The organism is Methanococcus voltae, from assembly GCF_017875395.1.
Taxonomy (GTDB): Archaea; AGJL01; Methanococci; order Methanococcales; family Methanococcaceae; genus Methanococcus; species Methanococcus voltae_C.
In genome coordinates this window covers 115,343-230,685 of sequence record NZ_JAGGMO010000002.1, presented here as the reverse complement: position 1 = coordinate 230,685, position 115,343 = coordinate 115,343, and the positions used below count along the sequence as shown (strand labels likewise).

The following is a 115,343-nucleotide window of genomic DNA, read 5'->3' as shown; positions in this document are numbered from 1 at the left end:
TTAGAGATATTTTCATTACTTTCTTTTTTTCTTTCTTCCATGACATATTCAAATTTTTTATAAGTTTCCATGTGTTTCCAATCTCCGTGTACAATTATAATGTATTAAATTACTAATTTCCATCAACATATTTTAATTTTACAAACCTATATAAACTATAAATAACTATCTTCTTTTAATCTAACCATTATTATTTGGGTGTACGTCGATAATTTTTAGTACGCTATTTAGTATATTGTTTAGTATATTAGTACTTGTACATAAATTTATAATTATTTTATAAAACTTATAAATATATTATTTTATTTTCAAATGTACGTTAGAATTTGCATAAATTGCATAAAGCCGATTTAAGATTTAATTAAGAATACTACTAAGAATCAAATTAAGAATATTATTAAGAATATTATTAAGAATATTATTAAGAATTTACTTAAAAATCCTATTAAGAATAATATTAAGAATTACTATTAAGAATATATTACACGTTACGGAGGGAAACAGTGACAGGAACGAAACAATCAGAAGTAAATATTGGAATGGTTGGACACGTAGACCACGGTAAAACAAGTTTAACAAGAAAATTAACCGGTGTTTGGACAGATACTCACAGTGAAGAATTGAAAAGGGGTATTTCAATTAGATTGGGTTATGCAGATTGCGAGATTAAAAAATGTCCAGAATGCGAGGGTGCTGAATCCTACACCATTGAGAATAAATGTGAATGTGGTGGAAAACCTGAATTTTTAAGAAAAATCTCCTTTGTAGATGCACCAGGACACGAAACACTTATGGCAACTATGTTATCAGGAGCTTCCTTAATGGATGGTGCTATTTTAGTTATCGCAGCAAGCGAAACATGCCCGCAACCACAAACAAAAGAGCACTTAATGGCTTTAGACGCTTTAGGTGTTAAAAACATTTTAATCGTTCAAAACAAAATCGATTTAGTTTCACGTGAAAAAGCAATCGAAAACTACGAAGAAATAAAAGAATTCGTAAAAGGAACTGTAGCAGAAGATGCACCTATAATTCCAGTTTCCGCACACCACGGTGCTAACTTAGATGTTTTATTAAACGCAATCCAAGAATACATCCCAACACCTGAAAGAGACGATACTTTAGACGTAAGAATGCACGTTGCAAGAAGTTTCGACGTAAACAAACCAGGTTCCCCTATTAAAAACTTAAAAGGTGGAGTTATCGGTGGAAGTATTATTCAAGGTATCTTACAAACCGGTGCAGACATCGAAATAAGACCTGGTATAAAAGTTATAGAAGGAAACAAAACATACTGGAAGCCAATTATAACAAAAATAACCTCACTCGGTGCAGGCTCTAAAAAAGTAAAAGAAGCACAACCTGGTGGTTTAATTGGTGTAGGTACTGAATTAGACCCTTCATTAACAAAATCAGATGCTTTAAACGGTAGTATTGCAGGAAAACCTGGAACCTTACCTCCAACTTTAGAACAAATGACAATAAAACCTCAGTTACTCGAAAGAGTTGTAGGTTCACAAGACGAATTGACAATTGAGCCATTAAAAACAAACGAAGTTTTGATGTTAAACGTAGGAACATCAACAACCGTTGGAATAACTGCTTCAGCAAGACCTGATGAAGTAGATATTAAATTAAAATTGCCAATCTGTGCAGATAAGAATGATAGAGTAGCAATTAGCAGAAAAATAGGTTCAAGATGGAGATTAATCGGTTACGGACTTATAATCTAAAAATATAATATTTGATAAAATAGTAAATTCTATTTTTATTTTATTTTATTATTTATTTTATTTAATCTTATTTTTAAAATTAGTTAATCATTATTAAATTTTATTTTTAAAATTTAAAAAGATAAAATAGTGAATAGTGTATTCAACATACAACATGGTATATTTACAATTTTTACAATTTTTTAAGTTTTGCAATATAGAACGGTTCATTTGGCGGTAAAATCTTAAGTGTACCTTTAATTATCGCATCTTCTATATGTATTCCTTTATAGTCGTTTTTATCTAATTTTACAAGTTCTACATCATTTCTAAGGTTTACAATGTGACTAACAACTTCTTCGTCTTCTTCAATTTCTGGTGAACATGTACTGTATACCAATTCGCCACCTGATTTTAATAAATTAATCGCTGTATGTATAAGCTCTTTTTGACGATTGGAGCAAAATAAGATGTCACTTCTATTTTTAACCCTGCTACTGTCCTTATACGCATTACCCGTACACGGTGCATCCAATAATATTTTGTCAAATAATCCCAATTCTTCAGGTTTTAAATTAACAGAGTCGGTGTTTATCGTTACAACGTTTTTAAGCCCCATACGATTAATATTTGATGTAAGGCTTCTAACTCTGTTTTTGTTTACTTCAACGGCAAAAACCATGCCTTCGTTGTCCATCAATTGAGCGATATGTGTAGTTTTACCACCTGGCGCTGCACACATGTCTAATATACGTTCGCCTTTTTGAGGATTCAAGGCAATAACGGGCACCATTGAAGAAATACTCTGCATAAAGTAATATCCATAGAGATATTCGGGAGTAGCGCCAACTGAAAAAGGGCTACTAATCACTTTAAAGGCATAATCTAAGAAAGTATCTTCCAAGACAATTTTTTTACTTTCAAGCCTTTTTTTCAAGTCCTCGGGTGTAATTTGCAATGTATTAACCCTTATGTACTTATAATTTTGAAAATCGACTTCATTATTGTCATCTTCATTTTTTTTATCCAATTCTTCATTAAAATTATCGTTTTTCAAATTATTATTAGATTTAGATAAATCTAATTCTATTTTATCTTCTTTTCTAATTTTATCTTTTATTTGTCTCATTTTTTTAATATCTCTTAATGAAGAAGTAAGTTTAAGTCCCATAATGTCACCAATATTTATTTAATGTAATTTTATCAACATAATATTATACTTATCTTAATAATTATTGTAATTCTAAACTATTGTTTATCATATTATTTATAATTAATATTGAATTTAATATTAAATTATCAATATATCCATCGATATATCTATTAATATACTAATCATTCCAACGATGAACATAACCCTTAACAACACCTTCATGGAATTCATCAAATGCTACACCATCTATATATTGACCATTTTCAATTGTTTTTCCGATTCTTTGAACTTTACTTTTATTTTTATTCTTACTTTCAATTTTTTCCAATTTATTATTCAAATACTGACTCGAATTAAATGAGCTAAATAGTAATTCAAATTCTTCACCACTATTGAATATAAGGTCTAATAAACCAATATCATCAATATCAAGCTCTTCACAAAATTCAAAGGTTTCAGAACTTGCACAATTTAGTATATCTTCCGAATTCAGTTCAAAATTATTTATATATGTTATGTCCTTGCCCAATCCATCGGAAATATCGCAACAAGTATTTATATGACCATTGAGTACCATACCTTCAAAAATTCTTGCTTTTGGCTCACTAAGTTTCTTAAAAATCTCAGGATAGTTATTTATGAGCTTTAAACCTCTATTGAAGTCATTTGGAACTCCATTTTTTTTATCAACCAAGTACTTTTCATACATCATCAAAGCACAAGATACTTTCCCTAAGTCATTAGTTATGTAGATATTAGACTCATATTCGTTTGTTTCTAATTCTACTTCTGTTTTCAATCTGTTTTTTAAATTAAAATCCCTAAACACAGGATTTGGCGTAATACCAAATGCAGTACCAGATAAAACCAATTCTTTTGATTTATTGGTATCGCCACCTAATAGTGGACATTCATATTCGCAACAAGCCGAGTTTATCCCTCTTGAAAGCTCGTCAATATAATTTTTATTGGCAGTTTCCGCGTCAAATCCCATAGACACTACAATTCCAAGTGGTTTAGCACACATAGACGCTATATCGGACACATTGGCAGTAACTACACGTTTTCCAATTTGAAAAGGTGTAAGTAATTCTGGAAAGTGGGTACTTTTAAATAACATGTCCGTAGTTATCACTAATTTGTTAATCCCTAAACTAATTACTGCACAATCATCTCCAATAGACTTTACAATGTCTAAATTTTCAGTTACTGAAGTATTGTTTTTTTGAATTATATCTATTATATCAAATTCATTTATTGCTTTTTTTTCCATATTTTTTATATTTTCCATATTTTGACCAAAAATCTCTATATCTTTAATTTAACTTATATGATATCTTTTATAAAAACTTAATAACAAAGAAAAAAGAAAAATAAAGTAAAAATAAAGTAAAAATAAAGTAAAAATAAAGTAAAAATAAAGTAAAAATAAAGTAAAAATAAAGTAAAAATAAAGTAAAAAAATTTAATGAATTCCAAACAATGGGCCAGAAATATTCCAAATTCCAAATAATATAATTATAATGCCACTAATTAACGGCAATTTGTTTATACTGTTGTTCGAAACATATTTTTCCAAGAAATCTTTACTTTTTACGAATAGAATTGAAAACAATGAAATGCTAATTGCAAGACCTAAGCTAAATATAACTACATACAATAATCCTTCTACGATGGCGCCACTAGATATGCTAATTAAAAGCACCGCAAGAGCCGCGGGGCAAGGAATTAAACCAGCGGATAATCCTATGGCCACAGCACTTTTATTTGTATCTATACTATGTACATGAGGTTTATAGTAACTTTTTAATATCCAAATACCCACTAGTAATAAAATAACGCCACCAATGAGTTCCATGGTTGAGCTTAAGCTTCCTACATTGAAATAATTTGATAAATACAACGATAAAATACCCATAAGCAAAATAACAATTGTATGGGAGAATACTACTGTAAAACCCAATGTCAATGTATTGTATATATTAGCATCCGTCCCAAGTACGAAGGCAGCCATAACTGATTTTCCATGCCCCGGTTCTAGTGCATGAAATGCCCCCAATAAGAATGCTGAAAATAATATAATGTACTGCATAATCACCACCCATTCATACTAAATTAATAGTATTACGATTTTTAAAATATTCTTAATAAATTATTACTTAGTAATAAAATATTATCGTTACTATATAAATAGATGATTATTATAAAGTTTATTTAAATAGTATTAAATACTACTTTAATATATTATATATTACAATATAATATTTTTTTAAAGTTTTGAATACTACGACAAAAATGGAAAGATATATATACTATTGTGGTCTACAAATAAGCATGTTAATTAATAATCATTACAATAAAGAGCTTATTGTAACTAATATACATTAAATAATCTAATAGATTGTAGGAGTAAAGGTTTTAATCGTGGTATGTCTTTATTTATTGCCTTTAATGTATATATTTAGGCATATAATTAAATTTAAACAAGATATAGTTTTTTAGTATTAATTATTAAAAAATAGTAATATCATATCATAAGTTTTATATATTATTCCTACTATTACATATGTGTGTTGACAAGTAATATTAAAATTAAAAAAATAATACTAAGTATTAATAATATATAAAAAATATTATTAATGTTAGTACCCCTTAGGTGAACTAATGGTAAGAAGCATAGTTAAAACTAGTGCAATTATCGCAGGTAGTGCAATGTTGGCTTCGACATTGGCTACGGGCGCTTTTGCAGTAGAACAAATCGGAGATGTGGAAGATTTCTCGAAAAAAGTTGTTGTTGAAGGAAATCCAAATGTTAATATTGTTGTAGGTTCGAACGCAAACGCAGGAGATGTAATTTCTGCAGCAGAAATAACCGCCAAAGTTGGTAATTTATTATACACAGAGCAATCAGCAGATGTTGGTTCAGCAAAACTTAACGTGAGGGCTTTCGCTAAGTCAGATGATTATAATTTGGTAAGCAATAAGGAAGTTAATTTAGCAGTTAAGGATGACAACGCGTTATTTGTGGCAGCTGCAGATGGAGATTATGCAGATTTAATGGCAAATACTGCTTATTTTGGAGACGACACTGATTTAGATGCAAAAGATGGTGCTGTTTCATTAGGTAGATTATCCACCTTAGCTGAAGTTAAAGACACTGACCCATTTGACTGGTTTGATAATGATGACGATGCTTATGAATTTTTAATGGGCAGAGTTACAAAAGAAAACAATGACAAATGGGCTGTAAAAGAAAATGAATTATCTTACGCTGTTTTATCATTCAAAGACGATAATACTACATTTGACGGATTAACCTCATTATGCCCGGGTAAAGAAGTACCATTCCTGGGGGAAAACTACATTCTCATGAGTATGAGTAGTAGTAAAGATACTATAGTTTTAGGTAAGGAATTATATCAAGGTGTGATCAGAGAAGGCGATACTTACGCTGTAAATGGTCTTGAAGTTAAAGTTGATTCTGTTTTAGTAAGCAATGCAGGAACTAGTACTGAAGAATACAAAATAAAGTTACAAATTTTAAAAGATGGTAAGGTAATCGCTGAAAAATTCGACAACGCACCAACTAATTTAATGGCTGGCGGTATCGGCGTTAGGATGTTCAAAGCTTGGAAAGATGTAGGAAATGATTATGGTTTCGTTGAAGTAGTAATCACCGATAGATTAAAGTGTATGCACTTAGGTGAAGAATACGTACCTGACTGGGAAGCTTATGCTGTTGTAAAACAAGGTGGTAAATTAGTTTACTTAGACGATATTGAAAAACCTGATACTAAAGTGGGTTATGCTTTAAAATACGTTGGTGACGACCATGATTCATTATCATCAGGTAAAGAAATCGATATTGTAAAATATGCTAGCATGAATTTCGATGACGATGACGATAAAACAAGTACCATGAATGTATTCTTTGAAATGGATACTTCAAAGGATTTAGATTTAACTGTTGGTTCAAAAGGAACTGTTTTAAATGCTGAAGTGACCTTACAAAGTATCGAAGGTAGCGGAACTAAATTAACAGGTTTAAAAGCTCCATTAGCTGTTTTAGATGGCGAAATAGCATTAGACTCAGCTGACAAAAACTTAATTGTTATTGGCGGACCTGTAGTAAACGCATTATCAAAAGAATTGAAGTCAATGGGTAAAATAAACCTTACAGAAGACTCACAAGCTACATTAGCAGTTGTAAATGGCGTAGCTAACGGAAATGATGTTTTAGTTGTAGCAGGTGGAAATACAAAAACTACCAACGAAGCTGCAAAAGCATTTGTTGAATTATTATAATTAAAATTGGATAATACATTATATCAAAATTATTCAATTTTTTTAAATTATTTATATTCCTTTGTATTCCTTTGTATTCTTTTGTTTTTATCCATATTATTTTTTAGTAATTTTTTTAGTTTATTTTTGTTATTATTGCGTATTATATTAGTTTATATCCTAAATACGAATATATACATCAAAAAAAATCCTAATTTCGTACGGATAATTATATATTATATAATCCTAATATATCAGTTAATTAAATTATCTGGGTGACATTGTGAAATATTTTAAATTTAAAAATAATGAAACGGATATCTATTTAAGCAGTAAAAACATTAAAAACGTTGCAATAAATGAAAATTTTGTATATATTGATTTATTCGAGCCTATTTATGTAGATAGTACCGTAGCTTGTTTAATGTTTGAAATGGATGCTGAAAAATTAGATAAATTTATAGCTTACTTAACTGAAAAATCATACGATATGGAAGTACCTTCAAAGTAAGTAATCTAAATGAAAAATTTATTAATCAATTATTTAACAATTTAACTTACTGATATTAATCTATAAAATAAAATGATAATAATAATACTAATAATAATAATATATTTATTGAATATGGTAATTAATTAAATAATTAAATAATAACTAATTAAAGTAATTTAATAATTATTCTACGTATTTTTTTGATAATGGGTCTTTACCATCTGGAAACATAGCTCCAAAAGGTTCATGCGTCCCTATTTCGTTTACCGTGCAGAAATTCATCCCTGTAGAATCGCCTACATTAAAAAGTGGTTTGGCCTTTTCTACATCGAGAGAACCGTCTTTTTTTAAGTATTTGTCATCAGCTTCTAAGTTGACTACTTTACCCATAATTAAATCATAGGTTGGCTCTTCGTATATTTTGAATAATTCGCATTCCATCCAGGCGTAGCTTCCTTTAATACCTGGTGTCTTAATTACTCTCGATTTTTTCTCTTCAATCTGTGCGTAGTCGTATTCGTCTATTTCAGGAGCGGTATGTTTCGCAGTAGGTACCACCTTATCTGCAAAATCTATCCCTGTCATATTAATTACAAATTCGTTCATTTCTTTAATATTGTCTAAAGTATCCCTTCTTTTTGCTGAAGCAATACATATTAAATCAAGGGGTCTTAAAACTGGCATTAAACAGGAATAAGGTGCTATATTTCTAATTCCTTCCTTATTTACTGTTGAAATAAACCCTACTGGTAATGGTATAAAATTTTCTCTTAAAAAAGGTTTTAAAATCATTGCATACCTCTATTTTTAAGTTTTTATTTTTAATTTTTAATTTTTTATAGTATTATAACATTATATTAAGAATATTGGTATTATTTATTTTATAATTATATTACATAATAATACTTATTTTATAAATATATTACCAATTAAATTACGTAATTAAGTTATTTAATAACCTATTATTTCGTGAATTTTTAATATAATAACCTATAAATATTATAATTATGATAAATAACCAATTATACGACCATATGGGGCAATAATTTAATTAATATATAAAATTACGCAGGTGAAAGTATCAACAGATGTAAAAAAATGGCAATTGTTGCACATTGTATATTGAATGGAAACGCAAAAGTAGAAGGGATATGCGAATATGAAGGGGCTTTAAAAGACGTGGTAAATTACTTAATGGATGCTAACTATGGTATAATCCAATTACCTTGTCCTGAAACTATCATGTATGGTATCAAACGATGGGGGCATGTAAAGGAACAATTTGACACCCCTCATTTTAGAGAACAATCTCAAAATATGTTAAAACCCGTAATCCAGCAAATCATGAACTACAAAGAAAATGGCTATACGATTGATTTATTGGTTGGCGTAGATGGTAGTCCAAGTTGTGGTATTTACAAGACCTGTTCTGGTTCAGAATGGGGTGGATTCTCAAGTAATTCAAACATGAATGAAAAAATAAATAAAATGGAATTTATTTCTGAAAAAGGTATTTTCATGGATGAATTAATAAATATGTTGGAAGCTAATCAAATTTCTATGAAGTATGTTGCAATAGATGAAAATGATGTGGAAGAATCCTTGAAATACTTAAAAAGTTTATTATAATAAATTTATTGTATTTTATTGTATTTTATTGTATTTTATTGTATTTTATTGTATTTTATTGTATTTTATTGTATTTTATTGTATTTTATTTTAATTTCCATTGCAATTTAAACCTTATTTTTTTATTGCTATTTTTTAAACTATTGGCTGATGTTAAAACACTTTTTTATCCATTTTTTTATAGTAGTATTATATTAAGTTTTTTAATACCTATAAAATATACTAATAACTAAGTATAACAATTTATATATACAATAACGGCAAATCAAATTCATATATTGTAATACAACCCTATTAAAAAACTTAATGGTGAAATGGTGAATAAAAAACTTACGTTAGTGGTATTAGGCTTATTAAGCTTAGTATTGGTATTTTCAGGATGTACGTCCACCAATACACAAAAATCTGACGATACAAACGCTGATATGTCTTGGAAAAATGTTCAAGATACTGGCGTATTGAGAGTTGGTCTTTGTGCTGCATACCCTCCATTTGAATCAAGAAACGCAAAAACTGGTGAATTCGAAGGTTTCGACATCGACTTTGCAAATGCTCTTGGTGAAGAATTAGGTGTAAAAGTTGAAATAATAGACGCAGAATGGCCTGCTTTACTTGGCGGTCTTTCAAAAGGCGACTACGATACATTAATTACCTGTATGTCTGAAAGAGAGACTGCTGCTGAAAATGTAGAGATGAGTGAACCATACTATGCTTTAACAGACGTAGTTGTTGTTAACAAAAATACCGACTCAATCAAATCATTAGCTGATTTAGAAGGTAAAATCGTAGGTGCACAGTTAGGGACTGGCTCACAAGATACTGCAGAAAAACTTGAAGGCGTTAAAGAGGTTAAAACATACAATTACAACCCTGAAGCATTCATTGACTTAGAAAACGGTAGAGTCGACGCTGTTATTGTAGGTCAGGCTTACGCACTCACTCAAATGAAAGAGTACCAAAATGTAAAAACTACCAACATTACAATTAACCCTGTAAATGTTATCACAGTTCAAAAAGCTGGTGCTAAAGAATTAACTCAAAAAATGAATGAAGCAATTAACACATTGAAAGAAAACGGTAAATACGACGAAATAAAAGAAAAATGGCTTTCATTCGAATAATTAATATTTAATTTAACAGTTAACTAATAACTAACTAATAATTACCATTTTAATACCTTATTTTTTATTTTTAATTCAATGTTATTTTAATTTATATCCGGGTGTAAATATATGAATTTTGACATAATATTGTTGTACAATTTGCCAGCACTTTTTTGGGGGCTAGTAATTACCTTAAAAATCGCTTTTTTATCGTTTATACTTGCAATTATAATTGCACACGTTGTGGGCATATTAAGAGCTTTAAATATTCCCAAAGTTCTTGATTTATTCTTTAGGGCTTATGTAGAAACATTTAGGGGCGTACCTTTGTTAATATTGCTATTTTTTATATACTATGGTTTACCTTCGATAGGTATCGTAATGGACAATACAACAGCAGGTGTATTGGGGTTATCCTTAAATGGCGGAGCATACATATCTGAAATTGTCAGAGCTTCGCTATTATCCATCCCAAAAGGTCAATGGGACGCATGTTCATCATTAGGAATGAATAAAGTACAAAGTTTGGTATATGTAATTATTCCCCAAACCATCCGTATTTCAATGCCTTCACTTATGAATTCGTTTTCCACAATAATAAAAGAAAGTTCCTTAGTTTCGGTAATTGCGATAACGGAGTTGACTAGGGTGGGACAGTTAATATATACAAAAACAGCGAGTCCTTTTGAAGTTTATATCGTAATAGCTTTAGTTTATTTATCGGTAATCTTTACAGTTTCCTTATTATCTAATTTAATTGAAAAAAAATTGAATTATGCTTACAATAGATAAATTACTAAAAAATAGATAAAATTATTATTTTTTAATTTGTATTTATTTTTATTATTTTATTATACTTTATTTTATTATACTTTATTTTAGTATGTTACTTTATTACTTTTTCTTTAATATTTTTAATCTTTTTATCCCATTTTACGCTTAAAGCATCGTTTATTGGACAGCTATCCACACAAGCATTACAGGATATACAGTGAGGATTTCTTATTTCTGTAGTTTTTGATACATTGATTCCCATCGGACAAGATTTATCACATTTTGAACAGCTTACGCAACTATCTACATCCCTTTTAATTGTTCTTGGCTTAATCAAGTTTGTAAGTCCCATCATTGCCCCTGCAGGACATAAATATCTACAGTATACCCTTTCGTTAAATAATGATAATATTACACCAATTACAACCGTTGCCATGAATACGGATATTACAAAGTCTATTGTACCGTTTAATATTAAAATGTAGTATCCTGCAAAGCCCATCATTCCGAATAGCATGAAATACTTTACATATTTCAATTTTTCATGTGTTTTTTTGCTTATAAAGTTATTGTGTTTATTTCCAAACAATTTTTTTCCCAATAATCCAGAAATTCTTTGCAATGTCCCCATCGGACAAATCCATCCGCACCAAATCGGTCCAAGTAATAGCATGAATGGAAATAATAGTATTAAAACAACCATTCTTCCAGTCATTCCTAAAGCTAAAAGTGGAATCAAAGCTCCGATTTGTAAATATAATCTATTTTTTTGATTTTTTGATAATCTAGTGTACCATTTTTTTAAATCCATAACTTTCACCACATACAAATATTTCAATTTTTCACTATTTAGTTTTTATTTTTGATATTTGTTTTAACGTGTTTTTGATAAATTTAATTAATTATTATACTTTTAGATATGTTAATTTTATATATCTAATATTAGATATCTAATAATATTATAATATTAGATATCTAAGAACTAGTATATTAATTTATCTATTCACATTCATGGATAAATATATAATAGGTATGTAACATATGGGTATTATATGGGGATATAACAGTATATTATATTAATAACATATGCCTATATCTAAATTAGTTAGCAAATACTAATATATTAAAAACTTTAAATATATAAGTATATAATATTATTCAAAACATGATTAATATCCATAATTGTTATATATTTAAATCTGTGCTAAATATATTTAATATACTAAATAATATACTAAATAATATACTAAATAATATACTAAATAATATGCTAATAATATGATAATGTACGAACAACATGCTAAATAATGTACGAAACAATATACTACAATACTACTAACGTGACATAACAGTATGAATTTTAATTTTCATATTTTTAATTTCAATGTTGTAAATATGATGATATGATTAGAGGTTATACTATGACTAAATTACCCGAAAGGAGCGAAAATAATTCAATTAATCACTTGCTTTATTCCATTAAGACCGAATTATGCAAAAAATGTAACCAATCATTCAAAGAATTAGGGGTTACTGGCTCACAATTTAATGTTTTAGAAGTCTTATGGTATAAAGACGGCATAACTCAATCAGAAATACAGCGTTATTTGGGCATCAAGGCTTCATCTGTTTCTAACTTAATTGATCATTTAGAAAAAAAGGAGCTTATCGAAAGAGTTTTTGATGAAAATGATTCAAGAGTTAAATTAATTTATTTGACTAAAAAAGGGTTAGAACTTAAAGAAAAAGGTTTCGAAAAATGTAACGCCCAAACAAAAATGATATTATCTGGATTTTCAGATGACGAAGAATCCAAATTGAAAGATTATTTAAAAAGGTTAATATCTAATTTAGGAAACGAATAAAGGACTTAATTTCTATTTTATACTCTGTTTATTCGTATACGTTATAAAATTTATAATTTGGGTTTTTATGTATTTTATGATATATTATATTATTATTTCATAAAATCTAACTATTTCGTAATATTATTTTAAAATAAATGTTATTTCATAATAACAATACAAAAAGAATAATAAAAGAATAATAAAAGAATAATAAAAGAATAATAATATAAAAATAAAAATAAAAATAAAAAATAAGTTTATTTTATTTATTAAATGTTTTAGAACCTTTTAATTGCTGTTTTATTTCATCTACGCTAGTTGTATCTTCAAGGGTACTTATGTCCCCTATTTCTTCGCCAACAACCAACTTTTTAAGAATTCTACGCATAATTTTACCACTTCGGGTTTTAGGCATTTTGCTAACGAAGAAGATTATTGAAGGAATAGCAATAGGTCCCATTGTATCTCTTATATACTGAATAAGCTCTTTTTTAAGCTCTTCCTTAGGTCTACCAACATATTCCGGATTAAGCGTTACGAAAGCAACAGGTACTTCTCCTTTAACTTCATCAGGCTTACCAATAACTGCGGACTCTGCAACCATCGGATTTGAAACTAACTCGTGTTCAAGCTCTGCAGTACCTATCCTATGACCTGCTACATTGAGTACCTCGTCAGCTCTTCCCAATATCCATATGTATCCATCGTCATCTTTAATAGCGTAATCGGATGTAGCAAATACTCCAGGTATTTTATTCCAGTATGAAGCTTTGTATCTTTCAGGGTCGTTCCATAAACCTTTTAACATACCCGGCCATGGTTTTTTGATAATTAAATTACCTTTAGTATTTGGTGGAACGCTTTTACCATCTTTATCTACGATATCAGCTTCAATGCCCACTCCTGCAAACGTTGCAGATCCTGGTTTTAAAGGAATTGTTTGAATACCATTTGGTGGATAAATAACGTGTCCACCAGTTTCAGTTTGCCAGTAACAGTCACAAATTGGACAGTTTTTATCTCCGACTACTGAATAGTACCATTTCCAAGCTCTTGGGTTAATTGGCTCTCCCACAGTACCCAAAAGTCTAAGTGTGGACAAATCATGGTTTTTAACCCATTTTTCACCGTATTTCATGAGCATTCTGATTGCAGTAGGTGCAGTGTATAATATGGTTACACCGTGCTTTTCGATAATTTTCCAAAGTCTATCAGGTTCTGGATAATCAATCGCACCTTCGTAAATTACAATCGTTGAACCTAATGAAAGAGGACCATATACTACATAGGAGTGTCCTGTAATCCATCCGATATCTGCAGTACACCAAAATACATCAGTATCTTCAATACCCCATGTCCAGTCCATTGTTTTAGTAGCATAAGTTAAATAGCCACCTGTAGCGTGAACTACACCTTTAGGGCTACCTGTTGTACCACTAGTATATAATATAAACAATGGGTCATTTGAATCCATTATTTCAGGCTCAACTCTATTACGTGCTCCTGCCATTAATTCGTCCCAGAGGTAATCTCTACCAAATGAAAGTGCGATATCTTCGTCTCCCCTAGGTACGTAAATTACGTTATTTAATGAGTTACAGTTTAAAGCTGATTTATCTACAATGCCCTTTAAATCTATTTTTTTACCACGTCTATATAGTGTATTCGTACTAACCAGTACTTTTGCTTTTGAATTGTCTATTCTCTCCGAAAGTGCTTCTGAAGAGAAACCTGAGAATACTGTGTTATGTACTGCCCCAATTCTTGCACAAGCAAGCATTGCTACAACAGCTTCTGTCATCATTGGCATATATATGGCAACTACGTCTCCTTTTTCTACGCCCAAGTTTTGAAGTACATTTGCAAACATATTCACTTGTCTGTATAATTCATAGTATGTAAGCACTTCACAACTGCCGTCTTCTCCTTCCCAAATTATTGCCGCTTTGTTTCTTCTATTGCCTTTAATATGCCTATCTACACAGTTATAGCAAGCATTTAATTTTCCGCCTACAAACCATTCTGCATTCGGGTAATCCCAATTTAATACTTTAGACCAAGTTTTTTCCCAATCTAAACATTTGGCCTGCTCGCCCCAAAACTTTTCAGGGTTATCTAGTGCTTCTTTTTGAAGAGGACTCATTTTTTCCAATAATATGTATTTATCCCCAGTTTTCACGATTTCACCCAAAATATCGTTTTACCAGTATTTAATTTTACTAATTTAATAATTTATTATATATTAATCTATTAATTTATAATATTCAAACTTCAAACTGATTAACCACAATATCAATATTGAAATTTTCTACAATTTATTACCATCAATAATAATTTTGAATTCTATGATTAATATAACATTACATGTACTTTCGAATTCACCACTTTACTATTCAATTGCACATAACCACTAACCACTATATTCTACATTATACAATCAATAATTCATCATGATTAATAATGACAAATTGTATCATTTCCTACTATTAATTATCTAATATATAAGTATTTCGCACAGTGTTGTATTTTAATTATACAATTGTCGAAATATATTATTTTTGTAAAGTTTGGTGGGTAATACATAAAACATCTGAAAAATAGTTTTTTTTGAGTATTATAAATTATTCATTAAAAATAGTCATTAAAATAATTTAAATGTAAAAATAACTTGCAATAACTGATATTAAGTGTATAGGACTACATAAGTTCCTTTAAAATTTTTTTGTTTTATATGTCTTTCTATTTGCTTTCGATGATTACATATATATAAATTTATAAATTAAATATTTTGATATTACAATTCTTACTAATATTTTACATAATAATTGTATGAAATTTATATAAAATTTATATAATAACTATTTATAATAACCTATTACATCCAATTAAACTGTAACAATTCAGAATTGGGTATATAACAATTATATATTAAATTGATATATAATATTGGGAAAAATATTTAAGTAGTAAACTTATGTTAGATTGATTTATCTACTTATTTAGATGTAATACCTAACCTATATCTGTTAATTGGTGTATATTATTCCTAAATTCTGTAATGTATTAATACAAGAAAATAATATGTAGTTATGACATTATGTGATACTATATATTAGATAGTATTATTGGCGATTTTTGCCAATGTTAATGCTTAGAATTTAGTAGATACCATATACAATTTACATGGTTATTAATTATTAATTAACAAATTAATTAACAATATACTAAATAAAAATAAAAAACTAGAATGTTTCGTGCATAAAGCATATTCAATAACTCTCAATCTCGTACAAAACTATTAAAATAGGTATAATAAAGTATGAGTATTACAATTTAACTTCACGATTAATAATTATAAATTTGATTGTAATGTCTCAATATTTCGTTACAAATTGTAATGGTATGTTATAATAATATATTGTAATATTATAGTGTAATACTATATTGCAATTAATTGTAAAATCGTAATATTCCGACTATTTATGATTATGGCTATCGTATAAACGTTAAATTTAATATTGTATAGTATTATTACGCAATGTTATTAATAATCGAGTTTTCACACTTTGAAAGTTCAAACAATAACAAATTATATATAGTTAGTGTAGGGGATATACTAAATATTCTTAAAGGAGGTTATTCTGTGAGTGCTATAGATACCATTAAGGAAATAAAGCATACAGAAAATGAAGCTGTAAATGCTATAAACGAAGCTAACAAAAAAGCTGAAGGGATAAAAGCACAAGCTATCATTGATGGCAAGAAAATTATCTCAGAAGTTGAGGCAGAAGCTGACCAAACTGTTACAGAAATGGTTGCTAAAGCTGAAGCTAAGGCTAAAGAAGAAGCTGACTGTATAGTTGCTAACGAAAATAAAAAAGTTGCAGAAGTTTCATCACTTGCAAAAGTGAAAATCTTATCAATAAGATTGGAAGACGTTATGCAATTTGAATAATGAATTATTATTATAAAATTGTTATATTATATTGATTATTAGATTACAAATTACAACTGATATTATATTTACAATAAATGCTAAATTTATAATGGATGAACATTTAAATTTAAATTATATGAAATTTAAATAAACATTTGTAATAAACATTTATAACGAATATATGTAATTGTAATAAGTAATTACCAATAAAAATTATCTATTATTCAATTAAAAGGTGGTTTTATTGAGACCCGCAAGAATGAGCAAAATTAGGGCTGTCATCTTGGATGAAAAAGTGGATGCTGTTGTTAGACAACTCCATAAAAGCGGGCTCGTGGAGCTTTACGATTTAACTGCCAAATTAGAAGATGCTGAATGGAAAACAATTGTTAAATCATCATCATCTGCAGAATACGGTAGAAATGTAGCTTCACTTATGATAAAAGTGAATAAAACACTTGATTTGTTCTCAAACGTTGCAGACAAAGAAAAAGTAACATTAGGTACTATGTTAAACCCTGTGTTACCTACAAAGAAAAACGTAACCTTTGAATCCGCAGAGGAAGCATTGAATTATGTTGAAAATGTTGTAAACAGCGTTGAAAGCGAAGTATCAGAACCCGCAGCCAGGTTATCAGAACTTGAAAGCAAAGAAACCGCACTTGAAAATTTAAAAGAAAATGTTAGTTACTTAACCGACTTTGATTATGATATCAAAGACCTCGGAATGGGCGAATACACCTACGTAACAGCAGGTATTTTAAATAAAGCGGTATTTAGCGAATTCGAAGCAGACTTGGACCAGTTAACCGAAGGATGTATATCCATTGCAGCTGGCAAGACTTTTATTGACGAAGACGGCAAAACTGAGAAATTACCTGTAATAATCGCAATGTTAAAAGACTATGCTGAAGTTGCAGGCGCAGAACTCAGAAAACACGGTTTTGACAGATTTGATATTAATGCAGAAGGTACACCTTCAAGTGTATTGAATAACGCAGTTAGCGAATTAAACACCGTTAAAAGCGAAATCAAGTCAACTGTCGACAAATTAAAAGCATTAGGCAAAAAATGGAACGATGAATTACTCGTTACATATGAAATATTAGAAAATGAAAAAGATAGGGCTGAATCTTACTCATCAATGGGTATGACTGAAAGAACCTATTTAGTCGAAGCTTGGGCTCCTAAATTTGACGTAAACAAAGCTAAGGAAATTATCGAAAGTGCTTCCGAAGGCTATGCTGTAGTTGAAATTGACGAACCTGACGTAGATGAATCAGAAATTCCTGTTAAATTAAACAACTCAAAATTCTTTAAACCATTTGAGATGTTAACAGAAATGTACTCAATGCCTAAATATAATGAAATTGACCCAACAGTATTATTGTTACCTACATTCATATTGTTCTATGGTATCATGTTAACAGATGCTTTCTACGGTGTATTACTCACTATAGCAGGTTTAATATTACAACATAGAATCGGTAAGGTAAGTGAAGGTGCTTATAACTTAGGTTACATTTTAAAATTATCTGGTATTGTTACAATAGTTGCAGGTATTTTAACTGGAAGCTACTTAGGTGACTTTGCATTACAGTTCTTAGGATTTGATATATTCCAAACAGCACTTGCATTGGTTAATCCATTAGGTGCAAGCGTTTACATTAGCGAAGCAAGTCCATTATTCGAGTTCTTTGGTGTTTCAATCAACAATGGTCCTATAGCTATTTTGTTATTCTCAATCATATTGGGTATAGCTCACTTGTTTGTAGGTATGTACCTTGGATTCAAAGATACACTTAAAAACGTTGGTTTCCTTGACGCATTCTTAAACCAAGGTATGTGGATGTTATTAATCCTTGCGATTATATTTACGTCACTTACAGGTAATGGAATGGTTACAGTAGGCGTTTTAGTGCCAGTTATGTTATTAAGCATGTACAAAGGATTTAAAAACGGCGGAGTACTCGACGCAATGTTAGGTGCTTTAGATATTACAGGTTTCTTAGGTAACGTGTTATCTTACGCAAGGCTTTTGGCTTTATGTTTATCAACCGGTGGTTTAGCAATGGCTGTAAACATTATGGCAGGTTTACTCGACAAATCAGTACCTGTTGTAGGTGTTATCTTAGCTGTGTTAATGCTCATTGGTGGACACGCATTTAACTTCTCAATGAATGGTTTAGGTTCATTCATCCACTCATTAAGACTTCACTATGTGGAATTCTTCGGACAATTCTACGAAGGCGGTGGAAAGAAATTTATTCCATTTAAAGCTAAAAAAGAGTACACTGAATAATTAATGAATTAATAAATATTTTGCTAATAATCTTGTTAAGAAATAGCTTATTAATGAATTAATTATAGTATTAAATTAGTTAAATCATAATATAAATATTAAAAATAATAAAAAAAATTGATAATCAATCGATAATCTCGATAATCATTACATCCGTAAAAAATTGAGGTGTTTATGATGGTATTTGAAAATCCATTATTACTCGGAGCTATAGGTGCTGGTTTAGCAGTAGGTATTGCAGGTTTAGGTTCAGGTATAGGTGCAGGTATCACTGGAGCAAGTGGTGCAGGTGTCTTAGCAGAAGACCCAAAACAATTCAGTAAAGTTATCGTATTCCAAGCGTTACCGCAGACACAAGGTCTCTACGGTTTCTTAGTTGCGATTTTAATATTATTCGTTTTCAAAACAGCTCCTGAATGGGCAATGTTAGCAGCAGGTGCGAGCGTTGGTTTAGCTGGTTTATCAGCTATCGGTCAAGGTATTGCAGCAGCAGCCGGTTTGGGTGCAGTTTCAGAAGATGCAAGTATTTTCGGTAGGGCTATGGTTTTCTCCGTACTTCCGGAAACACAGGCTATCTACGGTTTATTAGTATCAATCCTTTTATTAGTTCAAGTGTTCACTGGACCAGGTGCTGAAACAATTGCAGCAATCGGTGCTGGTTTAGGTGTAGGTTTCGCTGGTCTTTCAGGTATTGGTCAGGGTATTACCGCAGCTGGTGCAATCGGTGCTACAGCAAGAGATACATCAGTTATGGGTAGAGGTTTAGTTTTAGCTGTTATGTCAGAGACATTCGCTATCTTCGGTTTATTAATTGCTATCTTAATCATGCTCGGTATCATGTTCTAAGTATCTTAAGAAGTAATTAGTACGAATAAACAATAAACACGAATCTAAATCAAAAATAGATATTGTAAATTAGATATTGTAAATTAAATAATAGTAAATTAGCAAATATCTAATTAATCAACTGTAAATCAATACTTAATTTCGAAAAAAAGCTCAAATACAATCAAATAACTCAATAATCGATGATAAAATAAAATAATATTCATTTATTATTATTTTATTTTAAATTTGAAGAGTTATAACAATTATTGTAAATTTGCAATTGTATATTGTATAGTGTATATGGTATATTGTAATTAGCTAAACGAAATCGAAATTAAAATTAGGAAATATCCCAATTTATCTTACAAATAATTATTAAAGGTGTAAATATGGGAGCGGAAAAGATAACTTCCAAAATTAAAGAAGATGCAAAAATAAAAGCTGATTCAATCGTAGCTGACGCACAAGCTAAATACGAAGCAACAATCGCAGAAGCTAAAGAAGAAGCTGAAAAAAGAAAGCAAGCTATTCTTAGAAAAGGAGAAAAAGAAGCAGAAATGGCTGAAAACAGAATTTTAGCTGATGCAAGATTATCCTCAAAAAAGAAATTGCTTGAAGAAAGAGAAAATACAATTCAAATGACACTCGAAAAATTAGAGGAAGATTTAATGAAATTACCTCAAAAAGATGAATACAAAGACATCTTAACAGGTATGGTAATTAAAGGCGTTCTCTCAATCGGTGGCGGAGAATTGACACTCGAAATGAACAAAAATGACTTCGAATTAATCGGTGACGAAACTTTGTGGAAACTCGAAAAAGAAGTCGAAGAAAAATTGAACATTGTAACAGTCTTGAAAAAAGGCGAACCAATCGACATAATCGGCGGATGTATTGTTAAATCAGCAGATGGTACAAAAGTATCCGACAACAGTCTTGAATCAACATTCAAAAGAAATTTAGATAGTGTAAGAGCAAAAATAGCAGATTTATTATTCTAATTGTAATTTAATTATAATTTAATTATAATTTGCAATTGTAATTTGTTCAAAATACGCACAAAACTAGAATTAGGAAATTAAGATAAAAAGGTGCAAGGTGGTTTAGATGAATGATGCAGTATCATTAATTGAAAACTTTATGAATTCACCTGATGTCTTTATCACATTGTTGGTTCTTGGCTTTATTATTGTCTTTATGGTTATTATTATCTATTTAATTAGATATCTTTCAGAAACTGCACCATACGCTTACGTTAACGCAAGAGTTAGAAGTATGGAATCTAGATTACTCGATGAAAATAAAATAAACGAGTTAATCGAATCAGCAGGAACAACTGAATTAATCAACCAATTAGAAGATAGTGATTACGGACCTTACTTATTAGATGCATTAGGTAATGAAAACGACCCAACATTTGCTGAAAAGGCGTTAGACACACATTTAGCTCATTTGTACGAGGCTCTCGCACACATGTCACCAGAAGGTGCAAAGAAAATCTTAAAATTATTTGAAATGAAGTTTGATGTTAAAAACATTAAAACATTATTAAGAGCTAAATTTGTAGGCTTAAATGCTGAACAAACATATTCATTATTAGTACCTCTCGGAAGTTTAAAGGATAAATTAAGAGAGTTATGCGAAACAAAATCCGTAGAAGAACTTGCAAGTAGCTTGGAAGGTTACGAATTTTCAAAATTACTTTCAGAAGGATTAACTGACTACGAACAAACCAAAAGATTAACAACAATGGAATTGGCTTTAGACAAATTTATTCTTGAAAATCTCTGGAAAAACGTATCAATCAACGGAACTGAAAAAGACTTATTCAAGGAATATGTGGGTACATTAATCGACGTAGAAAACTTGAAAGTTATCTTAAAAGGTAAAGCTGATAAATTATCCTCAGAAATAGTTTTAAAATACGTTACTGAAACAGGTTACGAACTTGCTTCATGGAAATTAAAAGAACTCGCAGAAGCTGACTCAATCGATGGTGTAATTAGTGGTTTAGATAGTACTAAATACGCTCCATTGTTAACACACGCTCTCGAAGAATACCAAAAAACCAATTCAATCTACGAATTTGAGAAAGTATTTGACGATTACGTAGTTTCAACTGGTAAAAAGCTATCTCTCAGACAGCCATTTGGTGTAGGGCCAATTATTGGATTAATCACTTCAAAAGAAGCTGAAATAAGAAAATTAAAAATTATTATTAAAGGAAAAATTGAAGGATTATCCGCTACAGACATCAGAAAATTAATGGCTTAATTATCGTGCAATAACGCATTAAAAGGCAATTAATGAGTGAGTGATAAAATGAAAATAGGTGTAGTTGGAGACTCCGACATGATTACAGGGTTCAGGCTTGCTGGTCTTACAGAAGTGTATGATGTTTCAAACACTGACGAAGCACTCGAAGCAATTACTAAACTCGAAGAAAACAAAGAAATAGGATTAATCGTTACAACCGAAAGAATTGGTGAATCAATCAGAGATTCAATATCAAGAATGAAAACCACAATCGTTGAAGTTCCTGATAAAAAAGGTCCAATTGTAAGGGAAAACGACCCTGTTAAAGTACTCGTGAGAAATGCAGTTGGTGTTGAGCTTAAATAATAATATTAACGATATTGATAATATCTATAATAATGATATTATTATAATAATATTGTAACAATATTGTAACAAGCTTAATTTCCATTGTAATTCCAAAAGAAACAAATATAATACTTATAACTTAATTTATACAATAATGATATAGAATAATAAAAAAATATAGATTTATTGTATTCTATTTAATATAATAATTAATATTAATCGAACATTATTAAAAAAAATAATTAATAAATGCTCTTTCGATGGAATTAGACAACTATTCCATTCATTTGAGGTGAAAAAATGGTCGTCGGTAAAATTACTAAAATCGCCGGTCCTGTTGTTGTTGCTGAAGGTATGAAAGGCTCACAGATGTACGAAGTTGTTAAAGTAGGTAACGAAGGATTAACTGGGGAAATTATTCAGTTGACTGAAGATGAAGCTATTATCCAGGTTTACGAAGAAACAGCTGGTATGCAACCTGGAGAACCTGTAGAAGGAACAGGTGCTCCGCTTTCAGTTGAATTAGGTCCAGGTATGTTAAAAGCAATGTACGATGGTATTCAAAGACCATTAAACGCAATTGAAGATGCTACAAACTCAATTTACCTCCCAAGAGGGGTAAGTGTACCTTCTTTATCAAGAGATGCAAAATGGTGCTTCAAACCAACTGCAAAAGTTGGCGACAAAGTTGTAGGTGGAGACATCATTGGTACAGTTGAGGAAACAGCTTCAATCGTACACAAAATCATGGTGCCTGTAAACGTTAACGGTACAATCAAGGAAATCAAAGAAGGCGAATTTACCGTTGAAGAAACCGTAGCAGTTGTAGAAACAGCAAACGGTGACAAAGACGTTATCATGATGCAAAAATGGCCTGTAAGACAACCAAGACCAAACAAAGAGAAATTACCTCCTGTAATTCCTTTAATCACTGGTCAAAGGGTAGAAGACACATTCTTTGGTTTAGCAAAAGGTGGTGCTTCAGCTATCCCTGGTCCATTTGGTAGTGGTAAAACAGTTACACAACACCAATTGGCTAAGTGGTCAGACGTGGACATTGTGGTTTACATCGGTTGCGGTGAAAGAGGTAACGAGATGACTGAGGTTATCGAAGAGTTCCCACACTTAGACGATTTAAAAACAGGAAACAAATTGATGGACAGAACCGTATTAATTGCGAACACATCAAACATGCCGGTAGCTGCTAGGGAAGCTTCAGTTTATACAGGTATCACAATTGCAGAGTACTTCAGAGATATGGGTTTCGGTGTTTTATTAACAGCTGACTCAACATCAAGATGGGCAGAAGCAATGAGAGAGATTTCTGGTAGATTGGAAGAAATGCCTGGTGAAGAAGGTTACCCTGCATACTTATCATCAAAATTAGCTCAGTTCTACGAGAGAGCTGGTAGAGTTGACTGTTTAGGTAGCGATGACAGAAAAGGATTCGTTTGTATCGTTGGTGCAGTTAGCCCTCCTGGTGGTGACTTCTCTGAACCAGTTACCTCAAACACCTTGAGAATCGTTAAGGTATTCTGGGCGTTAGACGCTAACTTGGCAAGAAGAAGACACTTCCCTGCTATCAACTGGTTAACAAGTTACTCCTTGTACATCGACGATATCGCAGGATGGTGGAAAGAAAACACAAGTGCAGACTGGAGAGCTTTAAGAGACGAAGCTATGAACTTGCTCCAAAAAGAAGCAGAGTTACAAGAAATCGTTCAATTAGTTGGTCCTGACGCATTACCTGAAAGAGAAAGAGTTATCTTAGAAATTGCAAGAATGTTAAGAGAAGACTTCTTACAACAAGATGCTTTCAACGAAATTGACAGCTACTGTTCACCTATGAAACAGTACACAATGTTAAAAGTTATTATGACATACTACAACAAAGCTCTTGACGCAGTTGCAAAAGGTGCAAACCCAGCAGAAATCTCAAAAGTTACTGTTAAAGCAGATATTGCAAGAATGAAGTATGTTGAAGAACAGGAATTTTTAAACAAAAAAGCTCCAGAAATGATTTCAAAAATGGACGCTGAATTAAGCAAATTAATCTAATTAATCTAATTAATTTAGTTAATATAATTAATATAATGGTTAAAATTTAATTGCTGTATTAATTGCGTTAGATTATGAATTTAGACGGAATTGTAGATATAATGAAATATATTGAATTATTTGATATATTGAATTAATCTATTTCCATTGTTTAATTGTTTAATTGTAATATTAAGGAAAATATTAAATTAAAAATACAAAATAACAAACAAAATAACCTATTAAATTAAGGAGGGTTATTATGGATGCAATGCAAAAAACCATAGAGTATACATCAGTTTCAAGAATTGCTGGTCCTTTAATGGTTATTGAAGGAATCGAAGGTGTTTCATACGGGGAAATCGTAGATATCACAACACCAAACGGCGAAAAAAGAACAGGACAGGTTTTGGAAGCTAACGAAGAAGTAGCAGTTGTTCAGGTATTTGAAGGTACAACAGCTTTGAACACTAGCGAAACAAAAGTTAGATTCACAGGCGAAACAGCTAAATTAGGCGTTTCAATGGATATGTTAGGTAGAGTTTTCGATGGTGCAGGTAAACCAATCGATAAAGGTCCAGAAATCATTTCTGAAGAAAAAATCGATATTAACGGTTCACCTTTAAACCCTGTATCAAGAGCTTCACCAAACGCTTTCGTTCAAACAGGTATTTCAACTATCGACGGTACTAACACATTAGTTAGGGGTCAAAAAATCCCTATCTTCTCCGGTTCAGGTTTACCTCACAACATGTTAGCTGCTCAGATTGCAAGACAAGCTAAAGTTAGGGGAGAAGGAGAACAGTTCGCGGTTGTATTCGCAGCAATGGGTATCACAAGTGAAGAATCAAACTACTTCATCGAAGAGTTCAGAAAAACAGGAGCTTTAGAAAAAGCAGTTGTTTTCATTAACTTAGCTGACGACCCAGCTATTGAAAGAATCATCACACCAAGAATTGCTTTAACCACAGCTGAATACTTAGCTTACGAAAAAGGAATGCACGTTTTAGTTATCTTAACAGACTTAACAAACTACTGTGAAGCTTTAAGAGAAATTGCAGCAGCAAGAAACGAGGTTCCAGGTAGAAGAGGTTACCCAGGTTACATGTACACCGACTTAGCTTCATTATACGAAAGAGCTGGTAGAGTTAAAGGTAAACAAGGAACAGTTACTCAGATACCTATTTTAACAATGCCTCACGATGATATTACCCACCCAATCCCAGACTTAACCGGTTACATTACCGAAGGTCAGATTGTATTGTCAAGAGAATTGAACAGGAAAGGTATCTACCCACCAGTAGACGTTTTACCTTCATTATCCAGATTAATGGGTAACGGTATCGGCGAAGGAAAAACAAGAGACGACCACTCAAAAGTTATTAACCAAGCTTACGCTGCTTACGCAGAAGGTAGAGGTTTAAGAGACTTAGTTGCTGTTGTAGGGGAAGAAGCACTTACAGACAGAGACAGAGCTTACTTAAAATTCGCTCAAGCTTTCGAAGACAGAATTGTAACACAAGGCGTAGACGAAGACAGAAACATCGAGGAAACACTCGACTATGTATGGGATATCTTAGCTATCTTACCTATGGAAGAGCTTAAGAGAATCTCTGAAGACTTAATCGAAAAATACCACCCAAATTTCAGAAAATAATTAATTAATGAATAAATTGATTAACCACTAATTAATTATTAATTAGTCACTAATTAGCTATTAATAAGTGTGTTAATTCAATTATCCAATCATTAATTTAATTATTACAAATTTTTATCGGGGGATAATATGGCACAAGTTAACCCTACAAGGATGGAATTATTAAAATTGAAAACAAAAATCAAATTAGCCGAAAAAGGGCACAAACTCTTGAAACAAAAAAGAGACGCTCTTATGATGGAATTTTTTGATATTTTGAATCAAGCTTCTGGAATAAGGGAAAAGGTAAACGATGCACTTGCTAAAGCTTACAAAGACTTAATAATGGCTCAAGCTGTTATGGGTACTTTGTCAGTTAAAGAGGCTTCATTTGCTGCTAAAAACGATAACATCGAACTTGACGTAGATATGAGAAACGTTATGGGTATTTCAGTACCTGCTTTCGAAATAAACAACGTTAAAAGAGATATATCAACAAGAGGGTACAGCCCTTACAGTACATCAGCAAAATTAGATGAAGCAGCAAGTAATTTCGAAGAAGCTCTTCAACTTATTGCAGAACTTGCAGAAATTGAGACATCCATCAAGATGTTAGCTCAGGAAATTATTACAACAAAGAGAAGAGTTAACGCTCTTGAATACGTTGTAATTCCAAGAATGGACGAAACCAAAAAGTACATTTCAATGAGATTAGATGAAATGGAAAGAGAAAACTTCTTCCGTTTGAAATTAATTAAAGCAAGAATTGATGCAAGAGAAGCATAATAATCATATAAAGATTATTATACTATTATCTTTTGTTAATCATTTTTTTTAGTTAATTTCACATATTTAAAATTTCAAATAGTGATTATATATTAACTATGATAATCATAATCATATGTAAGGCATATTATCCTACCACAATATGTCATACAAATGTAAAATAATTAATTATACCTATAAGAATACCTATATTTATAAAAAAATTTTTGATATATACAACAATACATAATATTCTTTATGGGTAATGTTTAAATAAATTGCATATGTATCCCATTTTTCTTACTGGATACGTATATCCTACCTTTTTTATTTAAACAATTATTCAATTTTCATATAAAATTTATTTTAATTAAATTATCTTGTTCAATTGTTTTATACCTGGCTATTTTACTATCATAATATTCAATAAAGCATTTATCTCAAATTATATCAAAAACTATAAAATGTTTAACTATAATATAATTAAATGAATTAAAATAGATAATGTATTACAAAATAATACATTAGTAATTATTGATTACTAATTATGGAATTAAAATATTAATGTCTTATTTATAATTTAACAAGTAAGGTGAATTGTAATGTTTAGAATAATTGGTAAAATAAAGAAGATTGAAGGCGAATTGAGCGAAAAAAATATTAAAGATGCAAATTTACACTTTGAATTAATTGGGGATAAAGTTTTATTAATCGCAGACGAAGATATCAAAGTAAAAAAAGGAGATATCACTGAGATAAAAGTTGAAAAAATAGCTTTAGACCCAAGATCTGTAATTATAAAATCTGCCTACAAACTTAACAAATATGGTAGTGTGATTTCAGCAGGGGAGGAAATTCCAGTACCTTTTGAATTCGAAAGAGTCATTGATAGCGTAACATTTTTAGCTACTACAAATGGAGATATTAAAAAAGGCGATTTACTCGGCGGTTTAGTTCTTTTAAAAGCAGAACAAGAATAATACAGGAATAATATAAGAATAATATAAGAATAATATAAGAATAATATAAGAATAATACAAAAATAATATTTATATAACTTTTCTATTTTTATTTTTTTAAATTTTAAAAATAATTTTATTTTATAACTTTATTATATAAATTCTATAAATAATTCTTTTGAAAATAAATTAGTGTCAGCTCGCCCATCTTTCATCATGAATTGTTAAGTTAATCAGAAGATAAAGATTCATCATTCACTAATTAGCTAAAAGCTAAATAACCATTATTTTCAAATAAAACAATAAAATAGTTACTATATATTTACAATAAAAAGTTTGGTGTCAGTAGGATCAAAATCATCATGAAATCAGAAGCTACTCCGTTCATCATCCACCAATACAATTAGTTATCAATTATAACTATATAAAACTTTCTAATTTAAACCGTCCAGTCTATCAAATTTTTAACCCGTATTTTTTCAATCATCGGAATTATTTATTTTTCCTATTTTTTTGAATTGCATATATCCTTTTTACGTCTTCAACAGTATTGATATCGTCAATATTTTTATCATATCTTATGTTGATTACACGCGGAAATCGTAGTGCATAGCCAATTTCATACTTTTCAGAAGCTTGTATCTCTTCATAAGATACTTCAAATACGATTTTAGGTTCGACAATAACTTCGCCGTCTAAATCTGCTTCTTTGATTTCATTTACTTTTTTGGTAAGCTCTTCTAAGTTTTCCTCTGTTAATCCACTACCCACATGGCCGATAACATATAAGTTACTATTTTCTAAATCAGAATCTTCAAATGATGAAGAAGTTCCACCTAACTCCCCAATTCCTTCAATGCCCACAATTTCGTTATTTTCATTAATTCCATCTCCTCGTACTGCAATTTCATAGGAGCCATACCAATCTTTACGCTTACCCCTCCCAAATATGGCACGGGTTACAACAACATCCAAGTTATCCAACGTCGGCTTAAATTTATACATTGTTTTTACTCTGCTACCTGCAGTATACAAGGCATCCTGATTTTTAATCATAACACCCTCATGACCAATACTTAAGCACCAATCAAAGAATTTTTCAGCTTTTTTAACGTCATCTGTAATTAATTTGGTTGATAGATTTATCACCTCATCAATTGGAGATGTAATAATTTGCCCATTTTCATCAATATCGAAATTATTTTTCTTATTTAGTATTTTTTCAAGTTTTTCACGACGGATATGTAACGAGTCGCTTATACTTTCATCATTCATATATATGACATCAAATAAAAATACTCTAAGTTTAATTTCCGAAGTCATCTTTTCGATATCATACTTACGTCTGAATCTTCTCAATATATCTTGGAATGGTCTAGGTTTTCCATTTTCATCTATTGCAACACACTCTCCTTCAACTATAAGCTGATTACAATCAATTTTTTTAACTTCTTCAACTATTTCAGGAATGGAGTTTGTTATGTCTTCAAGTCTTCTACTGTATATCTTAACATCTTCACCATTCTTATGGATTTGAACTCTTGCACCGTCATATTTGGTTTCAAACTGAGGGACGCCCATTTCCACGATTGCATCATCTATTGAAGGCGTTAATTGTGCTAACATCGGTTTTATTGGTCTAAATAGTTTTAAGTGCAATTCCTTGTCTTTCTTAAAGTTCTCATAGTAATTTCCATCGTAAGAAAGTAGCCGCTCCCCTATTTTTCCAATATCATTTGTTACAGCGTACGTTTTTTCTAACTCTGGCTTTGGTATCTTAAAGTAAATTGAAAAAGCACTAAGTATCGTGGAGATATTCATACCTATTCTCATATCCTCTAAAATAAGCCTAGCAAGATATCGTGTTTCGAGAGCGTTAGCTGATATCAAAAGATTAGAAATTGTTCTTATTTTCTTTTTTTGAGAGCTGGCTCCTTCAATTGTAGATAATTTTTTGAGGGAATTATATACTTCTTCAACCGTTAATTTGGTTTGAAAAAGTGTAACCTGTTTTATTTCGGATTTCAAAAGTTCAACAGAATGTCCTAAATCTCCAGTTTCCTTTACTTTAGCGTATATGTCTTTTTCGGAGATTCCAACAGATTTAAAAGCTTCAACTAATAAATTATAGCCTATTCCTAATTCTTTATTTTCATATTCTGCGAAAACCCTACCTATCGATAATTTACACAATATAGCAAGTGTTTCGGCAGAATTATTCGGGCTATTTGAAAGTCGTGATTTTTCTTTTTCCTCATCGAGTTTTTTAATTAATTCCACAAAATAATCTGTTTTTTCCAATCTTTTGGTAGTTTTCTCTATTTTCTCTATAATTTCGCAATAATCTTTATATAACAACTTATCACCAAAATAATTAAAAATAATTTTAAATAAAAATGAAAGATAAAAGATAGATAATTGATATAATCGATAATCTTATACAAAATAGTATGTATACTTTGAAATTTAAACGTATGCTTTATAAAAAATTAAAATTAAGAATAACTTAAAAGAAATTAAAAGAAATTAAAAATAAAAATAAAAATAATTATTTATTTAATTATATTCTTCATTTAATTATATTCTTCATTTGAACTATTATTTAGTAAAAATCTTAAGTCACTAATGTTATGACCGGCGTAGGAGAATTTTTCTTCAATCTTTTGAAGTTTTTGGAATTTTATATAGTCTATGTTATCGGAAATACTTGATTTATTAAATATAGACGTTTCCACTACATAATCACCATTATATTGTAATGTTGAATTTAATTTTACGCCTAAACCTACTGTAGTCCAATCAATAGCGAATAAATCATCATCTTGTGCTTTAGTTTCGTTTAAATATTTTGCATAATCATCAGTATTTTTAAATACCATCTGCATGTAATTGTATTTATCGTCACTATCTAGGATTATTAGCTTTTCTTTTGAATAAACTACGATATTTCCTTCCATTAAACCGTTATATTCTTCGTATGAATAATTAAAGTCTGGTTTTCCAAAATGTTTTGAATTAATGAATATATATCCATTTTCAATAGAAATGTCATCACCTGCGAATAAATAACCTAAAAACCACAATGGTGTTTTAATAGCTACTTCGGTTTTATTTTCGCTATTACTACTATTACTACCATTATTACTAGAATTAATATTAGTATCGCTTTTATCCTCAGTTATGTTCGAATCTTCAATCGTAGAGTTATCTAGGTTTATGTAAACGGAATCTACAAAGAATAACATACTTGGTGATATCGATATGTTCATGCTATCGTTTATAAAGTCTGTAGCAACTTCTTTGTCCACATATAAAAATTCTGAATAAGGACTATTCTCAACAATGCTTTTAGTGGATTTTTCCGGTCCAAAAAATGCGCCTGATAAGTATCCTATCGTGGCTATACCTAAAATCAAAATAATGAGTATGATACCTAATTTTATCAATAGTTTTGATGCAAATTTCAAAATTCCACCTATTTTTGATAAATATATCGAATAAATAAGTATATTCAAATAATAAAATTTATTATTGAAATACGATTATCTAATTATAATGAATAGATATTATATATTATTTTCTTTAAGTCACTAAGCTAGCGAATCAAAAATAAAATCAAATGATAATCATTATATAACAAATTTTTATATTCTTATTACAAGAATTATGAATTACAATTATAAATTATAAATCATATTAAGATATTAGATATTAAATATTTAAAAATATATTTAATTTAGATTTGGTGATAATATGGAATTTAACGCGGAAGAAATGGTATTGAGTGCTTTAGAAAGCCATATTATGAGTTATTTGCACGAAAACAATGAATTAATCAATAATATAATTGAAAAACAAATGAATGATTATATAGAATCATATATTTTAGAAAACACTGAAAGGATAGACGAATTAATTAAAAAATCATTAAATAGTAATTTAGAAAACTATCTGACTCATTATATTTCTAAAACAGATAATCCTCAAGATTTAATTGTAAATTCTTTTAAAGAGGGTATAAATACTCATTTTAAAGACAATTGCATAGAAATAAGTTCCTGTTATCATGATGCAATATATAGTTATTTTGCAGACAATAACATTTTGTTGATGAATACAATTCAAAAATCGATTAAAGATTCATTTAATGAGTATTTGATAAGTCACGATAAAGAAATTGGAAATATAAATAGTGGTGGCAATATTAATGCTAATAAGAATAGCGATAGTAATGCAACCTTAAAATTAGATTCAAAACCAGAGGCTTTTAAAACTAATAATAGTGTTAATAATGCCAACGCTATTAAAGCATCTGAAAATCCACAACTCCAAGAATATCAAGATGAATATCAAGATGAATATCAAGAAGACATTCAAAAAGTTCAAGTTCAAGAGATTCCAAAATCAACAGAATTAAAGACTGAATTAAAATATGTTGTAAAACCCGAACTTAAATTAGAAAATTTAGAAGGGATGAAATATAATTCTAAAAATTACATAAGGGTTGAAGATATACCTAAAAACGGGGATTTTAGAAGTATTTTATCCGAGGAACATTTACAAAAATCAGAATTTAAAGATATTGAAGAAGAAAAAATTAATACTGTGGATGATGAAGAATCCGAAAAGATAAAACTAATTGATGAAAAATTAGCAAAATTAAGATTAAGTAGGCAAGAACAACAACAAAATGGTAATAACAATAATAGCAATGAAAATAACGTCATAAATAATTCTTCAAACCTTAATATTAAAGGTTTGGATAAATTAAGTAAAATAGATGAAAATTTAGATAAATTTAGCCAAGATATTCATAAAATAAATGAATTATACCAAAAGGATAGTTTAAAAAATTCAAAATTAAATTCTAAAAATAGCAAAGATATAATTAAAAACCATGTCGCAGAGATAAACGAGATAGAGCATTTAAACGTTCAGAATACTGGAAAAAACCAAGATGAAATATACAAAGATTTAAAATCGTCCTTAAAATCTTCAATGGGTGGCAACAGATACAATAAATTAGATGAAAATCTAAAGGATATAAATAAAGATGAAAAAGTAAAATTAAAAGTTACATCCAAAGGGCATATAAATTATAAATCACCTTGGGATTAACTAATTAACACATATTTTATTTATAATTATTTTATATTATTTTAGATTATTCCATATTACTCCATATTACTCCATATTATTTTATAGTTATTTTACAAATTATTTTACAAATTATTTTAAACACATTAATTTTTAACGTATATTTTTAATATATTTAATTTTATAATCCTGCATTCTAACTGCCATATATGAAAATAAGGCTACAACTATCAAAAATCCATAATTAAATCCTATTTCGGTCATTGAAAGTAAAATTGCCCCATATATACAATACAATTTTAAATCTATATTTTCATATATCTTTTTAGAAATTAAACCAAATAAGAATGCTAAGAAACCGCCCCCAAATAGGCCAAAGTCCAAATGGAACGGTGCAAACATGGTTGTTGTTATATTGTGCTTATATCCATATATTAATTCCGAAATTACCTGCTCCCCGTTTGGTATAAATGTAGTACTTCCCATTAACATCTGAGGATAGTGTATAACTTTATCAAATGACATTATATCAAAATATGCCCTATATGATAACATTTCTATGAAGTTTAAGCTCCAATTTTGCCCTGAAGTGCTTATTATGAGTTTTGACATTACCCCTAAAAATACTAGCAATATGAATGCCCAAAACACCAATTTTGCAAAACTTATTTTTGAAGTCTTTTTTTTCCAAATTAAATAGGATACTACAACCGTTAAAACGCCTGCTTTATAGCCTAATCCAATATTTAAACCCAAGGCAATTATAAAGGGTAAAAATCCGCTTAAAGCAAAATATGACAAAGTACCATATGATAAAAGTCTTAAAGGCTCATTCGCAATCCCCATTCTTATTGTATAATCTAATAGGGGAATATTTCCATATTTTAAAACTATTATTATAAATGATAGTATACCAAATAAACCCGCATAATATCCTATTTTATCCATATTTCTCTTATTTTCTTTATTTTCTTTATTTTCTTTATTTTCTTTTTTATTCCTTATAATATATTCTTTATTACAAGCCAAGCTGTATTTTCTATAATACCCAAAGAATAATTCTAAGAGGGCAAATCCAATTATCATAAATAATATGGCTGCTCCAATGCCTAAAAATGCGTAAATACCATTTCCTGCAACTAGTCCGCATATTATTAAGCCAAGTAACGCAAGAGGTTTTTTAAAGTCCCGTAAATTGTTTATTATGTGGTATTTTAATGAATTATTTTTTAAATTATCGGAATTTTCTGCAATTCCTAATTCATCATTTTCATTATTTTTAGCATTTGTTATGTCTTTATTATCTTGTGAATCGAAGCTAATTTTTACAAAATAAGGTATTCCAAACATTGCAATGTTAAAAAACATCACTAGTATCGAGTAATAAACAGTAGGCTCAAATTTACCATAATAAGGTACTGCTAAAATTAATAGTGTTAAATGTCCCAATATTACCAAGGAAAGTGGATTTTCTATATTTTTTAAATTTTCCACCAATTCATTTTTATTTAAAAATTTTATATTCATATTATCACTTTTTAAAGTATGTCTTTTTGACTTTTGTGTAAATTGTATTTATCTATGATTTAATAATCGCAAGTTTGTGATTTTTTTAGGATTTTAATATATTTTAACATATTTTAACATATTTAATATATTTTGGTTCTAATTTAATTTTAAGTTTATATACAAAATAATATATTATATTTATTATATTGATATAATATTAAATTATGCAATTATGTATGCAATTATTTAATTTTAAAAATAATATTATTATGGGTGAGTATAAATGACTAACAGGTTAAAAAAAATCGATAAAAGTTTTATTTTTTCAGATGATAAAGAAGACGGTGAATATAACGAAAATAAAGATAAAAAGCAAATGGGTGTGGTATTCCCAAAAGGCTTCAAAGCAAATGGTTACAAGGAAGGCAAGTACGGTGTAACTATTGTTTACTCTGAAAATCCAAATACTGTATGTTCAGGAGTTTTTACATCCAATAAAGTCTATGCACATCCTGTAAAGTACTGTAAAGATTTATTGCTAAGTAGTGATGATAAAAAGTTTAATGCAATAGTCATAAACAGCGGTAATGCAAACTGTTTTACTAAGGACGGTATGCAGGACAATAACAAAATGGTAAAGGTCACGTCAGAACTGCTAAACGTATCTAAAAATCGCATTCTAAGTGCGTCTACTGGCGTAATTGGTAGGAAAATGCCAATGGATATAATAATTGATAGAGTTGAAAAAGCATATTCTAACTTAAAAGTAGAAAGTGATAACGAAAACGCATCTAAAGCAATAATGACAACAGACGCGTTTAATAAAAGTGTTTGCATAGAAATAACCTCAAATGACAAAGTTGTTAAAATAGGGGGTATTGCAAAAGGTGCGGGTATGATAGCGCCAAATATGCAAAAACCAAAAAACTTATTACACGCAACAATGTTGGCAGTAGTTACAACAGACCTTGAAATTTCCGCTAATGATATTGAAGACTGCTTATATGATGCTACTGAAAAAAGTTTCAACAATACGGTAGTTGATGGAGATACTAGTACCAATGATAGTTTGTATTTAATGGCAAATGGTGAAAGTGGCGTAAAATACGAAGAATGCAAAGAACTTTTTGACAAAGCTTTATCCTTAGTATGCCAAGAGTTAGCAAAAATGATGGCAAGAGATGGGGAGGGTGCTGGAAAATTAGTTGAAGTGCTTGTAAAAGGTGCAAAGACCCAGGAAGATGCCAAAAAGGCATCTATGGCAGTTGTAAGGTCATTATTGGTAAAAACTGCAGTATTTGGTAACGACCCTAATTGGGGTAGAATAGTAGCAGCTATCGGTTACAGCGGTGCAGATATGGACATGGACATTTTCGATTTATCCATAGGTGATTTTAACGAATCTACCTACTTGGTAAAAGATGGTGTACAGATAGCTGATGACGGAACGCCAGAATTAAAAGAAGCTGAACAATTAATCCAAAAAGAAAAAATAAAATTCGTAATCGATTTAAAAAGGGGTAATTTTGAAAATACCTCATTTGGTTGTGATTTAGGTCACGAATACGTAAGAATTAATGCAGAATATACAACTTAATTATTTTTATTTTAATATTTTTTATTTTTTATTTTTTATTTTTCTTACTACGTCCCCTAATTTATTTAATAATTTAGTAATTTATTAATTTATTCTATCTAGTTTAATTGAGAAGTACATCCTAATATTTAAATTATGAAAAATAAAAATTACTTTGTATACGAAGATGAGGGGGTCGTATGAAAAAAGTTTCAGAACATGATTCGATAAACGAAATGTACAAAAAATTAATAGATGACAACATGTCTAACATTTTTGACCGAGAAGACCAGCAAGAAACCGTTAGATGTGGTTTTTGCAGTCAAGGTATGAGTTGTCAACTCTGTAGTAATGGACCATGTCGTATAACTCCGGTTATTGAGGGGAAGCGAAAAATAGAATCCGGAGCTTGTGGAATTGGTCCCGATGCAATGGCAATGAGATATATGTTACTTAGAAATGTTATGGGAACTAGTACATACACATATCACGCAAAGGAAGCATTCAGAACCTTAAAATCAACTGCCGAAGGTAGGACTCCATTTGAAATTCAAGATATAACTAAATTAAAAACTTTTGCAAACGCATGTGGCTTAAAAGTCACCTCCGTAAATGAAACTGCGGTAAATTTGGCAAAGTTCCTTTATGAGCAAACTTATACTAGTAAGCCATCCATAATGGTTGAGCGTTTTGCACCAAAGCCACGTAAAGAACTTTGGAATAAATTGGGAATATATCCGGCAGGACCTCAAGAGGAAATGCTAATTTCCACATCAAGTTGTTTAACCAATGTAGATAGCGATTACGTTTCATTAGCTTTAAAAGCAATGCGTTTGGGAATTTCTTGTATATATGGGGCACAAATAGGTCTAGAAATGGTACAAGACATATTATATGGTACACCAATGCCTCACAAGGTAGATGTAGATTTAGGAATACTTGATCCCGAATATATAAACATTGTGGTAAATGGTCATGAGCCTTTCGTTGGTGCAGCATTAATTAATATGGCAAGAACCTCAAAAATACAAGAAAGAGCAAGAGCTGAAGGTGCAAAAGGGTTAAGAATAGTAGGTTCTATTGAAACCGGTCAAGAATTAATACAGAGATTTAATGTAGATGACGTATTTGTTGGATTAACAGGTAACTGGATTACAATTGAGCCACTTTTGGCCACAAATGCAGTAGACGTTTTTGCAATGGATATGAATTGTAGCCTTCCAAGATTGAACGAATATTCCAAGAAGTACAATGCTACATTAATTTCCGTATCAAAACTTGTTAAATTGCCCCATGTAAGTATAAATATGGATTATGAACCTCACAAAGTAGAAAAAATGGCAGATGAAATAATAAATATCGCCTTTAAAAACTACAAAACTAGAAAATCAACAAAGAGCCATGTACCTAATAGAAAAACTGAAGCAATAGTTGGTGTATCTACAGAAGCCATATTGAACATATTAGGTGGTAGTTTAGACCCATTATTAAACGCTATCAAAGATGGAGACATTAAAGGGGTCGTCGCTTTGATAAGTTGTACTTCAATACACGGCAATGGTCACGATATGAATACAGTGGCAATTGCAAAAGAATTAATCAAAAAAGACATTTTAGTAGTGAGTGCAGGGTGTGGAAACGCAGCTTTACAGGTTGCAGGTTTAACTTCATTAGATGCGATAGATATTGCAGGCTCTAAACTTGCAGGAGTTTGTAAATTATTAAAAATACCTCCAGTACTTAGCTTTGGAACTTGTACTGATACAGGTAGAATATCTATGCTAGTGACAGAATTAACCAAGGCTTTAGGTGTAGATACAAAAGATTTACCAATTGCAGTAACTGCACCAGAATATATGGAGCAAAAGGCAACCATTGACGCTTTATTTGCACTAGGATTCGGTTTATATACGCACGTTTCACCATTACCTCCAGTTACTGGGGGAGACAGTTTAGTAAAATTACTTACTCACGATTTAGAGAATTTAACAGGTGCTAAATTAGATGTAGAAACGGATATGGTGAAAGCAGCCTCAAATATTGAATCTCATATTAATAAAAAGAGAAGTAAGCTGGGAATTTAAGATAAAATAACTATATAACATTTTAATTTTAAATTATATTACTTATAAAAATCATACCAATTTTTCAATTTTTTTTAAAGTGTTTAAAATAAAAGGTGAGCATCAGGTTTCATGAAAAATATCTCATCGCTTGAAAAATCATCAGCTGGGGATAACGTCATCATCTGCTCGATTAGTATAATCTATTCTTCTGCTTTATATACCTATTGTTCCAATTTAGATAATTTAGAAATAAATTTATTCAATAAATTAGACAATTCACCTATTTTAAAGCCTGGCAATTTAAAAACTCTTTCTTTAAAATCAAACTCTTCACTATACTCTTCTACAAACTCTTTAACGTATTCACGAGTAAGATTGAGCTCGTGCGCAGAATTGACGAGAGCTTTACCAACTGTTTTATTTCTATGTTGGAATAATGCTTTAAGCAAATTTTTAAACGTTTTTTCGTTTAATACTTCATAATCTGGATTCTTTTTAATTAATTTAACAATTGCAGAATCTACTTTAGGCTTAGGCGAAAATGCAGTGGGTGGAACTTTACAAACCATCTTTACGTCAGCAGAATACTGAACTGCTACGCTAAGTCTACCATACTCTTTTGTATCTTCTTTTCCCACCATTCTTTTGGCAAATTCGTACTGATACATTAGTACAGCTAAATCAAAACCTTTTTTACGTTCTAAAAATTTAAATGTAATCGGTGAAGATATTTGATATGGCAAATTAGCAACTATTTTGTTGAAGTCTAATGAATCCAAATCCACTTTTAAGGCATCTTCCCATATAATAGTAACATTTGGGTACTCTTTAACTACTTCTTTGGCAAATACTTCCAATCTCTTGTCAAGTTCTATTACATAGACTTTTTTAGCTACTTTTGCAAGTTCTTTGGTTAATACACCTTCACCAAGACCTATTTCAAGTACTATATCTTCCGTATTTAAATTTGCACTGTTTATAGCTTTTTTTACAAAATTTTTATCCTTTAAAAAGCACTGACCCAATTTTTTAGAATTTTTATGAGAATTTGAATTCATATAACCACACATTATTTAGTTTTTTCAATTTTAACTTTAATTTAATTTATTTTTTATTCTATCTTTATTCTATCTTAGTTTTTATTTTATCTTTATTTTTTAATTTTTTTACTTTAAATGCTTCATATAGTCCATAAACCAATGAAAAAGCACCTAAACCAAAGAAAAATACTACATCTAAGTCCAATATTCCAGTTTCAATCCCTGCAAGTAAATAAGCAATTAATATCGCATATATTCCCATAAATACGCCATTAAGTTTGCTACTAATGTAGTGTAACGCTCCAATGAACATACCAAGACTTCCGAAATAAGGTATTAAACCCAAGTATCCAAAATCTGCAAAAACTGCTCCAAATATAGTAGGCGTAATTGTAACACCTTCTATCCCAAGACTATTTGCAACTATGGTTCTAGGGCCTGAAGAAACGCCAGGAATAAGTTTATATGATGAGAAAATTGCAGTGTGTAATACACCTTGAAGATTACCTTCAAAATTTTGAACTATCATATCTAAAATGTTCATAGTCAATTGTATACGTGATACAATCGGATTTCCGCCGATATTTAACGAATAAAATCTTAGTACGGACATTACGATTACGATTAAAGCAAGCCCAACAACCGGATAAACAACCTGTTTATTCGATAATTTGTTATTGTAGTACATAACAAATATTGTAGATAGCAACAAGATAATAACCTGAGTTCTGTAACCTAGTAAAGCAACCAAAGCCGCAAAAACCAAAGAATAGCCAAATACCTTTTTCTTGCTCATCTCGGTACATGAAACAACTATCGCCCAACCTAGTGGTAAAAGGTGCGCTAATGCAGTAAATCCCACGTTTAAAAACTTTCTTGAGGCAGGGTCGAATAAAGGAACTCCGCTAACCCATATTAAGTCCGCTACAGTAAATAATGCCCCTACCGCTATTAAAAGTAATCCTATTTTCCTATGTTTTTCGTAATTAATATTTTCTTTTACGAGACTAATTAATTCATTATTATTTTTACTATCGCTATTATTTTCATCACTTTCGGCATTAAAATATTTTTTAATAATATCTTTTCCAACATTAAATGATATATAAAAGAAACTTGCACAAAATAAGACTATAGCGCCGGTAGTTACTGAAATATTGGATGCAAGTATCACAAACATGCAACTTATAATAACAAAAATATCATTTGGATTAACTTTTTCTTTTAAATTTAGGTTTAAATTCATTTTATCACTAATCCTTATCAAACATCGTTTTTTAATTATATTGAAACATCTTTCGTAAATATTGTAATATTGTAATATTGTAAATTTTAATAAATTATTTTCAATTGCATAATCAATATTTAAAAAAATTAAGAAATATTATAGGAATATTCTACGTATATAATCCTTATGAGTATATATTTTTTAAATTTATTTCCATGAACTAACCTTTAATTTGGAATTCTCACCAATTTTTTCAGTTAATTCACTGTTAGTTTCAGCATATACTACGGAAACTTTTAAGTTTGATGTTAAAACATTGTTTGGTTTTAAAATCTCGTCAAGTGATTCAAAATGACTAATTTCAAAGTCTCCAATCATTGTTGTACCATTTAATAATATATTGAATACAGGCATTAATTCATCGTATTTAAACACGTTTCTAATCTGTTGTTGTGTTGTAGGTAACAATGTATTACCATCTGAAGCAATTGAACCTTGAATAATAATATATTTTGGAGTTAATCCCTCAATTGTAGTTTCTTGCTCAATTTTTGATTTTAAATCAGTAAATGACTCTGCTTGTAATTCATCTAATCTGTATGTAATCATTGAATTGCCAGAAGGTACTAATTTTATGTATTTAATTGCGATATCTTCCTTAGAGGCTAATCTACCGCCTAATTCATATTCTTTATTATTGTATGCAACTTTAAGAGTTCCCCCTTTTGCACCAATTACTCTTATGGTTTCTTTAAACGGACTTTTATCTGCTGTCCATTCGCCTTCTACTTCTGCATTTAAAATAAAACCTTTCTTTATAATGTTGTCGGATACCCATGCACATTTGTACATTTCTTCCCCGCTAAAATCGTATTTTGTCGTATTAGAACCTAAAAAATTGTATCCCAATACACCTGCGGTAACAACTATCGAAAGAATAACGAGTATCTCTAAAATACCGATTTTTAATTTCATAGTATCACAATTTGTAAATTAATTTTTTTTATAAATTTAAATTGATATCAAACTAAAATATCTATCAATTTTATACTATAAAAATATGTAATAAAAAAGAAAAAACTAAAATAAATCTAAAAATAATAATTAGATAATATTTAATAAATGGTAGAATAGCGTAAGTGTACCAATAGATACTACCGTGGTTATAAAACAACCAGAAGCTATCATTTTAATGTCTAATTTATACTGTATAGCAAATACCAAGCTCATCATAGCTGAAGAGGTACCTGATTGTAATACTGCAACATTTCTATCTAGTGTATTGTCCAATACAAATTCCGAAGCTCCAAAAGTGAATGCAGGAGCAAGTAATAAACGGATAACTGAAGCAACCAAGCCGTAAAACATACCGAATCTAAGGGCTGAAGGTGACAATGATAAACCTAAGGATATCATAATCAAAGCAATCGTAGCCTGTGAAAGATATGTAAGTGTTTCAACTACAATTGGGGGCATATATGATAAATTAAACCCTAATATAACTAGAAAAGTACTAAAAACTCCCGCTACAATCGGAGGGAATTTAATAATTTCTAATAAAACGTTTTTCTTAGCCCCTGACATTTTAAGACCAATATATGTACCAAGTCCCATAATAACTATTACGCTACCCATATCCCAAAAGATAGCTCTTGTAAGCCCTTCGGCACCATAAAATCCATTTATAACTGAGTATCCCATAAAGCTAGTGTTTCCAAGGGTACATAATAATATAAATGCACCAAGTGATTTATTGTCCATTTTTAAAGCTTTTCCAACATAATACGATGTTATTATACAAAATGCAGACATTAAAAATACTAAAATCGGTAATTTTAAAAACTCCGAAAGTTGGTCAACCCTTACGTTTTCAAGAATATTCAAGAATATTGTGGATGGTATACCCATGTAAATAACTATATTATTAAGCGCTAAAATATGGTCTTCGCTCAATATCTTGCTTACTTTTGCAAAATAGCCCACCAAAATTAAAGCCACTATTATTATCATTATATCCATAATTTCGCCTTATATTTATTCACAAATAATTCAATTATTTATAATTCAACTGTATTCGCAAATTATTTAATTATTTTATATTATTAGCTATTCTAAATGTTTATTTAACATCTAAGATGTTTCCACACTTATCTAATTCATTACGTCTAATTCGAGTAGTAGATATTGGTTTATTATCCTCTGCTAGTTCAAATTCACATAATTCTATTTTTATAGGTTTTTTTCCTTTTTCAACACGGATTTTATTTATTTTTTCCGCATTGCAAAGTGTTTCGGGACTAACAACTATATGGTCGTAGTCGTTTTCTAAAGTATCCCCGTAAGGGTCGTTTATGATTTGAATTTCAAATTCTAAGTTATTTTCCGTAAGGAATGTTTCTAATTTCTTAATCCTAATAACCAGTGGATTAATATCGTGTTTTTTGTATTTTTCGTATTTTTTAAGGTACTCGTCACTCGTAATTCCTATATAAAGTTTACCAAATTTCGAACCATATTTAAGTAATTTTTCATGCCCTTTATGAATTATATCAAAAGTACCGCCAATTACAACCTTAGTAAAAAGCTCTGATTCATCATTACTTATTATTTTATTCTTTATTCCGGATAATTTCATTTTCGTACCTTTTATTTTTCATCGTTATTATATCTTTATTTATCAATATTATATCATTATTTTAATTTTTAATTTTTAATTATATTATTTTTAGTTATTTATTTTTATTCATTATTTAATTTGTAATATATATAGTTTGACATAATTATATCCTTTTATAGTAATTATAAAGCCATATGCTCAATAAAAATTTAAAAAACTTTAAAAATAGCTATTATATGCCTAAATATTAATAATAATTGAATATAAGTACGTATTAATTGTTAATAAAGTTAATAAAATTAATATAAATAATTAAAAAAGAAAATGTAGATTTTAGATTAATTTAGATTAATATTTGATATTGTATATTATATATCAAATATTATTTTTTTATTTATTTTTTTGAATTTCTAATTGAATCTAAAATTATTTTTTGCTCTGTTCTTGCTACTACGCTTCTAATGGTTTTTACAGCATCGATGTTTGAGGAAATACTTGTGATACCCCATTCAACTAATTTTTCAACGATTGCAGGTCTACTTCCAGCTTGTCCACAAACTGATGTTTTAACATCGTTTTCCCTACAAACTTTTATAACTTGCTCGATTAGTTTTAAAACTGCAGGGTGGTTTTCCATGTAGTATTTAGCCACAAACTCGTTGTTTCTATCAATTGCAATAACATATTGTGTTAAGTCGTTGGTACCGAAACTAACGAAATCTACGCCTTCTTTTACAATATCTTCAATGATTAAAGCAGCTGCAGGTGTTTCAACCATGATACCAAACTCGATGTCTGTTCTCATGTTTAAACCTACTTCTTTACCTATTTCTTTAACTTTTCTGATTTCGTCAACGTTTGTAACGAGTGGTATCATAATGTTTAAGTTTCTGTATCCATCTTCTCTAAGTCTTTTAATTGCTTTTAATTCGCAACTTAAGATTTCAGGTTGGTCTAATCCTCTTCTGATACCTCTCCATCCCATCATTGGGTTTTGTTCGTGTGGTTCATCTTGTCCACCTTCTAAACCCATAAATTCATCGGTTGGAGCATCTAAAGTTCTGTATGTAACAGGTCTTGGGTAGAATGCGTCTGCTACTTTCCTAATTCCTTCCATGAATACTTCAACGAGTGCTTCTGAACCTTGTTCGTTCAATATTTTACTTGGGTGAACACCAGTTCCTAAAATCATGTGTTCAGCTCTTAATAAACCAACACCATCAGCACCGGTCGCAGCAGCTCTTTCAGCTACTTCAGGCATACTTACATTTACTTTGATGTCTGTAGCTGTGATTATTGGGGCTCCTTCGTAAACAACTTGTTGTTGAGATTGTTCAGCACCATTTTGTTTTTTAGCAATTGCACCCGCGTATACGATACCTTTTTCACCGTCAACAGTTACGGTTTCACCGTTTTTCAAAAGTTGAGTTGCTTTTTTAGTTCCTACTACACAAGGTGTGCCCAATTCTCTTGAAATAATTGCAGCGTGACAGGTTAAACCCCCATCATCGGTAACAATTGCCGCAGCTTTTTTCATTCCTGGAACCATGTCAGGTGTGGTCATTTTTGTTACTAAGATGTCTCCTTCTACAACATCTCCGATTTGGTCAAGGTCTAAGATTAATTTAACGTCTCCAGACATTGTACCTGGTGAAGCACCAATACCTTTCATTAAGATTTCAGCATCGTATTGCTCTTCTGATGCTGTTTTTCCATTCTTTCCGCCTTTGTCTAATGTTGTAATAGGTCTAGCTTGAACCATGTATAATTCGTCGCCTTCGTAAACCCATTCAATATCCATAGGTTGAGCATAGTGTTTTTCAATTAATTTACCAACTTGTGCAAGTTTTACTATTTTAGCTTCATCTAAAACTTGAGCGTTTACTTTTTCAGCAGGGGTTTCTATTTCTTCGGTTTTACCTTCTGCATTTTTAATAAACATTGTGTCTTTACTTGCAACATTTATGTCAGTTACTTTTTCAGCTTCTTTTGCTATTAAGTAAGTGTCTGGGCTAACTGTACCGCTAACAACACCTTCACCGTATCCCCAAGCTGCTTCAATAACCATCTGGTCGTGATTTTGGTTAATTGGGTTAACTGTGAACATAACACCTGCTTCATCTGCATCAGCCATTTTTTGAACTACTGCACATAAAGCCACTTCAAAGTGGTCAAATCCTTTCTGTTCTCTGTAAAAAATAGCTCTCGGCGTGAATAATGATGAGTAACATTTTCTAACTGCGTCGAAAACTTCTTCATTACCCTTCATGTTTAAAAATGTTTCTTGCTGACCTGCAAAACTTGCGTCTGGTAAATCTTCCGCAGTAGCTGAACTTCTAACTGCTACAAAGATATCTTCGCCATCGCCTAATTTGTTGTATGATTCGATAACACTTAATTTTAAGTCTTCAGGCATTTCTACCGTTTCAATAGCTTTTCTAACATCTTCGGAAGCTTTTATTAATTTTTTTGAATCGTTTACATCTAAACCTTCGAGAATGTGTTTAATAGTGTTTTTTAAGTTAGTTTCTTCAATGAAATATCTGTATGCGTCTGCCGTAGTAACAAATGCAGGAGGTACTGGTAATTTTGCATTCCACATTTCACCTAATGAGGCACCTTTTCCACCCGCTATATCTACATCTTCATTTGTTAGTTCATCTAACCAAGCTATTAATTTCATTCTTTCACCGTAGTATAAATATGTGATAATTTTTTGATATTACTTTTCTTTTTAATTTATTTTAATAATTTATAATTCAATAATATAATGTGTTACAAATTATTTATATAATTCTGTAGATTTCAATACTTCATTCTTGTATAAATCGCATTTGCAAAAATATATGCTTATATCTATACAAATATCCCTACAAATAGCTATACAAATTTGTATCAACATCTACATATTTATCTATAGTTTCGATTGTATTTATAATTACATAATGATACTGATAATATAATTAAAATCTGTATGTATCAATTAATTTGTATTTTTTTATGTATTCGTTAACATCAAATATTCTAATTAAGTATTTAAATATAATCCTTAATTGAAATATACTATGATAAATTGTTAAATACATTGCTAATATTTTGTTCAATTGTATAGTATAAATTATAGGATTGTAATAATATAATATGAGAATATATAATAAAAATAAATCAAAACAAAACAAAATTATTATTTTAATTTTAACCATATTCCAAATATATAAATAAGTAATGAATTAAATGAATTATAAAATATTATTTAATGTTAAATATCATGTAAACAGTATATACAAATCATATGCAATTATACGCAAATAAAATGGTGTAATTATGAGTACAAACGATAAAAACGATAAAACCATGGAACAAAAAATCCAAGAGTTAACCCAAATAACAAAAAAATTAAGATACAATATTGTAAAAATGATAGCAAAAGCTAATTCAGGACACCCTGGTGGGTCATTATCCGCTATTGATATAGTGGCTACACTCTACTACGAAATCATGAACCAGGATGCAACAAATCCTAAAATGCCAAATAGAGACAGATTTATTTTAAGTAAAGGTCACGCATGCCCTGCAGTTTATGCTACATTAGCAAGTTTAAACTATTTTTCAGAGAATGAATTATGGAACCTTAGGCAAGTTGGAGCTCTTTTGCAAGGTCACCCTACAATTGACATACCAGGAATTGAGGCAAACACCGGTTCATTGGGTCAAGGATTTTCAGCATCAGTGGGTACTGCACTCGGTTGTAGATTAGATAAATATGATAACAACGTTTTTACACTTTTAGGCGACGGAGAATGCCAAGAAGGTCAAGTATGGGAAGCTGCAATGGCTGCACACCACTATAAATTAGACAATTTAGTAGCAATCGTTGACAGAAACAAGTTACAAATCGATGGATGTACTGAAGATGTAATGTGTTTAGGTGACGTTAAAGCTAAATTCGACGCTTTCGGTTGGAATACTTTTGAAATTGATGGTCACGATTACAAAGCAATCATTGAAACCGTAGAAACTGCAAAAGCACTTAAAAATGGAAAACCTACTGCAATAATTGCAAACACAATTAAAGGAAAAGGCGTTTCATTCATGGAAAATAACGTAGGATTCCACGGAAAAGCACCAAATGCGGAAGAATTAGAGCAAGCTTTAAACGAATTAAGTAATTAAGTAATTAAGTAATTAAGCAATTAATCAATTAAATAAATATAAAATATCGTAAAATATGGCAAATATCGTAAATATAAAATATCGTAAAATACCGTAAATAAAAATAAATTATTAAATTAAACATAATATAAAAAACTAAGAATAATTAAAATAATATTTGATAAATAGTAATTAAATTAATTTATTAATTAATAAACATCTGTTATTTATCAATATTGGATTTATTATTTACATTTATATTTATGAGTAAATTATCGAGTTTATGATTAATGGTGATTAAATGGTTATGATTGGAGCTTCAATATTGTCTGCTAACTACGGACATATGGCAGAAGAAGTAAGAAAGGCAGAAGAAGCGAAAGTTGACTTTTTCCACGTTGATATTATGGATGGTCACTTTGTACCTAACTTAAGTATGGGTTTAAAAGTACCTGAATATTTAAAAGATATTACCCATGGAACAGATATAGATGTTCACCTAATGGTTGAAAATCCGGACATATTTATCCCAAAAATAGCCGAAGCTTCAGATATGATTTCATTTCACGCAGAATCTACAAAATATTTATTTAGAACAGTAGATTTGATAGCAGATCACGGTGCAAAGCCAATAGTGGCACTAAATCCATCCACAGGTCTTACAAATATCGAATATGTACTTGAAAACTTATACGGAGTACTTATAATGACCGTAGAGCCAGGATTTTCAGGTCAATCATTCATAAACCCAATGTTAAAAAAGATTGACAAATTAAAAAATTTAATACTTACAGAAGGATACGATACAAAAATATTCGTAGATGGTGGAATAAATACAACTACCGCACCTAAAGTTGTTGAATCAGGAGCTGACGCTTTAGTTGCTGCATCAGCAATCTATGGAAAAGATGACGTTGTAAAAGCTGTTCAAGATTTAAGAGCTTCTGCAAATTTCAAAATTTAATCAAATTTAATCAAATTTAATTTCAAAATAATAGTTGAATGGAAAAATAACATTATATTCTAGTGTAATCAAGTATACGTTAAATATACGTTAAACTAACGGTGAAATAATGAATGGAGTTAAAAAGGCAATGAGAGAAGCCTACGGTGAAACATTAGTTGAATTGGGCGAAAAAAATGAAAATATTGTAGTTTTAGATGCAGATTTATCCGGTTCTACAAAAACCGCCCTTTTCTCAAAAAAATACCCTGAAAGATTTTTCAATGCAGGTATTGCAGAGCAAAACATGATTGGAATGTCCGCAGGTCTTGCAAGAACTGGAAAAACCGTTTTTGCATCTACATTTGCAATGTTTGCAACAGGTAGGGCTTGGGAACAAATAAGAAACTCAATAGCATACCCTAAATTAAATGTAAAAGTATGTGCAACCCACAGTGGTATAACAGTAGGTGAAGATGGAGCTTCCCACCAAATGACCGAAGATTTGGCAATTATGAGAGTTATACCAAACATGGTAGTTTTAGCACCTGCAGACTACTACGAAGCTAAAAGCGTTATCAAATGGTGTGCAAATTACGAAGGACCAGTTTATGTAAGGATGCCAAGAGGAAACACCGAACTTATATTCAATAACGAAGAAGATGCAAAATTCGAATTAGGAAAAGCAAGAAAATTAAAAGAAGGAACCGATATAACAATTATCGCAACCGGTGAAGTAGTCCCAGAAGCTTTAAAAGCATCAGAATACTTAAGCAACGAAGGAATAAGCGCTGAAGTAGTATCCATGACTTCAATAAAACCTATTGACGAAGTTGCAATATCATTTGCAAAAGATATAATCGTAACTTTAGAAGACCACAACGTAATCGGCGGTTTAGGTGGAGCTGTTTCAGAAGTTGTTTCTTCAAAAGGTCTCAATAAAAGAGTTTTAAGAATCGGTATAAACGATACATTCGGTAAATCAGGACCTGCAAGTGAATTGTTAACCTACTACAAGTTAGATGGTAAAAGCGTAGCTGAAACAATTGTTAAAAACTTATAAATCTTTAATTTTTATTCTTTTTTTTATTTATTCATTTATTCTTTTTTTAATTTTAGATTATTTTTATATTATTTTTATATTAATATACAAGACTAATTTCTTCAGTACATCTCATTTCCAAAAATCTTTATATAATTTAGCACATAAAAAGAATATAAAATATATATTTTTAAAGTTAGTGGTAATTACAAATAATTCCCAAGTATGATAAAATACAAATTTAAAATATAAGATTTAAAATATAAGTATACTGAATAATAACACGGTTAAAGGTTTTAAAAACAAAAATTCGGTGAAATAATGTTTATGCGTGAAATTGAATTAAAAGGGCACATTGTAGATAGTATGATTATGACAAAAGTTTTCGACACCACTTTGGAATTGGGTGGAGATTATAAAGTTTTAGAATTTGATATAGGAAAAGAAAAAACTGATCCGTCCTATGCAAAACTTTTAATTATCTCAAATGAGAGTCAACAGCACCTTGAGAATATATTGGAAGAATTACAAAACATTGGTGCAGATATCCCTGAAGTTCAAGATGTTAATTTAAAACAAGCTGAAAAAGACCAGTGTTTACCTAAAGGGTTTTACTCCACAACAAATCACCAGACTTTTGTTAAATTAAATGGCGAGTGGATTGAAGTACAACATCCAAAAATGGATGCAGTAATAACCGTAGACCCAGTTACGAAAACCGCTGAAACAAAGGTTATACGAAAAATTAAAGTCGGAGACTATGTTGTAGTGGGTCATAGCGGTATTAGAATCGTACCTCCTGAAAAGCCAAGAGAAGCAGGTCAATTATTCGAATTTATGAATTCCGAAGTTTCTTCCGAAAAACCAAAGGAAGCCATAATTAGAAAAATTGCAAAGGAAATGTTTGAGATTAAACAAGAATATCAAAAGAACTTAAAAGAAGGTAAAAATGAAGGCGGTATTGCAATAGTCGGCGGTCCTGCAATCATACACACAGGTGGAGGGGAAGCTCTAGCTAAATTAGTAGAAATGGGATACGTTCAAGGTCTTTTAGCAGGTAATGCACTCGCAACACATGATATAGAGAGCGTATTGTATGGCACTTCATTAGGTATTAACATTGAATCTGCAAATCCTGTTGTAGGGGGACATAAACACCATATTTACGCAATAAACGACGTAAACAAAGCAGGAAGCATAAAAAATGCTGTGGAACAAGGTATACTTACAAAAGGTATAATGTACGAATGTGTAAACAATGATGTACCTTATATATTAGCAGGAAGTATAAGGGATGATGGACCACTCCCTGATGTAGTCACTGATTCCGTGGAAGCTCAGGATATCATGAGAAATATGGTCATGGACAAAAAAATGGTTATTATGATGGCAACGCTCTTGCATTCAATAGCTACGGGTAATTTAATGCCTTCGTCCGTAAAAACCGTGTGTGTAGATATATTACCTGCAACCGTTACAAAATTAATGGATAGGGGAACATCTCAAGCAATTGGTGTTGTAACAGATATAGGTGTATTTTTAGTATTATTGGCAAAAGAATTGGAAAAATTGGAAAATGAACATAAAAATAAAAATTAAGATAAAATAGTAGATTAATAATTAATAAATTAAGATAAAATATAAATTAAGATAAAATAGAATAATATTAAAATAATATACTAATGGATGATAAAATGGATAAACAACTTAGAAATTCACAAGAATTACTTAAAAAATCAATAGAGTCAATTTCAAAATTGGAACAAGAGAAATTGATAGAAATTAAAAAACAAGGTACGGGTAATAAAAATGGTGCTGAAAATGGTGACAATGCGAACACCAAAAATGCCGAAAAGACCCATAAAGATGCAAAAGCAGGTATTATTAACATAGTAGAACTCAAAAAAGCTGCTTACGATTTAATAGAAGCTGATGAATACGTTTACAAAAAAGCTCCTAATCATGAATTAACAAAAGAAGAAGCTGAGGAGTTTACTAAAATAATATTGGGCGCTCAAAAAAGTTTAAATAATATTTTAGAAGGCTTTGGATTTGAACAAGAAAAAACTATCATAAATCTTGACTCTGAGGCGTTATACTTAGTTAGCAATAAAAAATTAATAAAAATATTGAATGAAATAAATGAAGAAGCAAACAAAGCAATGGGAATAACTTTAAAGACTAATTTAAACATTATTTCAACAGAAGGTGTTTTAGAACCTGAAGATATGCTCATCATTAATCCAAAAATGCCTGAAAAAGCCTTAAAGGGTATTGAAAAGAAATGTAGCATTACAAAGGAAAACATACAAAAAATAATCGATAACAAAAAACCTACAAAAGTATTTGTGGTAGTTAAAGAAGGCGATAAAGCTGATGAATTAATTTTAAATAGAGCAGAAGCTTTATACGATGCTAAAAAATTACCTTTAGAAGAATTACAGGTACTTTAATTAAAATTTTAATTAAAACAAGTTATTAAATGAATCATAATTCTTATAATTTTACTAATATAAATTTTATTAATATTTTTTACTTATTAGCCGAGATGATTTTATGATTGATGATAAAATAAGAAATGTAGTGAAGGAATTTAAAGCATACGTTCCGGGAAAATCAAAAGAAGAAATCGCAAGAAAATATAATTTAGACCCTGAAACAATTATAAAATTAGGTTCAAACGAAAATCCTTGGGGTTGCTCGCCAATGATTAAGGATAAGTTACTCGAAGAATTACCAAAATTTAGTCAGTACCCTGAATCAATAAACCCGCTTTTATTACAAGAGATAGCTAATTTTGCAGACGTGCCAAAAGAAAACTTAATTGTAGGGGGAGATGGTGCAGATGAGGTAATCGACCTTATTATGCGAATTTTGATTGATGAAGGCGACGAAGTTATAATTCCAATACCAACATTTACACAATATGCAATTTCCGCAAAAATACATGGTGCAAATATAAAGTGGGCTAAGTATGACGAGGAAAACGACTTTAAATTGGACGTTGACAGTGTTTTAAGTCAAATAACCGATAAAACAAAAGTTATTTTCATATGTACGCCTAATAACCCAACCGGTAATGTAGTCCCAACAGAAGACATTAAGAAAATCGTTGAAGCTACTGACGCTCTTGTAATGATTGACCACGCATACATTGAATATTCACGAAAAGAATATGATTTAACGGATTGGGCTTTAAAATACGATAATGTACTTGTATTAAGAACCTTCTCAAAAGTTTTAGGTTTAGCAGGTCAAAGAATCGGCTACGGTGTTTCAAGCACAAAGGTAATCGATTATATGATGAGGATAAGACCTGCATTCAGTTTAACAAGAGCTACGCAAATTTCAGCAATCGCTACACTTCAAGATAAGGAATTTATCTATAAAAGTCTCGACGATGGAATAAGAAGCCGAGAAATGATATACGAAGGAATAAAGCAATTTAAAGAATTGGAAGTTTACCCAACTGAAGCAAACTACATGCTCGTAAAAGTTAAAAACGGTATGAATTCTTCACAATTTGCAGAAGAATTGCTTAAAAAAGGCGTTATTGTTAGAGATTGTTACTCTTTCACAGGATTAGAACCTTATTACGTAAGGATATCAATAGGAACCTTTGAAGAAAATGAAAGATTCCTAAATATACTTAAAGAAGTTGTCGAATAAAAAGAAAATTAAAAATTAAAAAGAATTAAAAAAATTAAAAAATAAAACTTAAGAATTAAAAATAAAATTTTATTTTATTTATTATTTATTTACTATTTATTTACTATTTATTTATTACATTTTTATTTTATTTTATTTATTTGTATAATTCGATTACTTTTTCTCTATTTAACGAAGCTAAGAAGCTACCTAATTTAGGGCCGTATTTTTTGCTTAATAACATAGCGTATGAAGCACCAAATGCCTCTTTAGGATCTAATTCTAGTGAATTAGCTACTTCATAGATTAACTCGTGCAAGTTCATTGCAGTAATTTCCTGAGTTTCGAGAGCTTCAAATCTTGCAATAAATGTGTTAACCCATTCTTTTTGAGCATCTGAAAGTTTTTCATATTCCATTTTTGCTTGCTCTTTTGTATTTATGATTAATTTTTCACCGTAGTTTTTAGCCCAGTTTTTACTCATTTCGAGTCTTGCAATAAGTCTGGTTTTATCAAATTCGGTAAATTCTTCCACATTATATCCATTTCTACTTAATATGTCGTATGCTCTTTCCATATCAATTTCTTCATTATCTGCAATTGCAATTTGTGCAATAATTGAGCAGAATTTGTAAGCAACTTGAACAGGTAATTTTTCAGGGATATTCGCGGTTACAACCTCATATAATCTAATTTTATCGAGGTCATTTGTGTTTATTTCTTCTTCGGGATTATTTTTCTGTTTTTCAATTAATTCGAAGTATTTTCTTTCTAATTCATCGTAATCGTCAACTATGTTAGGAATACCTTTTAAATCAAAGTCAATGTGTTTTGAAGGCTTACTTCTTACTAATAAGAATCTCAATATTTCAGGGTGACAAATCTCATTCCAATCTTTAACTGCAAATACAACACCCGCAGAGGAGGACATAGGCACAGCTTTATCGCCCACTTTTAACTGAATCCATTCGTAAATCATTTTTTCAGGTGGAACGTATCCGTAAACCATTCTTGAGATTTTAACACCGGTATCGTATGAACCGCCGGAAGCACCATGGTCTTTACCCATAGGTTCTGCAGTTACGCCGAATATTTGCCATCTAGCAGGCCAGTCAACTCTCCATGGTAATTTACCGATTCCATCGAATGGCTGAACGGTATTTTCAAATCCACAGTCTGAACAAACGTAAGTAATTGTTTTATCTTCACTGTTGTATCCTAATATTTTTGTGTTTATCATTTTACCGCATTTTTCACAAACAACGTTTAAAGGATACCAGTCATCAGCAAGTGGCTCTTTTCTGAATCCATCGAGGATTTCTTTGATTTTTAACCTATTATCAAGAGCTTTTATAATTGCATCGTTGTACATACCAGCTTTATAGCACTCACTTGCTCTGTATGTAGTAATTTCAATACCTAAGTCTTTTAAACTGTTTAAGTACGGGTTTAAGAAGTGTTCTGCGTAGCTATTACAGCATCCTTCAGGACAAGGTATTTCACTTAAAGGCATACCAATGTATTTTGTGTATTCTTCGGTTAAGAATGGGTATAATTTCCTAAGTGGGTCATAATCATCTGCAACAAATATTAATTTTGATTTTTTTCCTGCTTTTTTGAGTCCTTGGTGAATACCGTCTGCAGTAAGTGTTTCTCTTGCATTTCCAACGTGAATATGACCAGATGGGGTAATACCGCTTGATACGACATATTCTTCAATTCCTTGTCTATCTCTTTTTTTGATTATTTTTTCAGCTGTAGCATCTGCCCAGTACATGTTTTTCCTCCATAGAGTATTTTTATGCGTATAATTTAAACTTGTAAAAATCTTAAATAAGTGATTTTAATTACTTATGTATTAATTTTATAAAAAGATTAACTATGGGATATATAAAATTGATGATTTATCTAATATAAAAATTAAAACAAAGAATAAAATAGTATATAAAAAATAAAATAGTATATAAAAAATAAGATAAAATAATAATCGTAAATCTAAATTAATAAATATATTTGCCTAAAATAAAAAAAGCCAAGGAAGGGATTTGAACCCCTCTGAAGCGGATCTGCAGTCCGCTGCCTCGCCGGACTAGACTACCTTGGCACTTGCGTGTTTTTCTATTTCTTTTATTTACAAGTATAGGAAGGCTATTCTACTATATAAAGCTTTCTATAATTTGTCATATATCTACATATACTATTTTATATTATATTATTATATTATGTATATTTTAATTTAAAATTAAAATTAAATTATAAAATTCATATATTCCGATATACGCGTTTTAAAAAGCTTTATATATTATAAATAACATCTCTATAGTATATTATTATAATAAATGAGAAACACGTAATCTATACGATAACTAACGTTATTGGTAGATTTAAATCGAAATCTATATAAATAAAGTTAACATAGTATTTGATGAAGTATTACGGGACTGAAACACAGATATATATTTAATTACAATGAATTACTTAATATGTACTAAATTATAATCTAAATGACAGTATTTGAAAATTTAGGAATTATATTTTAGTTTTTAGTGTAGTTTTCAATGTATTTGGGTATTAATTGGTTGAATTAGGTTCCTAAGTCTGTAAATTTAATATTAAAGTGAATATACGGGTATTTGCCTTTTAAAAAGTGCAAAATACAAATATATGTGATTATACACGAATATATTGGTCATATGGATTATATGGTTGAAGTCAGAAACCCTAATTTAATATGGTTGGTAAAAAATTAAGCATTTGCTTAATAAATAGATGAATAGAATTTATAAGTATAGAATTTATAATTATATAGTTAGAATACCATATTCGTTTAATAAGTTTATTAATTATCGCTTAACAATCAAAATGCTTTTATATACTACAGCGAATGAAAACTTAAAAACGTTGATGTGCAGAGATAGTCTAGCCCGGAAAGGCGTACGGCTGGAACCCGTATGAGGCTTTGCCTCTCGGGGGTTCAAATCCCCCTCTCTGCGTCACTTTTTTATTTTTTTTACAGTCATCAAACACGAAGATCTCTGGAGGTGCAAGAGTGACTCAAACAGAATTTAGACACAGAATTAGAATATCTAAAACAGATTTAAAAGGGGAAAGTCCTTTAGAATACGCTCTTCAAGAAATAAAAGGTATTGGTAGAGCAATGGCAAGAGCTATCATTAGATTAACCGAGTTAGACCCTAAAGTTCAAGCAGGTTACATCGGTGATGAAGAAGTCGCTAAAATCGAGTCAGTATTGGAAGACCCAGCAAAACACGGTATACCATCTTGGATGTTTAACAGAAAAAAAGATGTGTACTCAGGGTTAGACAAACACCTTATCGAAACAGATTTAACAATGACCGTTCAAGAAGATATCACAACAATGAAGAAACTCAGATGTTACAGGGGTATCAGACACGAATTGAGATTACCATGTAGAGGCCAAAGAACAAGAGGCTCATTCAGAAAAGGTAGCTCAATGGGTGTTAAAAGAAGAAAATAATTAAGTAACTTTGATGTTCATAACTAGCATTATATATTATATGTATTTTGTAAGTAATTAGGACATATCCGGTAACTTAATTATCAAAAACGAGTGCTTTATTCAATAGCATAGCATATAATCGATATTAAAGTCGATAGACCTATTTATCTAATGACCTAAGCATGGCAGAACGCAAATGCAATTAAATGCGAATAAAAGCAAATGCAAATGCAAAAAGGTGAAAACATGGGAGACCCAAGAAGGTTAAGTAAAAAATACGACACACCTAATCATCCTTGGATTGGCGAAAGAATAAACAAGGAAAGAGATTTAAGTCAAAAGTATGGTTTAACAAATAAAAAAGAATTGTGGAAAATGGAAACACAATTAAGAAACTACAGAAGACAAGCAAGAAAACTTATCAGCAACACAACAGCACAAGGTGCTAAAGAAGCTGTTCAGTTATTCGCTGTTTTGAAAAGATACGGTATCTTAGTTGAACAAGAGCCAACATTAGACCACATCTTGTCATTAAACATTGAAAGTATCTTAGACAGAAGATTACAGACAATTGTGTACAAAAAAGGTTTAGCAAGAACGCCAAAACAAGCAAGACAATTTATCGTACACGGTCACATTGCAGTTAACGGTAGAAAAGTATCATCACCTTCATACTTAGTTGCACTTGAAGAAAATGATGCTATTTCATACGTTGGTATTTCACCACTGGCTGCTGAAAATCATCCTGAAAGAACAAAAGCCGTTGCAGACGAAAAACAATAAGGTGATTAAATGAGTCAAAAATGGGGAGTAGTGCACATATACGCATCATACAACAACACAATACTTCATGTTACAGATGTAACAGGTTCAGAAACAATTGCTAAGGTATCTGGTGGTATGATTGTAAGAAACCAGAGAGATGAGTCATCACCTTACGCAGCAATGCAAGCAGCATTCAAAATCGCTGATTTAATCAGAGATAAAGGTATCGACCACGTTCACGTTAAAGTAAGAGGTGCTGGTGGACAAAAATCCAAAAACCCAGGACCAGGTGCTCAAGCAGCTATCAGAGCTTTATCAAGAGCAGGAATTAGAATCGGTAGAATCGAAGATGCTACACCAATTCCACACGATGGTACAACACCTAAAAGGAAAAACAGATAATTAATCTAATTTATAAATTTATTCAAAATATAACGAATAAATTAATCAATTTTACTTTTAATTATTCCTATATTTTAGAATTAAAGTTTATAATGAATTTATGGTAATTTATTAGATAATTAGATGATAAATACCCATTAAGTAGTTATTAAATATTTATGAAATTGATTTGGTGATTTTTTTGATAACTGATATGCAAAAAGAGGTAAAAAGAACCGGGGAAATTATAACTATGAAAGTTGAAGCTCCTTTGTCTTTTTCCAGTGCATTAAGAAGAATAATGATATCAGAATTACCAACTTATGCTATAGAAAATGTTTTTTTCTATGAAAACACATCATCAATGTACGATGAAGTTTTAGCTCATAGGTTAGGTATGGTACCTATAAAAGGAAAACCTGTAAGTTCTGATGAATTAATAACATTTGTAGTATCTAAAGAAGGACCTTGCACAGTTTACTCATCAGATTTAAAATCAGAAGTTGGGGAACCTGCTTTTGAGAACATACCTTTGGTTAAATTGTCAGAAGGTCAAAAATTAGAAGCTGAATGTGAAGCATTGGTAGGAACCGGTAAAATTCATTCAAAATGGCAACCATGCAACGTGGTATATACACAACTCGAAGATAACCTCGTAGAGTTTAAGATAGAATCACACAAAAATATGGAAGCTGAGGATTTAGTAAGATCTGCATTAGAAATTCTTAAAAATAAGGCAGAAACCTGCTTAATTGAATTAGAAAGTCATGTATTTAATTAATTAATTAATTAATAATTTAATTAAATACGATACACATATATTAGTTAAATATATCAAATATCTAGCATATTTGATGTAATTAATTCCAAAAATTTCACGAAACAATATTATTTATAATATTCTTAGATTATTCATAAATATTTAATATTAGAAAAACGATAAGATAATCAAACATGACATGGTGAAAATCATGAGAAAGTTACTTGCAACAAACCCTGAAGTACACGGATTGGTACAATTCTTAAAAGAAGCAGCTTTTAAAAATGAAGCACCAATTTGGAAAGACGTTGCTAAAAGAATGGCAAAACCATCAAGAAGAAGAGCAGAAGTAAATATCAGTAAAATAAACAGATATGCTTCAGAAAATGACACAATCGTAGTAGCTGGAAAAGTTTTAGGTGCTGGTTCATTAAAACAAAATGTTACAGTAGCTGCATTTAATTTTTCAAACACCGCTAAATTAGCTATTGAAGCTGCCGGTGGAAAATGTATAACAATCCCAGAACTCGTAGAGCAAAACCCTAAAGGTTCAAAAGTAGTTATAATGGCATAATTGAGATTTCTAAAATTTTAAAATTCTAAGTTTTGGATTTTAATATTTTAAAAGTTTTTTATTAGCTTATTAATTGCTAAATAATAGTTATTTACAATAGTCATACTAATTATACTCGTAATTACAATTATAAATAATATACGAACGATAAACACGAAAGGTGGATAAGCATGGTTGTTATTAATGCTGAAAACGCTGTAGTTGGAAGATTAGCTTCATACGTTGCTAAAGTTGCATTAAGCGGTGAAGAAGTTACCATTATCAACGCTGAAAAAGCAATTATGACTGGTAGCAAAGAATTTGTTTTCCAAAAATACGTGCAATTAAGAAACAGAAAAAGTATTTCCAACCCTAAAAAAATGGGTCCAAAATTCCCAAGAAGACCAGAAGACATATTAAGAAGAGTTATCAGAGGCATGCTCCCTTACAAAAAACCAAGAGGAGTAGCAGCTTTCAAAAACATCAAAGTTGAAGTAGGAGCTCCTGCAGGTGTTGAAGCGGATATCATTTTAGGTTCAATACCAAAAACCAACAAGTACGTAACTTTGGGAGAATTAAGTAGCTTCTTAGGTGCTAAATTTTAATTTGAGGTGATTTAGCGTGAAAGTTATCAATACAGTAGGAAAAAGAAGAACTGCAGTTGCAAGAGCTACTGCTAAAGAAGGAAACGGAAGAATTAGAATTAACAAAAAGCCTATAGAATTAACAGAATCCAAATACTTAAAAATGAAGTTAATGGAACCTGTTATCTTAGCTGGTGAAGAAATAAACAACATTAACATCGACATCGACGTTAAAGGTGGCGGTGCTGTTGGTCAAGCAGAAGCAGCAAGAACTGCTTTAGGTAAAGCAATCGTAGAATTCGTAGGAAACCTCGAATTAAAAGATAAGTACTTAGCTTACGACAGAACAATGTTAGTTAGTGACGCAAGAAGAACTGAACCACACAAACCAAGTAAGTCTTCAAAAGGTCCAAGAGCTAAAAGACAAAAATCATACAGATAAATTATTTACTATTTATCTTTTAGATTTTACTTTTATGAATTAAATTAATTATGAATTAGTCATATATTGAATAATTATTGATTTTTAAGTTTTAGATTTTACTATTATTAATCTTATTAAGTTTATTGGGTCATTAATGTCCATTTCAATTAGTAAAATAATAATATATTGAGAAATTATGGTTTACTAAGTTTTAAGCTTTAGATTTTAAGTTTTTAAGTTTTTTATCAGATTTAACTTTATTAACGTAATGTTAACAATTATAATTTTAAATACTTGGTAATATAAAACATAATGTAAAACATATGTATCATAAATATGTATCCTAAAATAGATATTAATAAATAATAGCTTAATAAATATTAATGAGAATCAATACACTTTAAACACTTAATAATTACCGGCAAAAGGTGATAACATGATGTTTCCGGTTAGATGCTTTTCTTGTGGAACTGTCGTTTCTGAAGTATACGAAGAATACCACGAAAGACTTAGTAATGGGGAAAAACCAGATGATATTTTAGATGACTTGCAAATCACAAAATACTGTTGTAGAAGAATGTTTGCATCTCACAGATTACAAAACGAAAAAGATTTATTTGACGATGTTATGGAATATAAATAAATAATTTACTATTACTCACAATTACGTGCGGGTGATTTTTTGAGCTATACAAAATTTGAAAAAGCGAGATTAATAGGTTCAAGAGCCTTGCAAATTTCTGGTGGAGCACCAACTACTGTAGATTCAGAAAGTAGTTCTTCTTTAGATTTAGCAATTGAAGAGGTAACCAACGATGTTGTACCCTTAACAATCAAAAAACCTAAAGTTATTAAATTAGATGAATAATATCAATATTATCAATTATTTACATAATCACATATATCATATAATTTTCTCAAATTTCTATTAATTTTCTTAGTTATTACTTTACAAATATTAATTTACCAACTAATAACCATGCTTTATTTCGTCTAATTTTACCAATCTATTAATTTATTATCAATAAAGTTATTATCAATATTGATATCATAATAATTTAAAAATCAAAACAGGGGATTTATTTGGAATATGAAACAGCTATAAAAAGAGTAACTGCAAAGAAAGTATTCAAAAATTCCAAAATTCAGGTTAAAATATCCACAATAACCGAAAAAGGAATAGGATACGATGTTATAGATGTGGATAATCCAGAATATGTAATTTCAGACATTGAAAATGTAATAGCTCCTGAAATCGTAGGGTATCCAGCATACGATCAGGATTTCATTGACGCAATAATTTGTGACACAAATGTTGACAATCCCATGATTACAATGAGTGCGTCAGTTAGTGTTGCTAGGGCTGCATCAAACAGTATTAATATACCAATGTTTAAACACATAGGCGGTATTTTATCATCTGATTTGCCTGTAGTAAGTTGTCCAATCGCTTCAGATAAAAAAGGTAATCAATTAATCGTATTTCCTATGGCGGAGTCAATAGGGGAAATGATACATATTTATGAATTCATCATTGGAAATATCTATCCTAAATATCAATCTAGAAACATGGATGGTGAATTCGTCTGTAAGTCTATTTTTGATAATATAGACGACTTTTCTGAAATAATATCAAATATTGCAGAAGAAGAAGACTTGGATATTTTAATGGGTGCAAAAATAACCAGTTATGACCAAAGGATAGAAGGTTTAGATTATTTAGAAACCAATGAAGTCGTAGATTTCGATGGTTTGTTATGTACTGAAAGCATGGATGAAGAAGCCGATATTTCAAAAATAAACCCGTATACAACAGGTTCATTAACAGAAATGAAATATTTGATAAATTACATGACAAATGCAGGCATTACCCCAATGATAGATTCGGAAAATACGTCTTTTGCTCATTTAGCAATAGGTTTTAAAGTGCCAATAATAAAAACATGCTTAACATCTAAAATTTTAAACGAACTTTGGAATGTAGAAAGAGTTCTAAAAAATCCAAATGTTACAAGATTTTAAAATAAATCTTTAAAATAAATTACAATATCTTATTTTATTTTAATATTTCTTTATTAATATTTCATTATTAATATTTTATTTTTTAATCTGATTCAAAGTCTAACGCAATACAGTCGTTAGGGCAAACATCTGTACAAACTTTGCACCATACGCAAGTTTCTTGATTAACTATTACTATTTTATCTTCCGATATATCAAATATTTCCATAGGGCACGTATTAACGCATTCCGCACAATCTAAACCATTACAGAAATTATAGTCTATTTTTATTTTAACCAAATTATTCCTCGTAAAATTTTAATCAATTAATCAATTAGTTAAGTGTATACTTAAATAAAATTTAAAATAGTAATTTATTGATAATATGGATATATTAAATTATTAATTATTTATTAATTATTTATTAATTATTTTAAGTTATTCCTTTCTCATAATTCCCTTTAAATCTTCTGGAACGTTAACATTCTCGTTTTTGCCTTCCATTTCATCTAAAGCATCAAATAATTCTTCCCATGTATCAAGGGTTATTTTAGCATCTTCTTCACTTAATTTTTCTAAGGCATAACCAGTATGTATCAATACATAGTCCCCAACGCTTACATCTTCGAGTAAAGCCAATTTAGCTTTTTGTTTAACGCCTTTGTATTCTGCAACTGCGTATTTTTCCCCATCTTCTTCAAAAATCTCAATAACTTTTGAAGGTATTGCCAAACACATATTCACTACCACCTAATTTAATTTACAATTATATAGTTTTTTAAAATATTTAAAGATAAGGTATTCAATTTTTTTATATGATTCTATAAAAATAAAAAAGAAATAATAAAACTAATAAATATGGTAAAAATAACAATTTCTAGGTTATTTTAAAAAGGCCAAAGACCGTACGATTTTAAAAATGCGTATAATCCAAAAGGTGCAACTATAGCACCATGTTTTAAAACCCTACTGATTATAACGGCAATAATGTAAGTTTTAAATGGCATTTTAAAAGCACTAGCTGACCAACAAATTAGTTCAAAAGGTATCGGTGTAATTCCTACAACGATAATGCCCATGGGGCCCCATTTTTCTAAAAAACGATTGGTTTTTTCATAGTACTTATCGCTTTTAAAAAATTTGTGATACCATCTTTCCCCATATTTTGATGCAAGGTAGTATGTGACAATGGCACCAAGAGTACTCCCAACAGTAGAAGCTATAAGTACCCAAAACCAGTTTAAACCAATTGTAAGACCTGGAATCATAAATATTTCAGTAGGAAATGGTTGAAATATTGATTCTGTAAATCCTAATACAAATATTGCCCAAATACCATATTTATGCACCAAATAAAGTCCGAAGTCGATAAATGGGTCAATAAATGTAGATAACTCTATACTCATACTACACCTTGGTACGTTTTTATTTGTTGCGTTTACCGTAAATTAAACACTTTGCGTAAATTTTTGTAATATGTATGTTTATTAAAATTAAATGATATTGCAATAATTAAAATAAGTTTAAATCATTTTCAATTATTATTGCATCAAACAATATATTATTTTTCATATATAAAGGAATGATAATTAATAGCAAAGAATTAGAAAAATAGACTATAAAAAAATAAACTATAATAAAGAAAAAGAAAAAGAAAAAGAAAAAAAGTTTTTTTATAATTTATTTATAATTTAAAATTACCTACACTCAAGTATTTAAATCCTTTTTCACGTGCAATGGTAGGTTTAATTGTATTTCTACCATCAACAATCAAAGGAATGTCCATATTCTTTTTTAAATTATCCAAGTCCATATTTTTAAATTCGGCATGGTCAGATGTTATAATAACTGCATCCCATTTGTGAGCTTCTAATTCGGCCCATTTTGCACCAAATCTTTCTGCGTCTGTTTCATCACATAATGGGTCAAACGTATAAACATCTGCATCCCAACCATTGAGTTCTGAAATTATCGGGATAGCTGCACTTTTCATAAATTCCTTAACGCCCCCTCTAAAGGTAAGCCCCAATACGAGAATTTTGGCATTTTTAAGTGATTTTTCAAAGCTATTAAGACCTTTAATGGTTAATTCAACCATGTGGTGGGCCATATAATCGTTTAATTCTCTCGCTGTTTTTGTAATACGTGGATTAAGTTCTTCTGATGAGTTGATTACAAACCATGGATAAACCGGAATACAGTGACCTCCAACACCTGCACCAGGTGTATGAATATGGCAATAAGGTTGAGTATTAGCTGATTCAAACACTTCAAGGGCTTCAACATTGTGTTCTTCACACCAAAGTGCTAATTCATTAGCTAATCCAATATTAACGTCCCTATAAACTCCTTCAAATACTTTAACTGCTTCAGCTCCTTTAATACTACTAATTGGCACAATACCCGCGCTATTTATAGTTTCATACATTCCACATAATATTTCAAGAGTCGCGGAACCATTGGCACCTATAATTTTAGGGTATTGACCTTTAATATCCCTAAGTGCAGTACCGGTCATAGTCCTTTCAGGAGCATGTGCAAGCCCAAAATCACCGTTTGCTAATTTTAAACCACTCTTTTCTAAAATTGGTATAAGACTTTCTGTTGTGGAAGGAGGCATTGTAGCTTCTGTAATAACAATGTTACCTTCTTTTAACCCGCTACTTATTATTTCAGCAACATTATAAACCGGTCCAAGTTTAATATTGCCTTTTTCATCCGTAAGGGTCGGAACAAGTATGATCATAATGTCAGCTTTTTCAGCTGCAAGTTTTCCATCAGTTGTGGCAGAATATGTCCCATTTTTAACGTTTTTAGCTACCAAATCACTTAAAAATGGTTCTTCAGTAATGTGATTTATACCTTTGTTTAAGTTTTCAACAACTTCTTCGCAAATATCGACGCCTATTACATTAACACCAGCTTCTGCAAAGACATTTGCGAGAGGTAAACCCATTTTACCTTGACCATAAACTGCTACAGTTATTTCACCGTTTTTAAATTTATTTTTAAAGTCTTCTTTTGATAAATTTAACATACTCATTGTATTACCTTTTTTTAAATAATATCTATTATTGCAACAATATTATTGCCATTCTATTTTGCTAATATTGGTTTATTGCATCTTTTTTATTATTTTGAACTTTTTAAAGCTTTAAGGGCAACTTCTAACGCGTGAAGTCCATCTTCTCCACATACTAACGGTTCTACGCCATTTTCAACACTTTCAATGACATTTAATAGTTCGTTTTTAAGTGGTTCTGAATGTTCTATTTTAGCTTTTTTAACCCATTCGTCGTCATATATTGTGAGAGATTGGTCTATGTAATCCAAATAAGCTATGCCTTGAGTTCCAATAATGTTTAAACTTCTAGTTTTGTGTGGAGTAAGCCTGTTCGTCTCAATAATTCCATCAATATCATTTTCAAAACTTGCAATAATAAGCGCATAATCCTCAGCATCAGATGGGTGTTTTACGTTTTTAGCTTTTGCATAAACGTCTTTTACTTTTGAACCACATAAAAAGTGCATAGCATCAATATCATGTACGGAAAGGTCAAGAATAACTCCCACGTCAGTGATACGTGAAGTCATAGGTCCAACTCTCTTGGCAGTCATCGTAACGATATCCCCTAAAACTCCCTTCTCAATATGTTTTTTAAGCTCCAATATTGCAGGATTAAACCTTTCAACATGTCCGACCGCTAATTTAACGTTATTTTTCTTAGCAAGCGCTATAAGTTCCTTTGCATTTTCGATGCTATCTGCAATAGGTTTTTCTACAAGTACGTTAACACCAGCCTCTATAAATTCACTTGCAATTTTTTTATGCAAGAAGGTAGGCACAACAATACTAACAAGGTCAACGCCTTCGTTTATAAGTTCCTTGTAATCTGTGAAAGCCTTTGTATCGAATTCTTTTGCTATTTCATTAACTCTTTCCTCATTAGTATCTGAAACGCCTACTAGTTTTATATCTTTTTCTTTACTTTTTTCTAATTCTTTATAAATTCTAACATGGTTATAACCCATCATTCCAACGCCAATAACGCCAACTTTTAACACATTATCACCTTTAAGTCCTTTAATCAATATAATTTAATTATTCTATTTTATGTATTTTTATTTGACATAATTTATTGATTTATATAATATGTATTTTATGCAGTGTCAATTAATAATTTATATTAATTTTAATAAACATTTTTAATAAACTATTCTATTTATTTTTTGATAAGGGATATAATTTCATCAATATCAATTATTTTTAATCCAAATACTAGTAATATGTATAATGCAGAATAACTTATAGAACCAATTATTAACCTGTATAAATCACTCATTGCGAAATTTGATAGAATTACTACGGGTATTAAGCTCAAAAGTCCAATTATTAATAATTTAAATGTTTCTTTATATTTAATTTGCAAATTCATATTCTTTTTAATATACCTGCCCATAAGCATTTGGATTGCAAAATAGCTAATCAATGTAGTTGTAGCAGCCCCTAAGCTTCCAAACTGTGGTATTAACAACATATTTAATATTACATTTACCATGGCTCCAAAATATAAAAATTTGGTTGCTATCTGTGGTTTTCCTACTCCTACCAATATATCGGAACTTATAACATTTAATGAGGAGAATACTGCGCTAATCATCAATATTCTAACTGCATTGGTTACCGGTAGATAACTAGAGTTAAAGAATACATTTATAAATTCTGGCATATAATAACTTAGACAGATAATTAACGGCAAAGTCAATGCCATCAAATATTTGAAGATATTTGTAATACCGTAATTTAACTCCTTTACTTTGCCAAGTGTCCATAATTCAGATACTAAAGGTAATAAAACTATGGATATAGCACCAACGCCTACATTAAGTAACGTAATAGTGGGTGTTGCAACATTACGGTATTCTGCAACTGCAATTAATCCTGCGAATATCGTTAAAAATACTCCATCAATATAACTCATCAATACAGATGTAGAATTAGTTAGGGCTGCAGGTATCCCTTGCTTAAATATTTTTTTAATCAAATCTTTAGATATTTTAGATTTTATTTTGAAATAATCAGGATAAACTTTTTTGAATAATATAATCCCGTACAAGATTACCGCAAGAACTGGAACAACCGAATAAGCCAACACCGGCACAAATGCGTTATTTATTCCCAATAAAATCAACAGTAATGATATACCAAATATAAAACTTATCTTAAATGGTGTAATTGTGGCTAAATACTTTTGATTTTGGAGGCCTCTTAATACATTATATATTACTCCGAGTATACCTTCAAATATGAAGTATACTACCACCATTATCATAAAAGCATCGGAAGCAATCAACAAATTACCAGTATATTGTCCAGTACTGTTAAGATAGTTATTGACAATGTAGGGACTTAAAGCTAGAAGTATTGCAACTAGCACCACTGTAAAACTGATTTGAAATATAAATGAGAAATTTACAGATGATTTAATGGACTTATAATCCCCTTCTGCTTTAAATTTTGGTATATATCTTGTAAGTGCTACATCTACCCCTAAACCTCTAAAAACAGCTAAAATACTAAGTAAATCTAATATGGCATAAAATAAACCTACTTCTGTTTTGGGCAAATAGTTTGCATATAGCATCCTCACCCCATAGCCAATAGGACCTGCTAAAATTAATAGCATAAAATTCCAACCAATTCCCCTAACTGCTTTTTGTTTGTAACTCAAAATATCCCTTAAATTATTTTATAAATTTGTAATGTGTTTGATCCTTTATAATTTATGATATTTATGGATTTTAATCAATATAATCTATAATTTGATAATTTCTAATATATTAAACATGCTATTTAAAATAACCTAAATAAAATTAACAAATATGCAAAAATAAAAGACATAAAATAGATGAATGAAATAAAAAATAATTAAAAATAATTAAAAAAGAAATAAAATAAAAGATTAGAAGAAATTATCCAGTGTTTTTTGAATTTTTTTAGGTTTTTTACCTTCGCCCAATATTTTCATATCTTTATCCTCTAAAATCATGTCATCATACGGGATTTTTAACTCATCAAATACTTTGTAGCCTATTTTACCAATAGTTTTAATTACAAATTCCCTGTTAGTCGTAATATCTGCTATAGTTTTTATATCAGCGTTGAAAAGTTTTCTAGCTCTTACCCTACCTAGATTTTTAACACCAAGCAATTCTACCAGATCAGATTTAGCGCCATATTCAATACGCAACTGTAAATCTGAAATTATTTTTTTAAGAATCATTTTATTGGCACTTTTACCATTACCCTCGTTATTGCAGACAATTTCTTCAAAAGCTCCAGACATTTCTAAAGCTCGATATATCTCGGTTGTAGCGTGAGAAATCCATTTAATCTGCTCAATTTTATAGTTTAAAATACCTGCTTCTACCTTATATTTCTCAAAAATGTCTGTTTCAGACGCTTCGTTTATCCAATCCATAATCATTTTTGAGGTTTTGTATGCACAGATATTGTCATAGTCTTCGTATTCGTAAAATTCAAAAGCCACCATTTCTTCAACTAAATCTTCATATTCGTACTTATTTACCCTTAATAAAGGTCTCAATTCCGTAGATTTACAAATAAAATATAAAATTCTCTTTTCAACATCGGAAATATTTTTAGCATTGGCAATGTCAATTTTGCCTTTATAAATTGATATAATACCTTCGGAAATATTTTTAGCACTCAATGGGTCGATATATTGTTGTGCGGTAACATTGCCCAATTTTGTAGACTTAAAGGTGGTACTTTTATCTTCTATAAGTTCATATTCTTCGTAATTATGTTTAGTATTACGTTTAACGTTTTTATTACTTTTACTACCTTTAGTAGTTTTAGTACCTTTAGAATTGCCCAATATTAAATTTCCATTTTCATCAAAGGATATATTATTTATACTATACGCATTTGGTTTTAATTCTTTTTTAGACGATGCAATGTAGTTTAAAATTTCTTCTTCTTTTTCAATTTCAGAGTCTGTCTTTAAATTTATTCCTAAATTTGTTTTTGAATTATTGTCAAAGTCAAAATTATATTTGATAAAACCATTTTCCATTAAAAATATTACTTCATCTTTAATATCTTCTACAATTTTTTCATAATCTCCGTATTGAACTGCATAAAACGTATTTTTCATGAATTGCTTTAATTCTTCAAATGAAACAATTTCCCCGGAGAATATGCTTCCAAGTATGAATATACGAAGTGTTTTTTTATTGGATATGTTAGAATATATCTCTTCAGGCTTTCCACGCAACATATAAAGGTTATCTCCAACTTCCGAAGACTTTTTAACTACTATAATACCTTCACCGTATGGGTCAAGTCCAGGACGCCCTGCCCGTCCTATACATTGCTGTATTTCCATATTGGGAATATTTGAGAATCCCGTTCCATCAAAACGCTTGGTATCTCTAATTATTGCACGCCTGCAAGGTAAATTCAAACCCGCCGAAAGTGTTGGGGTACAGCAAATAACTTTTATAAGCCTTTTTCTAAACGCGTCTTCAACCAACTTACGTTGTTTCATTGCCAAACCTGCATGGTGAAAAGCAACTCCTTTTTTAACACATTCTGAAAGCTGTTCGCAAGTTTTAGATGGTTTTTCAAGAACATTTAAAATTTCAGAGCTAATAATGTTTAATTCTTCTTGCTCATCATTTGTTAAATATTTTGTAAGATCATTCTTTTTAGCTTCTGAAACTGCATTACGTTTTGAGCTACAAAATACCAAACAAGAGCCACTATTTTTTATACAGTCCAATATAAGATTTGATATTTCACTTTTGGAACTTCCATAATTTTTTAAATTCTTACATTCTTTGTTTTTACCTTTTTTATCTTCAATTACTTTGTAATCCTCGATTTTATAGTAATCCACCTTATTTTCATTAGGATGATAAAGTCCTTTTTTAAGTTCCACAGGTCGCCATGTATCAACCACAAGTTTTGCAGTTAACCATGTTGCAAGTTCCTCAGAATTACCAATGGTAGCCGATAATCCTATTATTTGAATTGGCAACATTTTTAATTTTGTCAAAACTATTTCTAATGTACCTCCTCTTTCTTTATCTCCTAATAAATGTATTTCATCAATTATGACCACTGAAACGTCGTTTAACCAAGTTGTATTCTTTTTTCTCATAAGACTGTCAAGTTTTTCAGATGTCATAATTATAATATCGTATCTTGACAAATTTTCTTTACTATCATAATCTCCAATTGATATGCCAATTTTTAAACCAAATTTGTTATATTTTTCCCTAAATTCATCAAATTTTTCCGTAGCAAGTGCTTTAAGAGGTACAATAAATAAAGCTTTCTTTCCACTAGGCATAAATCCTAAATCAGCGTTATCATCTTCATTTTTATTATTATTATTATTATTATTATTGCCACGATCATTTTGTGACTTTAAAGGTTGTAATACGTGATTTATAAATGCCATTTCCCCAATAAGTGTTTTTCCGGAAGCAGTGGGGATGCTAATTATAAAATTTTTGTCTTTTTCAAGTATTCCTTCGTTTAATACTTTTTCCTGAGGTGGTCGAAGGCTTTTTATCCCATTTTTAGACAATACATTCATTAAAAGTTCTTTATTCATTATTATCAATTCCAATAAATAATTTTAATTATAAATCTAGTTATAAATTTAAAAATCTTCTACAAAATTAATTGATTATACTATCCATATACTATCAAATATACAATTTGTTTGTATTATTTATATCGTATCTTTATTTAAATAAATACTGATTTTTTATTTTATTATTTTTATTTTATTTTTAATATTCCTCTATTATTTCCTTTAATATTCCTTTTTAATATGCCTTTAAATTTAAAACAATACTTATTAATATTTTAAAGTAATAAAGTATTATAAAATAAATATCAATACTAGATTATTCATGATTGTTTGAATTAATAAGGGATGAAATTATGAAAATAGTAATGACCGCAACAAATCCTGTAACTAATGACCCAAGGATAATAAAAGAGGCGAAAGCCCTAAATGAAGCAGGGCATAAAATAACAATTGTTGCATGGGACAGGGACTGCAAAAATCCTTCTGAAATCACGCCCGAAGGTATTGAGATTATTAGGATTCCCGTTAAGGCATCTTACGGTGGCATGAAAGATTTTATAAAAAATTTACCGTTATTTTACAAGAAAGCTTACAAAATATTGAAAAAAATGGATTTTGATGCGATACACACACATGACTTTGATACTGCTTTTTTAGGATATATTTTAAAGAAACAAGGCAAAAAAAGTAAAGAGAAAAATAAACGCATAAAATGGGTTTACGACATTCATGATTTGTATTTTACATTTTTAGAGACTGAAGGTAAAACTACGTCCTTAAAAAAGGATATTCTAAAAAAAATAATAATAAAAATGGATTTAGCCTATGTATCATATGCAGATAATGTAATAACCGTTTCAGAAAATATTGGATTTAAACACGATGGTTTAAAGGAATTTTACACTAACAAAGGTATTGATGATGATAAATTTACAATCATATGGAATTCTCCTGACATCAAATCTTTCTCAAGTTATGAAAAAATATCTTTAAAAAAATCAGATAAATTTACAATTGGTTTTATAGGCGGTCTTAGAACTGTTGATAATTTTAAAAAACTTTTTAAGATGACTTTGGAGTATAATTATTCTGATAAATTTAAATTTTTAATTGTAGGCAAGGGTCACAAAATAGATGAAATTAAAAAATATGCTGAAAAATATGGAATTGATGTAGAGTTTACGGGACAAATTGATTATAATGTAATACCTAATTATTATAAAATATGCGATATTATTTACGCTTGCTACCCTATGCGTGAGAATATACGTAGAGCAATGCCTCTAAAAGTCCTGGAGTCGCAATATATGGGGATTCCTGTAGTAGTTAATAAAAATACTTTGTTTGAAGATTACACTTTGTCAAATAATATGGGTGTTTCTATTGATATTGATAATGAAAAAGATTATTTAAAGATATTTGAATATTTAATCAACGATGAATTTAAAAATAATAATACTAGTAATAATACTAATAATACTATTAATACTAGTAATAATACTAGTAATAAATTTAAAAATAATGTTAAAAATGAAATTTCTGAAAAATATGTAATTAATTATTGGGATTTTCAAAAAAATGCTTTAAAGAACTTATACGCTAGTTTTAAAACACGGGAACAATAGAATGACGATTTCTAAATCTGAGGTTTGATAGTAATGACAAAAGAGTACAAAATTTGTAATCGGTGTATTATGGATACGAGTGACCCCGACATAGTTTTTGATGAAAATGGGTATTGTAATCATTGTACCAGGGCTTTAAAAGTATTAAGTGAACCGCCTGTAGGATTATCAAAAGACGAAAAGCAGAAAGCACTAGACAATGTTGTTAATGCCATAAAAAGGGACGGAAAAGGCAAAAAATACGACTGTATAATCGGAGTTAGTGGTGGGGTAGATAGTACATACGTGGCATATCTTGTAAAAAAATTGGGTTTAAGACCTTTGGCAGTACATTTAGATAATGGCTGGAATTCTGAATTAAGTGTACAAAATATAGAAAATACTTTAAAAATATTGGATATAGAATTATATACTTATGTAATGGATTGGAATGAGTTCAAGGATATTCAGAAGTCTTTTTTAAAAGCAGGCGTTCCCGATTTGGAAATTCCTACGGATCATGCTATCAATGCACTATTGTACCAAATGGCAGATAAATTCGGGGTTAAATATATATTAAATGGTAGTAATGTGGAAACAGAGCAAATTGCAGTGCCTTCATGGAGTAATGGACATTATGATTGGAGGTATATAAAATTAATTCAAAAAAAGTTTGGAACTCAAAAATTCAAAACATTCCCTCACATAACACCACTTAAACTTATAAAATGGAATTTTATTAAAAATATAAGGCGAGTTAGAATACTAGATTATGTAGATTATAATAAAGAGAATGTATTGTTAACATTAGAAAAAGAATTAAATTATAAGCGATATTCTAAAAAACATGGTGAAAGTACATATACCTACTTTATTCAAAACTATATATTGCCGGAAAGATTTGGGTTTGACAAACGGAAAATGCATCTTTCAAGTTTAATTTGCAGTAAACAAATGACTCGAGAAGAGGCATTACTTGAACTTTCAGAGCCATTAATGACTGAAAAAGAATTGAAGTATTTAATAAAATACACTTGTGATAAATTTGAGATTACCGAAGAAGAATTCGAAGATTATATGAATTTACCTGTCAAAACTTATTTTGATTATCCTTCATATAATACTCATACAATATATCGTACATTAAGAGAATTATACAAAAAAATTATTCATTATTAATTTATAATACATATCAATATCATAAATATGGCATATTTAATATTTCTTTTAAATCTTACTTCTTATTTTTATCATTGAACAACAAAATTTACTTTAGTATATTTTTTATAATAGTTTTGTTAAATAAGTTAATAGTTTTAATTTTATCAAATAATCTATAAATGCAATTAACGGAATTGATATTATATTCAATCATTTGAATATAGTAACTTATCGTAGATATCGTAAAAAATAAAGTGAAATCATGATGGATACTGGCCAATTTAATGACTCAGAAAAGGATATTACAATAGTAAATTACGGGTTGGGAAATTTAAAATCTGTAGCTAATATTATAAAGAAAATGGGCGGAAATCCTACGATTTCATCGAGCAAAGAAGATATAAAAAATGCAAAAAAGCTTATACTGCCAGGAGTAGGTGCTTTTGACGAAGGAATGAATAATTTGGAAAAAATGGATTTGATAAATATACTCAATGAAAAAGTACTCGATGAAAAAGTATTTACTTTAGGTATCTGTTTAGGAATGCAGTTAATAACGAAAAGAAGTGACGAAGGACAAAAAGAAGGTTTAGGTTGGATAGATGCAGAAACATTGTCTTTTTCAAGTACTTTTAAAGATAAATATAACGATAATAATAATAATAAAATCGATAAAAAGTTAAAAGTACCACACATGGGTTGGAATTACGTAAAAATAGAGAAAGAGACACCTTTATATAAAGACATGTATGAAAATCCAAGATTTTACTTCGTACATTCATATTATGTCAATTGTATAAATGAGGAAGATATCTTAACAACTACAAGTTATGGGATTGATTTTACATCTTCGGTAAATAAAGATAACATTTACGCAACTCAATTTCACCCTGAAAAGAGTCATAAATTTGGTATGAAGTTAATGGAGAATTTTATAAACTTATAATCCTACCTCAGTATAATAGTACAATTATGTATATGTACAAAATAATAAAATTTGTGATAATATGAACAATTTAAGACCTCGTATAATACCTACCTTGTTAATGGAAAATAACAGGCTCGTTAAAACTGTAAAATTCAAGAATCCGAACTACATAGGCGACCCCATAAATGCAGTAAAGATATTTAATGATAAAGAGGTCGATGAATTAATATTTTTAGACATAGGATGTAGTAAAAAACACACGTCAATAAATTACAGCTTACTAGATAAAATTGCATCTCAAAGTTTCATGCCTCTTTGTTATGGCGGCGGAATCAAGTCTTTTGAAGAAGCAAGTAAAATTTTTGAATTAGGTTTTGAAAAGATTTCCTTAAACAGTATTTTGTTTGAAAAACCAAATTTATTAACAGAATTATCTCAATCATATGGTTCTCAAAGTATTGTAGCATCAGTGGATGTGAAAAAAAACTTATTTAGCAAATTAAAAGTATATGACGGTTCCAAAAATAATTCTATAAATGAAAAAATCGTAGATTATGTGAAAAACCTTGAAAATTTAGGTGCTGGTGAATTACTTATTAATTCTGTGGATTTGGAAGGTACCTATAAAGGGTATAATATAAGTTTAATCAATGAATTATCAAATATATTGACTATACCATTGATAGCACTAGGTGGGGCAAGTAGCACTGAAGATTTCAAGAAAGCACTACAAGCAGGGGCTTCCGCATGTGCTGCAGGTAGCCTTTTTGTTTATTATGGGGCTAATAAGGCTGTACTTATTAATTACCCTACAGATTTTATAGATGAATTATAGTTATGAGGGGGAAATTTTGAAAAATTTTAAAGATAAAAATTTACTTGTAATTACTCGATTTTATCCGGATGGTGAAAATTTAATCATTGGCGATAGCTTTGTTAAGGGGCAAGTGGATGAATTAGCAAAAAATTTCAATAAAATTTACGTTGTTTCTCCAATTCCTTATGTTCCGGCGGTATCTACCTTAAAAAATGCAAAATTTTTGAGTTTTATTACTAAAAAATTAGATATAAAACCGGATTTGAAAAATTACAAAGATAAAAATGTTGAAGTTTACTATCCTAAATATTTACATCTTCCAGTATCTAAATTTAGAAACGAAATGGGCGATAATCAATTTAAAGCGATTGATAAATTATTAAAAAGTCAAAATATCGAATTTGATTTAATTCATTCGCATTTTATTTGGGGTTCGGGCTATACGGGTGTTAAATTAAAGGAAAAGTATGGAAAACCTTTAGTTATCACAGGTCATGGGTTTGATGTCTATGATTTGCCGTTTAAAGATGAGTACTGGAATACCAAAATCAAAGGTATTTTAAAAAATACTGATAAAATAATCACTGTATCTGAAAAGAACGTAAAATGTATAAATAAATTAGGATATGATGCAGAACTTATCCCCAATGGATATAATAATTTATTTAAAAATTTTGAAAAATCGCATGTCGATGAATTGAAAGATAAATTGAAAATTCCAAAAGATGAGTATATAATTTTAACAGTGGGTAATTTAATAGAGATAAAAAATCAAGAAACTCTTATAAAGTCCTTGAAACTTTTTAACGAGAACCAGACGAAGAATTTTAAATGTTATATTATTGGAGAAGGTCATTTAAAAGAATATTTAATTAATTTAATTAAAGAATATGATTTAAGTGATAATATCCAACTTTTGGGTAAAATACCCCACGATGAAATACCTAATTGGATGAATTGTTGTGATTTGTTCGTTTTACCTAGTTTAAATGAGGGAAATCCTACAGTAATGTTTGAAATTTTAGGTTGTAATAAATACATGATTGGTTCAAACGTTGGCGGAATTCCAAATATCCTTTATGATGAAAAATACGGTAGAATTTTGAAAAATCCTAAAGACGAGAACGAATTATTCAATTTAATAAATGATACATACCTGAATAAGGAATTAATCGATTACAACGAGATTTCAAAATATGCAAATAGTTTTTCATGGGAAATAATTTGTGAAAAAATTTTAAAAGAATATACTAAATTAATAATTTAACTTGTTATCTAAATTAATAAAAAAAATACATATTTAAAATCATATATTGAATATATCGTTGGTGTATTAAATGTCTAAATTAAAGTCAAAATTAAAAACAATGCTTTCTTTATTCTGTTTTAACTTTAGGGTTTCAAAACTTCCGTACATGCCAAAAGTGGCAATAGTGGAGCTTACAAATGAATGCAATTATCGATGTAAATTCTGTCCTATGAATTCAGAAAATGAAACGATACGGAGAAAAGTTACCCGTGAGAAAACCTATATGTCTTTTGAGGATTTCAAAGATATTGTGGATAAATATGGTCATTTAATAGATAATTTAGGTCTTGCAAGTCATGGGGAATCATTATTACATCCCGAATTTGAAAAATTCGTTAAATATCTTAGTGAAAAAGGAATTGATTGGAATATTACCACAAATGGCTCATTATTGGATGAAAAAATGGCTGAAATCTTTAAAAAATACCCTCCAACACAGATAATATTGAGTCTTTATAGTTTGGAGCCTAAAAGATATGAAAAATTATGTATAAATGGTAATTTAGACGTAGTTTTGAAAAATATCAATCATTTCCTGGAAAATAGGGATAAAAAAACAAAAATTGTAATACGAACAATAAATATGCCTCAATTGCAGGGCGAAATTCAAAAATTCAAAAGTTATTTTGATAAATATGAAAATGTGGAGTACCTTTTCGGCGTATTAAATACCTGGGCAGGTAGGGTCGATATTTCAAAATACGATTCAAATTTGAAAAATCACAAAATCTCGCATGAGAATAACTACTGTTTGCAGCCATGGCAACATGTAATTATAAATTCTGATACTGGAGTTTATTTATGTAATAACGACGATGACACGCCAATGGGTTACTTAAACAAAACGAATCTTGGCGAAATTTGGAATTCTAAGGAGTATATTCAAGTCCGTAAGAATATATTGAATGGTAAGCTAACTGATAACAATCAATGCAAAGAATGTGATACCTACATACCAACAGCTAAATGTGAGGCGCCTTCTCCATTTTTCCTAGTTAATCGTAGCTTTTTAAGACGAGTAGCTACATTCATAGGTCTTAAAAAGAATCATGATTGGACTACTGATAAAAAATAATATTTTATAATATTTTAATAATATTTTAATAATTATTATTTATATATTTTAACTACAAAACAATGAATATTATTATATTTTAATTCAATTGTTAATTTTTATAATTTATTGAGTGATACTGTGACTATGGGAAATTTAATCCGAAAAATATACAATCGAAAGGTAGATTTGACACTGGGAAAATGTGCATATAATGTATTATTACCCTTATTGCATAATAAAAGACCCAAAAAACCATTATTTATAAAGATTGAAACTGTAAATTATTGTAATTCGCAATGTAAATATTGTCCACATCCTACAATGACTCGTGAAAAAGGATTAATTGACGATGAATTATTTAAAAAAATTGTAAAAGAACTTGTAAGTTGGGGCGTTAAAGCAGTACACTTAACTAATTTTGGAGAAACACTACTCGACCCAAAAATCGCTGAAAGAATTGACTATATCAAGGAATTAGATGAAGAAATATATATTACAATAATTACAAATGGTTTTGCACTTTCTGATAAAAATATCAATAAGTTATTAAATTCAAAATTAGATGAATTACAAATTTCTTTCGACGGATTCTCTAAAGAACATTATGAATTTTACAGGACTCCGTTTAAATATGAAAACATTAAAGAAAAGATAATTAAAACAGTGTCTGAAAGAAATAATCGAAATTCAAAAATGATTATTAAATTAAATACTATTTATAACCCTGAAGAAATATCTGAAAAACAGCTAAATGAATTCATGGATAGTTGGGGTTCAGTAAATGGAATAAATATCCAAAAATTACATAATTGGTCATCTGAAGAAGCTAACAATAATGTAAATGGTTGTATTGATGTTTATAATTATATGACTATTTTAAGAAATGGCGATGTAGTACCTTGTTGTTTAGATTTTGATGGCAAAATAAAACTTGGAAATTGTAATGATAATACACTACAGGACATATGGGAAAATAAAAAATATAAAAACTTTAGAAATTTGGTTTCTAAAGATATCAAAGGTATTGAACTTTGTAAAAATTGTATGATGGCAAAGAATAAAGAAAGACCTTATTATGCACTTCTACAATGTAGAATTTAATAATAAATTAAAATACTAAGTACTAATAACTATCCGTATTAATACTAAATAGATTATAATTTTTGATAGTTATTTAAAATTAAAAATATTAGAAATTAAATAATCTTTTTAATTTTAATGGATAAAAATAATGGGTATCTTGTATTATTTTTATATTACATATTTTACATATTTTACAATATGTTATACTACATTACAATGTATTACAGTTCATCGGTGAATTTATGGCAAATGATTCAATATTGAAATATAAACACGATTATTTGATAAATGCGTGTAAGGGTAAAAAAGTATTACACATCGGAGCAAGTGATTATCCTTATCATGAAGAAAGAGTTAAAAAAGGTACTTTGCTTCATCAAAAATTGAATAAAGTTGCAGACGTAATTGGTTTGGATATCAGTAGGGATGCCATACGTATATTAAATGAAAATGGCGTAAATAATGTTTATTATGGCGATATCGTAGAAAATGAATATGATGAACATATTAATAATCAGAAATTTGATATAATCATATTTCCTGATGTAATAGAACATTTATCTAAACCTGGACAGGCTCTTGAAAACTTAACTCAATTTTGTAATCCAAATACGAGAATAATAATAACTGCGCCAAATGCTTGGTCAATTTTGGAGTTAAAAAATCATTTTAGAACAGATGAAAGTGTTCACCCAGACCACTGTTTTTGGACATCTGCAAAGACACTTACAAAATTATGTGAGTTTTCGGGCTATGGTGTTAAAAAAATTACATATACTAACTCAGGAGCAAGCACTGACAAATTAACGTTTAAAGGAAAAATTTTCAGAAATATTGTAGATAATTTCCCACACATGAGAAATGTTTTAATCTTAGAAATAAGTCCTAAATAATTTAGCAATTTGGTGAATTTGGTGATTTTATGCCAGAATTATATCTTGAATATTATAAAAATACAAACTCAAAAATAAACATAAACAAATTAAGAACGGATGAATTTAAAAAATACGCTCCTAATTTTAAATTTTACGTTCCACATAATTCTTTTGAAGAAATTACGGAAGATTATTCTATATTTTTCTATGATTTTGATTGGAAAACTGATTCTATAGTTAATAGTGACGGTACCAATAATACCAATAATACCAATAATGATAACAACTCGACTCAACTTTCAATCTTAAATGGCGAGATATTGCCTTTGGAAAAACGTTTCAACCCCGAAGATACAGAAAATATTGAGTATGGGGCTTTTAATATAGTTAATATTGATAAAAATCAAAATTCTATAAATATCTACAATGATATATTTGCAATGTTGCCAATGTTTTACTATCAAGATGAGGATATCTTTATAATTGCAACAAAGATGAAGCCAATTTTGGAACGTTTAAGAGCCCTTAAAAAGCCTTTAACAGAAGATAATGTCGGAAAATATTTATCTGCATCTTGTGGTTATTTTATTGGAGATTATACGTTTTTTAAAGAGATAAAGTATCTAAAGCAAGGTAGGAAAATAACAATCGACTTAAAAACTAACAATATATCCTTTTCAAGATATTATACCTATGATTATACGAAAAAATATAAAAAAGAGTCAATGAATGAGGAAAAATTCACTGAATTATTTAATATATTCGATAACTCCCAAAAAACTTTACTGAATAATTATTCAAAAAAAACAGGACTTATGATTTCTGGCGGTTTAGATTCAAGATACATATTAGCACAAATGGAAAAATTAAATATAAAACCATTTTTATTAAATATGGGTCATGAAAATAGTGCTGAAACAAAATTGGCAATCAAAATAGCAAATTTGTCAAATAATACCAATAATTTAACGATTAATGAATTAACTGAAGACAATATTATAAGAAATGCTGAAGAGTATTATAATATTACCGAAGGATTTGAAAATTTTGAATGTGATTATTTGTTGGATTTTAAAGATTGGGCAGTAAAAAATAACGTTCAATACCTATACAATGGTTATGCAGGGGATGCAGTACTGGGCGGAACATTTTATACAAGGCGCAATTTTGATTTTATAAGTATATGTGGCCAAGTAATAGATTTAAAAGATTTAATACCTGAAATAAAAACAAAAGAGGACTGTATTAATTTAATCTTGAAAAATTTGGGCATCTATAAAGAAAAAGTCTTAAAAGAAAAATATAATGATTTTAAAGAAGTAAATTTGAGAAAAATCGTTGAAAATGAAATAAATAACATCATGGATGAAATATCTTATGAAAATTATTTGGACGTATATATTCATTTTCAATTCTTAACAAGAGTTCATAGGCATGTTTTAAATGGATGTTTGGCTACAAGAAGCTTTGCTGAGTTCATACACCCGTTCTTTGCATATGGGATGTTTGAAACCGCTATTAAAGTTGACGATAGTTTAAAGACACAACATCACATGTATAAAAAATACTTGATAAACAGATTTCCAAAATACGCAAAGATAAATAAGTCTGGTTGGGGTGTTAATTGCTACAAGCCTGCACAAATTTGCAAATTTGGTGAATACTATGAAGCTTTTAAAAATAAAATGATTAATTTAGCCAATAATAAATTCGAAAAGCCATTAATAAAGATGGATACATATTATGATGCTACATACTGGTATTATAATTCAGAAGAGTTTAGAACTTTCTTAGAAAACGATTTACAAAATGGATTTTTGAATAAACATATGAAATATATTGAAAAATATTATGGTATTAAATATGATTAAAATAGCTAATAAAAGATAATAAATAATAAAAGATAATAAATAATAAAAATAAACTCATTTCTATTTTTTAAAACTTTCCACGGTATTTTTAAGACCTTCTTTTAAATCAATGGTCGGTTTCCAACCTAACTTTTTAATTTTATCAATGTTAACGTAACTATCTATTATATCCCCGTCTCGTTCAGAACAATATTCTGGAGAATCCTTAAATTCCAAAATATCGGAAATAATCGTATATAATTCATTGATGGTGGTTTTAGTGCCAGTACCTACGTTAAGAATCTGATTTTTCCAGTTAGTTGCCATTAAGTTTGCTTTTGCAACGTCTTTAACGTTTATAAAGTCTCGGGTCTGTTCTCCATTACCGTAAATCTTGGAGATTTGCCTGTTTAATATATTATTTATAAATATACTAATTACGCCAGCTTCACCATAAGGGTCTTGTCTTTCCCCATATACATTAGCATATCGTAATATCGTGTAATCAATCCCATAAAGTTCGCTATAAAGTTTAATATAATTTTCCCCAGTTATTTTGCTTAGTCCGTATGGCGATAGTGCTTTTAAGGGGTGATTTTCGTCTATTGGTAAATATTGTGGATTTCCATAAATTGCACAGGATGATGAAAATACTATTTTAGTAATATCATTTTTTCGCATTGCTTCTAATAGGTTTAAAATACCCATAATATTTATATTTGCGTCGTTTAATGGATTTTTAAGTGAATTACCCACACTAATTTGGGCAGCAGTGTGAAAAACAGTACTATATTCTTTTTCAGAAAATATTTTATCTAAATTTTCATCCAATATACTATTTTTTATGAAATTTACCTTTGAATTGTTTGTGTTATTATCGCTTAATTTTTCCAAATCTTTTAAATTATTTATATTTCCAGAGCTTAAGTTATCTAAAATTGATACATCACATTCGGGGCAATTTTTAAGTATTTCCTCGACAATATGGCTACCAATAAATCCTGCACCACCTGTTATCATTACCAATTTATCCACCAATCAAAATTAATAAATTAATTATATTTGTAATTAGAATATTTATTTAGTATTTATAATATAAAAGATTATATAAATAATTTTATAATGGTTTTCTATTCAATAATTATGGATTTGACTTTATTTATTAAACTTAAAAATTAAAAAGTAATAAATTAAATTGCAAAATATCAGTTTACGGATGGGGAGAATATGATTCATGAAACAGCAATCGTGGAACAAGGCGCAAAAATAGGTAATGCTACAAATATATGGCACTTTTGTCACGTTAGGAAAGATAGTGAAATAGGTGACAACTGTAATGTTGGAAAAGGATGCTATATCGATGTAAATGTAAAAATTGGCAACGGGGTAAAAATTCAAAATGGTATAAGTATATACCAAGGCGTAGAAATCGAAGATAACGTTTTTTTAGGTCCGCACATGGTTTTTACAAATGATTTATATCCTAGGGCATTCAATACCGATTGGAAAATAGAAAAAACACTTGTAAAGGAAGGAGCCAGTGTTGGGGCAAACGCAACAATAATATGCAACAATACCATTGGTAAATATGCAATGGTCGGTTCTGGAAGTGTTGTAACAAAAGATGTGCCAGATTATGGATTAGTTGTGGGAAATCCTGCAAGATTAATAGGTTTTGTATGTAAGTGCGGATTAAAACTGGACTTAACTAATATAATGGAAGAAACGACAGATTATGTTGCTGTAAACTGTGATTCTTGCGGGGAAACTGTATTACTTAATAAATCAGATTTTGAATTGATTAATTCTCCTACTAATGGGCTATAATAACTATAAAATAGGTATAAAATAGGTATAAAATAGATATAAAAAATATAATAAAGATAAAAATTCAAATAATAGGTATATGTAATGTTAAATTATTTAGTACGATTTAGTACGATTTAGTAAGATATATACGCTATAATAAAAATTAAGACTAAAACTATAACAGGAATAAGGGAAATTATGTCAAAACAAGAAAATCAAGAAAAAAATATATCCAATAATTTAGACGCTTTAATATTATGCGCAGGTAAGGGGACACGTTTAAGACCTTTAACGGATAATACGCCTAAGCCTATGATACCCATAGCAGGAAAACCGATAGTTGCACATTTGGTCGACAAAGTAAAGGATTTCGTAGATAATATATACATACTCGTCGGTTATCAAAAAGAAGCAATAATTGAATATTTTAATCAAAATAATAACTATAATGATTATGCCATAAATTTTATCGAACAGACTGAACAGTTAGGGACTGGTCACGCAGTTTTAATGTTGAAAGAATATTTGGACAAAAATGGAACTTATGAAAATTTAAATGATTTTCTTGTTATAAATGGGGATATTGTATTTGAGGATAACCTCGATGGCTTTTTGAATAAAAATTTGGAAAATGATATGGATAATTCTAAAAATTATATCGGAGCTTTGGAGGTTTCCAATCCTGAAAACTTTGGAGTTATAGTAACTGATTCTAAAAATAACATTTTAAAAATAGTTGAAAAGCCTTCTAGAGAAGAATTACCTTCTTTAAATTCAAATTTGGTTAATGCAGGTATTTATAGATTTAAAAAAGATGTTTTCGATATTTTAAAAAATTTGAAACCATCCTCTAGGAATGAAATTGAATTGCCTGATGCTATAGATGAATTAATCAAAAAACAGCAAATCAAGGCAATAACTATAAAAGGTTACTGGGACGATATTGGTAGACCTTGGGATGTATTAAAGGCTAATAAAGAGCTTTTAGCACATATAAAATCAGATATTAAGGGGGAAATACAACAAAACGTTGTAATTGTTGGAAATGTGGTGATTGAAGAGGGGGCAGTGATTAGACCAAATACTGTTATTGAAGGGCCTACAATAATAAAAAAAGGTGCTGATATTGGACCTTTGGCTCATATTAGACCTTACACCGTACTCATGGAAAATACGCATGCAGGAAACTCTTCTGAAATTAAAAACTCACTAATTATGGAAGGTAGCAAAATCCCTCATTTATCCTACGTAGGCGATAGTATTGTCGGCAAAAATTGTAACTTTGGATGTAATACCATTACCGCAAATTTGAGGTTTGATGACAAACCCCCTAAAGTCAATATAAAGGGAGTTCCGACAATAAGTACGCGCAAAATGGGGACTATAATGGGTGACAATGTAAAAACTGGTATCCAGGTCTCATTTATGCCGGGGGTAAAAGTAGGTAGTAATTCCTGGATTGGAGCAAATTCCATAATCGATAGAGATGTGGAAAACGATACAATCGTATTTACAAAACAAGAGATTGAAGTCGTAAAAAAGAAGAAATAACCCTACTTTTTTTTAATTTTTTTAACTTTTTTTTAAGATTAAACGGTACTATAATTAGATAATATAGCTATATATAATATGAATTTAATATTATCATTATCACAATAACTAGCATATATTATATATAAAAATAGTAAAAAATAGTAAAAATAATAAAATAAATTAAGAAAATGATTTTAAATACAATGCCTAATATTTTAAAAGTTACTAATTTTAATCCAAATTCAAAATTATAGTAAACAATATATTATAATATTTGATAACATAATATGGTATAGTATAGGTCATTAAAACAAATTGATAAAATATACTTATTAAAATAAAATCTAAATTTTAAACCTTGAATTTTAAAACTTAAAACTTAAAACTTAAAACTTAAACTTTAAACCTTTAAAACTCTATTTTACTTGGTGATTTGATGTATATCGGAATTGATGATACGGACAGTAGGGAGAAGTACTGTACAACATATGTGGGTACTTTAATTGTAGAAGAGCTACTTAAATTGGGTTATATACTTGAAGAACCTCGTTTAATAAGAATGAACCCCATGGTAAAATACAAAACCCGCGGAAATGGGGGAGTTTGCCTTAAAATCATTGGCAAAAAGGAAGCGGACAACGAATCTAAAACTGAATCTCAAAAAGAGGAAACTTCGGAAAAAACGATTATTAAATCTCCTAAACTTATTAGATCTATTAAATCACAGTTATATCCTGAAATAAATGAGGAAAGTTACAAATTGTCTAAATCGGAATATTTGGAAGTAAAAACGCTAGTTACTAGTCTTGTTGAGAAATACACTGATTTTCACTGTTCAACCACAAATCCTGGAATTGTATTAATAAATTCAAAATTAACAAGGCAGAAAAAGGCAATTTTAAAAAATTATTACAATAGAGTACTTACTGAAATTGTAACCTTGGATGAAGCAGAAGCAATTATAAAAAAGGTTGGTGCTGAATACGTGAAATATAAAAAAGGACTCGGTATTATCGGTTCTTTGGGTTCAATATCCTCATATTTCGCAGAAAATCAAACGTACACATATGAACTTTTAGCATACCGAGAAAAGGATAAATGGGGTACTGAACGTTATGTACTAGATAGTTCAGTAGTAGAAATGGATAAGCTAACATATCCATACACTTTTAATAATGTAGACAATAATAAAAATATCATAGCTCCGAATACGAAATGCCCAGTTTTATATGGTGTACGTGGAATTTCAAAAGAAATAGTTTTAAAAGCCAAAGATATCATAGAATGTGAGAATATCGATAAATATATGATATTCAGGACTAATCAAGGTACTGACCAGCATTTAAGACTAATGAATATTGCAGATGCTAAGGAAAACACCGGTGCAATTTTATCAGGTTGCGTTACTCAGGAATTTAAGGAAATAAGTGGCGGACACGTTTTAATTGAATTATCTGATAACACGGGTAGTATAAACTGTATGGCTTATGAGCCAACCAAAAAATTTAGGCATATAATAAGGGAATTGGCAATCGGCGATTTAATAACTGTTTATGGTACAATAAGGGAAGAACCTTATCAGTTAAATATTGAAAAAATAAACGTTGTAAAGCTCAATAACATATACGAAAAGGTTAAAAAGTGTGAGTGTGGCGGTACATTAAAATCTAAAGGTATATCTAGCGGTTATAAATGTAACAAATGTGGGAAACGTTTAAAATATGATGAAATCCCTAAGATACAAATTGTTAGGAATTTAAGGGAAGGATTTTATGAAGTACCACCATCTGCAAGACGTCATTTAAGCATGCCATTAAGTTTAATCAATTATTTGCCTAATAAATTAAGATAATAAATTAATAATAAATTAATAATAAATTAATAATAAAATAATACTAAATATAACTTATTCTACTTACTATTTTTTAGCTTTTGTAACTAACGTTGATTACAAAACATAATATTATTTATATGGTAAAAAACATATTTAACATAATTTCTCATAAGAAAACATTTTTAATAAATTTTAAAAGTAACTTCAAGTAACTCGATAATGTGATATTATGGATATTTTTTGCATTGACATTGGAAACGGCACCCAAGATTTAATCTATTATAATAATGAAAAGAACATAGAAAATGCCGTAAAATTAATATTGCCATCCCCTACTCAAATATTGGGTAGTACTATTTCCAAAATGAAGGAAAATTTAAGAATAGACGGCGAAATAATGGGTGGTGGAGCCGTAAGCTATTATATTTTAAAGAAAATTAAACAAGGCTATACTGTAGAGATATCTGAAGATTGTGCACAAACTATAAGGGATGATTTAGACCAAGTTAGGGCAAAAGGGATTATCATTAAGGATAAAATAGAAAACCCAAACGTAATTTTAAAGGATTTAGATTTTTATATGTATAAAAACATATTTAATACAATAAATACCGATTTCGAACCTGATCATGTATGTGTAGCTTGTCAAGACCATGGTTTTGTAAAAGGACAAAGCGATAGGGTAACACGGTTTAAATACTTTAAGGAAAAACTAAGTGAAACAAGAAATCCCTATGATTTTTATTTTGAGAAAAAAACCGGTTATTTTACTAGATTTAACGTTATTCTAAACTCATTAAAAAACGAAAATTACAAAGGTTTTGTAATGGATAGTAAAATAGCATCCGTATGCGGGATTATGAATTATGCAAACGAGCAAAAAATAGACGAATATATCGGATTAGACATCGGAAATGGTCACACTTTAGGTGTTTCTATTAAAAATAATCTTATTTACGGATTGTATGAGCACCATACTAATTTATTGACCAAAGAAAAGTTATTGGATTATAATGAAAAACTTAAAAGTTGTACGTTAACAAATGAAGAAGTCTTTGACGACATGGGTCATGGAGCTTGTCCATTAGCACCAATAAACCTAGCTAAAACTTATATTGCAGGACCTAATAGGCGTATTTTCAAAGATTACGGAGAATATGCTTATTCGGGTGGCGATGTAATGATTACCGGTTGTGTAGGTCTCTTGGATACTTTAAATCATAAATTGAATATAAAATAGTTATTTTTTAATTTTTTAATTTTATTATTTTATCATTATTTTTTTATCATTATTTTTTAATTTTGAACTTAAATTATTCTTCATATGATTTTTTACGATTAAATGTGTATTTTACTTCGGTATTGAGCAAATTTAATCCTTTTTTATTTTTTTCAAGTGTTTTATCCATTTCAGAAATTAATGATTCCACGTTAAAAACATCAATTTCAACGTGTAAATTTTTGGTAACTAATAGGTAATTATCGTGAAGTATGTAGTTAATAGGCTTGTTAAAGTAATCCATAATCAATTTTAGAATTTTTAAATAATTTCTTATTTGATATGAATTACCGTATTTTAAAATGATGGTTCCATTTTTTTCAAAAGTTTTACAATTATCATATTCCAAAGCAACTTTTCGAACGATATTCATACAGAAATCTTCTAATAATTTACTTTTTTCGTATTCATCCATGATAAACTCGTAAGGGGCTATTAAAAAGTATATTGAAGTATTTTTTGGACCTCGGACTTTTCCAACAATTTTTTTAGATATTAATGTGTTCATGGATTTTGAAACATTTCTAAGTGTTTCATGTTTCGAAACGCCTACTAATTCTTTTAAATCATTTGTAGACAGAATACCGTCGTTTTTATAGAATTCAGTTAATATTTTATCTTGAGAAACCATATTTTCAGCCTATTTAGTATTGTTAGTTACCTATTAGTACAATTTTTAGTATTTTAGATAATTTAAACAAATTGATATTTTTATTTCCTTTCAATAAATTTAATTTTTCGATTTAATTTTTCAATTTTTATTACAGATTATATAATTAGTTTATCATATGTTATATACTTTATCCTATCAAATCACAAATACGGCATAAACCGACTCCATACGAAACCAGGAAATAAAACTGCAAAAACTTTAAATACTTGCTAGGCAAATGTTTTAAAAACTACTTATGGTGAGACCGTGGTAAAAAATTCACAAGAAAACATTTTTCTCGGAAATGACATGATATCCAAAAAAGATGGCATATTACACATCGATGGCTATAAAATCGAAGAAATAGCAAAGAAGTATGGTACTCCTTTGTACATAATGAGTGAAACTCAAATAAGAAGTAATTTTGATAAATACACTCAATCATTCAATAGGTACACCAAAGAAACAGGAAAAGAAGTAATATTCTCATTCGCATATAAAGCAAATACAAATCTTGCAATAACAACACTTTTAAACAAAATAGGCTGTGGAGCTGACGTAGTAAGCGGTGGAGAGCTCTATATTGCAAAATTATCCAAAGTGCCTTCAAATAAAATAGTATTTAACGGAAACTGTAAATTAGTTGAAGAAATAAAAATGGGCGTAGAAGCTGATATTAGAGCTTTTAACGTAGATGGTATAAGCGACTTAATCCTTATAAACGAAACTGCAAAGGAAATGGGAAAAATAGCAAACGTAGCGTTTAGAGTAAATCCAAACGTTGACCCTAAAACCCACCCTAAAATTTCAACTGGTTTAAAGAAAAATAAATTTGGATTAGATATCGAAGATGGAACAGCTTTAAAAGCCATAAAAATGGCTGAAGAAATGGAAAACGTAAAAGTTGTAGGAATCCATTGTCATATCGGTTCACAATTAACTCAAATTGACCCATTCGTTGAAGAAGCACACAAATTAATGGAATTCATCGTTACTTTAAAAGAAGAAGGCATAGAAGTAAGAGACCTTAACATCGGTGGCGGTTTAGGTATTCCATACGATAAAAATACGGAAATTCCAGTTCAAGCTGACCTCGCAAAAGCTGTAATCGACACAATCGTAAGTTACAGTGACAAAATAGCACTCCCAAACTTAATCGTAGAGCCAGGTAGAAGTATCGTAGGAACTGCGGGTGTTTTAGTTGGAAAAACAATCCACCGAAAAGAAACAAAAGTTGCTAACTGGATAATGATTGATGCAGGTATGAATGACATGATGAGACCTGCAATCTACGAGGCATACCACGAAATAACACCTTGTACAATCAGAGATGGAACCGAGGAAGTTTTAAATATTGCAGGCGGTTTGTGCGAAAGTTCAGACGTTTTCGGAAAAGACAGGACCGTTCCAACAATAAAAGTTGGCGATTACGTTGCAGTACTTGATGTAGGGGCTTACGGTATAAGTATGGCAAACAACTACAATTCAAGAGGAAAACCAGCTATGGTTTTAACCAACGAAAAAGAAATTAGCTTAATACGTGAAAGAGAATCTTTAGCAGATTTAATTGCAAAAGATATCGTACCAAATCACCTATTATAAAAATATTTAATTTATTAATTCATTCATCATTATTTAAATTTACTTTTTTTACGGAATTTTAAGATTTTAAATAATTAATAATTTATACAAGATATTCGATAATTTATACCGTATTTTTATAAATCATTACTCAATATTCAATATTCAATATTAGAAATTTAACAATTTAAATTAAAATCCATTAAACGCGATAAGATGAATAAATTATCAAAAGAAACTAAATCTAAATCCAATATATTAAACGAAGTAGTAAAAGAAGCCAATAACGGCACTTATGTAAATATCGATGTTACTACAAATGCTCGAACTAATGAAATCGGTAAAATAAACGAATGGCGTAAAAGGTTGGAAATACGTATAAAACAACAACCTATCGAAGGTAAAGCAAATAAGGCCATTATCAAGTTTATAAAATCAGAATTGAATTTAAAAACAGACGTAGAAATAGTTACTGGTTCTACAAATAGTCAAAAGACATTGTTTTTTAAAAATTTGGACAAAAATACCGTTTTAATAAAATTAAACTTAAAAGAATAATTTTTATCAATATAATACCAATTAAATGGTAGGAATTTGAAAACTAGCTAAATTTTAAATTTTAAATTTTAAATTAGCGATATGTGATATTATGGATAATTTGCAAAAAGATACCAATTCAGAAAATACTAAAAATACTAAAAATACTAAAAATAATAAAAATAATAAAAATACCAAAATAAACTACACTTTGGCAGCATATAGACTTTGTACTCCTGAAGAAACAATGGAAAAGGTAGAACCGATCTTAAAAAGAATTGGCGTGACTAGAACAGCCAGGATTGATGGTTTAGACCGTATAGGTATACCGGTTTATTCTTCAATACGTCCAGAAGCTAAAGAGGGCGCCATAAGCGTATACGCAGGTAAAGGGGCAACTGAAACACAAGCAAAAGTTTCTTCGTCAATGGAAGCAATAGAGCGATACTGTGCTGAACAGGATGAATATACACCTTTAAAATCAACCAATACTCCAAAAAATCCCTTAGAATTAAAAGAATTAATAATACCAAATTTAAATATGTTGATAATCCATAAAGAATTGAACAATAATACCAATAATCCTAATAATACCAATAATATGGATAATTCAAATATTAATGAGAATAATATGGATAATGTTGATAATACCAATAATAACGACAATAACAAGTTAGATGATAACCTTAGTTTAAATAATTCAAATTTAAATCTTTCGGCGGTTGAATGGGTCGAAGGTTACGATATAATAAACGATGAATACGTCGACGTACCTGCTAACAGTGTTTTTCATCCTTACGAGGCAAATACTGGCAAATGGTTGTTTAGAAGTAATACAAACGGTTTAGCGTCTGGTAATTCTTATGAAGAAGCAGTTTTTCATGGAATACTTGAAGTAGTAGAACGTGACGCATGGAGTATTTCGGAATTATCTAGAAATACTTACAGAAAAGTAAATTTACAAAATGCAAAAAATCCCCTTATCCATGAAATGTTATTAAAATTCAGAAAAGCAAAAATAAACGTCATCATTAAAGATTTAACAAGTGAAGTAGGTATACCTACCGTCGCATGTATAAGTGATGAAGATGTGCTTAAAGACCCTGCGCTTTTATGTATGGGGGTAGGTTGCCATTTAGACCCTGAAATAGCAGTTATAAGAGCGTTAACTGAAGTAGCACAAAGTAGGGCAACCCAGATTCACGGTGCTAGGGAAGATACTGTAAGAGCCGACTTAATCCGTAAAGTAGAATATGACAGAATGAAGAGAATTCAGAGAAGATGGTTTACTCATAAAGAAGAAATAGATATCGCAGAAATAAAGAATTGTGCAAGCTATGACTTAAAAACAGATATTGAAACTGTAAAAACAATGTTAAAAGATAATGGATTCGATAAAATTGTTGTATTGAATTTAAACAAGTCCACTGTCGATGATGTAAACGTGGTACGGGTAATTATACCTAAAATGGAAGTTTATGCGGTAGATGATGCTAGAATCTCTAAAGATGTAAAAGAAAGAATTAAAACTAATTTACTCGGTACGAGAAAAATTATATAACTATATAATATATCATATATGAAATAAAAAGTAAAAAATAGAAAATAAAATTTAAAATTTAAAATTAAAGTGATTAAATGATTGTAAAAGAGTTTAAAGAAGAAAAATTTAATCTTGTAAAACCTTTATATAATTATCTTTTGGAAAATTATCTTTTGGAAAATCCTGATTTACAAATTTTGGAATTAGGTGTAGGTTTTTACTTTGAAATGGCGCTAAAATTAAAGAAAAATAATTATAACATTACAGTAATGGATTTTAATCAAAAAGCAGTAGATAATGCAAATTATTTGGGTTTAGATGCTTTCAAAGATGACCTTTTTAATCCAAATCATGGCTTATATGGGGAATATGATTTAATCTATTCTGTACGGCCACCGCGTGATTTACAGAATGATATCTATAACATTGCAAAATTAAATAACTGTGAGCTTGTTATACAGCCATTATCTAACGAAACACCATTAGAATCTTTAAAAGCCATAAATTATAATGGAAAAATACTTTGCAAATTATAACATATATCATTAAAATAAAATAAAAAATAAAATAAAAAAATAAGAACTAAGAAATAAAAATAATACTAATAATAATACTAATAATAATTTTTATCCATTTCTAACGTTTTCCGGAATTTTGGTACTAGATGGGATATTATAATGTAATTCCCTGCTTAATTCATAAATTTTAATACTTCTATCGCCAAATCTTTCTACGTCTTTTAAAAACATTCCAAATTCAATATATTTTAGTATATTACTAATTTCTGGAGTTTGGTTGCTTATTTTATCCAATAGTTTGTCGATAATTCTATGTAATTTCTTTTCTTGCTCGTAAATATCCATGTTTACTTCCCTGTCAATCACCATTTGCATGGCAATAGGAAACATATTTGTCATGGTTTTTTGCAATTCGTGGATATCTGGCTTAATATTTTCACTAATAACTAGTCCATCAACTATTTCTTCAGCAATGTTAGATAAATAGTCACCGCATCGTTCAATATTTGAAGCTATGGACGTTATAAGTAAAATTTGTTCATTTGTTAAGTATTTTGAGTATTTCATCTTTATTACTAGGTTTAATTCATCTTCCATTCTATTTAACATGTAATCCATAACTATAATTGACTTGGCTTCTTCTATATCGTTAGTATTAAGTGCATTTATTATTTTAGCGTTATGTTCCATTACGCAATTACCCATTTCGTGCAATGAGTTAATAATTTGTCCAAAAAACTTTTCTTCTTCGATATATTTTCCATAATCTTGTAATTTATCAATATTTAATACGTACGGGTGTTTTACCACCTTATCGTCAATAAGGGGTTTTAAAAGTTTTGCAACGTATCGTCTACTGACATCTAATTTTTCAGCAATTTCGTCCTGAGTTTCGGGTTCATCTTCAATTATGGTATTTAATATCGCGTGTAGTGTTGCATCCTTTCCTCTCATCATATTATCACAACAAATAAAATAATTACGCCAAAATAACAATTTCTGAACATATAATTATTTAGTTTACTTTATAAATTTAAGTTTTATATTGATTTATCGATGTATCAATTACTGGTAACTATTTAGTTTTAAATTACTATTTAATTGTATATATTTAACTAAATACCTATATTTAAAATTTATTCATAAATAATGAATATAATTATAATTGTTATAAGTATATTACTATATCGAACAAGGTATTTGGTATTATCATAATGGTACATATATAAACAAATATATAACATAAATAAAAAAGTAATGATTTACTGTAATTTAAGTTATAATTACGTTAATAACTAAATTAATAATTAAGATAATAATTAAGATAATAATTAAGATAATAATTAAATGGATTAATTACGATATCTCGTGAGATGTATGAACAACAACAGATTAAAAAAGAATAATAGAAATAAAAACATAAGAAATTTGGAAATTTTTGACACTACACTAAGGGATGGAGAGCAAACTCCGGAAGTATCTTTCCCAACAAATGCCAAATTAGAAATTGCTAGTAAATTAGATGAATTAGGCGTAGATGTAATAGAAGCAGGATTTCCGATATCTTCAAACGGCGAATTTGAAGCGGTTAAGAAAATAAAGCAATTAAATTTAAATGCAAAAATTTGTGGGCTTTCAAGATGTCAAAAAGGGGATATTGACGCCATTATAGATTGCGATTTAGATAATATTCATTTATTTATTGCAACGTCACAATTACATCGAGAATACAAATTAAAAAAATCAAAAGAGCAAATATTGGAAATCGTTTCCGATTCCATAACTTATGCAAAGGAACACGGATTAAATGTGGAGTTTTCGGCAGAAGATGCTACACGGACAGAGCTTGATTATTTAACTGAAGTATATACCGAAGCAATTTTATCAAAAACAGATTATATTGATATTCCAGACACCGTGGGTATTTTAACCCCTAAAAAAATGGAAAATTTGATAAAAAACTTAACTAGTAATTTAAATAATAATCTAAATAATAATCTAAATAATAATTTAAAAGTGCCAAATTTATCCGTACATTGCCATAATGACTTCGGTTTAGCAGTAGCTAACTCATTGACAGCTTTTGAACAAGGAGTATCACAAGTACACTGTACTATTAATGGAATAGGTGAAAGAGCAGGTAATACAGATCTTGCAGAGCTTGTTTCAAGTTTAAAGTTCTTATACAATAACGAAGACGGAAAAATGGGCATAAATACCAATATAAAAACTGAACTGTTGTACGATATCTCAAAATTAGTTTCCCATTATTCTAACATATCAATAGCCCCAAATAAACCATTAGTAGGAAGAAACGCCTTTGCACATGAAAGTGGGATACATACGCACGGTGTAATTGAAAATGCACTTACTTATGAACCAATTGACCCGAAAAAGGTCGGGAATAAAAGAAGATTGGTTTTAGGAAAACACGCAGGTACACACTCTATAAAATTAAAACTCGAAGAAATGGGTTTAATTGTGGGTGAAAACCTATCGAATGAACAGTTTGAAGAAATAGTTGTTAAAATAAAGGCACTAGGGGATAAGGGAAAATTAGTTCTAGATGCTGATTTAAGGGCAATTATAAAGGATGTTACATCTAAGGTGCTTAAATCAAAACGTGTAGTAAATTTAGAGCAATTGGCAGTTGTAACGGGTATAAATGTAATACCTACGGCAAGTGTAGCAGTTAATATTGCAGGTAAGCGGTATAAATCCTCACAAATGGGGATTGGACCAGTTGACGCCTCTTTAAAAGCTCTTGAATCCGTAGTTGGCGAGACTGTAAAAGCAAAACTTATCGAATATACCATAAATGCAGCTACGGGCGGTAGTGACGCTGTTGCTGACGTAACCGTCAAATTGGAGAATAATAAAAAGATAGTGACTGCAAAATCCACCAGTGAAGACGTGGTTCACGCCTCTGTCGAAGCAGTAATTGAAGGTATTAATCGATTACTAGATGAAAGTACCATCGATTAATCATTATCAAAATATAATTTATTTCACTTTTTCATTTTTACATATTTATGTTAATTTTGGTTCATATTTTTAAATTTAGAATAATTAAATAGCTATTTTTATATAATCATAATTTAATAAATACTCGTAAAATAAGATACGAAAAATAAAGAATAGTAAAATAAAATAAAATAAAATAAAAAGTAAAAAAATAATTAGGGATAATTAGAGATAATTAGAGTAGAAAAATAAGATATGATAAGATACGATAAGATAAAAATAAATAACGATATGTCAAAAATGTGAAAAAATGCTTGATATTAATATAAAAGGAACTATACCTAAAAATATGGAAGAACGGGGTTTAAACATCTTATCCGATAATCTCGGAGAAATCGAAAATATACTAAATCAGCGAAAAATGCCTAAAAAAGGTTTAAGTGACGAAAAAATAGAGTTACTTTTAAATTTCTTGGCAAACATGGACACTGACAAAGACCCAAAAGCTATACGAGTTGGTGAAAGAGAGGCTCGAATTTCATCAGAAATACATAAAAAATTATCATCTAATTTTTGTCATGGCATTGGCAGAAGTGGAAATCTCGTAGATCCTCAGCCTAAGGCACCAGGAGCAAGTGCTATGTACGCATTAACAAATAAAATACTAGAAAGCTTTTTAAAAAACTTAAATGTAAATGTTAACGCCTTGGCAACACCTGTGTCAACAGGAATGTCCATTGCGTTATGTTTAAGTGCCTTACAGCGTGGATTTTTAGTTGAAAATGTTGATGTGGGTAAAGATACGAAAATTACTACAAAGCAGTATTCCAAATACGATGGTGCAAATGTGGTAATTTACCCTTACGCGTCCCATAAAAGCCCTATAAAGTCTACTTCTTTTGTAGGAATGAGAATGAGGTTTGTGGAGACCAAATTAAGTGATAAAGACGATTGCGTGGAAATACCTGTCGAGGATATAATTTCGGCAACTGAAAAAGAGTTAAAAGATGGTAAAAATCCAGTAGTTTTAAGTACGTTAACATTTTTCCCACCCCGTAGAAGTGATAACGTGGAAGAAATTTCCAAGTATTGTCTAGAAAATGATATTCCTCATATTATAAATGGAGCTTATGCAATACAAAACCACAAATACCTTGATAAGCTTAAAAAAGCCTTAAAGTACCGAGTTGATGCTATTGTAAGTTCCACAGATAAAAATTTAATGACTCCAATCGGTGGGGGAATTATATATTCAAAAGATAAAAATTTCTTAAAAGAAGTTTCTTTGACATATCCAGGTAGGGCTTCCGCAACACCTATCGTAAACACGTTTGTATCACTTTTGTCAATGGGTATGGACAAATATACATATTTAATGAAAGAACAAGTTAAGAACAAAAATTTGTTAGACGAACTATTGATTGATTTGGCAAATAAAACAGGAAATAAAAAATTAAATGTCGATAGCCCCATAGCTTCCTGTATATCTACACAAAAAGACCCTATCGACGTTTCTGCAAAGCTATATAATCTTAGAGTTACCGGTCCAAGGGGTATAAGAACCACAGATCATTTTGGGAACTGTTATATGCAAGATTACAAGTATAATTACGTAGTTATGAATGCTTCAATCGGCGTTAAAGAAACTGACGTTATTAATGCGGTAGACAAATTAAGTAAGGTTATTTAATAATTATACTTAAAAATAAAATCAAATATGTGCTAATAAAATAATATAATAAAAATATAATAAAATAATAAAATAATAAAAATTAAAAGGAAGATTTTAGATGTTAGCAATTACAAAGATGTATCAAGAACTTATGGATTTAATCGGGGTAGATGAAGACGACTATGAGTTAATAAACCCTTATAAAAAAGATAGCGACTTAAAACACGTTTCAGATTACTATGATTATATCATAATATCTAAAGGTTACACAAAAAGAGTTTCAAATAACACAGGTGCAAATCCAGATAAAATTATAGAGGTAAGTGCCGTCACAATAGGCAGTTTAATAAATACATTAAACAATTTAAAGCAACTAAAAATAGGAAATTGTCAAAACATAGATGAGAGTATTGATCAACTAAGTGAATTGAATACACAAATCCATGCTGATGACGAAATCAAGAAATTGGTCGATAATTTTAATTCAAAAAATATTATTATAACGAATACGTCATTTATCCAAAAAATATTAGATGACTTGGGTTTAAACAATTGTAAAGTTAATCTAGAAATGATTGATGAAATTTGCAGAGCAGGTTGTTTAATAAATTTGGGAAATAATACAATGGATGATTTACAAAAATTAGTGATTGTTCCAGATTATGATTTAGATAAAATAGATGAATTAAATTTAAAAGATAAGTTTGACAGTAATTTATGTATTTTAAAAACGCACGATTATGATTTAGAATTAATCGAAAGAATCGAAAACAGATACAACCAAATTTTAGAATTTATAAAATAAGAACTAATTTTAAATTTTTAAATTAATTCTTATTTTTTTTATTCTAGTAGTTATTTATTTTTTTAGTCTTTTAGTCATTTAGTCATTTAGTCTTTTATTCGTTTTTTATTTATTTTCTTTTTTAACTTCATCGGATTCAAGGTGTGCCATCTTTTTTAAAGATTTTACAAATTTTTTTAATTGTAAAGCTTCTTTAATTTCTCCGTTTTTCCTAAAATATTTTGAAAGCTTTTTAATTTCGCTAATTGCTTGTTCATATTCGTTGTTTGAAGCATACATTATGCTTAGATTATACCTAGCTTCCCAGTAATCAGGGTTTAATTCTAAAGCCTTATTGTATTGGGCTTCTGCTTCTTCGTATCTACCCATATGACCCAAGATTGTAGCTAAATTATTATGTGCTTTCATATATTGAGGGTCCACCTCTAACGCCTGCCTGTATTCGTGTTCTGCTTCTTCAAGGTTGCCCAAATTGTCCAAAAGGCAACCTAAATTATTATGTGCTTCCGCAACATTTGAGTGCATCGTTATTGCCTTCCTATAATTTTTTTCAGCGTTTTTATAGTCTCCAGACGAATAATACTCATTTGCTTTTGTTAAAAGCTTTTGATATTCTTTTTCATCATCTGAATCGTTTTTTATATATTGTTTTTTATATTGGTAATTATCAGAATCATTTAAATGATTTTGACTTGTTATGTGGTCCTTCTCCTTTATATTCTTTTTGCTAACAATATTATTTTCTGAAATATCTTCATCATAGCATTTTTTATTAAATTGTTCTTTCTTATTATACTCAATATATTTTATTAGTTCAGGTTGCTGTTTTTTTGGTTTAATGTGCTCTTCATCTTCTTTTTTGGGGAATATTTCTTCCATTAGCCCTTCAATATAGTGTTCAACCATAGATTTGTCATGGATATTTTCATCATCGATACCTTTCTTTATCCCGTCAAGTATTCCCGTATCTTTTGCATCTTTTTTAATTGCGCCAACCTCAGAAGGTTTCATATCTTCTGATTCTTCCATACGATTGTAAGACTCAATACTTTCAAAAGGTTTTAAAGAGTGTAACGGTGTTATTTTTGTTTTATGCCATAATTCTTTTGAAGTTACTTCTTCACTTTGCTCTGTATCTTCATAAGAGTTTATTATAATGTCACTTTCGTCATCTAAAGCTTTTTCAGTTCTGATTATTTCTTTTTCAGGAATTCCTTCGTTCATATCGATTTTTTGTTCATGAATTTCAATTTTTACTTCAGGTTTTACTTTAGGCCAATTTTCTTTTTTAACAGCACTACCTGATAACTCACAACTTTCTACTTTTGGAGATATTAACTCATTAGATTTTTCCAATTCCACTTTAGATTCAGTTGATTCAATTCTAGCTTCAATTCTAGCTTCAGTTTCAATTTTATTTTCAATTTTATTTAATTCAGCTTCGGCAACATCTTTTTTCTCAATAATTTGTTGCTTTGGATGTTCTTGAGATATATCTTCGTTTAACTCAGATAATGGAGGAATTTCAAATTTTAACTTGCCTTCTGCCGTTTCAAATTTGTGCAAAACTTCCTCTTCTTTTAATTTTTCTTTTATCGAATGAACCATATCATCAAGATTACCTGATTCTTTAGTTTCCTTAATTTCATTAGTTTCAACTTTGTTTTCTTCTAAAGTTATTTTTTCATTATTCGTTTTTATGGTTTGTTCGATTACATTATCTTTATTATCTTCATTATATTCCTTATTTTCAGTATTTTCCTTATTTTCATTATCCGCATGTTCAGCACAATATTTACTTTCATATTTTTTACGTAATTCGTATTTTTTAACTAAATCCTGGTTATTTTTGGCATTACCATATTCCGGACATAATTCTAAAATTGATTCGTATTCTTTTGACGCATCTTCTAAAAAATTTAAAAATACATATAAATTTGCAAGATTGAATTTTGAATCACATAATCTATTAATTGATATTTCCATATTTTCCTTAATTCCAGTTATTGTATAATTTACACTGTCTGTTAGCTCATAGGAGTCCTTAAATCCCGTATATACGAATTTATTTTTATCAATCTTATTTTCATCATTTTCCAAATCTGAAAATATTTCAAGATTTAAATCATCTAATACGTACACCATAAGGTGTTTTTCTAATTCTATAGATTTTTTGCACAGTCTTATTAATTTATTAAATTTTAAATTGTTACCATTGCCTATGGCATTGATAGTATTCGTTTTATATTCATCCGACGTATTTGTATAGTCATCAGTTAATAAGGCTATCACATAACAGCTATTAATAAATTCTTTTTTTATTTCAATTTCATTTAATTTTGAAATATCATATGATGTGCACAATCTTTGGAATCCTTTTTCCAAACTTTTTTTAAGATATTCAGAGTATTTTTTTCCACTTTTTTCATCGTATATAATAACTGCATCATCAAAATCCATAGAATCCCTCAATATGGTTAACATTATTCACTGTAAACTTGTTATAGGTACTATTAATTACTTAGAGTATTGTAAATTGTACATTGTAACTATGTAAATATAATATGTAAAATCAGGATATGTAGTGATATATTATAATATGTAAGTCTATATAATTCTGTATAATTTTTGTGTTATTTAATATATTTATACATTAGGAAATGAATTTATCTTTTATAGCTTATCATTTTATCTTTTTGAATTTTTTTTGAATTTTATTTCATTATATTAAACTAAAATGTATATATTTAAATAGGTTAATCGCTAATTTATTAAATTGATATGTATTTTATAAGTAATGTATAACTAAATTAAATAAAACTAATAACAATATTACTATTAATTAATATTATTAATTAAATAAAATATTATTAAAAAAATAAACGTGATAAAATGGCAATATTAGGACTGGTAGGAAAACCAAACGTTGGTAAATCCACAACATTCAACGCTTTAACCGAAAACACCGCAGATATCGGTAATTATCCATTTACAACAATAAATCCAAATATTGGTACATCATATGTTACAAAAACATGTGCTTGTACTGATTTAAAAGTAACCTGTAATCCAAATAACTCAAAATGTGAAGATGGGATAAGATACGTACCTGTAGAAATAATAGACGTTGCAGGATTGGTTCCAGAAGCTCACAAAGGAAAAGGAATGGGTAACAAATTTTTAGACGATTTAAGACAGGCTGACGCATTTATCTTGGTTGTAGATGCAAGTGGAAAAACAGATTTGGAAGGAAACCCTGCTGAAAACCATGACCCTATTGAAGACGTTAAATTTTTGTTAAACGAGCTTGACATGTGGATTTACAATATATTGTCTAAAAACTGGGATAAATTATCAAGAAAAGCACAACAGGAAAGAAAACCTGCAAGAATAATCGCAGAGCAACTAAGTGGTTTAAACATATCTGAAAATCAGGTTTTAGCTGCAATAAGACCGTTAGACGAAAGCCCTATAAAATGGACTGACGAAGATATGATAAAATTATCCACAACACTTAGAATGATTTCAAAACCTATGATAATTTCCGCGAATAAGGCTGACCATCCTGATGCTGAAGCAAATATCGAAAAATTAAGAGAAGAATTTAAAGACTTCATTGTAATACCAACGTCTGCAGAAATAGAATTGGCACTCAACAAAGTATCAAAAGCTAATTTAGTTACTTACGATGGTAAAAAAGTTACTATAAACGAAGAAGCAACCAAAGACTTAAATGAAGCACAGAAAAACGCATTACTCTATATGAAAAATTACGCTGACAAATATGATGGTACCGGAGTTCAGGATTTAATAAATAGGGCATATTTTGAACTTTTAGATATGATTGTAGTCTACCCTGTAGAAGATGAAAACAAATACTGTGATAAAAAAGGAAATGTACTTCCCGACGCACACTTGGTTAAAAAAGGAACAACTGCTAAAGAATTAGCGTACAAAATACACACCGATATCGGGGATAAATTTATTTATGCAGTTGATGCGAAGAAAAAAATTAGAATAGGTGCTGACCAAGAATTAAAAGACGGAGACGTTATAAAAATCGTTTCAGCAGCATAATTTTAATAAATTACTAAATTAATAATTTAAGTAACTTACTAGATTAATAGATAAATAGATTAATTTACTTAATTTTTTAATTTATTACTATTTTCCAATTTATATTATAGAATTTCAAATAGTTAAGTTAATATACTGATAAGGATTACTATTTTATATCAAAGATTAATTAGTTTTAATTACCCCACGTGATTATTATGCAAGACAAGTATGGAAGAGCCATAAAATCTTTTAGAATATCAGTAACCCCCGAATGTAATTTAAAATGTTTCTACTGCCACAGAGAAGGTCATGGGTGTGGAAAGGATACTTTGATGAAACCCGATGAACTTGGAAAGATTGTTCACTCTGCTTTGGACTTCGGAGTCAAAAAAATAAAGATTTCTGGAGGCGAACCACTTTTAAGAACTGATATAGTAGAAATAGTTGAAAATATCGTCCACGAACAAATAATCGATATTTCAATGACTACAAATGGTATATTGTTAGAAAAATATGCCGAAGGTCTAAAAAAAGCTGGTTTGGATAGAGTTAACGTAAGCCTTGATACTCTAGACCCTGTACAGTACAAGGAAATAACTGGTGGAAACGTAGATAAAGTTTTAAAAGGAATTGAAAAAGCCATCGAAGTAGGTTTGACTCCTTTAAAAGTTAATTATCTTGCAATGAAGTGTAATTTGGATCAATTGCCAAAAATAATGGATTATTGCTCAAAAGTTGGTGCAATTCTACAAGTGATTGAATTTATTCCAATGGAAGAAGAATTAAAAGAACAACACGTAGATGTAAATAAACTTGAAGAAGAAATTGCAAAAGATGCTGTGGATGTAGTCACAAGAAAATTTATGCAAAACAGGAAGAAATATGTTCTTAAAAATGGTTTAGAAGTTGAATTCGTTAAACCTATGGACAATACTGAATTTTGTGGACATTGTACAAGAATTAGATTAACTTATGATGGACAACTAAAAGCATGTCTTTTAAGAGACGATAACTTAGTAGACGTTTTAACTCCAATCAGAAATGGCGAAGCAGATGTTAAAAAGTATTTTGTAGAATGTATTGATAACAGGGAACCATTCTGTAAATAAATAATACTTTAACCTCTGTTAAATTACTAATTTATTATTTTAATAATTATTAACTTATATTTAGTATTCTTTTTTACGTTATTAATATGAATATTATTTTTTTATTCTTATTCTTATTTTTATTCTTATTTTTATTTTTTTATTCTTTATAAATTTTACATTTTTAATAACTCAGATGAAAATACGTATAAAATATGAATTATAAATTTTTTAATATATTAATTTATATAAATATTAAAATGTTTTAGTATATTCTTTTGAGGGGTAACTAATGGAAAAGCTATCAAAGCAGTTAATGCTTATATTAACTATAATTTTAACCTTCAATTTAATATCTGACGTGTATGCTACTGATATAACAGTAACTACAACAGGTTATACAATTGAAGGTCAAGATTTTGTAGAAAGCGATACTCCACTCGCTGATGCAATTTCTGCGTCACAAAATAATGACATAATATATTTGGAGCAGGGTAAGTATAAAGAAAGTATAACAATAGATAAAACATTGTCAATTGTTGGAAAAACTGGAAATGATATTGAAAATGTTAAGAATATAGTACTCGGGGGAGATTCTTCAACATTACTATCCGATATAATAACGGTTTCTTCAAAAGATACTAGTATTTCTAATATTACAGTTGCAAATGCTACAAATGCAGGTATTTTAATATCTGAAGGACTTTATGGCTTTAAAATTGATAATGTTTATATTTACAATATTTCTAAATATGGTATCCTTGTAGATGCAAGTGTTCATATTAATAATTCAATAATCGAAGAAAACGGCTTTGGGATAAGCACAGGTTCCGGTATTTGTCTTTACCACGGTGCTAATTCAACTGTTCAAAATACAAAATTAATCAACAATAATAGAAATCAGATATATGCAAATAATGTCGAAAATTTAACTATCATAAATAATGAAATTATAATAAATAATGAAAATAAAGAAATAAATTCAAAAAGAAACGGTATTGTATTACTTGAATCTACAAAAGCCTTTATTTCTCAAAATTCTGTTAATTCCATAGGTCATCAAGGTAATGGGGTAGACAATACAAATTCAGTTAATAACATGATTTATAAAAATAACGTAACAGGTTTTGGCTGGAATGGTATTGCTTTAGATGATTCAACTACAATTGCAGTAATCAATAACAAAGTTTACGATAATATTGCAGGGATTCAGTTAGATTCTGAAAACTGTAGTATAAAATATAATCACGTATATGATAACGATAATGCAGGACTAGTAATTAAAAATGCAGATATTAATAATAACATATCTAAAAACTGGGTGGATACCAATAATACAGTACTCGTGGGCAATATGGATGTTACTACCCAGGCAGTTAACGTATCTCATAATTATTGGGGGACTACCAATTTTGGCGTAATAAGCTCAAAAATGGCAGACGTATATGGTAAAATTTATTTCGTACCATATTACATAGATGAAGAATTTAATGAGTTAACAAATTCTCCAATTGTAAATATTAATAAAAATAAATCATATTCCAAAATTCAATATGCAATTGATGATGCTGATGAATTTGACATAATAAATGTTAAAGATGGAATTTATGAAGAGCAAATACTTATCAATAAAAATATTACCTTAAATGGTTCTGAAAATGCAGTTTTGAAGTTGCCAGAAAGCCCAAATCAAATTGGTATCGAGGAAGAGACTAAGAAGTACGTATACAATGTACTTATGTACGGAGGAACTGTTACGGATAATAAAGTAACTGGTGACAAAGTAATTAATGCAAATATAAATGGTTTTAAATTCGATGCAAATAACTACGTACCTGAAAAAGGGGTTAGATATTCGATCATTTTTGTTAGAAATGCAAATTCAAATATTAATAATCTAAATATTACAAATATTAGCGTAAGTACTGCAGAAACTTTTGGAATATCTGTTAATGGAAATTCAAATACGAATATTACAAACAATACAATTTATGAATTTTCAAGGGGTGGAATTAGTGTAAAAATGGGTTATACTAATATAACAGGAAATATTATAAATGGACCCAACAAAGATAGAAATGTAACTTGGGCACCAAATGCTCTACAATTAGCAGATTTGGCAGAAGGTATCGTTTCTAAAAATATAATAACTGGTTGCGGATGGACTGGTGAAAGATGGACGGGTACTGCAATGTTACTTTATGGTGCAGATAATGTTACTGTATCTGAAAATCAGATTTTAAATAGCCAGGTTGGTATTTATGTATGTGGTTGCCCTGGTAAAGATGTTTGGGAAGACCCACTTAATTATACATCCATATCTTTATTGGATAATACTTTACGAAATAATACTTATTCAATAATTTTGGCAAATTATATAAGTGGTTGTAACGTTTCAGGAAATAAACTATATAATTCAGAGTTGGAAGCTTTTGATGTATCATACACCTCGTGGTATGAAGGTCCAGAAGCAAGAAATATATCTATTCACGAAAATGAAATATATGGAAGTAAGGGTTACAATGCTTATGTTTTTTCAGACATAAAAGACGTTAATATGTCCCATAACTACTGGGATTCAAATGATTACTTGGACATTAAAAGTAAAATGTACGGTAATATTGTATTTAATCCATACTATTCAGATTCTAGAATGAAAAAGTTAATAAGAATCACTGATGAAATAAATTACCAATTTGTACAATTATCCGATAGATTAACTAAAGAAGGAATTATAAATAATGTAAATTTAGTAAATGAAGAAAATTATGAGTCATTCACCGGTTTAGAATTAGAAAAAGAAGATATTACAAAAATAAAATTCACAGGTACTTTAAATTTATCAAGTAATGAATTACAATATCAATTAATAAATTTAAAAGATACTTTAGATATTAAAACTTACGGAGTTTATTTATCTGAAAAATATGATGAATTATGTGATAATCCTGTATCCTATGAGTTTAAAAATATCAATAATTCCGATGTTTTGAAAAATTTATCGGAAAGTAAGCTATATGGTAAATTAATTTTAATTAACGTTAGTGATGGAGAACTAATTGAAAATAAAGACGAATACATAACAGAATATAAATTAATAAATAATACATTTATTGTAAATTCAACCGAATTTGTAACTTGCTACTTGGATATTAAAAAACCAACTATTTCAAGAGCTAAGATTTCACCAAACGGTTTAGAAAAAGGTACGTATAATATAACCGCCTCTGCAATAGTTAAAGATAATACAAAATTAAAAGAAGTATATGTATTATTACGGGGGCAAGAGTTTAATCTAACAAGTAGTAATAACATATCATATAATAAAACTTTCGAATATAATGCAAGTATAACAGGTACCCATATCATACTGATGATAGCTAAGGATATTGCAGGAAACAATGCAACAAAGCCTATTTACATAACCGTACTTAATAGTACAGTTAAAGAAGCTTTAGGAAATGAAACCAGTAATATAACAATCGATGATGAAATATGGGGCGAAATTGAAGAGGGCGGAATTAAACAATTAAACAATACGAATATAAGTTTAACAGAAATAAAAGTTAAAAATGATACATTAATACTACCTAAATTGAAAAATGTTTCTGCTAAATTAACTGTGGAAGCAATAGAAAAAATGGAAGAAATTGAAAATACTTCTAATAATATAAGTGTATCAAATGCAACAACGGAAGAAGAAATTGAAAATGTTGTAAATACTGTGATTAATAAAACAAAGGTAATTTCAAGTAGTGGATTTAATATTTCAAATATGACGTTATCTACTAAAAAAGAGGATAATAAGGTAACCTCTGAAATAAAATTCACTGCAGAAAATACAACTAAAAAAGGTTATACAATAATGAGATTACCGCTTGGCAATTTAAAATTAACGAGAATTTTGGTAAACGACGGTACCAAAGATACACCATTAAAAGAAAATGACTATAACAGTACTTTAGGATGGTACAGACTTATAGACAACAAAGTTGTAGAGTTAACTCTGATAAAAGACCCTGAAGTGTCATTATTATTTGAAAGTTTATTACCAAGTGAACCAGATACTCCAGATACTCCAACATACAGCGGTAGAAGTAGTAAACGTCATAATACGGAAATTTCTACAATCTTAACTGATACCGGACAAACTGTTTCAAAAGTAGTTGGAGCAATGCTAAGTAAATCAAGAATAATAATCGGAGCCGATGCAGATATAGATGCTGCAAAGATGTTAAGTTTAACATATGAAAATAGAAAAGAAGAATCATATGGAACTGTAGATATGTCAATAAATTCAAACACCTTACTTATTGGCGGTCCTGTAGCTAATCCATTGGCAAATAAATATGATAGATATTTTGATATCCAAATTACAAATGATGTACCGGGAAAAGATACGGGAGTTATACAAGTTCAAAAAATCAATGGTTATCAAGTCATATATGTTGCTGGTTCTGATAGGGTAGGTACTAAAACAGCTGTTCAGTATTATTTATCAATGACTGAAAACGTAACAGGTCCATTAAAAATTAAATTAAAAGATGGTAAACCTACTTTAATAAATTAATAAAAAATAAATATTTATTTCTTTTTTTATTGTAATATATCCCAAAATAATATTAATCTTTATTTTAGTTATTTATTTTAGTTATTTATTTTAGTTATTTATTTTTCATTTTCCGATTCATCGTTAATTTTGTATTTTTCATCAACTGTATTATAAACTCTTTCAGAATATTCCTTAAGCATTCTATCGGCATTAAAGAAATCAACTGAAGTTAAAATGTTATCTTGAACCAATTTCCACCATTTATCTGTATCGTACATATCTATTGCTTTCCAAATTAGTTTATACATATCGTCGGCTTCATAATCTTCATTAAGGTTTTCTCCATCCCCTATCGTAAAACTAAGGTCAGGATATTTATTGTACCATTCAACGTGCCAACCGTCAAGTGTACTCATATGTATGGAACCATTCATTGAAGCAGTCATTCCTGAAGTACCGGAAGCCTCGTTCGGTCTTTTAGGTGTATTTAGCCAAATATCTGAACCCAATTTCAAAAGCTTGCTAAGGTGTAATTCATAACCTGTTAAAACGGCAGTGTTTTTAATTTCCCGAGACTTTGAAATTATCCAATTAAAGGTCACCTGTGCGTTAAAATCTGCAGGGTGTGGTTTTCCTGCCCATATAAGCTGTAGTTTATCCGAATCTATAAGTTCTCTAAGTTTTCCCTCGTCGTGTAGTGGGAAATACGGTCTTTTATATTCTGCAAAACGTCTTGCCCAAACTACGGTAAGTTTTTTTTCATCAAATAATCGTCCACACTGGTCAGCAACTACCTGATAGAGTTGTTTTTTAAGGTGTAATTTTCTTTTACGTAGATTTTCAATGTCTCCTTCGTCAGCACATCGTTTTAGTTCGATGTCTTGCCAAGAATTAACATCTTGTGCATTTGTAACGTATGTTATTCCACATTTCCCAGGTACCCAACTCCACATTTCCCTGGTGGTTTGTTGATGTAATTTTGAAACTGCATTTGCTTTTTTAGACATTTTTAACGCAGCAACTGTCAAATTAAAAGGATTTCCACCAAATTTTTCAGCTGTTTTTAGATCCGTATTGCCAAAGAATCCCATATTGTTTAATATATTGATATCTTGGATTTCATTTCCCGCAGGTATCGGGGTGTGTGTAGTAAATACGAGATGATTTTTTACATAGTCGAATCCTTTATCTTCCATCATTCTAAAACCCAAAGGAATGGCTTGAGCCTCATTTAAGTGATAAACATCTATATTTTCACATTTTTTAAGTACTTCATACCCTGCTATGCCCAAAACCATTTCTTGAGCAATATGTGTAAGGTTATTACTATCGTAAAGATTGTAAGATATTGTACGTGAAAGATAATCGTTTTCTGGAATATCTGTCGTTAAATAGTAAATTGGACAAGTGCTAAATACACCCGCAGGTAGTAAATAGGCTTTTACCCATAATTTAGACCTATTAATTTCTATAGGTACCTTTACATCTATATCGACCAAATAATCGTGGAATTTACGTGTTTTACCTATAACCATACGACCTTCAATATCTCGCATTTGGTCGTAATAGCCATAACTCCAAAGAATAGATACTCCAACCATGGGGTAATTTGCTCTATGGGCTGCTTTAAATAAAGAGCCGGCTAAAAATCCTAAACCTCCGGCATAAGTTTTTAAAGCCTGGTCTATTGCAAATTCCATGCTAAAATACGCTATTTTTGAAGTTTCCTCTTTTTTATTCATTCCTACACCCGTCCATTCCCTACTTGCAATATATGGTTATTTTCATAATTGACCGTCATATGAATTTTTTTTATATAGTTCAATCAGTTAATTTACATCTACATATTTTTTTGTTTTTAATCATATTTTAAATATAGGTATTTGTAACGCTCAATATTATGAAAAATAAAATATTAAGATTAAGATGGCTGTAAAATATAAAAAAAGAATAAAAAAATAACGCCTAAAAAAATAAAAAAAGAATAAATATAATAGTTAAAATTAAAGTAAATAAAAGTTAAAAATTAAAAATTAAAAACAAGTTTAATTGTTTTTATTTTCTTCGTTTTCCGCATTTTCATCTTTTTTAGGTTCAAAAGATGTAGTTATATATTCATTTTTGAATTTAGATTGATTTTTAGGTATTATGATGGCTAAAACGATGTAGGTCACAATTCCTAATAGAAAGCCTGTGAATACAGTTATTGCCACGTACAAAATACGTACAAGTGTTGGATCAACATTAAAATATTCTCCGATTCCTCCACAAACACCCTCTAACATTTTGTCATCAACAGACCTGTATAATTTTTTTATATCATTTTTGTATTCTTGCATAATTTCACTCTCGTTTAAATTTATTATTTTTATTATTATTTTTTATTATTTTTTATTATTTTTTTAAATTATTTTAGATTCCTTGTAAATTTTTGTTAATTTTTTTTACTTGTACGTGTAAATAAAGTAAAATTTGATAATAATATATTAATCTAAAATTAAAAATTATAAGAAATGAAAGTAATATATTTAATTAATAAATATCTACTTAGTATAATATTTTGTCTTCCATTCCTAATTCAAGAGCCATTTTAATTTCTTTTGCAATTCTTTGACCCATACTTAAGTTTTCACCGTGGTAGAGGAATGAATAAGGGCTTCCGTTCATAAATGTGTTCGTACCGCCGTCAATTCTCGCACTCATTTCAAATACAACGAGTTCAAGATTTTCATTACATAATGATTGCAAGCAGAACGGACCAATCATACCAGGATTAACTAAATCTTTAGCTTTATCTACTAATTTATCGCCCATTTCAAATACTTGTGGCAATAAACTTTCTCTAATTACGATAGGGAAGTTACCTGTAATAACGTATGAAGGGTTTAATTCGATTTCCATTTGATCTTTTGCAGGAATTCTAACAAATCCATCAATATTACTTTCGTATCTTCTGTCCATACCCATCAATTCAACTCTATTGTATAATGGGGAGTAAAAATAGTGTATACAGTAGTTAGTACCTACAACATATTCCTCAATATGTGCATTTGGTACATCGCTATCTTCTAACACACCTTTTTTGATAAAGTCCGCTACTTTTGCGTCAAACTCTTCCTTTGAGGAGCATACGAAGTAACCTCTACCGCCTCTAGCACCGGGGAATTTTACCATTGAAGGACCGTTGATATCTTCAGGTTTTGCCAATTTTTTAGGTAATCTTAAGCCACTTTCACCTAATATCTTACCTTCTAAATCTCTTTCAGCTTCCCATCTTAATATCTTTCTGTTACCAAACATAGGCACTTTAAATGAACTTTCAACATTGTCTAATCCACAGTATGCGATAAATGACCCGTGTGGCACAATAATTGCGTTCATGTCTCTTAGTTGTTGTTGAATATCATCATTGGAAATGTCTGAGAATTTGTCAACGTATATGAATTTGTCAGCTACGCCGAATCTTTTATATGGCACATCTCTATCTTTTGTAGTTATAACAGCGGTTGAAAAGCCTTCTAACTTAGCACCTTTTAAAATGTGTAGTGATGTGTGACTACCAACTGTTACAATTGTTATCTCATCTTTGTTGTATTTGCTAAATATGTCAAGTATTTCTTCTTTTTGTATCATTCTACCACCATAAGCAAGAATTTTATAAGTTATAACTCTTACTTTAAAATATGATATTTAGTTAGAATATTTAAAGAATTTATTTATTTACCTATGTATTTATTTTAAACATATACACATTTGCACATCTAAACATATTTATTAAATTTTACTAATGTACTATTATATTTATTCATTATAGTATTTACTCGTTCAAATTTATATATATTGTTACTATATACATATAATACAAATAAAATGCTAATCAATTATACTAGAAAACTAAATAATAAAATAATAAAAAATAAAGAATAAAAAATAAAGAATAAAAAATAAAGAATAAAAAATAAAAAATAAAGAATAAAATAATAAAAAAGAAAATAAAATTATAACCAAAGTGAAAAAGTGCTAAAAAACGATATAGATGAAACACCTGTAACGCCCAAAGTAATAGGGTTAGATGAAGCAGGAAGAGGTCCAGTAATAGGGCCAATGGTAATAGCGGGCGTATTATTGGAATTAAACAATAAGGAAAAAACTAAAACATTTTATGATTTAGATTTAAAAGATAGTAAAAAGCTTTCTAAGAAAAAACGAGAAAGTCTCTACGAAGAAATACAAAAACTTGCAAAAGTAGATAAGGTAGTAGTCACCGCAAAGGAAATTGATGACCAAATGAAAATAATTAATCTAAATAAAATAGAATTGAACGGATTTTCAAGTATAATCAATAAATTTTACAAGGATGAATATGGATTAGATGAAAATAGGCGAAATAATGGTTTTTTAACCTATATCGATGCTTGCAGTAGTAACGAAACATCTTTTTCAAACCAATTGAAAGCAAAATTAATAAATAAAAACATAGATTTGATAGCAGAGCATAAAGCAGACGATAATTACAAAATAGTTTCTGCAGCTTCAATAATTGCTAAAGTAACCCGTGATAATATCATAGATGAGTATAATGAGAGATATAATTCAATGGGCTATACAATAGGTAGTGGTTACCCAAGTGACCCAAAAACCAAGAAGTTTTTAAAACAATATTTAGAAGATAACAAAGAATTGCCTGATATAGTTAGATTTAGTTGGAATACAACCAAAAAACTCTTGAAAGAATATGATTCGGAAAATGGAAATATTGATTTAAAATGTGAAAATTTATTAAAATGGGTAAAGAATTAAAATAAGTTAAAATAAGTTAAAAAAATAAATAAATAAATAAATAAATAAATTAACTAAATTAAATAAAATTATTTTTAATAATTGTAAATCTATAAAAATTAGAAGGACATAGTATTCATAAATTTATTACAATATTATTACAATATTAGTATAATATTATTATATAATACAATGGTGAAATAGTGACCAATGAAGAATTAACCAATAAAACGGAAGAAACACAATATACTACAACCGATGAAAACACTGAAACCGTAGAAAATAAAGAAGAAAACAAGGAAGCTAATAAAGAAGAAAACAAAGAAGAAACCAGGGAAGAAAAGAAGGAAAAAAAGGAAGTAAAACCTACCTGGAAATACTATACGTACAACGGTTCTACAAAGACTAAAAAATTAGTTATTGACAAAAGAGGTAAAAAATACCTAATTGCAAAAGAAAACAAAGAATTTGGAAACGATTTGGGTGTAGCAAATTTAACAGATGTTAGCGAAGGTAATGTGTTACCGACCCATAAGGGTGACGAATTTTACTTAGTTGAGCCTACAGCTTTTGACATCATCAAAAAGATGAAAAGAAGCGTTACAACATTATTGCCTAAAGATATAGGTCTTATAATTGCATACTGCGGTATTGAAAACGGTGAAACCGTTATTGAAGCAGGAACTGGCTCAGCAGGATTAACAATGTACTTATCACAAGCAGTCGGTAAGGAAGGAAAAGTAGTTACCTACGAAAAAAGACCAGAATTTGCAAAAATTGCAAGAAAAAACCTTGAAATTATGGGCTCTGTAAAAATAAACCAACCTATAATTGGCGTAGAGGAAGAAGTAAAAGAAGTAAGCGAAGAGGTACAAAATCCTGAAGCTGAAAGTAAAAAGGTTTACAATGTAATCCAGAAAATAGGCGATATAACAGAAGGTATTGAAGAACAAGACGTTGACGTAATCGTTTTGGATATGCCAGACCCTTGGAATGTAGTTCCACATGCTAAAAAAGCTTTGAATAAGGCAAAAGGTAGAATTGCGGTTTATGTGCCATACATAGAGCAATCCAAAAAAGCTGTAGAAGCTTTAAAAGAAAATAATTTCTTAGACGTTATTACAATTGAGTGTATCTTAAGAGAGATGGATATTTCAGAAAAAGGTGTTAGACCATCAACAAGAATGATAGGACACACCGGTTACTTGACTTTTGCAAGAGTTTGCCCTGAAAAATTACCTTTAGATGAAGAATAATTAATAAAATAGATATTTATGATTCATAATTATGACCTATAAAAATGTCTTTCTTTTTTTTTAAATTTTTAATTTAATTTTTAGTTTAATTTTTAGTTTAATTTATTTTTTAAGCCATTAAGAAAATAGATTTGCAAATTACCTAATTCAAATAAACATGTTTAAATCATATATCGAAATATATTAAGATATGTAATTAAATGTATATTTAAATGTATAATTAAATATATGACCAAATGGCTCGAGGTTTTTTTATGGATTTGTCAAAAAACAAATTATACATATTGTTAGGACTAGTTGCAATAGTTCTGATGGCCATCGGTGGGATTATCACATTATCTGCCGGTTATTTTACCATATCTTCAGTTGCCACCTCTTCAGACGATGTGCAAGTACTAACTAATTACACAGATTCCCAAATTAAAGAAAAAGCTTTAGATGTAAAGTATAATGATTTACAAGAACATAATGAACAGTATGTCGATAAACTAATTCATTACAAGGGTCAAATCATTAAAGTTAATGAAAGTACAGGATATATTTATTTAACAGTGGCTACTAAAAAAAGTTCTGAAAATTATTATGCGGGCAATAACATAAATGTATGGTACAAGGGCGATAAACTTGTTAATGGCACTATAGTAGACGTTTATGGAAATTACAGTGGCTTAAAATGGGCGGGCGAAGATTCAGAAAATGAAACTATACCTTCAGTACGTGCATTGTTAATCGAATAAAATAAAATAATAATATAATAATATAATAATATAATAAAATAATAAAATAATAATATAATAAAATAAAAATAATCATACTTTTTTAAATTTTATGAAATATTTTTTTGTAAGCTAATTAGTATAAATAACCAGTATTAATATAGGTATATTTAGATATATTAGTTACACATAATAAATGGCACGAGGTTTTTTATGGATTTGCCAAAAAACAAATTATATACTTTGTTGGGCGTTATAGTGGTAATTTTAATAGCTTTTGGTGCAATTGCTATATTTACTATGGGTTACCTTACTCCATCGTCAGTCACCGTATCTTCGGAGGATGATGAAGTAGTAAAACAATATGACATGTTCCAAATTAAAGGGGAAGCTTTAGACATAGATTATAAGGATTTAAAACAACAAAATGAAGAATACGTTAATAAAATAATTCATTATAGGGGTCAAATCATTAAGGTTAATGATAGTGATTGGGAATCGTATCTAACAATGGCAACTAAAAAAAGTTCTGAAAACTACTATGACGGTAATGATGTAAAAGTCCGATATCTGATAGGCGACTTAGACGAAGGTGCCATAATTGACGTTTATGGAGAATATCGCGGTTTAACATGGGCGGATGAAGAGTCTGACTATGAAGCCATACCTTTAATTTATGCAACAGTAATTGATTGTAATAATAAAACGATACTATGCTAAAAATACAGTAATATAATAAACTAAAATAAAATAATAAAATAATACTTTTTTAAATTTTAAAAATAAATAGAAAAAATAAAAATAATTTAATTAAATAAATTATTTGTTAATAATACTTTTTAATTCATCTTGTAATGTTTTATTAATCAATTTACCGTCTGCTTTTCCACGCAAGTTGGCCATACATCTACCCATGAGTAG

General features: G+C 29.5%; 95 protein-coding genes and 2 tRNA genes (2 of these 97 running past the window's edge). 64 read left to right on the top strand and 33 right to left on the bottom strand.

What is annotated here, in order from left to right; translation table 11 throughout:
* Positions 1-71 carry the beginning of a tRNA pseudouridine(13) synthase TruD gene (gene truD, locus J2127_RS03390; RefSeq protein WP_209732103.1) on the bottom strand. The gene continues 1,363 nt to the left of window position 1, outside the view, so the window shows 71 of its 1,434 coding nt (coding positions 1-71); its start codon is at positions 69-71; its stop codon lies off the left edge, out of view.
* Between the two features lie 432 nt (positions 72-503).
* On the opposite strand from truD, the gene J2127_RS03385 reads away from it, so the two are divergent.
* The gene (locus tag J2127_RS03385; RefSeq protein ID WP_209732101.1) at positions 504-1,733 is read left to right on the top strand and encodes a translation initiation factor IF-2 subunit gamma; all 1,230 of its coding nucleotides are present in this window, start codon (positions 504-506) and stop codon (positions 1,731-1,733) included.
* Between the two features lie 172 nt (positions 1,734-1,905).
* Here J2127_RS03385 and J2127_RS03380 read toward each other — a convergent pair whose 3' ends face one another.
* From J2127_RS03380 to J2127_RS03370, 3 genes are all read right to left on the bottom strand, one after another.
* Positions 1,906-2,883: an NOL1/NOP2/sun family putative RNA methylase gene (locus J2127_RS03380; protein WP_245326434.1), complete on the bottom strand. Its 978-nt coding sequence runs from the start codon at positions 2,881-2,883 to the stop codon at positions 1,906-1,908.
* A 160-nt stretch (positions 2,884-3,043) separates the two neighbouring features.
* Positions 3,044-4,156, bottom strand: coding sequence for a thiamine-phosphate kinase (locus J2127_RS03375; protein ID WP_245326433.1), 1,113 nt, complete (start codon positions 4,154-4,156; stop codon positions 3,044-3,046).
* A 174-nt stretch (positions 4,157-4,330) separates the two neighbouring features.
* Positions 4,331-4,957: a sulfite exporter TauE/SafE family protein gene (locus tag J2127_RS03370; protein ID WP_209732099.1), complete on the bottom strand. Its 627-nt coding sequence runs from the start codon at positions 4,955-4,957 to the stop codon at positions 4,331-4,333.
* A gap of 572 nt (positions 4,958-5,529) precedes the next feature.
* Between J2127_RS03370 and J2127_RS03365 the strand changes: the two genes are divergently transcribed.
* Together J2127_RS03365 and J2127_RS03360 are read left to right on the top strand one after the other, a co-directional pair.
* The gene (locus J2127_RS03365; protein WP_209732097.1) at positions 5,530-7,170 is read left to right on the top strand and encodes an S-layer protein; all 1,641 of its coding nucleotides are present in this window, start codon (positions 5,530-5,532) and stop codon (positions 7,168-7,170) included.
* A 262-nt stretch (positions 7,171-7,432) separates the two neighbouring features.
* On the top strand, positions 7,433-7,660 hold the full coding sequence (locus J2127_RS03360; RefSeq protein WP_209732095.1) for a hypothetical protein: 228 nt from the start codon (positions 7,433-7,435) through the stop codon (positions 7,658-7,660).
* 165 nt (positions 7,661-7,825) lie between these two features.
* On the opposite strand, the gene J2127_RS03355 is transcribed toward J2127_RS03360, so the two are convergent.
* A complete protein-coding gene (locus J2127_RS03355; protein WP_209732093.1) occupies positions 7,826-8,434 on the bottom strand; it encodes a flavin reductase family protein in 609 nt (202 codons plus the stop codon).
* A gap of 306 nt (positions 8,435-8,740) precedes the next feature.
* Here J2127_RS03355 and J2127_RS03350 point away from each other — a divergent pair, with 306 nt between their 5' ends.
* The 3 genes from J2127_RS03350 to J2127_RS03340 all read left to right on the top strand — a co-directional run bounded on the left by J2127_RS03350 (position 8,741) and on the right by J2127_RS03340 (position 11,166).
* A complete protein-coding gene (locus tag J2127_RS03350) occupies positions 8,741-9,271 on the top strand; it encodes a CD3072 family TudS-related putative desulfidase (protein ID WP_245326432.1) in 531 nt (176 codons plus the stop codon).
* Positions 9,272-9,588: 317 nt separating this feature from the next.
* Positions 9,589-10,392: an ABC transporter substrate-binding protein gene (locus J2127_RS03345; protein ID WP_348635409.1), complete on the top strand. Its 804-nt coding sequence runs from the start codon at positions 9,589-9,591 to the stop codon at positions 10,390-10,392.
* Between the two features lie 111 nt (positions 10,393-10,503).
* The gene (locus J2127_RS03340; RefSeq protein ID WP_209732090.1) at positions 10,504-11,166 is read left to right on the top strand and encodes an amino acid ABC transporter permease; all 663 of its coding nucleotides are present in this window, start codon (positions 10,504-10,506) and stop codon (positions 11,164-11,166) included.
* Positions 11,167-11,260: 94 nt separating this feature from the next.
* Here the strand turns inward: J2127_RS03340 and J2127_RS03335 are convergent, their stop codons facing one another.
* Positions 11,261-11,959, bottom strand: coding sequence for a 4Fe-4S binding protein (locus J2127_RS03335; RefSeq protein WP_209732088.1), 699 nt, complete (start codon positions 11,957-11,959; stop codon positions 11,261-11,263).
* A gap of 610 nt (positions 11,960-12,569) precedes the next feature.
* On the opposite strand from J2127_RS03335, the gene J2127_RS03330 reads away from it, so the two are divergent.
* Positions 12,570-13,013: a MarR family winged helix-turn-helix transcriptional regulator gene (locus J2127_RS03330; RefSeq protein WP_209732086.1), complete on the top strand. Its 444-nt coding sequence runs from the start codon at positions 12,570-12,572 to the stop codon at positions 13,011-13,013.
* Between the two features lie 244 nt (positions 13,014-13,257).
* On the opposite strand, the gene acs is transcribed toward J2127_RS03330, so the two are convergent.
* Positions 13,258-15,174 (bottom strand): acetate--CoA ligase, encoded by a 1,917-nt coding sequence (gene acs, locus J2127_RS03325; protein WP_209732084.1) that lies wholly within the window; start codon positions 15,172-15,174, stop codon positions 13,258-13,260.
* Positions 15,175-16,533: 1,359 nt separating this feature from the next.
* Between acs and J2127_RS03320 the strand changes: the two genes are divergently transcribed.
* From J2127_RS03320 to J2127_RS03275, 10 genes are all read left to right on the top strand, one after another.
* On the top strand, positions 16,534-16,950 hold the full coding sequence (locus J2127_RS03320; protein ID WP_245326431.1) for a hypothetical protein: 417 nt from the start codon (positions 16,534-16,536) through the stop codon (positions 16,948-16,950).
* A 226-nt stretch (positions 16,951-17,176) separates the two neighbouring features.
* On the top strand, positions 17,177-19,234 hold the full coding sequence (locus tag J2127_RS03315) for a V-type ATP synthase subunit I (protein WP_209732082.1): 2,058 nt from the start codon (positions 17,177-17,179) through the stop codon (positions 19,232-19,234).
* A 177-nt stretch (positions 19,235-19,411) separates the two neighbouring features.
* Positions 19,412-20,080, top strand: a complete 669-nt coding sequence (locus J2127_RS03310) for a V-type ATP synthase subunit K (protein ID WP_209590964.1) — start codon at positions 19,412-19,414, stop codon at positions 20,078-20,080.
* A gap of 371 nt (positions 20,081-20,451) precedes the next feature.
* Positions 20,452-21,063: a V-type ATP synthase subunit E gene (locus J2127_RS03305; protein WP_209732080.1), complete on the top strand. Its 612-nt coding sequence runs from the start codon at positions 20,452-20,454 to the stop codon at positions 21,061-21,063.
* 106 nt (positions 21,064-21,169) lie between these two features.
* On the top strand, positions 21,170-22,336 hold the full coding sequence (locus J2127_RS03300) for a V-type ATP synthase subunit C (RefSeq protein ID WP_209732078.1): 1,167 nt from the start codon (positions 21,170-21,172) through the stop codon (positions 22,334-22,336).
* 48 nt (positions 22,337-22,384) lie between these two features.
* Positions 22,385-22,684, top strand: coding sequence for a V-type ATP synthase subunit F (locus J2127_RS03295; RefSeq protein WP_209732076.1), 300 nt, complete (start codon positions 22,385-22,387; stop codon positions 22,682-22,684).
* Between the two features lie 282 nt (positions 22,685-22,966).
* Positions 22,967-24,724 (top strand): ATP synthase subunit A, encoded by a 1,758-nt coding sequence (locus J2127_RS03290; protein WP_209732074.1) that lies wholly within the window; start codon positions 22,967-22,969, stop codon positions 24,722-24,724.
* A gap of 241 nt (positions 24,725-24,965) precedes the next feature.
* Entirely contained in the window at positions 24,966-26,360 is a 1,395-nt protein-coding gene (locus J2127_RS03285; protein ID WP_209732072.1) for a V-type ATP synthase subunit B, read from the top strand.
* A gap of 129 nt (positions 26,361-26,489) precedes the next feature.
* Positions 26,490-27,125: a V-type ATP synthase subunit D gene (locus J2127_RS03280; protein ID WP_209732070.1), complete on the top strand. Its 636-nt coding sequence runs from the start codon at positions 26,490-26,492 to the stop codon at positions 27,123-27,125.
* A 581-nt stretch (positions 27,126-27,706) separates the two neighbouring features.
* Positions 27,707-28,084: a DUF22 domain-containing protein gene (locus tag J2127_RS03275; RefSeq protein ID WP_209732068.1), complete on the top strand. Its 378-nt coding sequence runs from the start codon at positions 27,707-27,709 to the stop codon at positions 28,082-28,084.
* 471 nt (positions 28,085-28,555) lie between these two features.
* On the opposite strand, the gene J2127_RS03270 is transcribed toward J2127_RS03275, so the two are convergent.
* Together J2127_RS03270 and J2127_RS03265 are read right to left on the bottom strand one after the other, a co-directional pair.
* Positions 28,556-30,421: an ATP-dependent DNA ligase gene (locus J2127_RS03270; protein WP_209732066.1), complete on the bottom strand. Its 1,866-nt coding sequence runs from the start codon at positions 30,419-30,421 to the stop codon at positions 28,556-28,558.
* Between the two features lie 215 nt (positions 30,422-30,636).
* On the bottom strand, positions 30,637-31,530 hold the full coding sequence (locus tag J2127_RS03265; protein ID WP_209732064.1) for a hypothetical protein: 894 nt from the start codon (positions 31,528-31,530) through the stop codon (positions 30,637-30,639).
* Positions 31,531-31,816: 286 nt separating this feature from the next.
* Here J2127_RS03265 and J2127_RS03260 point away from each other — a divergent pair, with 286 nt between their 5' ends.
* Complete coding sequence (locus J2127_RS03260; RefSeq protein WP_209732062.1) at positions 31,817-33,181, top strand: hypothetical protein; 1,365 nt, start codon at positions 31,817-31,819, stop codon at positions 33,179-33,181.
* A gap of 132 nt (positions 33,182-33,313) precedes the next feature.
* Here J2127_RS03260 and J2127_RS03255 read toward each other — a convergent pair whose 3' ends face one another.
* Entirely contained in the window at positions 33,314-34,687 is a 1,374-nt protein-coding gene (locus tag J2127_RS03255) for a hypothetical protein (RefSeq protein ID WP_209732060.1), read from the bottom strand.
* A gap of 358 nt (positions 34,688-35,045) precedes the next feature.
* Here J2127_RS03255 and argJ point away from each other — a divergent pair, with 358 nt between their 5' ends.
* A complete protein-coding gene (argJ, locus tag J2127_RS03250) occupies positions 35,046-36,266 on the top strand; it encodes a bifunctional ornithine acetyltransferase/N-acetylglutamate synthase (protein WP_209732297.1) in 1,221 nt (406 codons plus the stop codon).
* A 179-nt stretch (positions 36,267-36,445) separates the two neighbouring features.
* Positions 36,446-38,329, top strand: a complete 1,884-nt coding sequence (cooS, locus tag J2127_RS03245; RefSeq protein WP_209732058.1) for an anaerobic carbon-monoxide dehydrogenase catalytic subunit — start codon at positions 36,446-36,448, stop codon at positions 38,327-38,329.
* 203 nt (positions 38,330-38,532) lie between these two features.
* Here the strand turns inward: cooS and rsmA are convergent, their stop codons facing one another.
* The 6 genes from rsmA to ppsA all read right to left on the bottom strand — a co-directional run bounded on the left by rsmA (position 38,533) and on the right by ppsA (position 45,879).
* Positions 38,533-39,369, bottom strand: a complete 837-nt coding sequence (gene rsmA, locus J2127_RS03240) for a 16S rRNA (adenine(1518)-N(6)/adenine(1519)-N(6))-dimethyltransferase RsmA (RefSeq protein ID WP_209732056.1) — start codon at positions 39,367-39,369, stop codon at positions 38,533-38,535.
* A gap of 64 nt (positions 39,370-39,433) precedes the next feature.
* Entirely contained in the window at positions 39,434-40,597 is a 1,164-nt protein-coding gene (locus J2127_RS03235; protein ID WP_209732054.1) for an oligosaccharide repeat unit polymerase family protein, read from the bottom strand.
* Positions 40,598-40,786: 189 nt separating this feature from the next.
* Entirely contained in the window at positions 40,787-41,554 is a 768-nt protein-coding gene (locus J2127_RS03230) for a TrmB family transcriptional regulator sugar-binding domain-containing protein (RefSeq protein WP_209732052.1), read from the bottom strand.
* A 129-nt stretch (positions 41,555-41,683) separates the two neighbouring features.
* Positions 41,684-42,598, bottom strand: coding sequence for an AEC family transporter (locus tag J2127_RS03225; protein ID WP_209732050.1), 915 nt, complete (start codon positions 42,596-42,598; stop codon positions 41,684-41,686).
* Positions 42,599-42,698: 100 nt separating this feature from the next.
* A complete protein-coding gene (locus J2127_RS03220; RefSeq protein ID WP_209732048.1) occupies positions 42,699-43,214 on the bottom strand; it encodes a phosphopantetheine adenylyltransferase in 516 nt (171 codons plus the stop codon).
* 376 nt (positions 43,215-43,590) lie between these two features.
* Positions 43,591-45,879, bottom strand: a complete 2,289-nt coding sequence (ppsA, locus tag J2127_RS03215) for a phosphoenolpyruvate synthase (RefSeq protein ID WP_209732046.1) — start codon at positions 45,877-45,879, stop codon at positions 43,591-43,593.
* A gap of 671 nt (positions 45,880-46,550) precedes the next feature.
* Here ppsA and J2127_RS03210 point away from each other — a divergent pair.
* From J2127_RS03210 to hisC, 6 genes are all read left to right on the top strand, one after another.
* A complete protein-coding gene (locus J2127_RS03210) occupies positions 46,551-47,369 on the top strand; it encodes a transketolase (RefSeq protein ID WP_209732296.1) in 819 nt (272 codons plus the stop codon).
* 280 nt (positions 47,370-47,649) lie between these two features.
* Positions 47,650-48,312, top strand: a complete 663-nt coding sequence (gene rpe, locus J2127_RS03205; RefSeq protein ID WP_209732044.1) for a ribulose-phosphate 3-epimerase — start codon at positions 47,650-47,652, stop codon at positions 48,310-48,312.
* A 109-nt stretch (positions 48,313-48,421) separates the two neighbouring features.
* Complete coding sequence (locus J2127_RS03200) at positions 48,422-49,354, top strand: transketolase family protein (RefSeq protein WP_209732042.1); 933 nt, start codon at positions 48,422-48,424, stop codon at positions 49,352-49,354.
* A 300-nt stretch (positions 49,355-49,654) separates the two neighbouring features.
* Positions 49,655-50,932, top strand: a complete 1,278-nt coding sequence (locus tag J2127_RS03195) for a TIGR00300 family protein (protein ID WP_209732040.1) — start codon at positions 49,655-49,657, stop codon at positions 50,930-50,932.
* Positions 50,933-51,027: 95 nt separating this feature from the next.
* Positions 51,028-51,786: a DUF2100 domain-containing protein gene (locus tag J2127_RS03190; RefSeq protein ID WP_209732039.1), complete on the top strand. Its 759-nt coding sequence runs from the start codon at positions 51,028-51,030 to the stop codon at positions 51,784-51,786.
* 103 nt (positions 51,787-51,889) lie between these two features.
* Positions 51,890-53,002, top strand: a complete 1,113-nt coding sequence (gene hisC / locus J2127_RS03185) for a histidinol-phosphate transaminase (RefSeq protein ID WP_209732038.1) — start codon at positions 51,890-51,892, stop codon at positions 53,000-53,002.
* Between the two features lie 136 nt (positions 53,003-53,138).
* Here hisC and lysS read toward each other — a convergent pair whose 3' ends face one another.
* Positions 53,139-54,758: a lysine--tRNA ligase gene (gene lysS / locus J2127_RS03180; RefSeq protein ID WP_209732036.1), complete on the bottom strand. Its 1,620-nt coding sequence runs from the start codon at positions 54,756-54,758 to the stop codon at positions 53,139-53,141.
* Between the two features lie 253 nt (positions 54,759-55,011).
* Positions 55,012-55,085: transfer RNA gene (locus tag J2127_RS03175), tRNA-Cys, on the bottom strand.
* 804 nt (positions 55,086-55,889) lie between these two features.
* On the opposite strand from J2127_RS03175, the gene J2127_RS03170 reads away from it, so the two are divergent.
* The 11 genes from J2127_RS03170 to J2127_RS03120 all read left to right on the top strand — a co-directional run bounded on the left by J2127_RS03170 (position 55,890) and on the right by J2127_RS03120 (position 61,951).
* Positions 55,890-55,974: transfer RNA gene (locus J2127_RS03170), tRNA-Ser, on the top strand.
* Positions 55,975-56,030: 56 nt separating this feature from the next.
* Positions 56,031-56,480, top strand: a complete 450-nt coding sequence (locus J2127_RS03165) for a 30S ribosomal protein S13 (protein ID WP_013179602.1) — start codon at positions 56,031-56,033, stop codon at positions 56,478-56,480.
* 228 nt (positions 56,481-56,708) lie between these two features.
* Positions 56,709-57,245, top strand: coding sequence for a 30S ribosomal protein S4 (locus J2127_RS03160; protein WP_209732295.1), 537 nt, complete (start codon positions 56,709-56,711; stop codon positions 57,243-57,245).
* Between the two features lie 9 nt (positions 57,246-57,254).
* A complete protein-coding gene (locus tag J2127_RS03155) occupies positions 57,255-57,629 on the top strand; it encodes a 30S ribosomal protein S11 (RefSeq protein ID WP_013179604.1) in 375 nt (124 codons plus the stop codon).
* Positions 57,630-57,822: 193 nt separating this feature from the next.
* The gene (locus J2127_RS03150) at positions 57,823-58,389 is read left to right on the top strand and encodes a DNA-directed RNA polymerase subunit D (RefSeq protein WP_209732294.1); all 567 of its coding nucleotides are present in this window, start codon (positions 57,823-57,825) and stop codon (positions 58,387-58,389) included.
* Positions 58,390-58,579: 190 nt separating this feature from the next.
* Positions 58,580-58,942, top strand: a complete 363-nt coding sequence (locus J2127_RS03145; protein WP_209590936.1) for a 50S ribosomal protein L18e — start codon at positions 58,580-58,582, stop codon at positions 58,940-58,942.
* Positions 58,943-59,112: 170 nt separating this feature from the next.
* Positions 59,113-59,526: a 50S ribosomal protein L13 gene (locus J2127_RS03140; protein WP_209732034.1), complete on the top strand. Its 414-nt coding sequence runs from the start codon at positions 59,113-59,115 to the stop codon at positions 59,524-59,526.
* A gap of 16 nt (positions 59,527-59,542) precedes the next feature.
* Complete coding sequence (locus J2127_RS03135; RefSeq protein ID WP_209590934.1) at positions 59,543-59,947, top strand: 30S ribosomal protein S9; 405 nt, start codon at positions 59,543-59,545, stop codon at positions 59,945-59,947.
* 418 nt (positions 59,948-60,365) lie between these two features.
* Complete coding sequence (locus J2127_RS03130; RefSeq protein ID WP_209732033.1) at positions 60,366-60,572, top strand: DNA-directed RNA polymerase subunit N; 207 nt, start codon at positions 60,366-60,368, stop codon at positions 60,570-60,572.
* 39 nt (positions 60,573-60,611) lie between these two features.
* Positions 60,612-60,797, top strand: coding sequence for a DNA-directed RNA polymerase subunit K (locus J2127_RS03125; protein ID WP_209732031.1), 186 nt, complete (start codon positions 60,612-60,614; stop codon positions 60,795-60,797).
* A gap of 215 nt (positions 60,798-61,012) precedes the next feature.
* Complete coding sequence (locus J2127_RS03120) at positions 61,013-61,951, top strand: hypothetical protein (RefSeq protein WP_209732029.1); 939 nt, start codon at positions 61,013-61,015, stop codon at positions 61,949-61,951.
* 82 nt (positions 61,952-62,033) lie between these two features.
* Here the strand turns inward: J2127_RS03120 and J2127_RS03115 are convergent, their stop codons facing one another.
* The 7 genes from J2127_RS03115 to J2127_RS03085 all read right to left on the bottom strand — a co-directional run bounded on the left by J2127_RS03115 (position 62,034) and on the right by J2127_RS03085 (position 70,579).
* Positions 62,034-62,231, bottom strand: coding sequence for a 4Fe-4S dicluster domain-containing protein (locus J2127_RS03115; RefSeq protein ID WP_209732027.1), 198 nt, complete (start codon positions 62,229-62,231; stop codon positions 62,034-62,036).
* A gap of 138 nt (positions 62,232-62,369) precedes the next feature.
* Positions 62,370-62,669: a HypC/HybG/HupF family hydrogenase formation chaperone gene (locus J2127_RS03110; protein WP_209732025.1), complete on the bottom strand. Its 300-nt coding sequence runs from the start codon at positions 62,667-62,669 to the stop codon at positions 62,370-62,372.
* 149 nt (positions 62,670-62,818) lie between these two features.
* Positions 62,819-63,337 carry a YqaA family protein gene (locus J2127_RS03105; protein WP_209732024.1) on the bottom strand — a complete coding sequence of 173 codons (519 nt, stop codon included), beginning with the start codon at positions 63,335-63,337 and terminating at the stop codon, positions 62,819-62,821.
* Positions 63,338-63,615: 278 nt separating this feature from the next.
* Entirely contained in the window at positions 63,616-64,974 is a 1,359-nt protein-coding gene (locus J2127_RS03100; RefSeq protein WP_209732022.1) for a nucleotide sugar dehydrogenase, read from the bottom strand.
* 89 nt (positions 64,975-65,063) lie between these two features.
* A complete protein-coding gene (locus tag J2127_RS03095) occupies positions 65,064-65,996 on the bottom strand; it encodes a UDP-N-acetylglucosamine 3-dehydrogenase (protein ID WP_209732020.1) in 933 nt (310 codons plus the stop codon).
* A 158-nt stretch (positions 65,997-66,154) separates the two neighbouring features.
* Positions 66,155-67,663, bottom strand: a complete 1,509-nt coding sequence (locus J2127_RS03090) for a flippase (protein ID WP_209732018.1) — start codon at positions 67,661-67,663, stop codon at positions 66,155-66,157.
* A 231-nt stretch (positions 67,664-67,894) separates the two neighbouring features.
* On the bottom strand, positions 67,895-70,579 hold the full coding sequence (locus J2127_RS03085) for a DEAD/DEAH box helicase (protein WP_209732017.1): 2,685 nt from the start codon (positions 70,577-70,579) through the stop codon (positions 67,895-67,897).
* A gap of 335 nt (positions 70,580-70,914) precedes the next feature.
* On the opposite strand from J2127_RS03085, the gene J2127_RS03080 reads away from it, so the two are divergent.
* From J2127_RS03080 to J2127_RS03040, 9 genes are all read left to right on the top strand, one after another.
* Positions 70,915-72,186 (top strand): glycosyltransferase, encoded by a 1,272-nt coding sequence (locus J2127_RS03080; RefSeq protein WP_209732015.1) that lies wholly within the window; start codon positions 70,915-70,917, stop codon positions 72,184-72,186.
* 69 nt (positions 72,187-72,255) lie between these two features.
* A complete protein-coding gene (locus tag J2127_RS03075; RefSeq protein ID WP_245326429.1) occupies positions 72,256-73,344 on the top strand; it encodes an N-acetyl sugar amidotransferase in 1,089 nt (362 codons plus the stop codon).
* 244 nt (positions 73,345-73,588) lie between these two features.
* The gene (gene hisH / locus J2127_RS03070; RefSeq protein WP_209732011.1) at positions 73,589-74,272 is read left to right on the top strand and encodes an imidazole glycerol phosphate synthase subunit HisH; all 684 of its coding nucleotides are present in this window, start codon (positions 73,589-73,591) and stop codon (positions 74,270-74,272) included.
* A 61-nt stretch (positions 74,273-74,333) separates the two neighbouring features.
* Positions 74,334-75,089 carry an AglZ/HisF2 family acetamidino modification protein gene (locus J2127_RS03065; RefSeq protein ID WP_209732009.1) on the top strand — a complete coding sequence of 252 codons (756 nt, stop codon included), beginning with the start codon at positions 74,334-74,336 and terminating at the stop codon, positions 75,087-75,089.
* A gap of 16 nt (positions 75,090-75,105) precedes the next feature.
* Positions 75,106-76,338: a glycosyltransferase gene (locus J2127_RS03060; RefSeq protein ID WP_209732008.1), complete on the top strand. Its 1,233-nt coding sequence runs from the start codon at positions 75,106-75,108 to the stop codon at positions 76,336-76,338.
* Between the two features lie 70 nt (positions 76,339-76,408).
* Positions 76,409-77,455, top strand: coding sequence for a radical SAM/SPASM domain-containing protein (locus J2127_RS03055; RefSeq protein ID WP_209732006.1), 1,047 nt, complete (start codon positions 76,409-76,411; stop codon positions 77,453-77,455).
* A 126-nt stretch (positions 77,456-77,581) separates the two neighbouring features.
* A complete protein-coding gene (locus J2127_RS03050) occupies positions 77,582-78,538 on the top strand; it encodes a radical SAM/SPASM domain-containing protein (protein WP_209732293.1) in 957 nt (318 codons plus the stop codon).
* A 224-nt stretch (positions 78,539-78,762) separates the two neighbouring features.
* A complete protein-coding gene (locus J2127_RS03045) occupies positions 78,763-79,413 on the top strand; it encodes a class I SAM-dependent methyltransferase (protein WP_209732004.1) in 651 nt (216 codons plus the stop codon).
* 29 nt (positions 79,414-79,442) lie between these two features.
* Complete coding sequence (locus tag J2127_RS03040; protein WP_209732002.1) at positions 79,443-81,266, top strand: asparagine synthase-related protein; 1,824 nt, start codon at positions 79,443-79,445, stop codon at positions 81,264-81,266.
* Between the two features lie 60 nt (positions 81,267-81,326).
* Here the strand turns inward: J2127_RS03040 and J2127_RS03035 are convergent, their stop codons facing one another.
* Positions 81,327-82,265 (bottom strand): GDP-mannose 4,6-dehydratase, encoded by a 939-nt coding sequence (locus tag J2127_RS03035; protein WP_209732292.1) that lies wholly within the window; start codon positions 82,263-82,265, stop codon positions 81,327-81,329.
* A 207-nt stretch (positions 82,266-82,472) separates the two neighbouring features.
* On the opposite strand from J2127_RS03035, the gene J2127_RS03030 reads away from it, so the two are divergent.
* The 4 genes from J2127_RS03030 (at position 82,473) to J2127_RS03015 (ending at position 87,661) form a co-directional block, all read left to right on the top strand.
* On the top strand, positions 82,473-83,072 hold the full coding sequence (locus J2127_RS03030) for an acyltransferase (protein ID WP_209732000.1): 600 nt from the start codon (positions 82,473-82,475) through the stop codon (positions 83,070-83,072).
* A gap of 180 nt (positions 83,073-83,252) precedes the next feature.
* Positions 83,253-84,605: a bifunctional sugar-1-phosphate nucleotidylyltransferase/acetyltransferase gene (glmU, locus tag J2127_RS03025; protein WP_209731998.1), complete on the top strand. Its 1,353-nt coding sequence runs from the start codon at positions 83,253-83,255 to the stop codon at positions 84,603-84,605.
* A gap of 418 nt (positions 84,606-85,023) precedes the next feature.
* The gene (locus J2127_RS03020; RefSeq protein WP_209731997.1) at positions 85,024-86,439 is read left to right on the top strand and encodes a tRNA(Ile)(2)-agmatinylcytidine synthase; all 1,416 of its coding nucleotides are present in this window, start codon (positions 85,024-85,026) and stop codon (positions 86,437-86,439) included.
* Between the two features lie 211 nt (positions 86,440-86,650).
* A complete protein-coding gene (locus J2127_RS03015; protein ID WP_209731995.1) occupies positions 86,651-87,661 on the top strand; it encodes a DUF1786 domain-containing protein in 1,011 nt (336 codons plus the stop codon).
* A gap of 73 nt (positions 87,662-87,734) precedes the next feature.
* On the opposite strand, the gene J2127_RS03010 is transcribed toward J2127_RS03015, so the two are convergent.
* A complete protein-coding gene (locus tag J2127_RS03010; RefSeq protein WP_209731993.1) occupies positions 87,735-88,331 on the bottom strand; it encodes a MarR family transcriptional regulator in 597 nt (198 codons plus the stop codon).
* Between the two features lie 330 nt (positions 88,332-88,661).
* On the opposite strand from J2127_RS03010, the gene lysA reads away from it, so the two are divergent.
* The 4 genes from lysA (at position 88,662) to J2127_RS02990 (ending at position 92,549) form a co-directional block, all read left to right on the top strand.
* Positions 88,662-89,954: a diaminopimelate decarboxylase gene (lysA, locus tag J2127_RS03005; RefSeq protein WP_209732291.1), complete on the top strand. Its 1,293-nt coding sequence runs from the start codon at positions 88,662-88,664 to the stop codon at positions 89,952-89,954.
* 234 nt (positions 89,955-90,188) lie between these two features.
* Complete coding sequence (locus J2127_RS03000; protein WP_209732290.1) at positions 90,189-90,491, top strand: DUF167 domain-containing protein; 303 nt, start codon at positions 90,189-90,191, stop codon at positions 90,489-90,491.
* Between the two features lie 91 nt (positions 90,492-90,582).
* Positions 90,583-92,031: a YcaO-related McrA-glycine thioamidation protein gene (locus J2127_RS02995; protein WP_209731991.1), complete on the top strand. Its 1,449-nt coding sequence runs from the start codon at positions 90,583-90,585 to the stop codon at positions 92,029-92,031.
* A 77-nt stretch (positions 92,032-92,108) separates the two neighbouring features.
* A complete protein-coding gene (locus J2127_RS02990; protein WP_209731990.1) occupies positions 92,109-92,549 on the top strand; it encodes a UPF0146 family protein in 441 nt (146 codons plus the stop codon).
* 90 nt (positions 92,550-92,639) lie between these two features.
* Here J2127_RS02990 and J2127_RS02985 read toward each other — a convergent pair whose 3' ends face one another.
* Positions 92,640-93,488, bottom strand: a complete 849-nt coding sequence (locus tag J2127_RS02985; RefSeq protein WP_209731988.1) for a PhoU domain-containing protein — start codon at positions 93,486-93,488, stop codon at positions 92,640-92,642.
* Between the two features lie 420 nt (positions 93,489-93,908).
* Between J2127_RS02985 and J2127_RS02980 the strand changes: the two genes are divergently transcribed.
* The 3 genes from J2127_RS02980 (at position 93,909) to J2127_RS02970 (ending at position 97,972) form a co-directional block, all read left to right on the top strand.
* Positions 93,909-95,516: a 2-isopropylmalate synthase gene (locus J2127_RS02980; RefSeq protein WP_209731986.1), complete on the top strand. Its 1,608-nt coding sequence runs from the start codon at positions 93,909-93,911 to the stop codon at positions 95,514-95,516.
* Positions 95,517-95,805: 289 nt separating this feature from the next.
* Positions 95,806-97,185, top strand: coding sequence for an O-phosphoseryl-tRNA(Sec) selenium transferase (spcS, locus tag J2127_RS02975; protein ID WP_209731984.1), 1,380 nt, complete (start codon positions 95,806-95,808; stop codon positions 97,183-97,185).
* A gap of 100 nt (positions 97,186-97,285) precedes the next feature.
* Positions 97,286-97,972, top strand: a complete 687-nt coding sequence (locus J2127_RS02970; protein ID WP_209731982.1) for a hypothetical protein — start codon at positions 97,286-97,288, stop codon at positions 97,970-97,972.
* Positions 97,973-98,077: 105 nt separating this feature from the next.
* Here J2127_RS02970 and J2127_RS02965 read toward each other — a convergent pair whose 3' ends face one another.
* Positions 98,078-100,432, bottom strand: a complete 2,355-nt coding sequence (locus J2127_RS02965) for a tetratricopeptide repeat protein (RefSeq protein WP_209731980.1) — start codon at positions 100,430-100,432, stop codon at positions 98,078-98,080.
* Positions 100,433-100,864: 432 nt separating this feature from the next.
* Between J2127_RS02965 and J2127_RS02960 the strand changes: the two genes are divergently transcribed.
* The 3 genes from J2127_RS02960 (at position 100,865) to J2127_RS02950 (ending at position 107,689) form a co-directional block, all read left to right on the top strand.
* Positions 100,865-102,049 carry a redox-regulated ATPase YchF gene (locus tag J2127_RS02960; RefSeq protein ID WP_209731978.1) on the top strand — a complete coding sequence of 395 codons (1,185 nt, stop codon included), beginning with the start codon at positions 100,865-100,867 and terminating at the stop codon, positions 102,047-102,049.
* A 197-nt stretch (positions 102,050-102,246) separates the two neighbouring features.
* Complete coding sequence (moaA, locus tag J2127_RS02955) at positions 102,247-103,140, top strand: GTP 3',8-cyclase MoaA (protein WP_209731977.1); 894 nt, start codon at positions 102,247-102,249, stop codon at positions 103,138-103,140.
* Positions 103,141-103,411: 271 nt separating this feature from the next.
* On the top strand, positions 103,412-107,689 hold the full coding sequence (locus J2127_RS02950) for a right-handed parallel beta-helix repeat-containing protein (protein ID WP_209731976.1): 4,278 nt from the start codon (positions 103,412-103,414) through the stop codon (positions 107,687-107,689).
* Positions 107,690-107,787: 98 nt separating this feature from the next.
* Here J2127_RS02950 and glgP read toward each other — a convergent pair whose 3' ends face one another.
* From glgP to J2127_RS02935, 3 genes are all read right to left on the bottom strand, one after another.
* Positions 107,788-109,413: an alpha-glucan family phosphorylase gene (gene glgP, locus J2127_RS02945; RefSeq protein WP_209731974.1), complete on the bottom strand. Its 1,626-nt coding sequence runs from the start codon at positions 109,411-109,413 to the stop codon at positions 107,788-107,790.
* A gap of 303 nt (positions 109,414-109,716) precedes the next feature.
* On the bottom strand, positions 109,717-110,010 hold the full coding sequence (locus J2127_RS02940; protein WP_209731972.1) for a PspC domain-containing protein: 294 nt from the start codon (positions 110,008-110,010) through the stop codon (positions 109,717-109,719).
* A gap of 208 nt (positions 110,011-110,218) precedes the next feature.
* On the bottom strand, positions 110,219-111,304 hold the full coding sequence (locus J2127_RS02935) for a formate--phosphoribosylaminoimidazolecarboxamide ligase (RefSeq protein WP_209731970.1): 1,086 nt from the start codon (positions 111,302-111,304) through the stop codon (positions 110,219-110,221).
* Positions 111,305-111,688: 384 nt separating this feature from the next.
* Between J2127_RS02935 and rnhB the strand changes: the two genes are divergently transcribed.
* The 4 genes from rnhB (at position 111,689) to J2127_RS02915 (ending at position 115,142) form a co-directional block, all read left to right on the top strand.
* A complete protein-coding gene (gene rnhB, locus J2127_RS02930; protein WP_209731968.1) occupies positions 111,689-112,471 on the top strand; it encodes a ribonuclease HII in 783 nt (260 codons plus the stop codon).
* A 398-nt stretch (positions 112,472-112,869) separates the two neighbouring features.
* Positions 112,870-113,706, top strand: coding sequence for a tRNA (adenine-N1)-methyltransferase (locus J2127_RS02925; RefSeq protein ID WP_209732289.1), 837 nt, complete (start codon positions 112,870-112,872; stop codon positions 113,704-113,706).
* A gap of 254 nt (positions 113,707-113,960) precedes the next feature.
* Complete coding sequence (locus tag J2127_RS02920) at positions 113,961-114,443, top strand: hypothetical protein (RefSeq protein ID WP_209731966.1); 483 nt, start codon at positions 113,961-113,963, stop codon at positions 114,441-114,443.
* Positions 114,444-114,635: 192 nt separating this feature from the next.
* Positions 114,636-115,142, top strand: coding sequence for a hypothetical protein (locus J2127_RS02915; protein WP_209731964.1), 507 nt, complete (start codon positions 114,636-114,638; stop codon positions 115,140-115,142).
* Positions 115,143-115,241: 99 nt separating this feature from the next.
* Here J2127_RS02915 and gatE read toward each other — a convergent pair whose 3' ends face one another.
* Positions 115,242-115,343 carry the end of a Glu-tRNA(Gln) amidotransferase subunit GatE gene (gene gatE / locus J2127_RS02910; protein WP_209731962.1) on the bottom strand. The gene runs 1,836 nt beyond the window's last position, so the window shows 102 of its 1,938 coding nt (coding positions 1,837-1,938); the start codon falls outside the window, past its right edge — the gene reads right to left on this strand; its stop codon occupies positions 115,242-115,244.

Excerpts from the sequence above, each read along its gene's own strand:
- J2127_RS03380 (WP_245326434.1), bottom strand. The coding sequence starts at position 2,883 with ATGGGACTTAAACTTACTTCTTCATTAAGAGATATTAAAAAAATGAGA.
- J2127_RS03375 (WP_245326433.1), bottom strand. The coding sequence starts at position 4,156 with ATGGAAAATATAAAAAATATGGAAAAAAAAGCAATAAATGAATTTGAT.
- J2127_RS03370 (WP_209732099.1), bottom strand. The coding sequence starts at position 4,957 with ATGCAGTACATTATATTATTTTCAGCATTCTTATTGGGGGCATTTCAT.
- J2127_RS03365 (WP_209732097.1), top strand. The coding sequence starts at position 5,530 with ATGGTAAGAAGCATAGTTAAAACTAGTGCAATTATCGCAGGTAGTGCA.
- J2127_RS03355 (WP_209732093.1), bottom strand. The coding sequence starts at position 8,434 with ATGATTTTAAAACCTTTTTTAAGAGAAAATTTTATACCATTACCAGTA.
- J2127_RS03350 (WP_245326432.1), top strand. The coding sequence starts at position 8,741 with ATGGCAATTGTTGCACATTGTATATTGAATGGAAACGCAAAAGTAGAA.
- J2127_RS03340 (WP_209732090.1), top strand. The coding sequence starts at position 10,504 with ATGAATTTTGACATAATATTGTTGTACAATTTGCCAGCACTTTTTTGG.
- J2127_RS03335 (WP_209732088.1), bottom strand. The coding sequence starts at position 11,959 with ATGGATTTAAAAAAATGGTACACTAGATTATCAAAAAATCAAAAAAAT.
- J2127_RS03330 (WP_209732086.1), top strand. The coding sequence starts at position 12,570 with ATGACTAAATTACCCGAAAGGAGCGAAAATAATTCAATTAATCACTTG.
- J2127_RS03320 (WP_245326431.1), top strand. The coding sequence starts at position 16,534 with ATGTTATTAATAATCGAGTTTTCACACTTTGAAAGTTCAAACAATAAC.
- J2127_RS03310 (WP_209590964.1), top strand. The coding sequence starts at position 19,412 with ATGGTATTTGAAAATCCATTATTACTCGGAGCTATAGGTGCTGGTTTA.
- J2127_RS03305 (WP_209732080.1), top strand. The coding sequence starts at position 20,452 with ATGGGAGCGGAAAAGATAACTTCCAAAATTAAAGAAGATGCAAAAATA.
- J2127_RS03300 (WP_209732078.1), top strand. The coding sequence starts at position 21,170 with ATGAATGATGCAGTATCATTAATTGAAAACTTTATGAATTCACCTGAT.
- J2127_RS03295 (WP_209732076.1), top strand. The coding sequence starts at position 22,385 with ATGAAAATAGGTGTAGTTGGAGACTCCGACATGATTACAGGGTTCAGG.
- J2127_RS03290 (WP_209732074.1), top strand. The coding sequence starts at position 22,967 with ATGGTCGTCGGTAAAATTACTAAAATCGCCGGTCCTGTTGTTGTTGCT.
- J2127_RS03285 (WP_209732072.1), top strand. The coding sequence starts at position 24,966 with ATGGATGCAATGCAAAAAACCATAGAGTATACATCAGTTTCAAGAATT.
- J2127_RS03280 (WP_209732070.1), top strand. The coding sequence starts at position 26,490 with ATGGCACAAGTTAACCCTACAAGGATGGAATTATTAAAATTGAAAACA.
- J2127_RS03275 (WP_209732068.1), top strand. The coding sequence starts at position 27,707 with ATGTTTAGAATAATTGGTAAAATAAAGAAGATTGAAGGCGAATTGAGC.
- J2127_RS03260 (WP_209732062.1), top strand. The coding sequence starts at position 31,817 with ATGGAATTTAACGCGGAAGAAATGGTATTGAGTGCTTTAGAAAGCCAT.
- J2127_RS03255 (WP_209732060.1), bottom strand. The coding sequence starts at position 34,687 with ATGAATATAAAATTTTTAAATAAAAATGAATTGGTGGAAAATTTAAAA.
- argJ (WP_209732297.1), top strand. The coding sequence starts at position 35,046 with ATGGGTGTGGTATTCCCAAAAGGCTTCAAAGCAAATGGTTACAAGGAA.
- cooS (WP_209732058.1), top strand. The coding sequence starts at position 36,446 with ATGAAAAAAGTTTCAGAACATGATTCGATAAACGAAATGTACAAAAAA.
- rsmA (WP_209732056.1), bottom strand. The coding sequence starts at position 39,369 with ATGAATTCAAATTCTCATAAAAATTCTAAAAAATTGGGTCAGTGCTTT.
- J2127_RS03235 (WP_209732054.1), bottom strand. The coding sequence starts at position 40,597 with ATGAATTTAAACCTAAATTTAAAAGAAAAAGTTAATCCAAATGATATT.
- J2127_RS03230 (WP_209732052.1), bottom strand. The coding sequence starts at position 41,554 with ATGAAATTAAAAATCGGTATTTTAGAGATACTCGTTATTCTTTCGATA.
- J2127_RS03225 (WP_209732050.1), bottom strand. The coding sequence starts at position 42,598 with ATGGATATAATGATAATAATAGTGGCTTTAATTTTGGTGGGCTATTTT.
- J2127_RS03220 (WP_209732048.1), bottom strand. The coding sequence starts at position 43,214 with ATGAAATTATCCGGAATAAAGAATAAAATAATAAGTAATGATGAATCA.
- ppsA (WP_209732046.1), bottom strand. The coding sequence starts at position 45,879 with ATGAAATTAATAGCTTGGTTAGATGAACTAACAAATGAAGATGTAGAT.
- J2127_RS03210 (WP_209732296.1), top strand. The coding sequence starts at position 46,551 with ATGGAACAAAAAATCCAAGAGTTAACCCAAATAACAAAAAAATTAAGA.
- rpe (WP_209732044.1), top strand. The coding sequence starts at position 47,650 with ATGGTTATGATTGGAGCTTCAATATTGTCTGCTAACTACGGACATATG.
- J2127_RS03200 (WP_209732042.1), top strand. The coding sequence starts at position 48,422 with ATGAATGGAGTTAAAAAGGCAATGAGAGAAGCCTACGGTGAAACATTA.
- J2127_RS03195 (WP_209732040.1), top strand. The coding sequence starts at position 49,655 with ATGTTTATGCGTGAAATTGAATTAAAAGGGCACATTGTAGATAGTATG.
- J2127_RS03190 (WP_209732039.1), top strand. The coding sequence starts at position 51,028 with ATGGATAAACAACTTAGAAATTCACAAGAATTACTTAAAAAATCAATA.
- hisC (WP_209732038.1), top strand. The coding sequence starts at position 51,890 with ATGATTGATGATAAAATAAGAAATGTAGTGAAGGAATTTAAAGCATAC.
- lysS (WP_209732036.1), bottom strand. The coding sequence starts at position 54,758 with ATGTACTGGGCAGATGCTACAGCTGAAAAAATAATCAAAAAAAGAGAT.
- J2127_RS03160 (WP_209732295.1), top strand. The coding sequence starts at position 56,709 with ATGGGAGACCCAAGAAGGTTAAGTAAAAAATACGACACACCTAATCAT.
- J2127_RS03155 (WP_013179604.1), top strand. The coding sequence starts at position 57,255 with ATGAGTCAAAAATGGGGAGTAGTGCACATATACGCATCATACAACAAC.
- J2127_RS03150 (WP_209732294.1), top strand. The coding sequence starts at position 57,823 with ATGCAAAAAGAGGTAAAAAGAACCGGGGAAATTATAACTATGAAAGTT.
- J2127_RS03145 (WP_209590936.1), top strand. The coding sequence starts at position 58,580 with ATGAGAAAGTTACTTGCAACAAACCCTGAAGTACACGGATTGGTACAA.
- J2127_RS03140 (WP_209732034.1), top strand. The coding sequence starts at position 59,113 with ATGGTTGTTATTAATGCTGAAAACGCTGTAGTTGGAAGATTAGCTTCA.
- J2127_RS03130 (WP_209732033.1), top strand. The coding sequence starts at position 60,366 with ATGATGTTTCCGGTTAGATGCTTTTCTTGTGGAACTGTCGTTTCTGAA.
- J2127_RS03110 (WP_209732025.1), bottom strand. The coding sequence starts at position 62,669 with ATGTGTTTGGCAATACCTTCAAAAGTTATTGAGATTTTTGAAGAAGAT.
- J2127_RS03105 (WP_209732024.1), bottom strand. The coding sequence starts at position 63,337 with ATGAGTATAGAGTTATCTACATTTATTGACCCATTTATCGACTTCGGA.
- J2127_RS03100 (WP_209732022.1), bottom strand. The coding sequence starts at position 64,974 with ATGAGTATGTTAAATTTATCAAAAGAAGACTTTAAAAATAAATTTAAA.
- J2127_RS03085 (WP_209732017.1), bottom strand. The coding sequence starts at position 70,579 with ATGAATAAAGAACTTTTAATGAATGTATTGTCTAAAAATGGGATAAAA.
- J2127_RS03080 (WP_209732015.1), top strand. The coding sequence starts at position 70,915 with ATGAAAATAGTAATGACCGCAACAAATCCTGTAACTAATGACCCAAGG.
- J2127_RS03075 (WP_245326429.1), top strand. The coding sequence starts at position 72,256 with ATGGATACGAGTGACCCCGACATAGTTTTTGATGAAAATGGGTATTGT.
- hisH (WP_209732011.1), top strand. The coding sequence starts at position 73,589 with ATGATGGATACTGGCCAATTTAATGACTCAGAAAAGGATATTACAATA.
- J2127_RS03065 (WP_209732009.1), top strand. The coding sequence starts at position 74,334 with ATGAACAATTTAAGACCTCGTATAATACCTACCTTGTTAATGGAAAAT.
- J2127_RS03055 (WP_209732006.1), top strand. The coding sequence starts at position 76,409 with ATGTCTAAATTAAAGTCAAAATTAAAAACAATGCTTTCTTTATTCTGT.
- J2127_RS03050 (WP_209732293.1), top strand. The coding sequence starts at position 77,582 with ATGGGAAATTTAATCCGAAAAATATACAATCGAAAGGTAGATTTGACA.
- J2127_RS03045 (WP_209732004.1), top strand. The coding sequence starts at position 78,763 with ATGGCAAATGATTCAATATTGAAATATAAACACGATTATTTGATAAAT.
- J2127_RS03040 (WP_209732002.1), top strand. The coding sequence starts at position 79,443 with ATGCCAGAATTATATCTTGAATATTATAAAAATACAAACTCAAAAATA.
- J2127_RS03035 (WP_209732292.1), bottom strand. The coding sequence starts at position 82,265 with ATGATAACAGGTGGTGCAGGATTTATTGGTAGCCATATTGTCGAGGAA.
- J2127_RS03030 (WP_209732000.1), top strand. The coding sequence starts at position 82,473 with ATGATTCATGAAACAGCAATCGTGGAACAAGGCGCAAAAATAGGTAAT.
- glmU (WP_209731998.1), top strand. The coding sequence starts at position 83,253 with ATGTCAAAACAAGAAAATCAAGAAAAAAATATATCCAATAATTTAGAC.
- J2127_RS03020 (WP_209731997.1), top strand. The coding sequence starts at position 85,024 with ATGTATATCGGAATTGATGATACGGACAGTAGGGAGAAGTACTGTACA.
- J2127_RS03015 (WP_209731995.1), top strand. The coding sequence starts at position 86,651 with ATGGATATTTTTTGCATTGACATTGGAAACGGCACCCAAGATTTAATC.
- J2127_RS03010 (WP_209731993.1), bottom strand. The coding sequence starts at position 88,331 with ATGGTTTCTCAAGATAAAATATTAACTGAATTCTATAAAAACGACGGT.
- lysA (WP_209732291.1), top strand. The coding sequence starts at position 88,662 with ATGATATCCAAAAAAGATGGCATATTACACATCGATGGCTATAAAATC.
- J2127_RS02995 (WP_209731991.1), top strand. The coding sequence starts at position 90,583 with ATGGATAATTTGCAAAAAGATACCAATTCAGAAAATACTAAAAATACT.
- J2127_RS02990 (WP_209731990.1), top strand. The coding sequence starts at position 92,109 with ATGATTGTAAAAGAGTTTAAAGAAGAAAAATTTAATCTTGTAAAACCT.
- J2127_RS02985 (WP_209731988.1), bottom strand. The coding sequence starts at position 93,488 with ATGATGAGAGGAAAGGATGCAACACTACACGCGATATTAAATACCATA.
- J2127_RS02980 (WP_209731986.1), top strand. The coding sequence starts at position 93,909 with ATGAACAACAACAGATTAAAAAAGAATAATAGAAATAAAAACATAAGA.
- spcS (WP_209731984.1), top strand. The coding sequence starts at position 95,806 with ATGCTTGATATTAATATAAAAGGAACTATACCTAAAAATATGGAAGAA.
- J2127_RS02970 (WP_209731982.1), top strand. The coding sequence starts at position 97,286 with ATGTTAGCAATTACAAAGATGTATCAAGAACTTATGGATTTAATCGGG.
- J2127_RS02965 (WP_209731980.1), bottom strand. The coding sequence starts at position 100,432 with ATGGATTTTGATGATGCAGTTATTATATACGATGAAAAAAGTGGAAAA.
- J2127_RS02960 (WP_209731978.1), top strand. The coding sequence starts at position 100,865 with ATGGCAATATTAGGACTGGTAGGAAAACCAAACGTTGGTAAATCCACA.
- moaA (WP_209731977.1), top strand. The coding sequence starts at position 102,247 with ATGCAAGACAAGTATGGAAGAGCCATAAAATCTTTTAGAATATCAGTA.
- J2127_RS02950 (WP_209731976.1), top strand. The coding sequence starts at position 103,412 with ATGGAAAAGCTATCAAAGCAGTTAATGCTTATATTAACTATAATTTTA.
- glgP (WP_209731974.1), bottom strand. The coding sequence starts at position 109,413 with ATGAATAAAAAAGAGGAAACTTCAAAAATAGCGTATTTTAGCATGGAA.
- J2127_RS02940 (WP_209731972.1), bottom strand. The coding sequence starts at position 110,010 with ATGCAAGAATACAAAAATGATATAAAAAAATTATACAGGTCTGTTGAT.
- J2127_RS02935 (WP_209731970.1), bottom strand. The coding sequence starts at position 111,304 with ATGATACAAAAAGAAGAAATACTTGACATATTTAGCAAATACAACAAA.
- J2127_RS02920 (WP_209731966.1), top strand. The coding sequence starts at position 113,961 with ATGGATTTGTCAAAAAACAAATTATACATATTGTTAGGACTAGTTGCA.
- J2127_RS02915 (WP_209731964.1), top strand. The coding sequence starts at position 114,636 with ATGGATTTGCCAAAAAACAAATTATATACTTTGTTGGGCGTTATAGTG.